Here is a 115,343-nt window from a genome sequence, read left to right as displayed (position 1 = left end):
CCGCAGCCGCAGGATGCCCGCGTGGAAACGGCGATGCTGCCCTCTTCCTGCCCGCAGAACCACGCCGCGAACCTGCTGCCGCTGCCGGATGGTACCCTGATGTGCGTCTGGTTTGGCGGCACGCAGGAAGGGATCGCTGATATTTCAGTGTGGGGGTCGCGCCTGGCCCCGGGCAGCAACCAGTGGAGCGAAGCGGTGAAGCTGTCGGACGACGCCAGCCGCTCGGAGCAGAACCCGGTGCTGTTCCTCGCCCCGGACAACGTGCTGTGGCTGCTGTGGACCGCGCAGCTCTCCGGCAACCAGGACACCGCCATCGTCCGTTACCGCAAATCTGCGGATTTGGGTAAAAGCTGGGGCGAGATTGCCACCCTGCTGGATAAGCCCGGCACCTTTATTCGCCAGCCCATTGTGGTGCTGGAGAACGGCACCTGGCTGCTGCCGGTCTTCTACTGCCGCACCCAGCCGGGCGAAAAATGGGTGGGTAACGACGACATCAGCGCGGTGAAAATCTCCGAAGACCAGGGTAAAAGCTGGCGCGACGTCGAGGTGCCGGAGAGCCTGGGCTGCGTGCACATGAACATCACCGCCCTGAATAACGGCCATCTGGTGGCGCTGTATCGCAGCCGCTGGGCGGACAATATCTATATCAGCCAGTCGCTGGACAACGGTGAAAGCTGGTCGGTGCCGGAACCTACAGCGCTGCCGAACAACAACTCGTCGATTCAGGTCACCACCCTTGCCAGCGGCGAGCTGGCGCTGGTGTTCAACCACATGAGCGCGGCGGGTGCGCTGGAGCGCCGCGCCTCGCTGTATGACGAGATCGACGACGGCGATGGCCGTAAAGAGCCGGAGGTGACCCACGGTCGCGCCGCCTTCTGGGGCGCCCCACGCGCGCCAATGACGGTGGCAATATCCAACGACGGCGGGAAAAGCTGGGCCTGGCAGCGCAATCTCGACGAGGGTGACGGCTACTGCATGACTAACAACTCGCTGGAGAAACTGAACCGCGAGTTCTCCTATCCCAGCATCAAACAGGGTGCCGACGGGTCGCTGCATATCGCCTACACCTACTTCCGCCAGGCGATCAAGTATGTGCGCGTGTCGCCGGAGTGGGTAAAGGAGCCGCAACAGTGATTATTGGTCATCTTAACGCCCTGCCGCTGGCGGGGCTCCCGCCGGTGCTGCGGGCGATCCTCGAGCGCCCGGACTGTTCCCTGACGGCGCTCATCGCCCGGGATGATGGACGCTGGCAGCCGCAAGGCTGTCCGTGGTTCTGCCATATCGGCCCGGCGCAGACTCAGCCGCAGGCCGAGCGTCATACCGAATATCACTATTTGTATGCCGATATTCAGGTGGTGCTTGCGGGTGAAGAGACGATCCACGCCGGGATGCAGTCTGTCGCGCAGGTCGGCGACGAAGAGCGCAAACCGGATCTGTGGATTGCTGCCGGGGCGGGACATCCGGTGAGCATTACCTTACGCAGCGGGGATTTTGCGGTGTTTCTCCCAGGCGAGCCGCATCAGGCGCTGTGCGCGGTGAACGCGACGATGACCGTGCGCAAGGCGGTGTTCAAGGTGCCACGCGCCCTGCTGGAGGTGTGATATGCGCCATGCGATTGTCACCGGTGCCAGCTCGGGCATCGGCGAAGCTATCGTCAAACGCCTGCTGGCGGAAGGCTGGCAGGTGACGGGCTTAAGCCGACGCGAAGTGGAGTGCGGACACCCGAACTTTACCAGCCTGAGCGTGGATTTAAGTGACAGCGTCACGTTCAGCGCCACGCTCAATACCCTGCCGGTGCCGCAGGCGATCGTCCATGCCGCAGGAATGATGGCGGCCGCCCCGCTCGGCGAACTGGATCCGGCGGTCAGCGCTCGTCTGTGGGGGCTGCATATCCACGCCGCCGAGATCCTGTTTAACCACTTTGCCCCGCGGATGAGCGCGGGTGGACGGCTGATCGCTATCGGCAGCCGCACCTCACGGGGAGCGGCCGGGCGCTCGCAGTATGTTGCGACCAAGGCGGCGCTGGTTGGGATGGTGCGCAGCTGGGCGGCGGAGCTGGCTCCGCGCGGGATCACCGCCAATGTGGTGGCCCCGGGTGCGACGCAGACCCCGATGTTGAGTGCGCCCGGACGGCAAACGTCACCGCCAAAAATGCCGCCGATGGGGAGGCTGATCGCCTCGGAAGAGGTGGCGGCGATGGTCAACTATCTGCTGAGCGCCGAGGCCGCGCCCATCACCGGGCAGGAGCTGGTGCTGTGCGGTGGGGCGTCGCTGGGGTGAGTTGTGCGGCCTGTTTGCCGGGTGGCGGCTACGCCTTACCCGTCCTACAAAAACCGCACCGCACCGTAGGCCGGGCAAGCGCCAGCGCCGCCCGGCGTTGCAGACCGCTGGGTGCCAAACCACGCCGGGTGGCGGCTACGCCTTACCCGTCCTACAAAAACCGCACCATACCGTAGGCCGGGCAAGCGCCAGCGCCGCCCGGCGATGCAGACCGCAGGATGTCAAACCACGCCGGGTGGCGGCTGCGCCTTACCCGGCTTACAAAAACCGCACCACATCGTAGGCCGGGCAAGCGCCAGCGCCGCCCGGCGTTGCAGACCTCAGGGTGCCAAACCACGCCGGGTGGCGGCTGCGCCTTACCCGGCCTACAAAAACCGCACCACACCGTGGGCCGGGCAAGCGCCAGCACCGCCCGGCGTTGCAGACCTCAGGGTGCCAAACCACGCCGGGTGGCGGCTACGCCTTACCCGGCCTACATTTGTATGAGCGCCTTAACCCCAACGCCGGAACCCGCCATGGAATACGCTTCTCTGCTTGAATTCTGGTTTCACGACCAGCATCAACCGCTCTGGTTTTCCCGCAATGATGATTTCGACGCCCAGTGCAAACACCGCTTCTACCCGTTGTGGCAGGCCGCCTGTCGTGGGGAGCTGTTTCACTGGCGGGACACGCCGCACGGACGGCTGGCGGAGATCGTTTTGCTCGATCAACTCTCGCGCAACCTGAACCGCAACGACGCACGCGCCTGGCAGCAGGACGGCATGGCGCTGATCCTCTCCCAGGAGCTGGTTTATCAGCCGATGTGGCAGGAGCTGGACAGCAACGAAAAAGGCGTCTCGCTGCTGCCGATGATGCATGCGGAATCACGGGTGATTCATCAGGAGGCAGAGCGGCTGTTCACCGCCCTGAACGTGCCGGGCTTTCTGAATGCGGAAATCAAGCACCGGGCGATTATTGAGCACTTTGGCCGCTACCCGCACCGCAACAGCCTGCTTAATCGCCCATCCACCCCCGAAGAGGTGGAGTGGCTGAAGCACAACAAAGGCTTTTAATGGCCGCGCAGGTAAACGGTGCCTTTCAGATAGAGCGCCGCCTGGCCGCCAATCAATACCCGGTCGCCCTTCAGCTCGCAGCGCAGATCGCCGCCGCGGGGCGAGACCTGACGGGCCTGTAGCGACGTTTTACCCAGCTTTTCGCTCCAGTACGGGATCAGCATGCTGTGGGCGGAGCCGGTCACCGGATCTTCCGCCACCGACTCGCCCGGGCAGAAGAAGCGGCTGACAAAGTCATACTCATCCCCCGGGGCGGTGACGCAGACCATCTTATCCAGCGGCATCATGCCGTCGATATCCGGGGTCAACGCTTCAACCTGCTGCTGGTTCTCCAGCACCACCATGTAGTCGCGCCCTGCCCGCACCTCCTTCGCCCCGGTGATGCCGAGGGTACTGAACAGCAGCGCTGGCGGGTTGTCTACCGGCTCGCTGCTCCACGCCGGGAAGTTAAGCGTTAACCAGTCGCCGCTGCGGGTGACCTTCAGGTCGCCGACAAAACGGGTGGAGAAAACGATCTCGGTGTGTGGGTAGTCCAGATACTCAAAAATCACGTGGGCGCTGGCGAGCGTGGCGTGACCGCAAAGGTTAATCTCGTACTGAGTGGTAAACCAGCGCAGTTCAAAGCCCACGTCGGTACGCACGAAAAAGGCGGTTTCCGACTGGTTATGCTGCTGGGCCATCTTTAACAGCACGTCATCCGGTAGCCACTCCTCGAGCGGGCAAACGGCTGCAGGATTCCCACCAAACGCGCGATCGCTAAACGCATCGACCAGATAAAAGGCAATTTCTTTCATTGGGTTAACCCTTATTGTAAGCGTAAAAACAGATGACCTTTCATATACAGCGATGCCCTGCCGCTCATTAACACCCGGTCGCCCTTCAGTTCACAACGCACGTCGCCGCCACGGGCAGAGACCTGCCGGGCAAAGAGCGACGTTTTATTCAGCTTTTCGCTCCAGTACGGGATCAGCATGGTATGGGCCGACCCGGTGACCGGATCTTCCCACAGCGCCGCCCCCGGAGAAAAGAAGCGGCTGACAAAATCGTATTCGCCCTCGCCGCGCGCGGTGATCGACACTTTATGCTCGCCGGGCGTCATGGCGTGAATATCCGGCGTGACCGCCTCAACCTGCTGGCGATCTTCCAGCACCAGCACCCAGGCGCGCCCCTTGCGGGCCTCGACGTAGTTTTCGATCCCAAGCGCGGCAAGCATCTCTGCCGGCGGGGTCTGCGGCTCGCCAGGACAGGCCGGGAAATCGAGGGTCAGCCAGTCGCCGTCACGGCTGACGGTAAGCCTGCCGGAGGCGGTATCAAAATGGATGCGGGCGTCGGGATAGTCCAGCTCGTTGAACAATACCCAGGCGGTCGCCAGAGTGGCGTGGCCGCAGAGGTTCACCTCGCCGCGCGTGGTGAACCAGCGCAGCTCAATGCCGCCCCGGTGGCGCACGAAAAAAGCGGTCTCCGACTGGTTGTGCTCCCGCGTCATATTGAGCAGCGTCTCGTCCGGTAGCCATGCCGGCAAAGGGCACACCGCCGCAGGGTTGCCGCCAAACGAGCCTTCACTGAACGCATCGACCAGATAAAACTCAATCTCCTGCATTGCTTTACCCACTGTTAACGTAATGTTGCATCCTATATTCATGGAAAATACCCTGTTTCACCAGCTATTACTTTTTGGATATAGTGAGATCTAAATCACAAAATGATTGTATTTTCAGCAGGGAAGGTTTTAAGATCGCCGCACCTCATTGACGTAACGACTCCTGGATTTCCCTATGACAACCAACACCGTTTCCCGCAGGGTCGCGTGGCTACGGGTGGTCACGCTCGCCGTTGCCGCCTTTATCTTCAATACCACTGAATTTGTCCCCGTCGGCCTGCTCTCGGATATCGCCAGCAGCTTTGGCATGGAGACCGCGCAGGTGGGGATCATGCTCACCATCTATGCCTGGGTGGTGGCGATGATGTCGTTACCCTTTATGCTGCTCACCAGCCAGATGGAGCGGCGCAAACTGCTGATCGGGCTGTTTGTGCTGTTTATTGCCAGTCATGTGCTGTCGTTCCTCGCGTGGAACTTCACGGTGCTGGTGATAAGCCGGATCGGCATTGCCTTCGCGCACGCCATTTTCTGGTCAATTACCGCTTCGCTGGCGATCCGCCTGGCCCCGGCCGGGAAGCGCGCTCAGGCCCTGAGCCTGCTGGCCACCGGCACCGCGCTGGCGATGGTGCTCGGGCTGCCAATCGGCCGCATCGTCGGACAGATATTTGGCTGGCGTACCACCTTTTTCGTTATTGGGCTCGGGGCGCTGTTCACCCTGCTGTGTCTGATCAAGCTGTTACCCAAACTGCCAAGTGAGCATTCCGGCTCGCTGAAAAGCCTGCCGCTGCTGATGCGTCGTCCGGCGCTGATGAGCCTCTATCTGCTGACGGTCGTCGTGGTGACAGCCCATTACACCGCCTACAGCTACATCGAGCCGTTTGTGCAGACCATCGCCGGGTTCAGCGCCAGCTTTGCCACGGTATTGCTGTTGCTGCTGGGCGGCGCAGGCATTATCGGCAGCCTGCTGTTTGGCAAGCTCGGCAACCGTCACGCCTCGCTGCTGGTGAGCAGCGCCATTGGCCTGCTGCTGGCGTGTCTGCTTCTGCTGCTGCCCGCCTCGGGCAGTGAGACAAATCTCGCCCTGCTGAGCATCGTCTGGGGCGTGGCAATCATGATTATCGGTCTTGGGATGCAGGTGAAAGTGCTGGCCCTGGCGCCGGATGCCACGGACGTGGCGATGGCGCTGTTCTCGGGTATTTTCAACCTGGGGATTGGCGCGGGTGCGCTGGTGGGCAATCAGGTGATCCTGCATCTGTCGATGGCGTCGATCGGTTATCTGGGGGCGATCCCGGCCCTTGCGGCGCTGATCTGGTCGGTGCTGATCTTTCGCAAATGGCCCGTCGCCCTGGAAGAGCAACCGCATCACAGCTAGAGAGGTAATCGGGTGGCGAGCGCCACCCGGTTCAGTTATTACGGGTAGGTTTTAATAATTTCCAGCACGCCGTTAATAATAAACTGCACGCCCATACAGACCAGCAGGAAGCCCATCAGGCGGGAGATGGCTTCGATACCGTCTTTGCCCACCCAGCGCATAATCGCGCCCGAGCTACGCAGACAGCCCCACAGGATCACGCCGATAATGGCAAAAATCAGCGGCGGCGCAATCATGACCACCCAGTCCGGGAAAGCAGAACCGCTGCGCACCGTCGAGGCGGAGCTGATGATCATCGCAATGGTACCCGGACCTGCGGTGCTTGGCATCGCCAGCGGCACGAAGGCAATGTTCGGAGCCGCTTTATTTTGCTTATCTTCCAGCGCGTCCTGCACGTCTGAATCATCCGGCGATTTCGGCGCGGGGAACAGCATTCTGAAACCGATAAAGGCCACGATCAGCCCCCCCGCAATTCGGAGGCCGGGAATGGAGATCCCGAAGGTGTTCATTACCAGCTGCCCGGCGTAGTACGCCACCATCATGATCGCGAAGACGTAAACGGAGGCCATGAGCGACTGATGATTACGTTGTTCACGGTTCATGTCGCCCGCCAGGCCAAGGAAAAGCGCAACGGTGGTTAACGGGTTTGCCAGGGGTAACAGCACCACCAGCCCAAGACCAATTGCTTTAATTAAATCAACCATTTTACGGATTCGTCCTTATCAAAAATTAACCAGGCAAGTATAGGGTCAAAACAACCGTTACAGCTACGCACACATCGTAAGTAATATTTTCGCTCCGAAATCAATTTATCCCGATGATATGACGATCCGCCTGGCGGGCAAAAAAGTGATCTGAATCGCTTTAGCAAATCGTGTCATAAGCAAATGCATTCAGTTGACTTATAGTTGCCTGAGCAATAATATCTGCCGTGATTAAACTACTTGCCAGGGCAACCATTGTGAAAAGCACCAGTGACCTCTTCAACGAAATCATTCCGCTGGGTCGGCTTATCTACATGGTTAACCAGAAGAAAGACCGCCTGCTCAATGATTATTTATCACCGCTGGATATCACCGCAACCCAGTTTAAAGTGCTCTGTTCTGTGCGCTGCGAAGTGTGTATCACCCCGGTTGAGCTGAAGAAAATCTTATCTGTCGACCTCGGCGCGCTGACGCGCATGATGGATCGGCTGGTCTGCAAGGGGTGGATTGAACGCCGCCCGAATCCGAATGACAAACGCGGCGTGCTGGTGCAATTGACCAGCGACGGCGCGGCAATGTGTGAACAATGTCATCAATTAGTAGGACAAAAACTGCACCAGGAACTAACAAAAAACTTAACGGCGGACGAAGTGGCAACTCTTGAGCACTTGCTTAAGAAAATCCTGCCGTAAACAGAAAGAGGTATGACGATGTCCAGACGCAATACTGACGCCATCACTATTCATAGCATTTTGGGCTGGATCGAAGATAACCTGGAGTCGCCGCTCTCGCTTGAGAAAGTGTCTGAGCGTTCAGGTTACTCAAAATGGCACCTGCAACGGATGTTTAAAAAAGAGACCGGCCACTCATTAGGCCAGTACATCCGCAGCCGCAAATTAACGGAAATCGCGCAGAAGCTGAAGGAAAGTAACGAGCCGATCCTGTATCTGGCTGAGCGTTATGGGTTTGAATCGCAGCAGACCCTGACACGCACGTTCAAGAACTACTTCGACGTTCCACCGCATAAATATCGCATCACCAATATGCATGGGGAATCCCGGTATCTGCTTCCGATTAACCACTGTAACTGCTAAACGCCTGTATTTTAGGCTATCCCAGTAGGCGTAATTGTTGCAGACAGTTTGAACACGGACAGCGCGGAACAACCGGAGCGTACTTTAAGTACGTGAGGATTGTGAGCACTGCCCAGGTTCAAAATGGCAAATAAAATAGCCTAATGGGATAGGCTCTAAGACGTATCGAGGAAATTATGAAATTATTCGCTTCCGCCGTTCTCACCGCCCTGGTGCTGGTCTCTGGCCAGAGTTTTGCGGAGCAAACTCCACGTGTCCCGCAGCAGAACAGCCGCGACACGATGATCCTGCCAACGGCTAACGGCCAGTCGCCCCATGACTTTAACCATATGGGCGCAGGCAGCGACAAATCCGACGAATTAGGCGTGCCCTATTACAATCAGCACTCTTAATGCGTTTTGCCCCGCCCGCGCGGGGCTTTTTTTTAGCCTCTGACCCGCGTCGCCCGACGCAGGCGCAAGCCGAAAACGTTGATATAAAGTCCGGCCATCACCAGCAGCGCCCCCACCAGCTGCAACGCCCCCAGTTTTTCATCCAGCAGCAGCGCCGCACTGGCGATGCCCACCACCGGGACCAGCAGCGACAGCGGTGCCACCCGCCAGGTTTCGTAGCGCCCGAGCAGCGCGCCCCAGATGCCATAGCCGACAATGGTGGCGACAAAGGCCAGGTAGATCAGCGACAAAATCGTGGTCAGGTCGAGGGTGACGAGACTGTGCAACATCACCGTCGGGCCATCCAGCAGATATGAGGCCGCCATAAAGGGCAGGATCGGGATCAGCGCACTCCACACTACCAGCGACATCACCGCCGGACGCGTCTCAAGCTGCATGATCTTTTTGTTGAAGATATTGCCGCTGGCCCAGCAGAACGCCGCCGCCAGGGTCAGTAAAAAGCCCAGCAGCGCGACGTGCTGCCCGTTCAGGCTGGCCTCCGCCAGCACCAGCACGCCGACCACGGCCAGGGCAATCCCCGCCAGCTGTTTGCCCTGAAGGCGCTCGCCAAACACCAGCGCTCCAAGGATGATGGTGAAGAACGCTTGCGCCTGTAGCACCAGCGAGGCCAGACCGGCGGGCATGCCGAAGTTAATGGCGCAGAACAGAAAGGCAAACTGACCGAAGCTGATGGTCAGGCCGTAGCCCAGCAGCAGACGAAACGGGATCTTTGGACGGGCAACGAAGAACAGCGCCGGGAAGGCCACCAGCAGAAAGCGTAAACCGGCCAGCATCAGCGGAGGCATGTTGTGCAATCCGACTTTGATCACCACAAAATTCAGCCCCCAAACTACTACCACCAGCAATGCCAGCAGCCCGTCTTTGCGCGTCATACCCTGCCCCTGTTTATTAAATTTTTGTAAACGCTTATCAAAGTAACGAAAAAAACCGCCGAGGAACAGATCATTAATTCTGACAGTCAGGCGAAGCACTTAGGGATAAATTTGGTGGTATACAAGCCTCTTATGCCATGTTAATCCTGATAAGACATAACAAAAACTTCACACGCAATTGTCGGGCAGGAAAATGAAACCATCACTCAGGCGCTCAACCGCAGCGCTACTGGCGTCGTCGCTGTTACTCACCATTGGTCGCGGCGCGACATTGCCGTTTATGACCATCTATCTCACCCGCGTCTATAACATGAGCGTGGAGAATATTGGTTATGCCCTGACGGTGGCGCTGACTATCGGGGTGGTTTTCAGCCTGGGGTTTGGCATTCTGGCCGATAAATTCGATAAAAACCGCTACATGCTGATCGCCATTACGGCGGTGGCTCTGGGCTTTCTGGCGATCCCACTGGTGGATAACGTCGTGCTGGTGGTGCTGGCCTTCTCGCTGATCAACTGCGCCTATTCGATCTTCTCCACGGTGCTGAAAGCCTGGTTTTCCGATGTGCTCAACCCGGCGGAAAAAGCGCGGGTTTTCTCCCTTAACTACAGTTTTCTTAACATCGGCTGGACCGTCGGGCCGCCATTGAGCACCCTGCTGGTGATGTACAGCCTGCAACTGCCGTTCTGGGTAGCGGCCTTCTGCGCCGCGTTGCCGCTGGTGCTGGTCCAACGCTATGTGCAGAAAGGCGTGGCGGCCGACAGCGAGCATGTGCCAGTGCCGTGGCAGCCGTCGGTACTGCTGCGTGACCGGGCGCTGTTCTGGTATACCCTCTCCGGGCTGCTGGCCTCCTATGTTGGCGGCTCCTTCGCCAGCTGCATTTCCCAGTACGTGCTGGCGGCAGACTACGACAGCGATTTCGCCCAGAACGTGGTGGCCGTGGTGCTGCCGGTGAATGCCGCGATGGTGGTTTCGCTGCAGTACATCATTGGCCGTAAACTGTCGGCCCGTAATATCCGCCCGCTGATGACGCTGGGCACCCTGTTTTTTGTCCTCGGTCTGGCCGGGTTTATGCTCTCCGGGGAGAATCTGATCTACTGGGGGCTGGCTGCGGCTGTCTTTACCGTGGGTGAGATTATCTATGCGCCAGGGGAATACATGTTGATCGACAACATCGCCCCGCCGGGCATGAAAGCCAGCTATTTCTCCGCCCAGGCGCTTGGCTGGCTGGGTGCGGCCTTCAACCCGATGATCACCGGGCTGATCCTGACCCATCTCCCGCACTGGTCGCTGTTTGTGATTATGATGGTTGCCATTGTGCTGGCCTGGCTGATGATTTTGCGGGGGATGCGGGTGAAGGCGTGGGTTGATGTGCCTGATTTAGTATCGCGGTAATTGCCCGGCGGCGCTACGCTTGCACGGGCCTACAAAGCCAGTAGGCCGGGTAAGCGCAGCGCCACCCGGCATACAGACCGCACCGGGAACGTAATGGTGCAATATCTCCCTACTGAGAGCATTTATTATTTATATTTAAACCAGAGGAAAAGATGCCCAATTACAAGTAATAAGATAAATGCACCGATCATGGTGATCGCAACGTCAGGGAAATAGACCACTGCAAACATACTAAAAAAGAGAACAGACAGAAAACAGCCCCATCCCCAGATAATTAAAATCACCTCTTCCTTGAGCCACTGTTTAAGAAAACCCATCACTTCCTCAGCATTTCTATAGCAAAATCAATAGGTTCATCATTAGAGCCGAGATAAAATAAAGAAAATATTAATGAGTTCTGAAAGATTTTGTAGGCCGGGTAAGGCGTAGCCGCCACCCGGCGCACAGGCCGCACCGGAATTAATGGTGCAGCATTTCCTCTACCACCTGCTTTTTATACATTTCGTTCGGATAATAGGTCGGCCAGTTATCCATCTCTTTTAATAACGCCTCGTGGGAGGTGTTGCCCATAAAGATATGGAAATGGGCCGACTGGCGCGGACCAATAGTGTGGTCGCTGAACTGGACAAACTTCGGTGCCTTGCTGCTGGCGTCCTTACATTCGAACAGGTAACGCACGCCCTTCTTGCCGGAGGCATAGGTCAGGATCTTGTAGCCGTTAGAGACGTATTCACAGCGGCTCAGGTTTTTCCCGGTGTGAAACTCCATCACGTTGTTCTCAATGCCAATGGTTTCCACGTCCGTAGCGTAGCCGGTGCGGTAATAGGCTTTAACCTCGTCAAAGGTTTTACTCTTGTCTTTCTCGGCTTTCTTCTTGAACACCGGGTCGAGATCGCCGCTCAGCAAAAACGGATAGACCGACTGCCAGACGCCGTCCCAGTTGGAGAGCGGGCGATCTTTTACGTCTTTATCGTCAAACACGCCGTTGGCCGCTTTTTGTTCCGCTTCGGTCATCTGGTGGCCGTGGGAATGGGCATACAGCTGGCCGCTGACCAGCAGCGCCCCCAGAGTCATTGCAAATTTACCAATATGTCCTGCCAAGGTAACGTCCTCACTCCATTTTAAAAGAGTGATGGATGTTATAGTATAACATATCGCAAAACAACCCCGTTAAATCGCCACCAGACCGCGAACGCCCTCCTGTTCCATATCCTCCCCGCGCCCGCGCTGGATAATGCTGCCCCGGGACATCAGCAGATAGCTGTCGGCCAGCTCGGCGGCAAAGTCATAAAACTGCTCCACCAGCAGGATCGCCATATCGCCCCGGTTCGCGAGCTGACGGATCACCTGGCCAATCTCCTTAATCACCGAAGGCTGGATCCCCTCCGTCGGTTCATCAAGTATCAACAGCTGAGGACGACTCGCCAGCGCCCGACCAATCGCCAGCTGCTGCTGTTGCCCGCCCGAGAGATCGCCACCCCGGCGCTGCTTCATCTCCTTAAGGACCGGAAACAGCTGCCAGATCTCCTCCGGGACCTGCTTCGCCTCACGCGCCGGAAAGCGCGATAGCCCGAGCAGCAGGTTCTCCTCCACCGTCAGGCGGGGAAAGATGTCCCGCCCCTGCGGCACATAGGCTACCCCGGCCTGCACCCGCTGGTGCGGTCTGGCGTGTGTGATGGATTTGCCCTGCCAGAGGATTTCGCCGTTGCGCGCCGGGATCAGCCCCATCAGACACTTCAGCAGCGTGGTTTTGCCCACCCCGTTACGCCCCAGCAGGCAGGTGACTTCCCCGGGGAGCGCCTCAAAGCTGACCCCGCGCAGAATGTGGCTCCCGCCGTAGTACTGATTCAGTTCGTTAACCTGTAGCATCCGCGCTCCTTAGCGTCCGAGATAGACTTCAATCACCTGCTCGTTGGCCTGCACCTCGCGCAGCGAGCCTTCGGCCAGCACCCGCCCCTGATGCAGGACGGTAACGTGATCGGCAATGGTTTCCACAAAGCCCATGTCATGCTCCACCACCATCAGCGAGTGTTTGCCCGCCAGGGTGCGAAACAGTTCGGCGGTGTACTCGGTTTCGGCGTCGGTCATCCCGGCGGCCGGTTCGTCGAGCAGCAGCAGATGCGGCTCCTGAACCAGCAGCATGCCGATCTCGAGAAACTGCTTCTGCCCGTGCGACAGCAGGCCCGCCCGGCGATGCCGCTCCCCGCCGAGGCGCAGCAGGCTCAGCATCTCGTTGATCCTGTCTCCCTGCTCGCTGCTCAGTCGGGCGCGCAGGCTGGCCCACACCGATTTATCCCCCTTCATCGCCAGCTCGAGGTTTTCCCATACCGTCAGGGCCTCAAACACCGTCGGCTTCTGGAATTTGCGCCCGATGCCCTGACGGGCTATGGCGATGGGATCCAGAGTAGTGAGGTCCGTCGACTGGTCGTACAGCGCGCGCCCGCTCTGGGGCCGCGTTTTACCGGTGATAACGTCCATCAGCGTGGTTTTTCCCGCGCCGTTGGGGCCAATCACGCAGCGCAGCTCACCCACGCCAATATTCAGCGACAGGTCGGTGAGCGCCTTAAAGCCGTCAAAGCTGACGTTGATCCCCTCCAGCTGTAACACCGGGTCAGTCTGGTCGCGATAGCGATCTCCGGGCAGCTGGCGGGTAAATAATTGCTCGCTCATTACTGGTCTCCCTTGCGGAACAGGCCCGTTACGCCGCGCGGTAAAAACAGCGTCACCGCAATAAAGATCAGCCCGAGAAACAGCTGCCAGTACTCCGGCATCGCCACGGTGAAGACGCTTTTTGCGCCGTTCACCAGCGCGGCGCCAATCACCGGACCGATCAGCGTACCCCGCCCGCCGAGCGCGACCCAGATTGCCGCTTCGATGGAGTTGGTGGGCGACATCTCGCCGGGGTTGATGATCCCGACCTGCGGGACGTACAGCGCCCCGGCCAGCCCGCACAGCACCGCCGACAGCGTCCAGACCAGCAGCTTAAAACCGCGGGGATCGTAGCCGCAGAAGGTCAGCCGGTTTTCCGCGTCGCGTACCGCGGTCAGAATGCGGCCAAACTTACTTTTGGCCAGCGCGTACCCCACCGCCAGCGACGCCGCCAGCAGCAGCACGGTGGCAATAAACAGCGCGATGCGCGTTGAGGTGGCGGTCACCGGGAAGCCCAGCAGCGTGGTGAAGCCGGTAAAGCCGTTGTTGCCGCCAAAGCCGGTTTCATTGCGGAAGAACAGCAGCATCCCGGCGAAGGTGAGCGCCTGGGTCATGATGGAGAAATAGACCCCTTTGATTTTTGAGCGGAAGGCAAACCAGCCGAACAGCAGCGCCAGCAGGCCGGGCACCATGACGATCAGCACCAGCGCCCAGGCGAAATGCTGCGTGCCCCACCAGAACCAGGGCAGCTCGCTCCATGAGAGAAACGACATAAAGGCCGGGAGGCCGTCGCCCGCGGCCTGGCGCATCAGGTACATCCCCATCGCGTAGCCGCCGAGGGCAAAGAACAGGCCGTGGCCCAGCGACAGCATGCCGGCATAGCCCCACACCAGATCCAGCGCTACGGCGACAATCGCATAGCAGAGGATTTTGCCCACCAGCGTCAGCATCCAGGTGGAAACCGCCAGCGGATGCGTGGCGGGCAGCAGCGCCAGAAACGGCAGTACCAGCAGGGCGGCAAGGAGCAGGCCGAGTATGATCGGTAAACTGCGCGGCGCTTTCCGCGCCAGGGTTAAGGTCAGTGGCTGGCTCATCAGTCGATTACCCTCCCTTTCAGTGCAAACAACCCCTGAGGACGCTTCTGGATAAACAGAATGATCGCCACCAGAATCACGATTTTGCCCAGTACGGCACCCATCTGCGGTTCGAGGATCTTATTGAAAATCCCCAGCCCGAAGGCGGCCGCCACGCTGCCGGCCAGTTGCCCCACGCCGCCGAGCACCACGACCAGGAAGGAGTCGATGATATAGCCCTGGCCCAGCTCCGGCCCGACGTTGCCCAGCTGAGACAGCGCCACCCCGCCGAGCCCGGCAATCCCGGAACCCAGCCCGAAGGCCAGCATATCGACGCGCCCGGTAGGCACCCCGCAGCAGGCCGCCATGCTGCGGTTCTGCGTCACCGCCCGCACGTTCAGCCCAAGACGGGTTTTGTTGAGGATCAGCCAGGTGAAAAATAGCACCAGCAGCACAAAGCCCAGCACCACCAGCCGGTTCCACGGCAGGATCAGGCTGGCGTAGACCTGCACGCCGCCGGAGAGCCACGCCGGGTTAGCCACCTCAAGGTTTTGCGCCCCGAAGATCATGCGCACCAGCTGGATCAACATCAGGCTGATGCCCCAGGTGGCGAGCAGGGTTTCCAGCGGGCGGCCATAGAGGTGGCGGATCACCGTGCGCTCCAGCGCCATGCCCACGCCTGCGGTGAGCCCGAACGCCACCGGCAGCGCCACCAGCGGGTAGAAGGTGAGCCACTGCGGGGTAAACTGCGCCATCGCCTGCTGCACCATCCAGGTGGCGTAGGCGCCAAGCATCAGCATTTCGCCGTGGGCCATATTGATCACCCCCAGCAGGCCGTAGGTGATCGCCAGTCCGAGCGCGGCCAGCAGCAGAATGGAGCCCAGCGACAGGCCCATAAACGCCTGACCCAGCAGATCGCTGATGGTTTGACGGTGCTGGATCTGACGCAGGCTTTCTGCGGCGGCTTCCCGCACCCCGGCGTCCGGTTCGGTCTGCGGATGGGTATAAGGCAGCAGCCGGGCCTGCACCTCCGGATCGCTCGACTCGCCCAGCAGCGTGACGGCCTGCTGGCGTACCGCGGGCTGGGTGCTGGTCAACTGGAGACTGGCGACGGCCAGGTTCAGCACCTGACGCACCGCGTCATTATTCTCGCTTGCCAGCTGACGTTGTAAAAAAGGCAGCATCTGCGGCTGGGGATCGCGCTGGAGTTGCTTCGCCGCCGCCAGCCTTTCGGTGACACTGTCACCTGTCAGCTGATGGGTGGCGAGCGCCGTAGCGGCCAGCACCCGCAGGCGGTTGGTGAGCCGCACGGCTTTGGTAGCGCCTGCCGGCTCTCCGCCCTCGCCGAGAGTGGTCAAGGCGCCGTTTTCCCGGGTGAAGGCCTGCTTATTGGTATCGATAAAGACATTTTCCTGCTGCAAGGCGCGCAGCAGCGCCAGCCGGGCGGGATCGGGTGCGGCGGCCCACTGCTCGAGCAGTACCGCCTGTTGGCTGCGGCTGGCGGCAACAAAATTATCGGCGTCCGTTGCCTGCGCCATCCCTGGCAGCAGTCCGGCAAGCCATACGAGAGCGAAGATCGTGCGCATGACGTTCATGGCTTTACCTCTTTATGATCCGGATTCAATTGCTGGCGGTTTTGATCGGGGTGTCGGGCTTTTTGTCATTCCCGGCGATGTACGGGCTCCACGGCTGGGCACGCACCGGGGCTTCGGTCTGCCACACCACGTTGAACTGGCCGTTACCCTCGATCTCGCCAATCATCACCGGCTTATGCAGGTGGTGGTTGGTGGCATCCATGGTCAGGGTGAAGCCCGATGGTGCTTTGAAGGACTGGCCTGCCATGGCGGCGCGGACTTTATCCACGTCGGTAGTGCCCGCTTTTTCCACCGCCTGGGCCCACATGTGGATCCCCACATAGGTCGCTTCCATCGGGTCGTTGGTCACCACCGTGCCGGCGTTCGGCAGCTTCTGCGCTTTGGCCCAGTTTTTATAGGCCGCGACGAAGGTCTGGTTGGCCGGGTTATCCACCGATTCGAAGTAGTTCCACGCCGCCAGGTTACCCACCAGCGGTTTGGTATCGATGCCGCGCAGCTCCTCTTCACCCACCGAGAAGGCGACGACCGGCACGTCGGTGGCTTTTACGCCCTGGTTAGCCAGCTCTTTGTAGAACGGCACGTTGGAGTCGCCGTTGATGGTGGAGACCACCGCGGTTTTGCCTGCGGCAGAGAATTTCTTGATGCTGGCGACGATGGTCTGGTAATCGCTATGGCCGAACGGGGTGTAGACCTCTTCGATATCTTTATCCTGCACCCCTTTTGAGTGCAGGAAGGCGCGCAGAATTTTGTTGGTGGTGCGCGGGTAGACATAGTCGGTGCCCAGCAGGAAGAAGCGCTTCGCCGCCCCGCCGTCTTCGCTCATCAGGTACTCCACCGCCGGGATGGCCTGCTGGTTAGGTGCCGCGCCGGTGTAAAAGACGTTCGGGGACATCTCTTCCCCTTCGTACTGCACCGGGTAGAACAGCAGACCGTTCAGCTCCTCAAACACCGGCAACACCGATTTGCGCGAGACCGAGGTCCAGCAGCCAAAGACCGCCGCCACCTTATCCTGACTTAACAGCTGACGGGCTTTCTCGGCAAACAGCGGCCAGTTGGAGGCGGGATCCACCACCACCGGCTCCAGCTTTTTGCCCAGCACGCCGCCTTTGGCGTTGATCTCGTCGATGGTCATCAGCGCCACATCTTTCAGCGGCGTTTCGGAAATCGCCATCGTGCCGGAGAGCGAGTGCATGATGCCAATCTTGATGGTGTCGGCTGCCTGCACGCTGAAACTCATCCCCATGGCCACCACGGAGGCCGATAAAGCAAAGGCTTTTAACAAGGTACGACGATGCATAATTTTCACTCCTGAAAAACAACGCTGTGCGAAATCGTCCGTTACGGCGTGGACGCAGAAAAAGCATTCAGGATTAGACAGAGCAAAAAGGATGCCAGAACGAAAAATCAGCAGGATCAGGGGGCTGGAGAGGGTTTTGAACGCAGGGGCGGATCAGGATGGCACAGCGTTGCACTTAATTAATGCAACGCTGTGGATAAGCCGTTACCAGACTTCGCTGGCGATTTGGGTGACCAGGCGAACCTTATCCCACTGCTGGGCTTCGGTCAGGGCGTTGCCCTCTTCGGTGGAGGCAAAGCCGCACTGCGGGCTGAGGCAGATCTGGCTTTTCGCCACGTACTTCGCTGCCTCTTCCAGACGCGCTTTCACCCCTTCCGGGTTTTCCAGCTCGCCGCTTTTAGTGGTGATCAGCCCCAGCACCACCTGCTGCTTGCCCGGACGGACAAAGCGTAACGGGGCAAAGTCGCCGCTACGATCGTTGTCATATTCGAGGAAGAAGGCATCGACGTTGACGGTGCCAAACAGAATTTCGGCCACCGGCTCGTAGCCTCCTTCGGAGATCCAGGTCGAACGGAAGTTACCGCGGCAGACGTGCAGCCCGATGGTCAGGTCGTCCGGCTTGCCTTCCAGGGCCTTATTCAGCACGCGGGCATAGGTATGCGCCAGCTGGTCCGGGTCATCGCCGCGCTCGCGGATCTGGCGGCGCTGATCGTCGGAGCAGAGGTAGGCCCAGACGGTGTCGTCCAGCTGCAGGTTGCGACAGCCCGCCGCGTAGAAAGCGTGAATGGCATCGCGCCAGGTTTGCGCCAGGTCGTCGAAGTAAACCTCCAGATCCGGGTAGACGGTGGCATCGATATCCTTACGTCCTCCGCGGAAGTGCAGCACGCTCGGGCTCGGGATGGTCATCTTCGGCTGGGCGTTACCGCTGACGCTCTGGAGGTAGCGGAAATCATCCAGCATCGGATGGCTGCCGAACCCCAGCTTGCCGGTGACGCGCACGCCGTGGGCTTTGGTCTGCACGCCGTTAAACTGGATCCCCTGGTTTGAGTCGTAACGCTCCACGCCCTGCAGGCCATCGAAGAAATCAAAGTGCCACCAGGCGCGACGGAACTCGCCGTCGGTCACTACGTTTAAGCCGCAGGCGCATTGCTGCTCTACCACATGGCGAATCGCCTCGTCTTCTACCGCACGCAGCTGCTGCGCGTCGATTTCACCGCTGGCGAACTTCACCCGCGCCTGTTTGATGGCGTCGGGACGTAAGAAACTGCCTACCACATCGGCACGGTTCGGGGCGTGTTGTCGCTGCATGCTTATCTCCTTTAACTGCCGCCAGGTAATTGCCGACAGTGATAATTCATTATTTGAACATTTAGACTTCTGGATGGCTATATGTCCAAAAGATGTCATAGCCTGCGCCGCACGGCAAACGAGAAAAATTCATCGGTATTGAAAAAAATTCATGTTGGTCTGAAGGGCAAAAAAAAACCGCCAGAGACTGGCGGTAAATGCTTGCATGGATAGATTTGTATTTTGATATCTACGGACCCGGCATTCCATACCGGGCTGCGGATCCTGACCAGGTTAGCATGAGAAAGATAAATGAAGGTTAAACGAGCTATGAGCGGGTTGAGGATGAACGGTAACGCGCGACTAGCCAGACGGCTGTACAGGCGATAACCGGAACCAGCCAGTCGAGCAGGCTGGCCATATTCCACACCTGCCAGTCAAACCCGCCCCACCACGGCATGTTGGCGCGCTTACCCTGGCCAAACAGGGCAATCCAGCGGTATTCAGCCTGGGTCTGCTCACGGGCGATAAACCACAGGGAACCCAGCGCACCACCGATTCCCCATCTGCCCAGTTTCAGGCCGAACAGACACTGGATCGTTACGGCGGCGAACGCGTGTAGTAAAGGGGAAAAATCCATGCTCATCCTTCTGTAAGTCCAAACGTGCAACATGGCATCATAATAAGGCTTACCCTGAATGTGAAAAAATCTGCCATCACCCGACGGGGATTCACTGGCGGCTCCCTACAAAAAATCAGGATTGCCCGGAAAGACCAGCGATGAGATAGTGATCTTTCCCCTTGAACGAAAAAAAACCACCCAAGAATAACAACAACTGTTGTCGACGGTTTCGTTCAATAAGGGTATTACCATGTCTCAAAAAGTTACTGCAGGCCAGGTGTTCTGTAATGTCGCTCTTTTCTTTATCGCTGCGCTGCCACTGGCGGTGACAGGAATTGCCATATTCTTTATGGCAGAGGGGATTGAACGATGGTCTGCCGGCGGGTTTTGTTTAGCAATGGCTTTTGGGATTAGCCAGAGTATCTGGCGAAATCTATCTGGCAAATAGTTTAGCGAAAGCTAAACACACTAAAGCAGGATGTTAATCCTGCTTTTTTATTGCCGTAATCCAGCCTGGTGGCAGGAAGTTATGGCGTCCTGAACGAGATGGCAGCCCTGAATATATGAGAAAAGCCAGCGAATGACGGCTGTTTCTCCAAAAAGTAACTTTTTATTTTCGCGAAAGTATAAAAACATTCAAGAAAGCGGGTATGTAGATCCGAAGCGTTGTATACGAATTCCTTTCCACAGCCAGAAGCGTGATAACCGCGGCTAGCAATCCTATGACGTCTGTTAGTGTGGGTGGCCATGTATCACAGTAGGTCGTCATCGAGTACTGGAGCCATTGTTCAAAAAGGTTTGTGCGCGTATGCATGCTTATATCCTTGATTATATGTAATGAAGGGAAAACATTATCGCATGGTGTACGCGTCGTTTTTTCCGTATAAGGACCTAAAATGAAGGCATACGCATTCAGGGTTTAATTTTTGGCTCTAAACATGATTTCAAGTTAACCCACGAACGCGAATATACCTCTTTCACTCCACCAGATGATCTTTACGCCACGCATTGCATAGAGAAAATTCTTGCCGAAAAGAACTGGAGTGCAGCCACCTTAACCTTTAATCCGCAAACGACACAATTCATCTGGCACTAAAAAACCGCCCGGAGGCGGTTGTTTCCAGGATGCGGCTGTCGATCCCTACATTGTAAATGTTCACAGGTGATAGCCTGCGCCCTGCATAGCCTGTTGCCTGCGAAGGAAATCCATCAGGGCAACCTCCGCCTGCCTAGTGACGTTCGGGGTCACACCATGTATTTACTAACTGCCTCAAAAAATAGATAAGCCCCGACACAATCAGCAACGCAGATAAGGCTGTCAACATAGCAACCGTCATAAGAAACTCCATGTTCTCAGTTTTTGTCCTTAAGAATCTTAGAACGTATTTTGCATTTGTCACTAGCTTCAGCGATCTACGGTGCCCGGTTATCTAGGCATACAGAAAAACAGGTCAAACGGGGCTGATGGCAGACGTGTATGGCAAACCTGGCACCCACTAAAAATGGGGATTGATAGAAACAGTAACGTTTGTAAAAATAAAATCTACGCCTAAGGAAAGCCCTGCAAAAACTTTAGTTTAAGCACAACACGGCAAGCCATAAAAACAATAGAAATATGAAGTCGATGGTTTCTGATCGCTATTGCCCTGACTGTGGAGAAAATGAGCGCAGCAAGACCCGGCACCATACTTCCAGCTACAACAACTCCTACGTATCTTCATCTGACAACGCGAATTCAGGTAACTATAGCGGTGGGACTGACTATGGTGGGAAGAAGCTGCCAGCCACCACTGGTGAAATAATTTTTAATGTCATTGCTGCGATTGTAATTAACAGTATTGGCCTGGTCGTTCGGTCGGAAAGAGAAATCTTGCCGGGATATTCCGGGCCGAATTAGCTTTGATTTGTGAGCCAACACATCTATGGCAAAGAGGGAAACCTCATTTGACAGGCAGTCCTGTACCAAATATAGTCATTGCCACCCTGAATCACTTCATATTGTGTATTCACATAAACTTCTTGAGGTTCAATATGCCCATCCCCTTCATGCCTATATTAATAGGCAGCATCATTAACGCTATTCCGGTATTAGCGTTGTATTTTGCCGTCAGTAAAAACATTAAACGGCTGGCCCCATTAGTTCTCTTTTCAATCGTATACTCAGCTGGAAATTCCCTATATTGGATTTCTAATCAAGTTAACCTGACGCTGATTATCACGTTTACCGTCTTAGTCGTCGTAGGATTGATTTGTCTTTACTCCATACTCAGGCATGAAAGTGGTAGACTGAAGTCATGGTTTCTCGCAAGTAGCGCTCTTATTCTATGTTCGGTTATTCCATTCGTACGGCTGAGTTTGTTTCTGGAAGAAGTCTCACCTACGTTTTTTTATCCGTTGATAGCAGCGTTACTGGCTGTGGGTGTTGTTTCATTGGCTTTCGCCCGAGGTACTGGTGGGCCATTGACTAACGGGACTGCATATCCAAACGGAACTATAACTAAGACTTATGCTACCCAGACAGAAATAGATACGGATTTAGCCATCAAAGGGAGATCTGTGTTATCAGATCCAAATCTGGATGAAGGCGAACGAGCAAGATACCGTCAAGCTCTGGACGAGAAGGACAACGGATAACGCAAGCCCTTCAGTCGCCACGCTGTTAGCGTGGCGATTTTCATATCAGCTAACCTGCCACCCGTTTTCATACACAATACTGACAATAATGTCCGCAGAGCGCTCGAAGCTGCCTGTCATGCCTACTTAAGAAACAAGCTTAGCGTAGGATATTTTCCGTTTCCTGGCGGCCCCCTTGATCACCGTGGGCAGCAGGGTTTCTTCCGTATCTATGCTGAGCTGGGCGGAAGCTATACGCAATACAACATGACATGGGACGAGGCGAACAAAAGCATGACGTTATCTGGCCAGTGGCTGAATACAGATGATAAGTCGCTGCGTACCGCAGACATGCTGCAATGCACTGGATCGGCGCAATTAATGCGCGAACCACCGAAAGCACTGTCTACACTGGAATTGTTCCAGCAAGGTAAGGCCGGAACTACTACATTTTTACATCGGCCCAGGTGAAGTATTTCGGTTCCATGAAACGATTATTTGTGCTGCCAGACCTAATTGGCATTGGGTCCGCGCTGGTTACGGGGTATTTGAAATCAACTCTGATAAAGCTGCGCTCCCCACACTTATATATAATATATTCACTCCAGACTTTTTCATCACCTTCTCTGTCCGATTTATAGGTGTCTACATCGCAGGTTTCGCTTTTATTCCCTGCTTTCCCTACAAGTTTACTACCAGATAACTCTAGCTTAAGGCCTTCAATAGTAATTGTACGTGATTTAAAATCGTTGTCGTTACAACCCGCAAGGAGCAGCGTAAGTATTCCTGCATTTAGTAAGGTGGTTATTTTCATAGCAAGTCCATTAATAAAATAAAATGTCAAAGTATTACAATACTGTGCTTTCGGCAACCCGGTGTTAAAGGTTTTGTGAGAAACTACTAATAATAATGGTGTGTAAGTAGTATCAATCTGTTAATTTAAATAAAGGCAAGCAAAGCGGCCGGTAAGCGGAATCAGTGCGGAGATAAAGCTATCACCTTCTAAGAAGTTACGCGGTAATACTTTATCAACGATATGATGTACGGAGAAATGAGTATTGATGGCAAGTTCTTCCGCGCCAAAGACTTTGTTCGATGCAGTATGCCCACGAGAAACCGACCGTATTGTCACTGAATCGTAATATTAGCATTGGGCGACAGCCCACCGCTAACTAAATAAAATTTAAAAATCCCCCCCGGTGCTTGCAGGCGGCGCATATATTTTCGAAAGCGGAATCGCAGCGTCCAGTGATGCTCTTCCTGGCGCGCGGCACAGCTTATTTCGGTTTTATCTCTGAATTATTGCGAAAAGGCCTGTTCACGCCTGAGCAGGTTAATGCCTCAGCCGGTTTGTCAGACCGTTTCACTACGTGATCCCCGGCGTCATTACAGGCATCGCTCTACGCATGCCTATTCCGCCCTCCTGTATTAAGCGAGCCGCAGGTACTCCATAAAAAACCTGCCAGCAAACATCCAGAATTACCGGCAGGTTTTTCGTTACTCGCGCTGCGCGTTAGCGAGGATTTTCGCCATCCACACGCGGTCAATTGCCCCCGTATCGTAATGAGCGAGGGTAAAGACTTTGGCCTCGCTCATCATTAGCGCCAGTTCGGGGGTGATATTGAAACTTGCCGCAACTTCATGGCGCTCAAGTTCAGGCCGGCGCTTACGACGCTCAATACGAAAGCGCAGCTGGTTGTATTTTGCCCAGGCGATCAGCGCCAGACTTATAAGACAGGCCACCAGCAGGTAGATACTCAACGTACTGAGCGTGGTGTAGAACGGTCTGGTCCCCATAAAAGGATTGTGTTCAATCGCGGTTATCAGACCACTGTAAATCAGCCAGCCAAACCCCAGCCAGGCAACGATGGTTAACAGAGAATCCAGCGCGCGTGGAAACAGCCGTTGTTCAGTAAAAATTAAAGGTTGGATCATGGTTTTAATCTCCCAATACCGCGATCGGGACTCACCCAACGGGCTCTGCTGCGTTTGCGGCGCAGCATGACTTTCGGGAAAGCCACAAGCGTAGTGAACAGGCTCAACATCCAGTACACCACCGGAAACCAGATAATCCAGAACAGAGACGCCGCAATACCTTTCTCGTAGCGTCTTTCAATAATCAGACTGACCGTGAACTGCAACAGACAGACCACGCCCAGCATCAGGCCAGTAAAAGCCGGTGGGAAAAGGTGCTGAACATATAAAGAATCGGGCATCGGAATAAGCAGCCCGAAGAGAAACAACAGAATGCTGACGGCATAGGCAAAGGCCCATGCGGTTGACATACAAAACTCAATAAACAGAGGCCACATACGTCGGTACTCCCAGCTCCACAAGCGACGCATATTGACGATAAACACCTCCGCGCCCCCCTGCGCCCAGCGCAGACGCTGCTTCCAGAGCCCTTTCAGCGTCTCGGGCATCAAAATCCAGCACAGCGCACGAGGTTCGAAGAAAATTGACCAGTGGCGCAGTTGTAACTTCCAACTGATATCAATATCTTCCGTGATCATATCCGGGCTCCAGTACCCCACCTCTGCCAGGGCGCGACGGCGATAAGCGGCAATGACACCGGAAACGGTAAAGACCTGACCATAGACGCGCTGGGTACGCTTGATAAGGCCGATGATAGATGAAAATTCCCCCACCTGGACTCGCCCAACCAGCGTTGAACGCGTGCGGATACGCGGATTACCGGTCACGGCCCCCACGCGAGGGTGATTGAGCAGCGGTGCGACCATATACACCGCCGCATCTTTATCCAGCAGCGCATCACCATCAATACACACCAGAAAATCACTGCGCGCCGCCGCGGCACCCGCCTGCAGGGCTACCGCTTTACCCTGATTTTCCGCCAGATGAATCACCCGCAGCCGCGCATACTCACTTGCTAACTTGTCCAGCACGGCCGCGGTGCTGTCGATAGAACCGTCATTGATAGCAATCACTTCTATATTTTCATAACGTTGTGCCAGCGCCGCTTCGATAGTCTCACGTGCATTCAGCCCTTCGTTAAAGCACGGCACAAGAATGGAGATCAGCGGATTGCCTTCGAGTACAGGTGGCGGTGTGCCCGGCCCCCATGGCCAGTGGCGCTCGCGGTGAAACCAGAAGTAAAGCCCACCGCTTATCCAGAGGGCCGACATAAACAGCGGCCAGAAAAAGACGAAATCAAGGATCACTTCACCGGTAAAAATCACCGCCACGCCGAGCGGAAAACTGAACATCAGGCAAAGGATCAGAAAGGCGATGAGGCGATCGGTCATTTTTGCGGATACCAGTAGGAGGAAAAAGCAGAACGGATCTCTGCCATCCGGGGTTGATCGTTAATGAAATCGTCCGGGTAGTAGCCATAGTTTCTGGCACCGCTCAGCTTGAGCTGCCGCATCCACCCGTTAAGCATTTCACCGCTAATGTTGTCCTGCCCTGCCCCCTTACGCCAGTCGCGTGCCTGAAGTTCAAAGACCGTTTTATCCAGCGCGCCGGGGTAACGGGCTACCTGCCCGACGAGTCTGTCCAGCCAGGCATTGGCATCGTTGACCGGGACATTCTCCATCAGCGGCATCGCCATCGGGGCTGTCCAGTCGTAGGTGCCGAGAAAATCATTCAGATTCTGCGCAAACCAGGTTTCGCTCTGGGGATCCAGTACCGGCATGGCGTAAATGTTGCGGGCGGTTTTGATCTGTGGGCCGCGCACGGCACGCACGGTTTGCGTGAGCTCCCGGGTAAAATCAATCAGGGCGCGACTTTTAAAGCGCGTCCAGCGCGCCAGCAGTTCCGGGTTGGCGCGAATCTGCGCGAGATCGTCCGGGAAGCCTGCTAAACGATAGGCTTTGAGCGCATCCGGGGAGGCATCCTCAAAGTCGGTCAAAAAAGCGTCATCATGGAACAGAATGCCGCTGAAGTTGGCATGGCGCGCCAGGTCCTCGTAGATGTCGTTGATTCTCTGCCGGGCAACCGCACTCCAGGGTGATAAGCGCAAATACTGGCGATTATCTGGCGCAATTCGTCCGGTGTCTGACGACCAGGCCGCCACGCGAGGCACCGAGGGGTCTAACCCAAACGCCAGTACCGGCATCCAGGCGTAAACCTTCACTGCGGCACGGGTCTGCAACTGCCAGGAAACGAAGTTAAACAGATCCGCCCGCATAGGGAGCCAGCGACTGGGGAAATAGAGCGCATTGACGTTGCCGTCCCCTTTCGGATCGGCATAGGCCTGTAAAAAGACATGGGTGATCTTCATATCGAAAACCCGCTGAATGAGCAGATCGATATTTTTACGCTGTTGAGCCAGGTTTTTGTCGTACACATAGTCGAGATCGACATGCATAACCCGCATGGTCTCAGGTTCCCTGACCTGAGCTATCTGGCTGGCGAAGCTACGCAGCGAAGGGTTGTTGGAAATCAGCACCCGGGGAACATCTTCCAGATTTGCGGCATTCGCCAGCCCCTGGTTCAGGGTGAAAGCTATCTGGTAGCCCTGCTGATGCGCGAGCTTAAGTGTTGTCCCGCTCGCCGCACCGTAGGGCCAGACCCAGGCTCGCGGTGCTTTCCCGGTGACCTCTTCGATTTTGCCCGAAATGCGCGACAGGTCAGCACGAATACGCTGTTCAAACTGCGCATCCGTTTCGTACTGTCCGCTGGTTTTATCGTAAAACCGGTTAGCGACTGCGGGCTCCTTACTGCCTTGCGGATTGGCCTGATGGCCGTAATGGGAGGCCCAGGTGTGCGCCCCCACTTCCACAAGCCCCGACTCGCTGGCCTCGCGTACCATTTTCCAGGTGGCAAACTTTTCCCGCGGTGTCTTTAGTCCGCCAAAATCCACCAGCGAATGTTCCGGTGCATCCACCCAACTGCCGACAGGCGCCCACAGAGCAGGCCATTTGAACAACCGAAGCAGCGGCAAAACGCGTGTCGAGAAGCTACTGTATCCATCATCAAAGGTCAGCATCACCGCCTTTTCAGGCAAGGTGATTTTTCCGGCATGGGCATCCAGCACCTGCTGCACGCTAATCGGGTGGTAGCCGTTATCATGCAACCAGGCAAACTGGTCGTTCAGGGCGCTGGTGCGCACGGACAGATAGCGCTGATCGGCGGCACCGTCCTCCACGTCATGCCAGCCCAGCACCAGAAAGCTGTTTGTGGGCCAGCGCTGGTCCGCATACAGCGCCGGACGCTCGGCGGGAGGAAGGTAACGCGGTGCCGCGGCCAATGCACACATGCTCATCATCATCCACCCGACGATTACCCTCGCGGCGAGAAGCCATCGTTTCATCATGAAGCGCCCTTAAAACCTGACATTCAGATCAAATGCGAGGGCAATATTGCGCTCCCGCTTCCCGTCGTATGGACGCTTATCCCAGGTCAGTTTCACCCCGGCATCCACTACGTTATTCCATTGAATACGTTGCCCGTAACCTAACTGATTGATGGCCCCGGCACTGTGCCCTTTTTGCCAGTAGCCGCCCGCCCCCGCCTCAAACTGCTGCTTCCAGACCGTGTCGTAATGGCGGTACAGCACCTGTTCGGCGCGCAGCCCTGCAACCGCTGCAAGATCGCGTTTGGGGTTGTAATAAGGCACATTTTCTTTGCTGTTATGGCTGCCGCCGATGCCGGGGAGAAAATCCAGAGTAAAACGTGGTAGCGTCCAGAGGCGTTCTTTACCGCTGATACCGTATTCCAGTCGATCATTGCCGTCGGTGAAATGGGCACCGAAAAGCGAAACTTGATATTCGCGTCGTTCGTTCTGATACCAGCGTAACCACAGATCGCCACCGTTGGCGTTTACCCCATTACGCAGGGCACGCAGCGGCGTGTTACGGGATAACCGCTCCGCCGAGCCCCCGACCCGCCAGCTGTCGCTGAAATCGTACCAGCCAGAGAGGCGTCCGCCGATTTTCTGATCGCTGCCATCGTTGCGCCCGGAGACCTCCATTTCGGCCCAGCTATTCCTTGACGTCCATTCCACGCCCGCCAGCAGGTCCCGGCTTATGCCCTTCCCCTCCTCAAATTCGCCACGGGCAAAGTTGTAGCCGGTAAACAGTCGCCAGTTTTGGTTAACAGGTGGGCTATAAAGCGCAGCGTTGAGGGTAAAATCATTTTTGCCACTGACCGGACTGTCGGATGAGATGCCCTGAGACCCGGCTATCCGCAGTTCAGCTTTGTTATGCAACGCCATCAGTCGTTCAAGCTGCAACGTGGCGGCGTCATCCGGGCTGCGGGTAACTACATCCTTCGTCAGTTCGTCGGCCTGCTGCCACTCCTGTAGCTCCATGGCCGTCCATGCTTGTTGCCGTTCCAGCTCCAGGTTGCTGGGTTCAATGACTTCGGCAAGCTTAAGTTCGCGCTCTGCGGCACGGGGTAATCCTCTCGCCAGCAGCACTGACGCATAGGCAATACGCAGTGCCTGGTTACCCGATCCTGTTCGCGCCAACCGCTCCGCATGCGTCTCGGCTGCAGGCAAATTATTGGTGGCGACCAGATATTCGGTTTGTAAGGTTCTTGCCAGTAGCCAGCTGTCATTGGGCTCCGGCGTAGGAGAACCGTAGATTTGTCGCAGGTAAGGGTTCTCTTTAGTGTATGTATCCAGTTGCTGCTTCGCTTCGTCGAAATGGTTGTTATCGAGACGGGCAAACAGCAGTTCCTGTTGATCGTCCATGGTCAACGGCTGTGATGCCAGGGTCGAGCCACGCGGAAAATAGATGCTTTCAAGCAGCGACTCGGCTTTGTCCGGCTGCTTCTGCGCAAGATATGCAGAAGCGACCCATCGTCTGGCGTAGTCAGGAACCGGCGTTCCGCTCGCCTCGAGCGACTCAAATTCGGCGATCGCTTCATCCATGCGTTTACGGATAACCAGCGCCCCCAGCCGGTCAATTCTGGCGCGTCGCACATCACCTTGCGCCTCGGGATGGGATTTCCACTCGGCAATCAGCGCGTCATAGCGAGCCAGTGCTTTATCTGCCACCAGAAATCGTTCCTCTTCATTGCGGGTGGGCGTGAACGCAGTGCGGACGGTTTGCGCCGCCGCATCCAGTTCAAGTTGACGTGTAATGGCATCAGGCTGCGGGAAGCGCTCTGAAAGGGTCAGCGCGGGGCCGGCAATGCGGTTGGCCGACATGGCAGCCAGCAGCGTGGGCACCACGTTTTTGTTGTGGTCTGAATCGGTATCGATTTGGCTGGCCGCCAGTACTGAATCCCAGTTTTTCCCCTGAGCATGATAAACATAAGCCAGCAGTGCCTCCCTCTCTGGCCCCGGCTCCTCGTCTGCCCAGCGCCGGGCTTCGGTGATGGCCTGCTCGTTGCGATGGGCATCTGCGAGCGTCATTATCCAGCCGGTGCGGGCGTCGCTATTGCCGGGCTCATCTTGCAGAACGGTTTCCCAGACGGCCAGCGAGTCATTCCACTGCTTTTGGTTACGCAGCGCGCGGGCGGCAGCGACCTGCCCTCTGGCAGGGATGGCCATGCTTTGGCGATAACGCTCCCATACCGCCAGCGTCTCAACGTCATTATTGGCCCATGAGGAAACCTGAAGCCAGTCAGCAATCTCTCCCGCCGTTAACTGTGTCTGCTTTTCCCGAACGGCAAGGTATTGCAATAAAGGCTGGCGGTCGCCATCCCGTGCCTGAATAATAAGTTCGTCGTAGGCAGACATTTCGGCGTATGCCCATGTCGGGAATAACATGCTCACCATTAATAAATATCGTCCTGAACGTAAGGGTTTAATAACGCAAGAGGAGCAGGAAACTCTGAACATGGCTAACCCTTAATCTCTGTTTTAACGTGAGCTTTTCATTTATACATGACTAAAAGATGACGGAAATTTAATAGCTAAGCAAGAAAGAAAAAAGTACAGATGAATTTGTAATGTCATACTTTTTTCGTATTTACCATTATCCAGCCAATGACTACCTGTTTTAAAAAAACACCTGGGCGGCACTCGAAAAGTTAGCAGCCACGCTTGCCTTTTACCAACTCATGAAATAAAAAAACACGCCGGAGCGTGCTTTTCATGTTAAATTCATTCTTTCGTATTAGTCTTTTTCTGCATACTCACTAAAATGGCCTGGCAAACGTCTGTTAAAAATTCTTATCCACAGAAAGCGTGACATTTCTCTGTCGATAATCATAGAAATCGATATTGCTATCGACCCGTTTATAGGTGAAATTCAGTTTCGGCATTACCCCAAAGAAATAAAGGTCGCGATGCCAGAGCGAGAGGTTATAGATCTGTTCGTTATCTTTCCGTCGCGTCGAAAAGATATCACTGTCGGCCTGATAATTGCGTCTGGCAATGGCCGTGGTGGCGGCAAAAGAGAGTTGCCAGGGCATATCAACCTGCACCCCGCTGCGCAAACCTACCCGGTGGTTAGACTCACTGCGAGTGAAGGTCTGCTGATCGAGCAGATCGAAGCCGGCAAACCCTGACACCCGGTTACTGAAGGCATGGGACAGGGTTGTGGAAGAGTAACGATTTTGCCCGCGCAAGAATCGATAATTTTCATCATCATAATCCAGTTTCTGATATTCCAGCGCCTGACTCACCTGCCAGGTGGGCGTAAGTAAATAACTGTATTCGGCGCGGACGCCAGGGCCAGAAGAGTACGCCTCGGTGCCATACCATCTTTTTTCATAAAAAGGTAACAGGGCAAATTGCTGCCGGAAATTACGCCATTGATATCCAGCATAAGCACGGGTGGTAATATCATCAAAATCATGATTATTCCAGTAACTCTTACCGTTTACCGTACCAAGAAATCGCAAGCCATGCTGATCGTAGAGTTGGACATCTTTTTGTAATGCGCCATTGAACCAGAAACCTTCTCCGCGCTGAGGGAAACTATCCTTATTACGAATAAACAGACGATCGCCAACCCGAATGGTTTTACCCGATGAAGCATTATTCACATTGCTGTCATTCAGATAACTCACGCTGAATGAACCCGTTAATGCGCTGCCTTTCTGAATACGCTCAAGGTATTGTGCAATGACCTGCTGAATATTCTCCGGCGGGTTGCTTTGTAATACACGACGAAATTGATAATCAGCCGCGTCAAACTGACGATTTTCAAACATGGCACGCGCTAAATCCAGACGCACCGCAGCAAAGTCAGGGTGCCTGGTCAGAATAGCGCGATAGTGTTCAATCGCCTCTGCATAATGCCCCTGGCTGCGCGCCAGCCCGGCTTTCGCAAAATGAATCAGGGTAGAATCCGGATTGGGAGACGCCGCATAGACGGGTAAAATGGCACGAACCATCGGCCACTTTTCTTCACGAATGGCCTGATCGAGCAGCGCCATCGCCAGCTCTGGCTGTTCCGCCAGTTGAGTATTGGTAACATGCAGTGTCTTGTCGCCAGGCTCGGTGCGCTTGTCCGGCGTGGTCAGTCGTTCAAAGTGGGGGGCAGCAGGAATCGAGTCGGTTTCCGGCGGCGCAGCAAACGCAACGCTGAGCGGGCACAGCAAACTCAGTGCGCCAGTACGCAAAATATTCATAGAAAGGCTTACCATCTGAAGGTCCGGTCAGCCAGGCTGACCGGAAAACGATTTATTGACGTGTCGCGCCAAAGGATGCGTTTTTAGTCGTGTCTGTAAACTGCGCCAGACCGCCCAACTCTTCAGCCGTAGGGCCATTGAAATGTCCGGTGAACGTCCCCTCCTGCCCGCCGGATTGCGCGTTACCGGTGAAACCACCGTTGGCAATGTTGCCCTGCATCGCAATTTCGCTACCAAAGGTATCATTGGCTGCAATGGTGCCAGTGATGGTTTTCGCCGCAAAATCAATGTCAAAGCGAGCATCACTCAGGTTACTTTCACGCATACCCTGACCCACATAGGTCGCCGTTCCCTGGGTTGGCATGTTAGCCGCTAGCGTGGCATCCCCGGTGTAGAAGACCTCATGCTGCCCTGTTTCATGCTGTGTCCAGGTACCGAAGATGGTGTAACTCATACGACCACAGCACCATGATGTTGAGGAGATCAGGAATTGGCCACCACCACGGGTGACCCCATGAGTTTGCACCGAGCCCGCAGAGATCCCGGAGTTGCGCAAAACATATTCACGGCCCTCAGGGGTGGTGTAGGTCCAACCAGAAAGGGTACCGCCGGTGGTCAGGCTGACCGGTGCCGTGGCAGGGGTTTCCGGTGTGGTATCCGTATTGCCGTTATCCGTTTGCACAGGCGCAGTGGTTACTGGAGGCGTGCTGTCGCTACCACCACCACCGCCACCGCCACCACATGCAGTCAGCACAAAAGCAGTCAGTAATAATCCAGGTTTTAAGATCCCCATACGCTAAACGTCCTTGGTTGTGAATAAATTCGTAGAATTTGTAACATAATTTTTGCGAATAAATTTACGCCAAAACATTCAGCATCTCTAATGAATAGTCCTTATTCCCGCCAATTCTAAGATTAATCTTAACAACCACTTACATAACCTTGCGCCTATGGATCTGTTAAGTGGCGTTAATTTGACTTAAGGCGATTAATTAGCGTTTTTTTCACGCGCTTTCTTTTATGTGCCCTAATTCATCCTCTTTTGTGCTTAGTACAAATTATGTCACTCAGGTCTTTACATTTTTTTTCAGCATTTATTATTTTTTTCAACGCAACAACACTGAAATTATTTTAAACGCTCTATCAGAGCAATAATGTATGCGTCAGGCTGAGTTCAACCAACAAACCACTTCCGCTGTTGTTGGTTATTTTGCCTGTTCCGGCGCTGGTTGGCGTATGCCCGAATGACTGAGACAGCGGGCAGCTGGCGGGCAACACTCTTTATGGCAATACGTTCAGCGGTGCTGATTAACCCTAAGATTGATAACTTCTATACGCCGCATTACACGTAGAAAGCCTAAAAAAGTCGCTATGAAGTGGTTTACTGAATTTGGCCACCTGAATAGAGGTGATATCATCACCTCATAGTCAAAACAGGTGACATTATGACCGGACGTAACAGACGCAATTTTAGCCCCGAGTTCCGACTTGAGGCTGCCCAGCTTGTACTCGATCAGCACTACACCGTTGCCGCCGCTGCAACGGCAATGAATGTTGGTAAATCCACGATGGATAAATGGGTTCGCCAGCTTAAAGAAGAACGCGCAGGTAAATCCCCAAAGGCCTCTCCGATGACGCCTGAGCAACTTCGCATTCGTGAATTAGAAAAACGACTGCAACGTGTTGAAATGGAAAACGATATATTAAAAAAGGCTACCGCGCTCTTGATGTCAGACTCCCTGAACAATTCTCGTTAGTTGAGAAACTCAGGACGCGGTTTCCTGTTGCCTTTATTTGCAATGTGTTCGGGATCCATCGCAGTAGCTATCGGTACTGGCTAAGCCGACCGCAGAAACCTGATGCAAAACATATCGTTATACTTAGCCTGGTTCGTGAAGTTCATCATGCCAGTAATGGCTCTGCGGGGGCCCGGAGCATTGCCGATATGGTCAGCGCAAAAGGTGTTCCGTTGAGTCGCTGGCGGGCCAGTAAGATAATGAAAGAGCTGAATATTGTTAGTTGCCAGCAACCGGAGCATCGCTACAAAAAAGCCACAAAAGAGCATGTGGATATCCCTAATCATCTGGATCGCCAGTTTGCAGTAACGGAACCTAATCAGACCTGGTGCGGCGACGTGACCTACATCTGGACGGGCAAACGGTGGGCTTATCTGGCGGTTGTTCTGGATTTATTTTCCCGCAAGCCAATAGGCTGGGCGATGTCGTTTTCTCCGGACACAGCTCTGACAGGAAAAGCATTAACGATGGCCTGGGAAGCCAGGGGAAAACCGGCTGACGTTATGTATCATTCTGACCAGGGAAGTCACTATACCAGCAGGGAGTTCAGACGGTTACTGTGGCGTTATCGTATAAAGCAAAGCATGAGTCGACGTGGGAACTGCTGGGACAACAGCCCAATGGAACGATTTTTTCGCAGCCTGAAATCAGAATGGGTACCGAACTGTGGATACGCTAATTTTAGCGAAGCAAATAGATCAATAACGAATTACATCATTGGTTATTACAGCCAGCTCAGACCCCACCAATATAACGGTGGCTTAACACCCAATGAATCAGAGCGATTGTTCTGGAAAAACTCTAAAGCCGTGGCCAGTTTTTGTTGACCACTTCACTATTACAATCTACATCAGAAAACTCATAACGATATTTAATGCGATGTTCAGGCACCAAATGGTCTGGATATACAGCGTCTTCCTGTCGTCTCAAAATGGCACTAACTGAAAGATGCCAATCTACCTCCTCATGTATATCTACATCCACACAATCATTAATAAAGGATGGATGAAGATGCTTAGAGGTAAAAGAGCTGTGATTACCGGTGGCGGCGCGGGATTTGGTCAGGCGCTGAGCGTGTGGCTGGCACGAGAAGGCGTCGAGGTAGATTTTTGCGCGAGGCGTGTTGATGATATTCAAAAAACTTGCGGTATCATCAAGGCTGAAGGCGGAATGGCGAAAGGATATATCTGTGATTTGACTCAGCCTGAATCCCTTTCTCAGTTTTCTTCACAGTTGTTAACTTCAGACAGACCCATAGACATTTTAATCCTTAATGATGCTCAATGGCTGTCAGGAACGTTAGACGATCAACCAAACACAGAGATTATCAATACCGTCAGTTCGGGACTGACAGGTTCGATTCTACTGACTCAGGCGTTACTACCCGGGTTAAGACGTTCAGAAAGTGCGGATATCGTTTCAATTATATCTTCATGTGGGATTCCAAATTTTACAGATTCCATTGCGCACCCCGCTTTTTTTGCCAGCAAACACGGGCTTAGCGGATTTACAACTAAACTCTCGCAACAGTTGTCCGAAGAAAATATACGTGTGACTGGGTTGTATCCTCCGGATTTCGAACTAACAGGATTAGGTACGTTTGTCGATAGCCGACCCAAAATGGGGGAACGTCTGATGAATGGGCGTTCAGTCTGGGAAGCAATTCGTTTTGTGCTGGCTCAACCGCGTAGCTGCCATATCAGTAGCATCTACTTTGAAGGTCCAACTCGCGAAAAACTGAGAGTCTGAAGCTGAATCTGGCGACGCTTATCGGAGCAGTTAACGTCCGATCCTAACTCATAGCGGGCCTACACGCTCCATGAGACTGTTCGCTTCTGGCACGAAGCGGACGAGCTAACTGAGCTGAAGGTCTGCTGTGAGCGAGAAGCAGACATAGTGGGAATGGATTTGAAAGCTGTTCAATTAACCAAAGGCATGCCCAAGCGCGCCAGAGGTCTGACGCGCACTTAATGGATTTAATGAGGAGAAGATTTTGAAAAAATATTGATAACCAAAACTCCAGCACAAATCAGGAACATACCCGCTATCGCCGGGAAATCAAGCTTTTGTCCACTTACCAGCCAGCCTACAAGGCTGATTAATACGATGCCAGCACCTGACCAAATGGCGTAAGCAATACCTGTAGGGATGTTCGACAGCGTCTGGGCGAGAAGATAGAAAGCGACGCAGTAGCAAACAATGGTGGCTACAGATGGCCATAGACGTGTAAACCCTTCAGAGTATTTCATCAGAGTTGTTCCGATTACTTCAGCGACGATGGCCCCACCAAGCAAAATATATGTATTCACAACCTGACCTCATATCAAAACCCAAAAATCAATTATATCACATAGGGTTAGGTGCGCCTGAAGGCGATCAACACTAACTGTTTAGGAGTTACAAACGTTCTGATCCAATAGTCAGGTTCCATGTAAGTAGCTCTGCTGTTTCATCTGATGTTAAACACAACAACGTCCGCAGTTGGCATAGAGCGGACATCACTGTTTTGCGGCCGCTGCAGTAACGTCGATTTATGTGCGCCCTAAGCATGCCTTATTTGTTTAAGAATGACTGAACCGCGCTGGAGAATCGTTCTGGCTGATCAAGCATGATAAAGTGAAAACTGTCATCGATTCGTGTGAAATGGATATCTGGCGCATTGGTATAGGCTCGACGGTACATTTCATCCACGCTGGATGCAGGCACCCCGAATAAGGCGTCATACGCATAAACGATCTCAATCGGTGCTCTGATGTGGTCAAGCTCGGGGCGCAAATCGGTAATCATCAATTCATACACAGCATCTGCAAGGGTTCTGCGATCGGAACTGAGCCCTGCAGCCAACAGTGCAGGCCTCACCGCCTCGGTCTTAGCTAAACGGGCTATGGATGTTTTCTGAAACGCTACAAATTCTTCCGGCGATTGCGCCAGTATCCAATCTCTTGTTGCAATAGCACGCTGAGAAGCTGATTCGCTGGTCGCCGCAGGGTCAATCATTAACATATAGAACGGCAAAGCATCGACAATCATTAAGCGACCGACCAGGTCAGGATGCTGTGCCCCCAGCATCAATGCAATCTCCCCGCCAAGAGAGTGGCCAATGATCGCAGGAGCTTTGATGTGTTGGGTGCGGATGTATTCAGCGATGGCGTCAACTACCGGAGCGATGATCTTCCCGTCCCGGTGGGAAATAGCAGGTGTACTCGCAAAGCCCGCGAGTTCTAAAATGTGAACGCGATGGTTCAGCTGTAAACCTGATGCTAAATCGGTCCAAATTCCTCGAGACGACGCCAGCCCTGGGATCAATATGACATCTTTTCCTGAGCCTTGTGTTTGAACGGACACAGGCTGCAAGTTTGGATATTCTGATGATATGGACAGAGATTGAGCTTTGGACGTTGGGATGAAGACTGACGTCAATAGAAAAGCCCCTCCGAGCATCGCACGAATATTTTTGGTATACATCAAATCTTCCTGTTTAAGCCAGCCGGTTAAAAAAGAGCGGGACCCCGCGCTCGGCCTGATTAATTCCCCCACTGAGTGTTAACGCAGAAGAACGGGGCAACATCTAAAAATAACTGCTCCTCGCCCTGCAGAATAGAGGGGCCAGAAGCAGACCTGTTAGCCTCAAAAGGCCAGATAGAGTGAATGTTTAATTAAGATCTTTACTTAGAGTAAGCTGTAAATACCCGCGTTCCAGTAACCACTACCCTGGCGACGGCACGCTTTCCAGCCTAACGATATGAGTTCCTTTGCAATCAGCCGATTCATCACCCCATGACCCATGAGCAGCACAGGTCCATTTGATACTTTTGCAGACATGACCAGGATATCCGCAGCCTGAACGGCGCGTTGCTTAGCTATTCCCAAGGACTCTACATTACGGGAGATGCCACAAAGCCACATCACGCGGAAGAGAGATGCCCAGACGATGGGGGATAACTTAACAGCGGGCATCCCGAACAGGGGCAAGTCAGCTTCCCTGAAGGCTTCATCAATGATATCCGGTTCACGCCCTAATGCCTTCAGAGATGAAAGCGCTCTGGGAAGAGGACTGCTTATGATGTGCAATGCGCTGGATGCTAATGCTTTACATGATTGCGGGGGCATATCGCTGCCCGTATCAGAGAGATCATATTGTGAAATCCATTCGTTCATCTCAAGGCTCGTTACCCTCGAAGAACCTGTAAATGACGGCTTTCCATGACGCATCAAAATAATTTCCATAAAGCGCTTTGTTCTTGTGATCCTTTTGACGCCGATAGACTAACGCGATGAAGGCAGGATGCACTACCACCATATTTAGGGTTGACCCTGGATGCTTAGATAACGTGCCAGATGAAGATCAATGTGCGCAGATACAGATAGAATGATACAGCCCGTACCGTCGCTTTTCGCTCACAGCAGACCTTCAGCTCAGTTAGCTCGTCCGCTTCGTGCCAGAAGCGGACAGTGTATTAATGAGAATAAAATCGAAGCAACAGCGCTGGTTAATCGGGTTTGTACGTATATTTATGAGGACTGTCAGCCCATTGGTGAACTGTTTTTTGTCGGGTGATTTCTCTTTATGCAAAGCATTAGCAAAGCAGCACAACACACTGATAACAATGGAACAAGCAGCGTCATTTTAAACCCTGCTACTTGCGCCATCAGACCGGCAATACCATTGCCTGACATCATGCCTGTGCGCATGGCATTGGAGTGAAATGCTGATGCGAAGCCGCTACGTTCAGGCAACGCGTCCTGAATAAGAGAAATGCCTAAGCCGACAAAAATACCAAAGAATAATCCGTTAAAAAGTTGCAGCACAATCAGTTCTGTCATGTTAGTGGCCAGCTGAAGCAGGCTGTAATAGACGGCAGCAAAGAGAAATCCGACCATAATCAGTGGTTCTTTCCCTGTTTTCTCTGCCAGATGAGCAGCGGCAAGCATAACGGGAATCTCCATTATCGCGGTTGCACCCAGCAGAAAACCCGGAAACGAAGCGGGTAAATTAAGCTCGTGTACCAGGTAGAGCGGCATAATGGTCAGGTACATGTTATTGGATAAATTTGCCAGCATCATTACTGCGCCCAGAGCCCAAATCATGCCCGTGATAGGGGCATTACTGGCTTGAGTTGTTTCTGTTCTGCCTGTACTGACAGTTTTTTTATCCTTCGAAAGCAGAAACTGGCTTGCAAGTAAGGTTATGGCCGCAAGCAGGGCTGAGGCCAGAAAATTAAAGGTGAAGCCAAATCGGTCGGCGAAGACAAATGCCAGAGCCGGTCCGGCAATCCATACAATTGACACGCCTGAACGCATTTGCGTATTGAGTCGCGTAGCGTTAAGCCCCGCCGACAGTGAATGCTTTCGGATCATCGACAGGAGTAACGGGATAGACGCATTGCCTGGCCCCATTAAGAAAATGCCGATGGCCAGAGCCTCGACAGGTTCACGACAGAAACTGAAGGCTAAACCCGCCACAAAAAGCGACGTAACAGAAATCATGAAAAGTTGCCTGACTGGATGTCCCTTATCTGCAAGAGATCCCATCAGCTGGCTGAAAAACAATCCTGACAGGGCAAACCCCAGGCTGTAGAAAGTGATAAAAATCGGGCTAGCATGTAACCCGTTTATTAAAAAAAGACTCATTACAGGCAATATGAAGGCATATGAAATGGCGGTCATTACGTTTATGAGGAACAGCCGCCCAGTGATTCCGGAAAAAAAAGCCATAAATAACAACATCTCCATGTAAGGTAATCTTCTTTTTAACACGGAAACGTCTCAGGATAGTCCACTATTTCACTTCATATGAGGTGTGATGGTTTTGGGCTCTTAGCGCTTTGTCAGAAGATTTGTGTCCAGCTCCTTAGATACTCTGACTGAACGTCCGCTTCTCGCTCAAAGCGAGACCAGACTGTTGCAAAAAAACCGGGCATCACGCCCGGTTCTGTTTCCAGCCTAAAAATTCCTTACGAACTCAACCCGCGATTCACCAGCATCGGCTCAATCTGCGGATCGTGCCCGCGCCACTGACGATAAAGTTCAGCTAAATCAGTGCCATTGCCGCGGGACAAAATCGCCTCGCGGAATTTCTGCCCGTTTTCGCGGGTCAGGCCGCCCTCTTCCACAAACCACTGGTAGCCATCGTCGGCCAGCATTTGCGTCCACAAATAGGCGTAATAGCCCGCCGCATAGCCGCCGCCGAAGATATGGGCAAAGTAGCTGCTGCGATAGCGCGGCGGTATCGCGGAGAGATGCAGCTGTTCGCGCTCCAGGGCTGCGGTTTCAAAGGCCTCAACATCCTCTGGCGCTTCGTTGGCGGCTAACCCGTGCCAGTTCATGTCCAGCAGCGCGGCGCTGAGCAGCTCGGTCATGTCATAGCCTTTATTGAACTGGGTCGCACTGAGCATTTTCTCGCGCAAGGAGTCTGGCATCGGCTCCCCGGTTTCATAGTGGCGGGCATAGTGGGCAAAGACCTGCGGATGGCTGGCCCAGTGTTCGTTGATTTGCGACGGGAATTCGACAAAATCGCGCGGCGTGTTGGTCCCGGAGAGCGTAGCGTAATGCTGGCTGGCAAACAGTCCGTGCAGGGTGTGACCAAATTCATGGAACAGGGTGATCACATCATCCCAGGAGATCAGCGCCGGCTGGCCCTCCGCCGGCATTTGATAGTTGCAGACGTTATAGATCACCGGACGGGTGCCAGATTCATGGGACTGTTCGACAAAATTCCCCATCCACGCCCCGCCGCCTTTCGAGTCGCGGGCGAAGAAGTCACCGTAAAATAGCGCCATCCCTTCCCCGTGGTGATCGAAGATTTCCCAGACGCGCACGTCAGGATGATAAACCGGGATGTCGTTGCGCTCGACAAAGGTAATGCCGAACAGCTGGGTCGCCGCCCAGAAGACGCCGTCGGTCAGCACCCGGTTTAGGGCAAAATAGGGTTTGACCTGTGATTCATCCAGGGCGTACTTCGCCAGTCGCACGCGTTCGGCATAAAACGACCAGTCCCAGGCCTGCACGTTAAATCCGTCCTGTTCATCATCAATCACCTTCTGGATATCGGCCTGCTCCTGCAATGCGCGCCCGCGCGCGGCCGGGACAATGCCGCGCATAAACGCCAGCGCGGCGTCGGGCGTTTTCGCCATCTGGTCGGCAATTTTCCAGCTGGCATAGCTGTCGAAGCCCAGCAGTTCAGCCTGACGCGCCCGCAGCGCTACCAGACGACGTACCAGCTCACGGGTATCGTTGGCATCGTTTTTTTGCGTGCGCAGCCAGCCCGCGTTGAACAGATTTTCCCGGGTCTGGCGATCGCGTAGTTGTTGCAGGGCCGGTTGCTGGGTGGTGTTAAGCAGCGGAATGAGCCAGCGATCGCTAAGCCCCTTCTCCGCTGCCGCCTGGGCTGCTGCCGCCTTCTCTGCCTGGCTCATGCCATCCAGCTGATGAGGATAATCCACCACCAGCCCGCCCGCTTTATCAGCCGCCAGCAAACGCTGGTTAAACTGGCTGGTGAGGGCGGCAGACTCCGTATTAATCGCTTTCAGCGCCTGTTTTTGCGCCTCTCCCAGGCGAGCCCCGGCCAGGATAAAGCGCTGGTGCAGTTCCTCGATCAGGCGCAGGGACTCCGCGTCCGGAGCCATCGTCTGCCGCGCGTGATAGACAGCATCCACCCGGGCAAAGAGCGCGTCGTTCAGCCAGATATCATTGGACAGCGCCGCCAGCTCGGTGGCGATAGCCTCCTCCAGCTGCTGCAGATAATCATTAGTATGTGCCGAGGTCATGGCAAAGAAGACGTTGCTCACCCGGCTCAGCAGGCCGCCGCTGTTCTCCAGCGCCAGCACGGTATTGTTAAAGTCAGGCGCCGCCGCAGACCCGGCGATTGCGGCGATCTCTTCGCGCTTCTGGCGGATGGCGTCGTCGAAGGCCGGGCGATAGTGGCTGTCGTCGATCAGATCAAAATGCGGTGCCTGGTACGGCAAAAGGCTGCTTGCGGTAAAGGGGTTAGTGCCAGACATATCAGACTCCTGAATACGATGAATTTCACCAGAGTAGGCCAGCCCGACAGTCGCTGCAATCTCTGTGACCCGAAGGGGGCAAAATGTCGCCTTACTCTGCGTCAGATCACATGCTATGGTAGTAAAACACAAAAAGCGTTGAGGAACAGTGAGATGATTATATTAGTTACCGGGGCGACAGCGGGTTTTGGTGAAAGTATCACGCGTCGCTTCGTCGCCAACGGGCATAAGGTGATTGCCACCGGTCGTCGTCAGGAGCGTCTGCAGGAGCTGAAAGAGGAGCTCGGAGAGAACATTCTGACCGCGCAGCTGGACGTGCGTAACCGCGCATCCATTGAAGAGATGATGGCTAACCTGCCGGCTGAATGGCGTGACATCGACGTACTGGTTAACAATGCCGGGCTGGCGCTGGGGCTGGAGCCTGCCCACAAAGCCAGCGTGGAAGACTGGGAAACGATGATCGACACCAATAACAAAGGCCTGGTCTATATGACCCGTGCCGTCCTGCCCGGAATGGTCGAACGTAACCGTGGTCATGTGATCAACATTGGCTCAACCGCGGGCAGCTGGCCTTACGCAGGCGGTAACGTCTACGGCGCGACCAAAGCCTTTGTGCGCCAGTTCAGCCTGAATCTGCGCACCGACCTGCACGGCACCGCCATCCGCGTGACGGATATCGAGCCAGGCCTGGTCGGCGGGACGGAGTTCTCCAACGTGCGCTTTAAAGGCGATGACGATAAAGCCGGTAAAACCTACGAGAACACCACCGCCCTGACGCCGGATGATGTCACTGAAGCCGTCTGGTGGGTGGCCACCCTGCCAAAACACGTCAACATTAACACCGTTGAAATGATGCCGGTCAGCCAGAGTTTTGCCGGTCTCAGCGTCCATCGCGGATGACCTTTCCCCGCCCGGCCTTAGGGCCGGGACTGGGATGCCCGGCAAAAGAATGGTAGTATTTACCGGTTAATTCTTTGAGAAATCACAACCAATGGCCGCTGAATCGCAACTCAATCCGACCCAACCCGTTAATCAGCAGATTTACCGTATTTTGCGCAGCGACATTGTGCACTGTCTGATCCCGCCGGGCACCCCGCTCTCTGAAAAAGAGGTGTCGGTCCGTTTTGATGTCTCTCGCCAGCCGGTTCGTGAAGCCTTTATTAAGCTGGCTGAAAACGGTCTGATTCAGATCCGCCCCCAGCGCGGCAGCTACGTGAATAAGATCTCCCTCACCCAGGTGCGTAATGGCTGTTTCGTCCGTCAGGCCATTGAGTGCGCCGTGGTACGACGCGCAGCGAACCTTATCGACGATCATCAGTGTTACCTGATCGAGCAGAACCTGCATCAGCAACGCATCGCCATTGAGCGCAAACAGCTGAATGATTTTTTCCTGCTTGACGACGAGTTTCACCAGAAACTGGCACAAATTGCCGACTGCCAGCTGGCCTGGGACACCATCGAGAATATTAAGGCAACCATGGACCGCGTGCGTTACATGAGCCTCGATCACGTCTCGCCGCCGGAGATGCTGCTGCGTCAGCATCTGGATATTTTCAGCGCGCTGGAAAAACGCGACGCCGATGCGGTAGAAAAAGCGATGACCCTGCATCTGCAGGAAATTGGCGAGTCGGTGCAGTTAATTCGTCAGGAAAACAGCGACTGGTTTAGCGAAGAGTAATGGGTCCGCATCCCGTCAAATGCCCGGGATGCGGTAAGTTATTTAGCGCACCACTAAGACCGGAATTTTGGCATAGCGTAATACCGATTCGGCGTTCGAGCCCAACAGATGGGTCGTTACCCCCGGTTTTTTCGAGCCGATAACAATAATATCGAACTCCCCTTCAGCACCCATCGCGATAATTTCATCGCGTACGCTGCCAAAACGCACCGCGGTGTGAATACTGTCAGGCGGAATATCAAAGAGTCGTTTTAACTCATTCATCTTTTTATTTGATTCTGCGGTCATATACGCTTCGAATTTAATGATATCCGAAGAGAAGCCACGCAGCATGGCGCGACTGTTGACCGGGAGGACGTTTAACAGCGTAATTTCGGCATTATCCGCCCGCGCCAGAAACGCGGCATGACGCACAGCCTTATCACTTAAATCCATTTCAAATACATCGACAGGCATCAAAATTTTTTTATGCATACGCCTTCTCCTTATATCGATAATGTTTTATTAACGATATCCAGAGTGACACGCGTTTATCAAACGAAGGTTAAACAGCAGGGTCAGGAAATAAGCGGTCTGCGTAAAGAAGTGTGCGAATAAGATCATGCCGCCGCGAGCGGCGGCATGAGAGAGCATTAGATCTGCGCGGCGTAGTGGGCAACGGTAGCTTTCGCCCCGTTCTTCAGCAACGCAGCGTAAGCACTCATCACGGCGTCAACAAACACCGCATCCAGCGGGAGCTCCTTCCCGAAAATGGTCTCAATCCCCAGCAGGGCTTTGACGCGGCTTTCGCCTTCCGCACTGCCATGTACCGCCGCCTGGATCACCGGCAGCAGCGGATCGCACACTTCGATAGCCTCGCCACGCTCATCGACGCCGCCGACATAGCGCATCCACCCGGCAATGCCCAGCGCCAGCAGCGGGAAGGATTTCTGATGCACCCGGTGCCAGCGCACGGAGTCCAGCATACGCTGCGGCAGTTTCTGGCTACCGTCCATAGCGATCTGCCAGGTACGGTGGCGCAGCGCCGGGTTACTGTAACGCTCGATCAGCAGATCGGCGTAACGTGCCAGATCCACCCCGGTGACTTTCAGCGTCGGGGCCTGCTCGTTCAACATCAGCGCGTGGGCGGCGCGCCTGTAGTTCGCGTCTTCCATGCAGTCGTTAATATGCTGATAGCCCGCCAGATAGCCCAGATACGCCAGGAACGAGTGACTGCCGTTGAGCATGCGCAGCTTCATCTCTTCAAACGGGATCACGTCAGCCACCAGTTCGGCCCCGGCTTTCTCCCAGGCCGGACGCCCGGCGACGAAGTTATCTTCGATGACCCACTGACGGAACGGCTCGCAGGCCACCCCGGCCGGATCGCGCACGCCGGTGATCTGTTCGATTTTGCTCAGGGTGTCAGCGGTGACGGCAGGCACAATACGGTCGACCATGGTGGACGGGAAAGTCACGTTGGCCTCAATCCAGTCGGCCAGTTCACTGTTAACCGCCCGGGCATAGGCACAGGTGACATTGCGCATCACGTGGCCGTTCTCCGGCATGTTGTCGCAGGACATCACGGTAAAGGCTGGCAGTCCGGCGTTTTTACGTCGAGCCAGCGCCTCCACCACCACGCCTACCGCGGAAACTGGCTGATGCGGATTCTGCAGATCGGCGGCGATCAGCGGGTGATCCAGCATCAACTGACCGGTGGCAGGCGCGTGGCAGTAGCCTTTCTCGGTGATGGTCAACGAGACGATCGCGACCTGCGGTTCACACATGGCAGCCAGCACCGCTTCCAGCCCATCCACCTGGGCGTGTAGGGCTTTTTTCACTACCCCAACGACCCGCGCCGTCCAGGCATCGGCTGACATTTCGGCGACGGTGTAAAGATTGTCCTGGGCCTTAAGATCCGCGATCTGCTGCTCGCCGCCAATCAGGTTAACCTCGCAGTATCCCCAGTCGCTGCCGTGGTCTGCTGCCAGCATATCGGCGTACACCGCCTGATGAGCGCGATGGAAAGCGCCAAAACCCAGATGCACGATGCGCGACTGCAGGGCATCGCGGTTGTAATGAGGGAGCGTGGCTTGCGCATGTAATAACGGATTTTTCATGATAGTACTCGTTAATGTGATTAAGCGATGGATCCGGGCCGGTATTGCTGCTCCGCCCCGGCTTACTAACCCAACTAGAATGGTAGACGGCATAAAAAATTCTCTGCCGTTAACCATACTGATTGTTGATAGGTCGATATTGATTTACGTTAACTTTTCACCATCTGGTATGACATCAATTGAAAGTTGTGTGACAGCATTAAAATGTTGTAGACCATTCAACCGAGGCTGGTGACGCTCTCATGTGGCTTCTCTGACAGTGAATCCGTTTCCGTCCAGAGCCTGTCATAGTCATAGCCCGTCAGATCCTCAACAATGCGCCGCACGTGCGGTTCAACCGCCGCTTTGGAGCCGTTAGCCCGCAGGCGTTCCACCTCTTCCACAAAAATCTGGTGAGTCTGTTTGTTCAGACGGAACGTCAGGGCCTGCCAGAGGGCGAGGATCAGCAGTCCAGCCGTGCCGATAAACATCAGCATGGCAATCATGTGAATCGCTTCCGGCGGCTGGACCTGACTCCCCTTCACGAAGCCGCCGGTTTGCAGCAGAAAGCCGACCACGAAGGTGGCAATGGCGACCGTGGTTTTGCGCGAGAATGTCATCACCGCGGCGAACAGCCCTTCCCGGCGCTGGCGGCTGACCATTTCATCAATATCAGGAATGAATGGGAAAACGTTCCACGGGGTGAACTCCAGCACGCAGCGGCCTACCTGATACAGCCCGGCGAGGATGAACAGCGTGGCCACGGTATTCAACGCGGGGATCTGATACACCGCGAGGAAACCGGCCAGGCACAGCATCATCACCGCATAGGCGAAGACATACAGCCGGGCCGGACCGTATTTGATGATCCCAAGGCCAGCAATCAGCGTCACCGGCAGTCCCACGATACTCATCGACAGCAGGCTTCCCGCCAGCGATGACGAAACGTTAAGGCAGTAGACGCAGAAAAAGACAAACACGGTGTTGTAGACGTCTTTACCGGTGAATGACAGCAGATAGATCGCCAGATGCTTTCTGAAGGCGCGGATTTTAAGCGTAGAGGCGTAGGATTTAAACAGCTCGGCAATGGCATTCAGTTTGTCAGCCAGGCTGGTGGGTAACGCAGACTTTTCCAGTTCTGCCTGCATCTCCGGGGTGATCTCCCGCTCCCAGGTCACTTTCCACGAGATAAAGACGCAGACCATAAACAGCACGGCGAAGATGACGCCGTTAATCAGATAGGCACTGGCGCTCTGCTCGCCAAAATAGCCGATCAACAGCCCGGGAATAAAGGTCGCCAGAAAGGTGCCGGACGCCGACAAAAACATGCGGCAGGTGGATAATTTAGTGCGGCCATTAAACTCTTTGGTCATCTCTGATGGCAGGGTTTCCCACGGGATCAGCACCATGGCGGCAATAATTTCAAACGCCAGATAGACCGCCAGATAAAAGCCGTAACTCATGCCGTCGAGCCACAGCAAGGCGTAGACCAGCATCAGCGGCGCGCCAATCAGCAGGAAAAAGCGCCGGCGGCCAAATTTCTTACCAAAATAGTTCTTGTAAAAGTGGTCGGTCAGGCTGCCCATAAACAGGCTGACTACCGCGTCGACAATACGGGCGATGGCCACAATCGATGCCGCTTCCATCGGCGATAAGCCCACAAAGGTGGTGTAGAAAAATAACAGCCAGGCGCCAATCACGGTAAAGGCGCCCCCGCCCATAATATCGGTTAATCCGTATCCAATACTCACCGGAATGGTGATGTTTTTCTTTGCACGAGACATACAGTTTCCTTACCTGAAAAAAATCCAGTTAATTCCCTGAAGGGGCCACCTGTTTTTGTTGTTTTAGGGGGGATAAAAAAGGGCTCTCCTGCATTTACAGGAGAGCCTTCAGGCGTCAGGAGATGACGCGATGCTTATTGTTAACGCCCAGCGCGGCAGATTTGTCTTCCGCGGCATCCTCCAGGATGCTCAGGTCACGGTCACGCACTTCTGGCATCAGGAGGGCGGAGATAAGACCGATTGCGGAATAGACCACCACCATTACCGCAATTGGCCACCAGGAGCCGGTCATGTTGCAGAAAATCCCCGCCAGCACCGGACCAAAGCCAACCGCCACCAGACCGCCCGCCTCTTTTGAGATCGCCATGCGGGTGAAGCGGTTTCGTGAGCCGAACATCTCGGCCATGGTGATATTTTCCAGGGCAAAGAGTCCGAGTACCGCAAAGTTATGGATCACGATAATCGAGGTCATGATAACGCCCGGGGTGTAGGAGTTATCGACAATAATCGACAGCATCGGGTAAGCCAGAATAATGGCGGAAATATTCAGCACAATATAAGGCAGACGACGGCCGATTTTATCCGACAGCCAGCCCAGCAGCGGGATGGTAATAAACCCAAGGATCGAGCTGATCATTAAGGCATCGGTCGGAATGCTTTTATTGAACAGCAGCGTCTGCACCAGGTAACCGGCGAGAAACGTCTGGATCAGACCGGAGTTACCCGCCTGGCCGAAACGCAGCCCGGTCGCCAGCCAGAACGATTTGCTCTTCACCATCGCACCCAGCGTACTTTCCTGCGCAGCAGCCTGTACCGGCGCTTCTTCGGCGTTGACCTGCTCAAATACCGGGCTCTCCTTGAGGTTCATTCGCAGCCAGATAGCAAAGATCATCACCACTACGCTGGCAAGGAACGGCACGCGCCATCCCCAGGCAAGCAGCTCTTCGCGGTCAAGGAAGAAAAACATCACTGCCCAGATGGCTGTGGCGCTCAGGGTACCGCAGTTGGTGCCCATTGCCACCAGCGAAGAGATAATGCCGCGTTTCCCTTTTGGCGCGTACTCCGCCAGCATGGTGCCGGCCCCGGAGATCTCCGCGCCAGCCCCCAGACCCTGGATAATACGCAGCGTCACCAGCAGCACCGGTGCGAAGATACCAATCTGCGCATAGGTCGGCAGCACGCCGATCAGGGTAGTACAGATCCCCATCATGGTGATGGTGATAAACAGCACCTTCTTACGCCCCACGCGGTCGCCCATTTTGCCGAAAATAAAGGCCCCGACAATACGGGCGATATAGCCGGCGCCATAGGTACCCATCGCCAGAATAAGCGCCATCGCGGCCGACTGTTCCGGGAAGAAGATCTCGTGAAAGACCAATGCTGCGCCCAGCGAATAGAGCTGGAAGTCCATAAATTCTAACGCAGTGCCAAGCCACCCGGATACGGCGGCTTTGACCAGGTCAGATGTCGTTCTTTCATGTTGTACTTGAGTCATATTGGCTATCTCAACAGGGTAAGATGCGTACCGCTAAACCGCATTCATCGTTATCAGAAGGTCAGCAATACCTTGCAGCACTGCCGCTGGTCTTTCTCAAACAGTTCAATGGCGTCTTTAACGTGCTGATACTCAAAGGTATGGGTAATAAGTTTGTCAGGATCGATTAGCCCTTTTTCCAGCCAGTCGATCACCACCGGGAACTTATTGGCATTCAGACGGGACGAGAAAACAGACAGTTCTTTGCCGGTAATTCCCTGCTGCACAATCTGGCTCGGCTCGCTGGAGAAGCCCATCAGCACGATGCGCGCCGCCGGCGAGGCCAGAGTAATGGCTTCCTGCAAAATGGAGGGATGACAGGCCGCATCAATAATCAGCGTCGGCTTGATACCCTTCTCGTCCAGCACCGCCTGCAGGGACTGGTTGCCATTGTTGATAACCCAGTCGGCTCCGCTGCGCTGCGCCATCGACAGGCGCTCTTCGATGCGATCGACGACAATCACCTGCTTCACCTTATAGACGCCTTTCAGCGCCTGGACGGTGACCAGCCCCATCGGGCCAGCGCCATAAATCAGGGCCACATCCTGTTCTGTAGGGCTGGCGTGGCCGGTGACATTGGCCGCGATGGTGAAGGGTTCCACCATTACCGCGTGCTTATCGCTGATGGACTCCGGGATGACCCAGGCATTTTTGGCTGGTACCACGGCGTACTCACTGAAGCCGCCGTCGCGATGGACGCCCAGCACCACCAGCGAGGTGCAGACGTTCGGTTTGCCGACCGAGCACGGGTAGCAGTGGCCGCAGCTGATCACCGGATCCACCGAGACGCGCTGCCCCAGGCGGGCGCTATCGACGCCGTCCCCGACGGCATCAATCACGCCAAAGAACTCATGGCCGATGACGCGCGGATATTTAGCGAACGGATTATGGCCGCGATAGATATGGCTGTCGGAACCGCAAATCCCGGCCAGCTTCACCTTGACGCGCACCTCGCCCGCGGCGGGAGCAGGTAACGGGCGATCTTCGATAACCAGCGTATTCGGTTGTTGAATAACGATACTTTTCATCTTTTGCTCCTTTACCAGTTCCACAGCGTGCCGTCTTCCAGACGGGCAACCGGCAGGTAGGCTGGATCGTAGGGATATTTTGCCGCAAGTTTTTCATCAAACTCGATGCCCAGGCCCGGCTTATCGCCCGGGTGCATGTAGCCGTCTTCGAAGGTCCAGTTGGTATTGAACACCTCCAGCATCTGTTCGGAATAGCCCATGTACTCCTGCACGCCAAAGTTCGGCACCCACAGGTCAAAGTGCAGCGCCGCCGCGTGACAAATCGGTGACAGATCCGACGGACCGTGCGAGCCGGTGCGCACCTGATACAGCGAGGCGAAATCGGCAATCCGGCGCATCCCGGTAATACCACCCGCGTGGGTGATGGTGGTGCGGATATAGTCGATCAGCTGCTCTTCAATCAGCTGCTTGCAATCCCAGATGCTGTTGAACACTTCGCCCACCGCAATCGGCGTAACGGTGTGCTGGCGGATCAGACGGAAGCACTCCTGGTTCTCAGCCGGGGTTGGATCTTCCATCCAGAACATCCGGTACTGCTCAATGCTCTTACCGAAACGCGCGGCTTCGATCGGCGTCAGACGGTGGTGCATGTCATGCAGCAGGTGTTCATTAAAGCCATACTTGTTGCGCACGGCGTCAAACAATTTCGGGGTAAAATCGAGGTATTTTTCGGTTGACCACAGCTGTTCATCCGGCCAGTTGCCTTTGGTAGCGGGTTCATACGCCAGCCCTTTTCCTTTAGACATACCGTAGGTGGTTTTCATTCCCGGCACGCCGCACTGAACGCGGATCGCCTTGAATCCCATCTCTTTATGGCGGGCGTAATCTTCCAGCACATCGTCGATGGTGTGGCCGGTAGTGTGGCAGTAAACCATTACCCCTTCGCGGGAGGCGCCACCCAGCAGCTGGTACAGCGGCATATTGGCGGCTTTCGCTTTAATATCCCACAGCGCCATGTCAATGGCCGAAATCGCCGACATGGTGACCGGGCCGCGACGCCAGTACGCGCCTTTATAAAAGAACTGCCAGATATCTTCGATACGGTGGGCATCACGGCCAATTAACTGCGGGCAGAGATGATCTTTCAGGTACGAGGCCACGGACAATTCGCGGCCATTTAAGGTGGCATCACCCAGGCCAACGATCCCTTCGTCGGTGGTGATTTTCAGCGTGACAAAGTTACGCCCTGGACAGGTGACAAAAACTTCAGCCCCTACAATCTTCATTTTTCGGTTCCTTACATCTCTTGTTGTGATGCAGGAAATTTACGCAACAACCCTACTACCATACAAGTATGAAGATCGAAAAACCCTCGCTCGATCACAGAATGAGGCGCCTAAGCGCGCCCCCAGCCTGCCACAATAATCAGCATGCCGCACAACGCAACCAGTGCGCCAGCCCAGTCATACGGGCTCAACTTCACGCCATCCACGACCCGCAGCCACAGCAGCGCGGTGCAGACGTACACCCCACCGTAGGCGGCATAGACGCGTCCGCTGGCCGCCGGATGCAGCGTTAACAGCCAGACGAAAAGCGCCAGGGCGATGCCCGCGGGAATTAACACTAGCACCGACGCGCCTTTCTTCAGCCACAGCCAGGGCAGAAAGCAGCCAATAATTTCGCACAGCGCGGTGGCAAAAAAGAGCAGAGTTGTTTTAAACATATTTAACGTTGTCTGATGAGTGATGCGGTATCATACCCGAATGTGAAAGGATCCTTTCCACATGCCCGATGTGGGTTTGCCCTCAAAATGGACTGTTATAGAATCTGCGGTGGGGATTCGAATTTCCACCATCCATAAGGAAATCGCTATGAGTAAATTGAGCACACGTCTCTGTCTGGTTGCCCTGCTGGCCGCGGTCTTCGTCGCGCCAGTATCCGCCAATACCAGCAAACTGATTATTGAATCCGGCGACAGCGCCCAGAGCCGTCAAAATGCCGCCATGGATAAAGAGCAATGGAATGACACCCGCAACTTGCGCCAAAAGGTGAATACCCGCGTGGAGAAAGAGTGGGATAAAGAGGATGTCGCCTTTGATGCGCGGGATAAATGCCAGCAGAGCGCCAACGTGAATGCCTACTGGGAGCCCAACACCCTGCGCTGCCTGGATCGCCGCACCGGCCGCGCGCTGGCGCCCTGATTTCTGCCCGACATTACCGCGCAGCCTGCTGCGCGGTGCTTAGTAATATTCGATACTGTTTTTAATAGTATACTTACGCGCCACCGCAGGCTTCACGCTCGCGTCCACAATTTCCAGCACGCACTCTTCCGGGTTGTTATGCCGGTCGTACTCGCAGGTCTGTTTCACATTACCCAGCGGTTTATCATTCAGCAGGCTGACGGCGGTATAGTCCATTCGCTTACGCTTGTCTGATGACGGGGTTGCCGTAATCGACAGATGCTGCTCCCCGGCCACGGTGGTTTTCCCCAGCGGATAGCCGTCAGTATCGTAGCGATAGCGGGCTTCCATATTTTTACCGTGGGCGCTGACGATAAACCCGTTGTCGTCGGTATCCCATGTAATGCCCGACGCAGGCATCTCTGCCAGCTGGCATTTACCCTGCAGCCGCAGCTTTTTCTGCTGGGTCTGGGCATCGAGATAGTAGTTGGCATCCAGCACCAGGGCGATGCCGGAATTCGACTCCAGATCCTGCAACTCGAGGCTGTCAAAGCAGCCCTCCGCCGACAGCGTGCCGCTGACGCGCTTCGCCACCTCCCCTTTATCATTGAAAAGCGTCTGGCTAAAGTCCTTCACTGGCCCGCGGAGCGGATCAAAATCGAACTCGTTAGAGAAGCTGGCCATCTCTGGCGTAAACGACAGCGGTGCGGTGGCGTTATCACACCCCGCCAACAGACCCGCCAGGACAAGTACAAGCGCGTGTTTATTCACATGACCTACCGATAGACGAAGATAACTCACGGTCATATTAGCAAATACAACCATTTACATTAACCTTTAGTGTAAACCATAAAAACCAGGTACTAATTAAAACTCCAACGAAAGACAGCCCGGAACCTTTAACCATGTTGAATGCATGGTTTTTTGGTTGTACGTTAACGCGGCAAACAAAAGGAGAGGTTAAATGGCAATACCAGCGTATTTATGGTTGAAGGATGACGGGGGCGCTCTTATCAAGGGCGGCGTAGATGTAGCAAAACGGGAATACAGTATTGAGGTTAAAGGCTTTCATCATAATTTGATGATCCCCACTGACAACGCGACAGGTAAGGTGACCGGAACACGAATACATTCCCCGATGTTAATAGTGAAAGACTTTGATATCTCTAGCCCCTATTTGTACAAGGCTGTGGCAACCGGACAAAATCTGCAGTCTGCGTAAATAAAATGGTATCGCATCAATCATGCCGGGTTAGAAGAAGAATACTTTAACATGCTGCTTGAATGCGTTCGCATCGTTTCTATTTCTCCGGCAATAGCTACGGGCGACAATCCAAACGAGAACCATATGGAAACGGTGGAACTTCGCTATGAAAAGATCACCTGGAAACATAGCGACGGTAATATTATCTATAACGATGCATGGAATAGTCGAGTAACAGGATAATGTTAAGGGGCTTTTAAGCCCCTTAGTCATACAACCAGCGCCCGGCTTTAGCTGACTCAATAATCATTTCAAGTGTAAGAGGCTTAAATTTACGGGTACGCCACTCCTTTTTAATACTGAACTGCCACCAGTAAAACTCCGGCATAAAGTAATTATCCAGATTAAAATTGCTGTGCTCGATGCCGTACCGGGTGAACAGATCAAACAGCATTTCCTCAAGATCCTCCTGCAAGAAATTAAAATGCTCCTGGAGCGTCCATTTCTTTTTTGCCGGGCAATCTCGGTCACCGTACTTCTCAGTGACATAATCTAAAAATTCTTGTTCATCAGGCAATAGCATCAGAAATAAGTCCATGCAATCCGATCTTTCGGTCGGGCTATCAGGTTGTATTTGTTTCTGGTTTCCCCGGCAACAATCGTGCAAACGATCACCGCCTGAGCAAAACCAACATAGGGAACAGCCCTGCCTACTACTGCCCCTATCTTATTTGTATAACGTGCATGTCCTAATACGGAGGTTTCCACCCTCATCCCCCCGGGTAAACGGGCATTCTTAAAAATTCTACGGGCTAATTTTGACGCTATACTGGTGCGTTTAACTTTTGACCCCAGCACCACGCGCTTAGGCAATATAGGCTGACCAGCCAGAATCATGGCGGCGGTTTCTACTTCGATTCCCAGGTGGTTAGCCAGACTCTCAGCAAATATCAACCAGAATAGTTCTTGTGGCGTTACGTTGGCGTTTCAGTGGTAAAAATAAGTACCGCCGAGTTCTTCAGTCGTATCCATAAAACGTGTCCTTAAATTTTAAAATATATCCATATAAATAACAGGGGATAATATCACGATCGAGGAGGATATTGATTCTAAAGATCGGCATGGCTTGCTGTTGGGGTAGTTTAACGTTATTTGAAGAAAATACTTTTTAAGATATTTCAGAAAGATACCGCCAAACGCAGGCACTTGCACTAACCCTGCTACTATTACAGCTATACACAGTCGTAAGGAGGCAGATATGAAACGGTTACCCTGGATTACTGCACTTTTGCTGGCGGGCGTTGCCCCTGCCGCGCTGGCGGCACCCGATAACTGCGAGCGGATCAAAAGCGATATTCAGCAGCGAATCATCAACAATGGCGTACCGGAAAGCGGCTTTATGCTGAACATTGTGCCGAACGATCAGGCCGATAAACCCGACGCCGAAGTGGTGGGTCATTGCGCCAATGACACCCTGAAAATCCTCTATACCCGCACCAGCAGCGGAAATTATCCGGTGAGCGGCGGCGGCACCCAGGCCCCGGCACCGCGCGAACCGCAGTAGACAGGCTCCCCCGTTCAGGCGGGGGAATCCCCTTTGTTTTGATATACATTAATATTATCTCCCCCTTAATAGGTAACACTCCCACTCCGTTAGCCTGATCCTAATCACGGCTTAAAACGTTCACAGATAAAGAACATAATGGAGTGAGCCATGTCAGAGAATGCGCAAGGCGGCGGGATCAGCCGCCGCGAACTTGTCAAATCCACCGCCATCGGATCCCTTGCCCTTGCCGCAGGGGGTCTGTCACTACCTTTCGGTTTACGCCCCGCCGCCGCCGCGCTCAAAGATTCGCTACAACCCGGCCCGGATAAAGTGGTGTGGGGCGCCTGTTCGGTTAACTGCGGCAGCCGTTGCGCGCTGCGGCTACACGTGCGGGACGATGAGGTGTACTGGGTCGAAACGGACAATACCGGCGACGATGTCTACGGCAACCATCAGGTACGCGCCTGCCTGCGCGGGCGCTCGATCCGTCGACGCATCAACCATCCCGACCGATTGAATTATCCCATGAAGCGTGTCGGCAAACGGGGCGAAGGCAAGTTCGAACGCATCAGCTGGAATGAGGCGCTGGATCTGCTCACCAACAGCCTGCGCGACGTAGTAGCGAAATACGGCAACGAAGCGGTCTACATTAATTACAGTTCCGGAATTGTCGGCGGTAACATCACCCGCTCCTCGCCTTACGCCTCTCTGGTGGCCCGTCTGATGAACTGCTACGGCGGGTTCCTCAGCCATTACGGCACTTACAGTACGGCGCAAATCGCCTGTGCTATGCCCTACACCTACGGCAGTAACGACGGTAACAGCACCTCCGATATTGAAAACAGCAGGCTGGTGGTGATGTTCGGCAACAACCCGGCGGAAACCCGCATGAGCGGCGGCGGGATCACGTATTACCTGGAACAGGCGCGCAAACGCTCGAATGCGCGCATGATCGTTATCGATCCTCGCTATACCGACACCGCCGCCGGACGAGAGGATGAGTGGATCCCGATCCGCCCGGGTACGGATGCGGCCCTGGTGGCAGGTATCGCCTGGGTCCTGATTAACGAAAACCTCGTCGACCAGCCGTTCCTCGACAAATACTGCGTCGGGTACGATGAAACCACCCTGCCGGAAGGCGCCCCCGCCAACGGTCATTACAAGGCGTACATTCTGGGCCACGGCGAGGACGCCACCGCCAAAACGCCGGAGTGGGCTGCGGCTATCACCGGTATTCCTGCCGACCGCATCATCAAGCTGGCCCGGGAGATCGGCACCGCCAAACCCGCGTATATCTGCCAGGGCTGGGGTCCACAGCGGCAGGCCAACGGCGAGCTGACGTCAAGGGCCATCGCCATGCTGCCGATACTCACCGGCAACGTCGGTATTCACGGCGGCAACAGCGGCGCGCGTGAATCGACTTACACCATCACCATCGAGCGGATGCCGCTGCCGGATAACCCGGTCAAAACGCAGATCTCCTGCTTCAGCTGGACCGATGCCATCGCCCGCGGGCCAGAGATGACTGCCACCCGCGACGGAGTGCGCGGCAAAGAGAAGCTCGACGTGCCGATCAAGTTCATCTGGAACTACGCTGGCAACACCATCATCAACCAGCATTCGGACATCAACAAAACCCACGACATTCTGCAGGACGAAAGCAAATGCGAAATGATTGTGGTGATCGACAACTTCATGACCTCATCGGCGAAATACGCCGACCTGCTTCTGCCCGATTTAATGACCGTCGAACAGGAGGACATCATTCCCAACGATTACGCCGGGAATATGGGCTACCTGATCTTCCTCCAGCCGGTGACCGCGCCGAAATTCGAACGTAAACCCATCTACTGGATCATGAGCGAAGTGGCGAAACGCCTCGGGCCGGACATCCATCAACGCTTTACCGAAGGCCGCACCCAGGCGGAGTGGTTGCAATATCTGTACGCCAAAATGGTGGCAAAAGATCCGCAGCTCCCCTCTTACGAGGCGCTGAAAGAGATGGGTATCTATAAGCGCAAAGATCCCAACGGTCACTTCGTGGCGTATAAGAAATTCCGCGACGATCCCGAGGCCAACCCGCTGAAAACCCCGTCGGGTAAAATCGAAATCTACTCCAGCCGGCTGGCAGAGATTGCCGACAAGTGGGAGCTTCAGGAGGACGAAACCATCAGCCCGCTGCCGGTGTATGCCTCCACCTTCGAAGGCTGGGACTCGGACGATCGCGGCCAGTTTCCGCTCCAGCTGTTCGGCTTTCACTACAAAGCCCGCACCCACTCCAGCTACGGCAACGTGGACGTGCTGCAGGCTGCCTGCCGCCAGGAAGTGTGGCTCAACCCGGTGGATGCCCAGGCTCGCGGGATCAAAAACGGCGATATGGTGCGGGTCTTCAACACCCGCGGCGAAGTGCGCATTGCCGCCAAAGTGACGCCGCGGATCATGCCGGGCGTCAGCGCCATGGGCCAGGGGGCATGGCATCAGGCGGATATGCAGGGCGACCGCGTTGACCACGGCGCCTGCATGAACACCCTGACCACGCACCGTCCGTCGCCGCTGGCGAAGGGCAACCCTCAACACACCAATCTGGTGCAAATCGAGAAGGCGTAAGGAGTAGCCGATGACCACTCAGTATGGATTTTTTATTGATTCCAGCCGCTGCACCGGGTGCAAAACCTGTGAGCTGGCGTGCAAGGATTATAAGGACCTGACCCCGGACGTCAGCTTCCGCCGCATCTACGAGTACGCGGGCGGCGACTGGCAGGAGGACAACGGGGTCTGGCATCAGAACGTGTTTGCCTACTACCTCTCCATCGCCTGCAACCATTGCGAGGATCCGGCCTGCACCAAAGTCTGCCCCAGCGGGGCGATGCACAAGCGCGACGACGGCTTTGTGGTGGTGGACGAAGATGTCTGCATCGGGTGTCGCTACTGCCATATGGCCTGCCCGTACGGCGCCCCGCAGTACAACGCCGCCAAAGGGCATATGACCAAGTGCGACGGCTGCCACGAGCGCGTGGCGGAGGGCCACAAGCCGATCTGCGTCGAATCCTGCCCGCTGCGGGCCCTGGACTTCGGCCCGATTGAGGAGCTGCGTAAGAAACACGGCAAGCTGGCCGCCGTCGCCCCGCTGCCGTCGGCGCACTTCACGAAGCCGAATATCGTCATAAAACCCAATGCCAACAGCCGACCCACGGGTGATACCACCGGCTACCTGGCCAATCCGAAGGAGGTGTGAGATGGGAAACGGATGGCATGAATGGCCGCTGGTTATTTTTACCGTGTTCGGCCAGTGCGTCGCTGGCGCGTTAATCGTCGCGGGCGGAGCCTGGCTTCGCGAGCACGACCCGCGGGTGCGCTATCGACTGGTACGCAGCATGTTCTGGTTGTGGCTGGTGATGGGGGTGGGCTTTGTCGCCTCCGTGCTGCACCTCGGCTCGCCGCTGCGGGCCTTTAACTCGCTCAATCGCGTCGGCGTATCCGGCCTGAGTAACGAAATCGCCAGCGGGGCGCTGTTCTTTGCCGTCGGCGGCTTCTGGTGGTTAGTGGCCGTGCTCGGCAGGATGCCCGCTTTGCTGGGCAGGATCTGGCTGGTGCTGAGCATGGTGCTGGGGCTGGTCTTTGTCTGGGCGATGACCCGCGTGTATCAGATAGACACAGTGCCCACCTGGCATAACGGCTACACCACCCTGAATTTCTTCCTGACGATGCTGCTCGGTGGCCCGCTGTTTGCCGCCCTGCTGGTGCGGATGGCGAAAGCACCGTTTAACACCCGGGCGGCGGCAGGGATCGCTGCTTTGGCGCTGCTGGCAAGCGCGGCGGCGGTGATCCTGCAAAGTGGCGAACTCGGGACGATCCAGAGTTCAGTCCAGCAGGCCAACGCCCTGGTGCCGGATTATGGTTCCCTGCAGGTGTGGCGTATCATACTGCTTGCGGCCGGGCTGGGCTGCTGGCTGTGCGCGCTGGTGCGTCGTAAAACGCCCACTTTACCGGGGCTCACGCTGGGGCTGCTGCTGGTGGTGGCCGGAGAGCTTATTGGCCGCGGCCTCTTCTACGGTCTGCATATGACCGTGGGTATGGCGATTGCCGGATAATCTGTCAGCGCGGGGTAACCCGCGCCGTTCAAGGAATGCAGTAATGAATGAAGGTTTTGCATTTACCGCCCGGGTACTGGGCGCACTGTTTTATTTCGCCCCGGACAGCGAGCAGGCTGCCCCGCTGGTGACGGCCCTGACCCAGGGCGACTGGCAGCAGGACTGGCCGCTGCCGCCCGGGCAGTTAGCCCCCATCGCCGACGCACTGCGCCAGCAGGCCGACGAACCGCTCCCTGATGCCTGGCAGCGGCTGTTTATCGGCCCCTGGGCGCTGCCCGCCCCTCCGTGGGGATCGGTGTGGCTGGATCGTGAATCAGTGCTGTTCGGCGACTCCACCCTGGCGCTGCGCCAGTGGATGCGCGACAACGGCATCGCCTTTGAGATGGCGCAGAACGAACCGGAAGATAGCTTTGGTACCCTGCTGTTGCTGGCCGCCTGGCTGGCAGAAACCGGGCGTGATGCCGAGCGGGATCAGCTCCTGGCCTGGCATCTGTTGCCATGGAGCACCCATTTTCTCGCCGTGTTTGTCGAAAACGCGGGCCACCCGTTCTACCGGGCGCTGGGACAGCTGGCGCAGCTGACGCTGGCCGACTGGCAGTCCACGTTATTGATTCCGGTGGCAGAGAAACCGCTGTACCGTTAATAACATCCCTGGCTTGCTCACTGCTTGTGGGCAAGCCAGGCTCTCCAGCCGCCAAACGCTGTGATATCACGCGCCCCCTTTAGGCCATACTCTTCACAGATAAACCCTGTTAACCAGCGCCCGTCCTCCAGCTCCACTTTCCCCAGCCCCAGCGGCGCCGGGATCCCGGCCAGAAACGATCCCACTTCGGCGTGGGGCAGCTCCCACACCTCAACGGCAAGGGATGCCCCCTGTTCGCGGTCGCGCACCATGCCGGGGCGTTTTCCGTCGGCCAGGGCATACAGCCGATAGTGCGGCGCGCTGCGGGTTGCTTCGCGCAGGGTCGCCCCGCGCTGGCGCAGCTGGTGGTTCAACGCCAGCCCGTCGAGATGCGCCCCGCAGACCACCACCGACAGGCGATCGTGGCTGGCGGTGGTCGCAGGTTCAGCCGTCTGGATCTGACGACCGCCAGGCAGAGCCAGCTGCTGGTGACGTTGTAACGCCCCGGCCAGGCTGAGCAGATACTGATCGGTAAAGGCCCGACCAAACAGCGTCACCCCTGACGGCAGACCATTTGCCATAAACCCTGCGGGTACCGCCACGGCGGCATAGTCCAGCAGGTTCATGAAGTTGGTATAGACCCCCAGCTCGGAATTGCGTTTAACCGGCTCCTCCGCCAGTTCCGCCAGAGTGACCGGGCGCGGATAGGTCGGGGTTAACACACAATCCAGCTCCGCCATGATCCCGTCGCAGAGGGTTTTGAAATGCTGGAGTTTGTACTGGGCATCAAACGCCGCCACCGCGTCGGTGCCGGGAGCTTTGCGCAGCACATCGCGGATCACCGGCAGTACCGCCTCCGGCTGCTGCTCAATCAGTTTCCCGGCAAGATGATAACGCTCCGCCACCCATGGGCCGTCATAGAGCAGCGTTGCCGCCGCTAAAAACGGGGCAAAGTCGATGGTCACCGGGATGCCGCCCAGCGCCACTAACCGGGCTTTTGCAGAGTGAAAGATCGCTTCGCTCTCGGCGCAGCCGAGAAACGCCAGCCGGTCCGGCACGCCAAAGCGGAACCCTTTTTCGGGTGCGCCAAACGCCTGCGACCCGTTCCAGGCCGGGTTAGCCCGGCTGTAGTCGTCCCACGGATCTTTCACCGCCGTCAGCGCCAGCAGCTGGCTGGCCTCGGCGGCGGTGGCGGTAAAGAAGGTCACGCAGTCCAGGGTACGGCATGCCGGGACGACACCCGCCGTGGAGATTAACCCTTTGGTCGCCTTCAGCCCGACCAGGTTATTGAGCGATGCTGGAACGCGCCCGCTTCCGGCGGTGTCGGTACCGAGGGCAAAGCTCGCCAGCCCCAGCGCCACCGCAAGCGACGAACCCGAGCTGGAGCCCCCTGCCGGATAGGCTGCATTAACGCTGTTGCGGCAAATTCCGTAGGGCGAGCGGGTGCCGTTTAAGCCGGTGGCGAACTGATCAAGGTTGGTTTTGCCCAGCGGAACGGCCCCCAGCGCAATCAGCTGCCCGACGAGGGTTGCATTCTGCTCTGCCCGGTAAGCAAACGCCGGGCAGGCGGCGGTGGTGGTAATTCCCGCCAGATCGATATTGTCCTTGATGGCAAAAGGCACGCCATAGAGCGGCAGCGTCTGGGGTGATGCGCCTTCCAGCGCGGACAGGTACGGCTCCAGCTCCTCTGGCGTGAGGAGATAAATAAAGGTATTAAACTCCGGGTTTAACGCCAGCGCTCGCTCCCGCAGGGTAGTAATCACCTCGCGCGGCCTGTAACGGCCCTCGCGGTAAGCCTGCGCCAGCATATCGAGACGTAAATCAAAGGGCTGCATCATGCTGCTTTCTCCAGAACCACCACACACTGACCCGCCCGCACCGAAGAGCCCGGCTGGACGCGCACCTGACTGACCACCCCGTCCTGCGAGGCCAGCAGCGGGATCTCCATCTTCATTGACTCCAGGACCACCAGCACATCACCCTCGCGTACCTGCTGACCGGGTTCGACGTTCACCTGCCACAGATTGCCCGAGACCGGGCTGTCGATGCCGGCCTGTCCCGGCCTGAGCGGGGTATCCTCCCCCTCCTCCGCCAGCACGTCGCTGCTGTCGAAATGCGCCTGGCCGTTAGCGATCCAGCGATCACGCTCGGCGTTAAAGGCCCCCTGCTGGTGGGTGCGAAACGCCTCAATGCCCTGGGCTTCGTCAGCGAGAAACTGCTGATACTCCGCCAGCTTCAGGGTGGTGTGCTCGATGCGCAGCGGATAGCGCCCCAGCGGGAAATCGCGGCGGATGGTGAGCAGCTCGTCAGCAGAGACCGGATAGAAGCGGATCTGGTCGAAGAAGCGCAGCAGCCAGGGCTTGCCGCCAAAATCCTCTACCGCGTGATAGCGACTCCACATCTGTAACGTGCGGCCGACAAACTGATACCCGCCCGGCCCCTCCATGCCGTAAACGCAGAGATACGCCCCACCGATCCCCACCGAGTTCTCCGCCGTCCAGGTGCGCGCCGGGTTGTACTTGGTGGTGACCAGACGATGACGCGGATCCAGCGGCGTCGCCACCGGTGCGCCGAGATAGACATCCCCCAGCCCCATCACCAGATAGCTGGCGTCGAAGACCGTTTTGTAAACGTCGTTCACGTTCGCCAGATCGTTAATGCGGCGGATAAACTCGAGATTGCTCGGACACCAGGGCGCGTCCCGGCGCACGGTGGTCATGTACTTGTCGATGGCCTTCTGGCAGGCCGGATCGTCCCAGGAGAGCGGCAGCCAGACGATGCGCGACGGCACCTCCAGCGAATCCTGCTCGCAGACGCTCTGCCACAATCCCGCGATCGCTTCCAGCAGCGCTGTCAGGTCGAGCGCCTCCGGCTGATAGTGAATTTGCAGGGAGCGAATGCCCGGCGTCAGGTCGATCACGCCGTCCAGCGCCTTCGCCTCCAGAGCCTGCATCAGGGCGTGGGCGCGAAAACGCAGGACCAGATCCAGCTCCGGATCGCCCATCTCCAGCAGCAGATGGGTGTCACCGGAGAGTCGCGCCACCAGACGTTTATCGCCCTGGCCCTGCTCGAGCACCACCGGCGAGGCGATCTCCGCCGGCTGCCAGTCCAGATTTTGCGGATGCAAACTGCGGATCTCAGCCTCCTGCGCCTGCGCCAGGCGTCGGGCGGTGGCGACGTCAACGGGCACAAAGCGCACTCTATCACCCGCTTTCAGCTGCCCGACCGCGTGCAGGTCGGCCTCAATGATGGTGACCGGACAGACAAACCCGCCCAGGCTTGGGCCATCCGGGCCGAGGATCACCGGCATATCGCCGGTAAAATCCACCGCGCCAATGGCATAGGGGTTGTCGTGAATGTTCGACGGATGCAGCCCCGCCTCGCCGCCGCTGTCGCGCACCCACTCGGGTTTAGGGCCGATCAGACGCACGCCGGTGCGGCTGGAGTTGAAATGCACTTCCCAGTCGGTAGTCAGGAAGGTCTGCATATATTCCGGGGTGAAATACTCCGGCGCGCCGTGCGGGCCGTAGATCACCCGCAGTTCGCGGACGGCGTCCAGGGTAGTGCGCAGGGCCTGGGGCAGCGCCTGCTCCGGGCATGGTGAGGTTAACGGCGCAATGTGCAGCACATCCCCGGTACGGAGGGCGCGTCCGGCGTGACCGCCAAACTGCCCGAGGGTAAAGGTGCTTTTGCTGCCGAGGTAATCCGGGACGCTAAACCCGCCGCGCAGGCACAGATAGCTGCGCACGCCGTCGCCCGTGATATCCCCCATCCGCAACGTCATGCCGCTGTGCACACTAAAGACCCGGTTATTCTCCAGCGGCTCGCCGTCCAGCGTGAGGGCGATCTCCGCCCCGGTCACCACCAGTCGGGCGTCGCAGTTGAATTTCAGCGTCGGGCCGCTGAGGGTGATCTCCAGCGCTGCGGCGCGGTCATCGTTGCCCAGCAGGCGGTTGCCGAGACGCAGAGCCCGGCTGTCCATCGGTCCGGAAGGAGGTACGCCGACCGCCCAGTAGCCGATGCGCCCGGGATAATCCTGCACCGTGGTTTGCGTTCCGGGGCTGAGCACCTCCAGGGTAGAGGCCTGATAAGCCAGCCCTTCCAGGCAGCGGGTCCAGGGCTCGCCGCTGGCAAAGGGGGTAAAGGTTAAAATCTGCTGCAGGTAGCTGCGGTTAGTCTCCACCCCGTACAGGCGGGTGTCGCCCAGGGCGGCGTGCAGGGCATTGATGGCCGCATCGCGCGTGGGCTGCCAGGCGATGATTTTCGCCAGCATCGGATCAAAAAACGGTGGTACCTCGCAGCCGGACTCTACCCAGCTGTCGATGCGCAGGGTGCGGCGGTCATCCGCCGGGAATACCACCTCGGTGAGCAGGCCCGGCGAAGGCTGGAACTGACGGCCCGGATCCTCGGCATAAACCCGCGCCTGAACGGCATGGCCCGCAGGGGTCAGGCTTGCGCGCAGTTCCGCCAGCGCAGGTAAGGTTCCGGCGGCCAGTTCAATCATCCAGCGCACCAGATCCACGCCCCACACCTGCTCGGTGACGCCGTGCTCCACCTGCAAACGGGTATTCACCTCGAGGAAGTAGAACCGGGCGGCATCGCTGTCGTAGACAAACTCCACGGTACCCGCGCTGCGGTAGTTAACCGCTTTGCCCAGCTTGATGGCCGCCGCACAGAGCGCGTCCGCCATTCCGTCCGGCAGGTTGGGCGCGGGGGTCTCCTCCAGCACCTTCTGGTTCCGTCGCTGCACCGAGCAGTCGCGGACGCCGAGAGCGATCACCTCCCCCTTACCGTCACCAAACAGCTGGACTTCGAGATGACGCGCCCGCTCGATGTACTTCTCAATAAAGACGCCCGCATCGCTGAAGTTATTTTTCCCCAGCCGCACGACGGCGTCGAAGGCATCAAAAAGTTCCGCGTCGGTATAGCAGACGCGCATGCCGATCCCGCCCCCGCCCGCGGTGCTCTTCAGCATCACCGGGTAGCCGACCTGCTCTGCCGCGCGCAGGGCCTCATTCACGTCCGCCAGCAGTTCGGTGCCCTCCAGCATCGGCACGCCCTGGGCTTTTGCCAGCGCCCGGGCGGTGTGTTTCAGGCCAAACAGGCGCAGCTGCTCCGGCGTAGGGCCGACGAAGGCGATACCCGCAGCTTCGCAGGCTTCGGCAAAGGCGGCGTTCTCGGATAAAAAGCCGTAGCCCGGATGAATGGCCTGGGCACCGCTGGCTTTCGCCGCGGCGATAATTTTGTCGCTGACCAGATAGGTGTTCGCCGCCGGGCCGTCGCCCAGGCTCAGGGCTTCGTCGGCCTCGCGAATGTGCAGGCTGCTGATATCCGCCTCGGAATAGACCGCCACGCCGCCGATATTCATGGCGCGCAGCGTGCGCAGGATGCGGCAGGCAATCGCCCCGCGGTTGGCAATCAGGAGTTTCGTCAACATAGTTCAGACTCAATCGTGGCGGGTCGTCCCGCCGAAAATTGGCTCACCGCATGGTCGTCCACGGGGAAAAAAGATTTACGGCAGGATCCGTCCGGCGCGCACTTCAAACAGGCGGTAGAGCATCTGGCGCAGGCGCTGCCAGCGATTTGGCGTCAGTTCCATATCAGCACCTCCGCCGGGGTTGGGTTCCAGCCATTACAGGGGTTGTTGAGCTGCGGGCAGTTGGAGATCAGCACGATGACGTTGCACTCCGCGCGCAGCTCAACGTATTTCCCCGGGGCGGAGATGCCGTCGGCAAAGGTCAGCCCGCCCTGGGGCGTTACCGGTACGTTCATAAAGAAGTTGATGTTGGCCCCGATATCGCGCTTTTGCAGGCGGCCATCGTGCAGACAGGCGCAGAGGAAGTTGTCCCGGCAGCTGTGCATATGGCGTTTGTCGAGGGCATAGCGCACGGTGTTGCTCTCCTGGGCGCAGGCCCCGCCGAGGGTGTCGTGACGTCCGCAGGTGTCGGCCACGATGGTCAGCAGCGGATTGCCGAGGTTGGAGTACAGCACGCTGCCGCTGGTCAGATACGCATTGTTCTGACGGCGCAGGGTGCGCTGGGCGTCGTAGCGCTCCCGTGGGTTATCGGCGCTATAGAACAGGGTATCCACCGCCTGATTCCCCTCCAGATCCAGCAGGCGCAGGGTCTGGCCCTTTTTCACTTCAAACAGGTAAGGCTCGCCCGCCGGGATCACGTGGCGGAAGGTCGCCTCCTGAGGCTGTTTTTCGCTGATAATGGTCATCTTGCGGCTCCTTACAGGGCGAAAAGTTGGGTGTTGGTGATGGCGCGGCCATTTTCCGGGCGCGTGAGGAGTGCGTTAATGGCGCCCTCCTCGTCCTCTGCCTGCCGCCAGCTGAGCTGCACCGGGCGCGGGGCATACTCGCTGGAGGGGTCCATCGGGTGTTGCAGGGCGGTCATCACCATCAGAGTGTCCATGGGGGCATACAGCTCAACGTAGCTCCCGGGTTGGGAACGATCGCGGTGGAAGCTGAACCGACCGCTGTCATCTACGGTCACTTTGCTGAAGAAGTTGACCACCATCAGCAGATCTTCGAGGTTGAGATCCCATTTGCCCATCTCCACCAGCAGGTTGTCGGTACCGTTGCGGAAGAAGCCGTTGCGCAGCTCCTGATAGCGTCCCTGACCGTATTTTTCCGTCACTTCGGCGGCATTGAGCACGCCGCCAAAGGGATCGTGCCAGCCGCTGGTATCGGCGGTAATGCCTGCCAGCACCCGGCCCATATCGGAGTAAAAGCAGTGCCCGGCGGTCAGGCGCGCGGTGTGCTGGCCTTTCAGGGTATCCGGCAGGTTCAGGCGCTCGCTCTTTTCATGGGGGTTGAGCATCATCAGGCTGACGTTGGCCCCGCCGTCGAGGTCGGTCATGCGCAGGATCTGTCCGCGCTTAAGTACAAACGAGAGGTGGCCGCCGCCCGGCAGGATCTCTTCACGTAAAGTCGTATTCATAGCGTTAACCCCTTAAGGCATAAACGTTGTCGGGAGTCGAACCGCTCAGGGCCGAAAGCCGTGTCTCGTTGAGCGGAATGTCGTAAGTGATGCGCGCACCAAAGGCGTTCGGGGCCTGCGGATCGAGGCGCACCTTGTCGAACACCAGCAGACGGGTGCCGAGGTTGAAGCCTTCGGAGAGATCGTGGGTGACCATAAACACCGTCATGCGGGTTTCGCCCCACAGCTGTAACAGCAGCGCATGCATGTCTTTACGGATCCCCGGATCCAGCGCGCCAAAGGGCTCGTCCAGCAGCAGGACGCGAGGCTGCATGATAAAGGCCTGGGCGATGGCCAGGCGCTGCTGCATCCCGCCGGAGAGCTGGGCGGGATATTTGTGCAGGGCATGGCCGAGGCCGACCTTGTCCAGCATCTGCGCGGCCTGCTCACGTGCGGCGCGTTTTTTCGCGCCAAACAGCCGCCCAAACAGCGGGGATTGCGGCAGTTCAAGACCGATCGCCACGTTATCCAGCACGCTGAGGTGCGGAAAGACCGAGTAGCGCTGGAACACCACGCCCCGGCGGCTGTCCGGCTCGGCGGTGAGCGGTTTGCCGTCCAGGGTGATGGAGCCCCGACTCGGCCTCTCCTGGCCGAGCAGCAGACGCAGAAAAGTCGATTTCCCGCAGCCGGACGCCCCGACCATCGAGCAGAACTCGCCCTCGTTGATCTGTAAATTCAGACGCTCCAGCACCACATGGTCGCCGTACTCCTGCCAGATATTGTTGATGGTGATAAAACTCATGCTTTCCCTCCTTCTGCCCACGGGAAACAGCGCTTGTGCAGCTGGCGCAGCGCCAGGTCCATCAGCCACGCCAGCAGAGTGATCCACAGGACATAGGGGATAATCACGTCCATCGCCATATAGCGGCGGACAAGGAAAATGCGATACCCCAGCCCGGCGGTGGAGGAGATCGCCTCCGCCGAAATCAGGAACAACCAGGCTGAGCCCAGCAGCAGGCGCAGCGAGGTCAGCAGGCGCGACAGCAGCTGCGGCAGCACCACCCGCAGCACCAGCGTCCAGCTGTTTGCCCCCAGGGTCTGGGCTTTGATCAGGATCTCCGGCGGGATTTCGCAGGCGCGGTGCTCCAGATCCCGGGCCAGCATCGGGGTGATGCCGATAACGATCAGCATGATTTTTGACAGTTCATCGAGGCCGAAGACGATAAAGAGCACCGGTAAAATTGCCAGAGGTGGCACCATCGACAGCACCGTCATCAGCGGTGAAAGGGACGCCCGCCACAGGGGAAACACCCCGGCGGTGACGCCGACACACAGGCCGATCAGCGAGGCGATCGAAAGCCCCACCAGCAGACGGGCCAGGCTCACCAGGGTGTCGACCCAGAACAGGTACTCGCCGCTGCGTTTATCCGGGGTAAAGGCCATCCGCGAGATCGCATCCAGCATCTGTTGCAGGCCCGGGAGCAGCTTGTCCTGGGGGTTGGCCTCAAGCCGCACCGCCGAGCCAAAAAAGTATGCGGCCAGCAGCAGGACAAAGGGCAGCATAACCAGCATCAGCCGCATGCCCGCAGTGGGATGACGATTTATGTGTCGCATGGAGACTCCGTCACTCATCACAGCTGGCCAGCGGCGGCCATTTTCACGAAGCTGTCGTCAAAGCGCAGTTTGACGTTGTTGGCATCGCCCTGGGTCACGTTGCCCGGGAAGCTCATGCCGATAAAATCGGCGCTCTGCGCCCCATCGCCGAGCAGCCCTTTATCGAAGGAGAACGCCGCCACGCGCTGCATGGTTTTCGCCAGATCCGGCGAGGTGACAAAGGCGATGTTGTCCTGTGGGGTGTAGAACAGGTGGGTGGTTTTCAGCTGCGCCTGATAGCCGGTGAGATCGGTACCGGAGGCCGCCGCCATCGCGTTCAGGGCATTAGCGTCCTGGGCTTTCATCAACCCCATCATCTCGTACCACGCCCCGGTCAGCGCTTTGCCCAGCGCCGGGTTATCCTTCAGGGTTTCGCTGTTGACCACCATCATGTCGATCAGCTCGCCCGGCACCTGCGAGGAGCTGAACACCTCGGTGGTTTTCGGCGTGCCTTTGATGACCGAGAGCTGCGGGTTCCAGGCCACGGCAGCCTGCACGTTTGCCGTGTTGAAGGCCGAGACGATATCTGCATCCGAGGTGTTCACCACGGTGACGTCTTTTTCCGCCAGCCCCGCTTTCTCCAGCCCGCGCACCAGCAGGTAATGGGAAACGGACAGCTCTGGCAGGTAGATTTTCATGCCTTTCAGATCGGTGAGGGTTTTGCCCTCGCCCTTCATCACCACACCGTCGTTGCCTTCGGAGTAGCTGCCGAGGATCAGCGCCGTGGTATCTACACCGCCCGCCGCCGGGATGGTCAGCGCGTCCATGTTGGTCATGGTGCAGCCGTCAAACTGGCCGGCGGTGTACTGATTGATGGATTCGATGTAGTCGTTGAGCTGCACAACATTGATTTTTATGCCGTACTTGTCGGCCCATTTATCGATGATTTTGTCGGTGCTGATGGTGCCCCAGGGCATCCAGCCGGCGTAGAGGGTCCAGCAGACGTTGAACTCTTTTTTGACGGCAGCAAAAGTGGGGAGACTGACCAGCATCGCCAGCGACAGTACAAGAGAGCGGAGTAATGGCGTTTTCTTCATGCTTGACCTCTGAGTGGCACAAAATAAGGGGGCAGCGCGACACCGTCTGGTGCTGCTGTCTCCCGGGCTTTTGTCCCGCCGTGTAACCTCTCAGAGGTCGCCAGCTCTTGGACCAGCCATTCACCGCAGTGAACCGGAACCCTAGCCAGCTATTTTCAAATTGTGTGGTGCTGCCCTTTCGCGTTTATCTCTGCAAGGGGTGTGCCAGGAATTTTTTATGGGGATTATCAGGGGGTTGGTAATTTACAGGGGTGGGATCTCACCGTTTTGGTGAGGGAGTGCGGGGTGGGTGCACTGTAGTGGTGCCCAGGAGGGGCCCAGGAGTAAAAGGGAAATCCTGGTGCAGAAACGTGCGCCCACCGAACAACCTGGTTACTTACTTTCTGCCTTGCCGGGTTGCATCGTCATCTGCTGGGCAGACTTAAGGTGCTGCTCAACCACCGGCGTATGCGCGTCGGCCAGGGCCTTCACATCCGGGTCCTTGATATTTTTGGCGTCACTCTGCAGCTTCGACAGCACCATCTGATGATCTTTGGTGCCGGCGTTTTCCATATACATCTTGTCAAATGCATCGCCGCTCTCTTTTTCCAGCTTGTCGGCCATGGCCTTATGCATGGCGTCCGGCTCAGTTGGCAATGTTACGCCCTTCTGCTGGGCGACCGCCTGGACTTTGGTCAGGGCAGAGCCGTGGTCATCGACCATCTTCTGCGCGAAGGCTTTAACTTCGCTGCTCTCGGCCTTACTGAGCGCAATCTTCGCGGCGGCAACTTCATTAATATTGGCCTGCGCCATGTCCTTCAACGCTTTTTCATCGCCGGAGTTGAGTTTGGCCATCGATCCGGTCTGGCCTACGGCGCTACTCTGAGCGGCGCTTGACGACGTCTGGGCCTGCACGCCGACAGTGCAGAACATCGCTGCTACTGCCGATACGGCTAGCAGCGCTTTCAAGGTTTTACGCTTTTGCATTTTGTTCTCCTGATGGTCATGGATTAGGTTGTGTCAGGTATTTAACCGCACGTCGCCTCCTGGATAAGTGATAACCGCAATTGTCAGTATAGTGGAACATTCTCCTCGCTCATGTTTCGGCGGAAGTCTTTCCCGGTATTACGCCGTGGCGCAGTGAGTTTTCTTTCACGCCTTTCCCGCACCCCCAATAAACCCCATTAAAATCATGCCATTATAGAAACATTTTTTAACATTACCTGTTTACTTTGTAATGATTATTCATATCATCTTGATAATCACTATCACCTGACCGGGTGATGTTCTTGCGGTAAGGGGCATTCATGCCACCGACACCTCGAAAAATCAGGACGATCATAATAATGAAACCGCGTTACTCCTGGGCTTTAAACCCTTGTTTATTGATGATGCTAGCCGCTAATGCCTCAGCAGAAGGACAAAAAGAAGAGTCGCTGGTGGTCTCCGCCAGCCGTACAAACCACTCTATTACCGACATGGCGCAGACCACCTGGGTCATTGAGCAGGCTGATATTGAGCAGCAGGTTCAGGGAGGCAAAGAGCTTAAAGAGGTGCTGGCGCAGCTGATTCCCGGAATGGATGTCAGCAGCCAGGGACGTACCAACTACGGTATGAACATGCGTGGCCGTTCAATGATGGTGATGGTCGACGGCGTGCGTTTAAACTCCTCGCGCAGCGACAGCCGCCAGCTGGACTCCATCGATCCGTTCAATATCTCCCGCATTGAAGTCATCTCCGGGGCGACCTCCCTCTACGGCGGCGGCAGTACCGGGGGCTTAATCAATATCGTCACCAAAAAGGGCCAGCCGGAAACGGAAGTCGAGTTTCAGACCGGCCTGAAAACGGGCTTCAACAGCCATAACGATAATGACGAGAACATCGCGGCGGCGGTCAGCGGCGGCAACGACAACGCCTCAGGGCGACTGTCAGTGGCGTATCAGCGCTTTGGCGGCTGGTACGACGGCAACGGCGACGAAGTGATCATTGATAACACCCAGACCGGTTTGCAATACTCTGACCGCCTGGACGTGATGGGCACCGGCACGCTGAATATTGACGATCATCAGCAGTTGCAGCTCACCACGCAGTATTACAAAAGCGAATCCGACGGTAAGCACGGCCTTTATCTTGGCGAGAACTTCTCGGCAGTAACGGGCGCCGGCAATGCATACAACAAAAATAACCTCGACTCCGATCGTATTCCTGGCACCGAACGCCACCTGATCAACCTGCAATATTCGAACACCGATTTCTGGGGCCAGGATCTGCTCGCGCAAATTTATTACCGCGATGAAAGCCTGACGTACTACCCCTTCCCTACGCTTTCAGGCGGCCGGGTCACCAGCATTGGCGCTTCGCAGCAAAAAACCGATTTCTACGGCGGCAAGCTGACCCTCAACAGCAAACCGCTGGATGCGCTGACGCTGACATGGGGTGTGGATGCCGAACATGAAACCTTCGACGCCAATCAGCAATTTTTCGACCTCAGCAAAGCGGCGGCCAGCGGCGGCATGAAGCTGGATAATGCGTATAACGTGGGACGCTATCCGGGCTACAGCATCACCAACCTCGCCCCCTTCCTGCAATCGAGCTACGACTTCTCCGCTATCACCCTGAGCGGCGGCGTGCGCTATCAGTACACGGAAAACAAGGTCGATGACTTTGTGGGTTACGCCCAGCAACAGGCTATCGCCACGGGGAGAGCCACCTCGGCAGACGCGGTCCCGGGCGGGAAAACCGACTACAACAACCTGCTGTTTAACGCCGGCATTCTGGGTCATCTGACCGAACGCCAGCAGCTGTGGTTTAACTTCTCTCAGGGCTTTGAGATCCCGGATCTGGCGAAATACTACGGCTCCGGCACCTATCAGCTGGTAAACGGCCATTATCGCCTGGTCAACAGCGTTAACGTTAACGACTCAAAACTCGACGGGATTAAAGTTGATGCTTACGAGCTGGGCTGGCGCTACACCGGGGATAACCTGCGCACGCAGATTGCCGGTTACTATTCGCTCTCTGACAAAACCATCAACATTAACAAAAGCGACATGACCATTAACGTCGAAGATGACGAGCGTCGCATCTACGGTGTTGAAGGCCAGGTGGATTATTTCTTCACCGACAGCGAGTGGAGCACGGGCGCAAACTTCAACGTCATCAAATCGGAAACCCGCGTCGACGGGAAATGGGAAAAGCTGACGGTAGACAGCGCCAGCCCGTCCAAGATGAGCGCATGGGTCAGCTGGGCGCCGGGCGACTGGACCTTGCGTCTGCAAAGTACGCAGACGTTTGATTTGTCTGATGAAGCCGGGAAGCAGATTGATGGCTATAACACCGCTGACTTCATAGGCAGTTACCTTCTGCCGGTGGGCAAGCTGAGCTTCAGCGTGGAAAACCTGCTGGATGAAGACTACACCACCGCATGGGGACAGCGCGCACCGGGGCTCTACAGCCCAACCTACGGTGCTGAGAACCTCTATACCTACAAAGGACGCGGTCGTACCTTTGGCCTGAACTACTCGGTCTTGTTCTGATCGTCACTTCTGCCGCCTGCATAGCGGGCGGCAGTTGACAGATGTCATTGCCCCGGTAAGAATGCTGTACATTAAAACAGTATTTGAGGGGATGTGTGATGTTCGTTGAACTGGTTTATGACAAAAGAAATGTGGCGGGGCTTCCGGGTGCAAGAGAAATCATCCTGGCTGAACTGACCACCCGAGTGCACCGGATCTTTCCGGATGCCGAGGTGAAGGTGAAGCCGATGCAGGCCAACGGCCTGAATAGCGATGCCAGCAAAAGCGATCGGGAAAAGCTGAACCGCATGCTGGAAGAGATGTTTGACGAGGCCGATATGTGGCTGGTTGCGGAGTGAGGTTTAAAGGTCCGGAGACCGCTTCCTTTTGAGGTTTACGCGTTAACATCAACCAGCGCCTGTAAACCAGAACGCCTGAAAAAGGTTCTGCTCGTTCATTCATAGAGCCGAACCTGGGTCCATAGAGTGCCAGAAGCGGCATTTTCCAGATCGGTTTATTTCAGTCAATATGCAACTCACAACCATCCGACGCTCTGTCGCCATTTATGATTGGAAATTTTATCATTTTCTATTATTTTTTTAGCAATAGAGCGTGGTTCTCTTCCAAGGTATTCAGATATTTCTGTTGGGGACATATCAAAATCGACTAGCATGACTCTGAGTTTTTCCATCTCCTTTAAAGTCCAGGGTTTGCCAAAGTTTTTATAAAGAGAAACCTTATGTTCCCGAATCGCTCGTCTACTCTGAGCTTCCCTTACTCTTTGAAAAATTTCATCTTTAAGTTGCAAAAAGAATTCTTTACTAATGTTGCCATCAATCCCTTTAGTGTTCAAATTACTAAAAACAAGTTGAGATGCCAGGTCTACATCGGGGGAATCAATAATAAAATCTTTAATCTTTTCTAAATAAGGGTATTCAATTTTGCCTAAGATACTTATAGATTTAAGATTAAAAAAACCCCTTAAATCAAAAGCCCTGACGAGCTTTGTCTGAATAACGCTTTCAATTCTGGATGCGTTTGAATAACAATATCTGGCCATTGGAAGGGCCCACACTTTCAGTTGAGGGAGATATTTTTCAGATGCAATGCCCTCCCACGCGGCATCAAAAGTTTGGCTTTTAGCTAATAAATTTTTAGGAGAATCAGAGGGCACTGTCGTAGATGCCCAAATTTTATAATCCTTCGCCAAAGATTGATAGTATTTCGTATGGTTGTGAATTTTGTAAGCTGACATAAAACGATATACGTCGTCATCGTGGCCTGCATTGTAAATTGTTCGGTTTCCTCTCAGGTAACCTTCATAATGTTCATTTATCCTTCTCCCAACATTACAACTCACCCCAACATAAACAACGCGATTAAAAAGCCCCTGGTGAACGATAAGGTAAACTCCGCTACAGCCAGACATTCTGGCCTCTGATATAGAACCTAAAAATCTCCACTGCATTTTAAAATCCATATTTATGCTAAAGTTTTTATGTATCATCATTTGATAGATATATCAACACCTTAAGTTAAACCTTGCGAAATCCCATCTCCTTGCGCAGTTATATTGATAACGCCAGGTGATTATTTATGAACTATCGTTACTCGTTCAAATCAGCCGCTCTTAAAGGTTTTCCATATAATAAAACGCTTTCATTAACTCATCTTCTGTAAGCGGTGATACCAAACTTGCCCCCGTATCTTTCTCAACTTTCATCAATAGCTCACTGCGGGTTATTCCCAGTCTATTCGCAACGTGGTTAACGCAACTCCGTGCATGTGACGCCCTGTGCGCAAGGAGACCATCACTATCTAAAACCTTTCTTCTTGATGACGAATGGGACATTGATTGCTCCTTTAGTCGAAATGACGCCCATACAGGCATTATGCGATTAAAAAGTAACTATTGGTTTGTACCGTCAGGCGGATGTAAAAAATACACCCTCAGATTTTCAGCGTATCGATCACCGCTCTCAGGGCCGGGGATACGTTGCGATGGGGATAATAAAGGAACAACCCGTCCATGCGCAGGCTGTAGCGCTGCAACACCCGGATCAGCGTCCCGCGCTCCAGATCGTCCGCCACCAGCTCAACCGGCACATAGGCCAGCCCCAGACCCAGCCGGGCCGCCTCGGCTTCCATATAGCTGTCAGACAGGGCCCACTGCCCCTCGGGACAATGCGTGATGCTCTTCCCGTCCTGAACCAGCTCCCAGTGGTAGAGGCTGCCGTCGGCAAACTGGTAGGCAATGCAGGGATGAGCCGCTAACTCCGCTGGCGTCTGGGGAAAACCGTAGCGGCGTAAATGGTCGGGGGTGCCGACCACGGCCATCTCCATGTCGGGCGTAATGCGTACCGCGACCATTCCCTGCCCCACCTCCGGCCCTAACCGGACGCCGGCATCGAACCGCTCGGCGATAATGTCTACGAAGCGGCTCTCATTCATCAGCTCCAGCCGGATATCCGGGTAGCGCTGTTTAAACACCGCCAGTTTTGGCAGAAGGCATTTCTCGATGGCGTGCTGGCTGGCATTGATGCGTACCGTGCCGGAGGGGGGTCTCGCGATAATGCGCCAGGGTAGCCAGCCCGCTATTCAGGGCATCAAACCCGGACTCGGTGGTCTGATAGAGCTGTTCACCCGCCTGGGTCAGGGAGAGCCTGCGAGTGGTGCGCACCAGCAGCTGGACGCCCAGGCGCTCTTCCAGGTCGCGAATGGAACGGCTAATCCCTGACTGGGCCAGCCCCAGCCGCTGCGCGGCGGCGGTAAAGCTCCCCTCCCTTACCACCTGCATAAACAGGTACAGCTCGTTATAGTTTTCCCGCTTCGCCATCCCTCTCTCTCGCCTATTTATAACAATATGGTATGAATCTTAGCAGCTTTCGCCCTCTAATCAGCACTATTTCTGCTAACTATACTGGACTCCACACAACAACACAGCCCGGTGCCGCTTATGAAAATATTTACCCGAAAACTGACAGCTGCCATACCTGCGATGCTGCTATGCGCATCTTTAAGTGGAGTAACAACAATGAGTTATGCAGATACTACGAATCCGAACGCGCCCGTTTCGATGATCGCGAAATGGGATAAGACCTTTGCCGAAAGCGACAAAGTGGAGCACCGTAAGGTCTCCTTCCCGAACCGCTACGGGATCACCTTAGTGGCCGATCTTTACCTGCCCAAAGACCGGGGCGATCGCAAGCTGGCGGCAATTGCGGTCAGCGGGCCATTTGGCGCGGTGAAAGAGCAGTCCAGCGGCCTGTATGCCCAGACCCTTGCTGAAAAAGGGTTTGTGACCCTGGCCTTCGACCCTTCTTACACTGGCGAAAGCGGCGGCCAGCCGCGTAACGTCGCCTCTCCGGATATCAACACCGAGGACTTTAGCGCGGCGGTGGATTTCCTGGGATTACAGAAAGAGGTGGATCGCAACCGCATCGGCATCCTCGGCATCTGCGGCTGGGGTGGGATGGCGCTGAACGCGGCATCCATGGACACCCGCGTGAAAGCGGTCGCTACCAGCGTGATGTACGACATGAGCCGGGCGATGGGCCACGGCGTGGGCGATGGCAAAGACCGCTACTCTGCGGCCGATCGCCATGCTGTTCTGCAGTATCTGAACGAGCAGCGCTGGAAGGATGCTGAAAACGGCACCTTCGCCCACGGTGGTCACGATATTAATGTCGACCAGAACGGCAAAGTCACCGCGGCGGAGCGTATTCTGCCGGAAGCCCTGCCTGCGGATCCGCATCCGATCCTGAAAGAGTTCTTTGATTACTATCGGGTACCGCGCGGTTTCCACGAGCGCTCCGTGAACTCCACAGGCGCATGGACCGCGACTATGCCGCTGTCGTTTATGAATATGCCGCTGTTGAGCTATGCCAATGAGATCGCTATTCCAACGCTGATCGTGACCGGTGAAAAGGCGCACTCACGCTACTTTGCTGAAGATGCGTACAAAGCCGTCGGCAGCAAACAGAAAGAGCTGGTGGTTGTTCCGGGTGCTAACCATGTCGATCTGTATGACAACGTCGCCGGTAAGATCCCGTTTGCACAGTTTGAGCAGTTCTTCAAAACCAGCCTGAAATAATCCTCTACGCCACCTGTTTCTGGCAGGTGGCGATATTTTCCCCAGCGTGAAATCTGACTATGTCCACACTGAGCCAAACCACACAGAGTAACGAGCGCGCGTACTGGGGCGGTATTTTCGCCATGACCCTGTGCGTATTTGTCCTGATTGCATCGGAGTTTATGCCGGTCAGCCTGCTGACCCCCATCGCCAGCGATCTGGGCGTCACCGAGGGTCTGGCCGGCCAGGGGATTGCTATCTCCGGCGCGCTGGCGGTCCTGACCAGCCTGAGCCTTTCTCATATTGCCGGGAATATGAATCGTAAAACACTCCTGCTGGGCATGACGATTTTGATGGCGGCATCCGGGCTGATTATTGCCTTCGCCTCCAGCTACCTGGTCTATATGGCCGGGCGCGCCCTGATTGGGATCGCCATCGGCGGATTCTGGTCCATGTCTGCGGCGACGGCCATTCGCCTGGTGCCGCAGCATCAGGTCGCCCGTGCGCTGGCGATTTTCAACGGCGGTAACGCCCTGGCGACGGTGGTCGCCGCCCCGCTCGGTAGCTATCTCGGGGCCACTATTGGCTGGCGCGGGGCCTTCCTGTGCCTCGTCCCGGTCGCAACTGCAGCCTTTATCTGGCAGTGGTTTAGCCTGCCGGACATGAAGGGGAACAAAAGCCAGTCCTCAGGCGGAACCGTCTTCCGCCTGTTCCGCCTGCCGGTGGTGTCTATCGGTCTGCTGGCCTGCGGTCTGTTCTTTATGGGTCAGTTCGCGCTGTTCACCTACGTGCGCCCGTTCCTGGAGACGGTCACCCACGTCAGCGCCGCCGGCTTATCGCTGATCCTGCTCACCATCGGCGTAGCGGGTTTTATTGGCACGCTGATCGTTGCCCTCTTCCTGAACGCCAGATTTTACCTGACGTTAATGGCGATTCCGCTCCTGATGGCTGCTATCGCCGGAATGTTAATCCTGACCGGGCGCAGCGTCTGGAGCGTCGCCCTGCTGCTGGGATTCTGGGGACTGCTGGCCACTGCAGCCCCGACGGGCTGGTGGACGTGGATCGCCCGTACCCTGCCCGAGGATGCAGAGGCCGGCGGCGGGCTGATGGTGGCGGTGATCCAGCTCTCGATTGCGCTGGGCTCGACGGTGGGCGGGATGGTATTCGATAACGTCGGCTGGCAAAGCACCTTTGCAATGAGTGGGATTTTGCTGCTGAGCGCGGTGGTGCTGACCTGGTTCACTTCCCGGAAGAGCGTGGAGGCGAGCTAGTTATAGGCCCCGGAAATTTACCCGGGGCTGCAAATTAGAGAGAAAGCTCGGAGTCTTTGATATTGGCGATGGGTCCCAGGATCGCACTATCAAATGTGCGCACTGCCCCACCTGCGGCAACGCGTTCAGGCCAGTCATGATTTGCCAGAGCGCCGCGGCCAAGGGCGATAAAATCGGCCCCCTTCGCCATAACCTCTGTCGCCCGCGCCTCATCGTGGAGACTGCCATTGGCCATAATTGTCAGCTGAGGCGCATACTTACGGGCCAGTTCGATCAGTGAGAGCGCGTTGTCCGGGAATGCGGGCTGCCAGGCTTCATATTCAGTCAGGTGCAGATAATCGATACCGGAATCAGCAAGCAGCGTAAACACCACCCGGGCATCGTCTTCGCCGTTAGCCCATTTATGGTAAAAGTCATTTACTTTCCCCTGTGAGATGCGAATGCCCACGGGGATATTCTCACCAACCCGTTCTCTGACAGATCGAATCACGTCCAGAATAAGTTGAAGGCGGCCTGCGGTATCACCGCCCCAGCGGTCAGTTCGCTGATTGGTGTAATCCGTGAAAAACTGATCGAGAAGATATCCATTTGCGCCATGGATTTCCACGCCATCAAATCCCGCTTCAAAAACAGCATACGAGGCTGCATCGGCAAAGCTTTTGATAATGTCCTGTATTTCATTTTCGCTGAGTTCACGCGGAACAGGATAATCACCTTCACCACGATAAAACGTCATCTGCTTGCCTACCGGACGTATGGCGCTGGGTGCGACTGTTCCATCCCGATAATAATTGCCCTGCGACAACGCCCCGGCGTGCTGGATTTGGGCAAAAATCAGGCCGCTCTGCTGGTGTACTGCGTTTGTGACCTTGCGCCATCCTGCAACCTGTTCCGGGCTGGTTAACCCAGCCTGGAAGGCATAGGTCTGCGACCATGCTTTATCAATATAAATGCCTTCCGATATCACGAGAGCAAAGCCACCCCGGGCAAAATCTTCGTAGTACAGCTTCATACGTTCGCTGGCTATACCGTCCTCTGAAGCGGTGACTCGGGTCATGGGGGCGACGACGAGACGGTTTTTTAAGACAACTTTTCCAATATGCCCCGGGGTAAAAAGAGATGATCTGTTCATAAGTTACTCCTGATTAATTAAATCGTGAACGCACTATAATCATTGTTTAATCAGGCTTAAACGGGGCAAAATGATAAGGTTGTATAACGATTATCGTTATAATCCTGATGACCGTTGGATAACATTTGCCCTGATTCAGATACCGGAGCCGCTATGAATTTGCAGGATGTTTCACTCTTTCTCGTTATCACCGAAACGCATAGCCTTACCCAGGCGGCAAAACGGCAGGGTATTTCCGCAATGGCCGTGTCAAGACGTCTCGCATCGCTTGAACACGAACTGGGTACGCGTCTATTGCAGAGAACAACCCGATCTGTTTCGTTAACCCAGGAAGGAATGGAATTTCTGCCCTATGCCCGGGCACTCATTGAGGCAGAGACCGGAGCCCGGGCGCTGTTTTCTCCTTCCATGCAGGGCGCAACCGGGTTACTGAGGATCACCGCGCCTTCAGGGTTCGGGCGGCGTAATATTTTGCCTCTTGTTTCTGAGCTGCTGGCAGAGAATCCAAAACTGAGCATCGACCTTCAGTTAAGCGAGGATGTGATTGATATTGTCGGGAAAGGGTTCGATGTCGCTATACGTATCGCGCCATTAAAGGATTCAACGCTTATAGCCCGAAAAATTGCTGATAATCCTCGTGTAGTCTGCGCCTCACCTGATTATCTGAAGGCGGAGGGTGTCCCTTATATCGTTGAGGATTTAATGCAGCATAATTGCCTGAGGCTCAGCAGCGTGCCTCAGTGGGTTTTCAAACGTGATGGGGAAGATCTCAGGGTCAATGTCGAGGGGCGTTTCAGCTCAGATAATGTTGAAGGGGTCAGAGAGCTGTGTCTTCAGGGACTGGGCATTGCGCAACTTACCCGCTGGGATGTCATGAAAGAACTTCGCAAAGGTACCCTTGTTGAGATTAATTTCTCTGATGCGAGCCCTCAGGATTTAGCGGTCTGGGCCCTCCTGCCTACCACACGTTACCTTCCCCTCCGGGTCAGCACTTTTATGGAGAAATTAAAGTCATCGCTGGCTTCCCTGAATTGACCCGTAAGCTCCGGCTAAAATGTTTACCCTGGAGCTAACCGGAATGTGCTGATGCACATGTTTTGCCAATCCAGCCGCATTAATCCGGAGACGGCCCACGTTCCAGGAAGGTCGACAGCGCAATATAGCTGCGCACGGAACGCACGCCCTCCACACTCTGAATCTCCATCAGAAAGTTTTCCAGCGATTCGGTATCCGCTGCCCTCACCTTTATCAGCACGCAGCCGTCACCTGCCACGGTATGCAGCTCCTCGACCTCTTTGCGGCTGGTGAACTGGAGTAGCGCCCGGGTCGCCTGATAGCTGCTGGTATCAATGACGAGGAAGGTTAACAGCGTCCGACCTAGCTTGCAGCCATCCAGTACCGCCACGGTGCCTTTAATCACCCCGTCACGCTTCAAACGCTTCACGCGATCGTGAACCGCCGGTGCCGACAGATGCACGATCTCGCTCAACTCCACGTAACTGCGTCCTGCGTCTTCTGCCAGCGCGCCTAATATTTTTCGGTCGATCGCATCCATTTCTGCCGGTTTATGCCTCATCTGCTTAATACCTTCTTTTTCTTTATCAAATGCGCTCATATAGCCTCGATAGCACAATAAAAACGTGAATATACTCGATTCTACTTAATAAAATTAACCACACAACGATTAATGGAGTTGACATGCCCATCGCACTTTTCGCCCTCGCCGTCGGCGCATTCGGAATCGGTTTGACCGAGTTCGTTATCGCGGGGATCCTTCCGCAGATCGCGGCTGAATTTAAGGTCAGTATTCCCTCTGCCGGTCTGATGGCGACGTCTTACGCTCTCGGCGTTTTTGTCGGTGCGCCACTGATGACGGTTCTGGGTGCAAAAATCCCGCGCAAGACCATGCTGATCGGTCTGGCGCTTATCTTCACCCTCGGTAATATCCTGACGGCGGTGGCTCCCACGCTGACCCTGGCGATTGTGGGCCGGGTCATCACCTCGTTCAACCATGGGGCATTTTTTGGTATTGGCTCGATCATCGCGGCCTCGCTGGTGGCACCTGGACGCCAGGCCAGCGCCATCGCCTTTATGTTCTCGGGGCTGACGCTTGCCAATCTGCTGGGCGTTCCGGTGGGGACCTGGCTCGCCCAGACCTTTAGCTGGCGCCTGGTTTTCTGGGTTATCGCCGGGATTGGCCTGCTGACAATTGCCAGCATTGCTCTGCTGGTTCCTCGCATCGAAAAAGGCAAGGCTATTGCCCTGAAAACGGAACTGCGCGCCTTTGTTGATCCTCAGGTTCTGCTGGTGATGGGCATTACCGTCTTTGGTCCGGCGGCCTTTTTCACCTCCATTACCTATATCGCGCCAATGATGATCCAGGAAGGTGGCTTTTCCGCCAGCGGCGTGGCGTGGCTGATGGTACTGTTTGGTCTTGGCCTGGCGGTAGGAAACGGGATCGGGGGACGCTTCGCGGACCGTTCGCTGTTTGGCACGCTTTTCGTTACTCTTGCAGCACAAGCTATTGTGCTGCTGGTCTTCTGGATGGGCGTAAATAATCAGATTGTCTCCGCGACCTGCGTTTTCCTGATGGCAGCGTTTGGCTTTGCCACGGTTTCCCCCATTCAGAAGCTGGTGATGGATCGCGCCAGCCAGGCTGGCGCGCCTACGATGGCAGCGTCGGTCAATATTGGGATGTTCAATCTGGGTAATGCGCTGGGTGCATGGGCAGGCGGCGCCACCATAGCCGCCGGGTTTGGCCTGGCCTCACCAAACTGGGCGGGGGCGCTGCTGTCGGTTATTGCGCTTGGGCTGGCTGTGCTGGCGTGGCAAAGTGCGCGGAAGGGATATGTATTGCAGATGGAGGCTGATTAAACCTGGTTTACATCTGAATAATGCGGCTCAGACGAATCGGGTAATCCGGGTCGATGGGTATCTTGCTACCGGCACGCTCGCCATATCGGTCAGACTCGATCCATAATCCAGCATACGTGTCGTTTATAACAATCTGATGGCTTTTGGCGCTATGTCTGCTTTAGTCGAACTTAATTTAAAAGCAGGCCAGGATATTTCAATAATCGGTCACGATGGGTTAACCCATAACAATGAATCTGCAAACAAGCCAATAAAAAAGCCCTGTTCAACAGGGCATTGCTTCTAAGCAAAAGGTAGAACTACCCTGCATTAACGCATAGTCAGACCGCCATCAATGGATATGGACTGGCCTGTGACGTACGACGACGCATCGCTGGAAAGCCAAAGCACGACGTCTGCAATTTCTTCCGCCCTGCCATGACGCTGCATAGGCACCCCCTGCACCATCGCCTCCAGCGCCTCTTTCTGACCGGAGGCGACCATGGCATCAACCATAGGGGTCCAGATCAGGCCCGGGCAGACGGCGTTGACGCGAATGTTGCGCGCAGCATACTCAAGCGCAGCACTTTTCGTCAGGCCAAGCACGCCATGCTTGGCGGCGTGGTAGTTAGCGCGTTCTGCCCCGCCCACAATTCCGCCGATTGAGGAGCAGTTCACAATCACGCCGCTGCCCTGCTTACGCATTTGTTGCAGTTCGTACTTCATGCAGCCCCAGACGCCGCGCAGATTCACCGCCGTGACGCGGTCGAAATCCTCGGCTGTCGCATCCGCGATCTCAGCCAGCACATTCTGGATCCCGGCGTTGTTAAAGGCGATGTCGAGGCGGCCGAAGGTGGCGACGGTCTCCTGCACCATCCCGGCGACCTCATCCAGATCCCCCGCATTACAGGTCACCGCTTTGGCGGCGTAACCGGAAGCCACCAGCGCGTCTGCGGCCTGATTCACCGCCCGGGCATTAATATCAGCCAGCACGACGGAGGCCCCGGCCGCAGCATAAGCCTGGGCGGTGGCAAGACCAATACCCGAAGCGGCACCGGTCACTAAAGCAACTTTATTATTGAGTGAATAAGTCATAATTAATTTTCCTGATTGAATTCGAAGCTGGCGGTTAAAGATTTTTAATAAAGAACGTAGCGAGTTTGTCGATCGCCGGATTGACGAACTGCGGCTTGTCATATAAATCAAAATGCGATGCGCCAGGGATAATCATTAACTCTTTAGGCTGTTTCGCTTTATCATAGGCCTGCTGGCTAAATTTACGGGTTTCCGCTTTTTCTCCCGCAATTAATAATACCGGCCGGGGAGAAATATCTGCCATATGCTCCAGCGGATAATAAGCCATATGCAGGCCCGGGCTGGTCACGACGTAGCGGTTTCGGGCATTCGGATGCGCGCCGCGGGGGGTGAGATAATACTCCGTCGCTTCCCGCACAAAGTTGGGCGTACTGGCATTCAATGCATCCCGCGAAGGGAGCAGTTGTTCAACCAACAAGGGAGCACCGGCAGCCTCTTTATTTAACTGCGCATCGACGCTTTGCAGCAATGTCAGCCTGTCGGCAGCAGAAACCGGCGAACCCTCGGTACCATTACGGGTCGCATCCCCGATATCATAGGTCACCACCCCGGCAACCGCTTTCACCCGCAGGTCGCTTTGTGCTTCATGGAGGGTATACCCCCCGCCAGCGCAGATGCCCAGCGTCCCGATGCGGGCGGCATCAACCTGCGGCAGGCTGCTCAGGTAGCCAATTGCGCTGCGAATATCCTGCACCCGATCGGCCGGACTTTCCATGTCACGGGGCAAACCTCCGCTTTCTCCGTAGTGAGAAGCATCATAGGCCAGCGTGATAAATCCGCGCTTCGCCAGCTGTTGGGCGTAAAGACCCGATGTCTGTTCTTTTACGCCGCCCCAGGGATGGGAGACAACAATAGCGGGTTTTTTTTTCGCGCTATCGAAATTGGGCGGCAGGTAGAGATTCGCCGCCATTTTAATCGTGCCGTTCTGAAATGAAACTTTTTGCGAGTTCATGGCATTAATACCTTCAGCAACGGTGGTTGGGTGACTTTGTGCGGAAAGTGCATTATTCGCAATAAGTAATGACGCCAGTAATAATGAAACCTTAGATAAAGACATGACGACTCCTGACTGATATAGATATCAGCGTGCTTGATGTGTTTTAGCGATAATTATTACGAGCACCCGGGGCGGATAAATAACACCCCCGATCCAATGCATTTAAAATATGCGCCTCATTTCGCCTGCCGCAATTATTTTCGGCTATCCGTGCTTGCTTGTTATTAAATATACATAACCGACTAAGCGCAGACCAGCGCGGCCCGTTTCTTGCATTTATAAACAGAATTCATTAATCTTTTTAACGCCTGACTTATCCTTTGTGACGCGTCCGAGTGAGGAAAAAATGGCTCGAGAGGGTTTCAGTGATTTATTAGCACTTATCGCCGTGGCGCAAACCGGCAGTTTCACCCGGGCAGCGGCACAGCTGGGCGTCACCCAGCCCGCGCTGAGCGCCAGCATCCGCGGTCTTGAAGAGCGTCTCGGGGTGCGCGTTTTGCTACGCAGCACGCGAAGAGTTACCCTGACGATGGCGGGTCAACATCTGGTAGACAGGATCGTTCCCGAATTTGAATACATTGAGAAGGAACTTGCATCCCTGAACGATCTGCGGGACAAGCCTACCGGCACCCTGCGCATCACCGCCATTGACTATGCCATCCGCCAGGTGCTGTGGCCTAAACTCTCCCCTTTCCTGCAGCAGTACCCGGATATCACCGTTGAGCTGATCAGCGAGTATGCCAGCGTCGATATTGCCGCCAGAGGCTATGACGCGGGGGTCAGATTCGGCACGGAGCTGGCGCAGGATATGATTTCCGTGCGTATCGGCCCTGATGTGAAGAACACGGTTGTCGGATCGGCAAACTACTTTACGCGTTATCCGCCCCCCGAGCGGCCTGACGCTCTCGGCCAGCACAGGTGCATTCGGCTGCGCACCTCCACCTATGGCGGCCTCTACGACTGGGAGTTTACCGACGGTCAGCGCGAGTTCTCCATCAGGATCAACGGCCCGGTCATCTGTAATAACGCCTATGACATTCTTGAGGCCGCGAAAGCGGGGTTGGGTCTTGCCTACCTGCCACAGGATATGGTTCAGCCCTGGCTGGATTCAGGCGAGCTGGTGTCGGTACTCGAAGCCTGGTGTCCGCTGTGGCCGGGCCTGCATCTCTATTACCCTAACCGGCGCCAGCATTCCCGGGCGATGACGCTGATGGTCGAGGCGTTGCGTTTTCATGAACCTCAGGCCTAACGGCGCTTTTACGCATAAACGAGGCGGAATATGTCAGGCGAAATTTTCAGGGATATCGTGGCGTTTATCACTATCGCCCGGGAACGTAGTTTCACCCGGGCCGCTGCCGAACTCGGGGTTTCCCAGTCGGCGTTAAGCCATACCATCCGCAATCTCGAGGCGCGGCTGGGTCTGCGGCTGCTGATCCGCACCACCCGCAGCGTCTCTCCCACCGAGGCAGGGCTGCGCTTGCTGGAGCGGGTTTCACCCCGCTTCGACGTGATTGCCGATGAACTGGCATCCCTGAGCGAGCTGGGCAGCAAGATCGCCGGGACCGTCCGGATAACGGCTTCGGACTTCGCCTGGAACACCTTCGTATGGCCGCGCCTTTCCCCTGCTTTGCTTCACTATCCGGACGTCAGGCTGGAGGTGTCGAACGATCCGGCCCTGACGGATATTGTGGCCGACCGCTTTGACGCTGGCATCAGACCGGGCGACAGGATCGGCAAAAATATGGCTTCAGTCCGTATTTCACCGGACTGGCGAAACGTGATTGTGGCCTCCCCTGACTACCTTGCCGGAAGAGAACTCCCTCGCACGCCAGAGGATTTGGCCCGACACGCCTGTATCAACACCCGTTACTCCATGAAGGAAGGTATCAGCCACTGGGAACTCAAAAAGGAAGACGCTGTTCAGATGTGCCGTGTGGACGGGCCTCTGATCTTCAACTCGGTCTATGCGGCGCTTGATGCCGCCAGGTCGGGATATGGCTTCGCTTTTGTGCCGGAAATACTCGCCCGCCCCTGGCTGGACAATGGCGGCCTTCAGGCAGTGCTCGAGGAGTGGTGTCCGCTGCGTCAGGGGTTCCACATTTTTTATTCCAGCGAACGGCAGCTCCTGCCTGCGCTCTCGATGATTATTGAGACGTTACGTGACGAGCCTGCGGTTTGAAATTCTGCATGAGATCTATCCGCTCCGTGCCAGAAGTGGACGGTGCCATGGATATATTCATTCACCTTGCATGCAAGCTTCAAAATAAAAAAGCAGAAGCGTTTTCCGGACGCCTCTGCCAGCATTATTTTCAATCAACCCACGTTGATGACGATTTTTCCGAATGCACCTTGATCGAGCTGCTTAAGTGCTTCCGGCAATTTACTGAAGCTGAATGATTTGTCTATAACCGGTTTCAGTTTGACCCAGTCAACGGCCCGGACAAGATCTTCAAGCGCCCGGCGATGGCCCACACCAATGCCCTGAACAGTCGGAGATTTCAGCAGCAGCATGACGCCCGGGGCTGAAGTATCGTGTGTGTCCATCATGCCAATCAGGGAGATGCGTCCGTGTGAAGCTACCGCACGAACAGAGTCTGCAAAGTTACGTCCCCCTACCGTATCTACAACGTGATCAATGCCCTGTTCATTCGTCATTCGATAAATGGCTTCGACCCAGTCCTCTTTTTTACGGTTAATACCGTGATCGGCACCGAGCGCCGCCGCAGCTGCCAGTTTCTCATCGCTGGATGAGGTAACGAAAACTTCAGCCCCCACAGCTTTAGCGATCTGAAGAGCGAAAAGTGCCACGCCGCCGGTTCCCTGAACAAGGACTGTTTCGCCAGCACGAAGGCCGCCGCGTTCAATCAGAGCAAACCAGGCCGTAAGTCCGGCACAGACCAGCGTGCTGGCTTCAGCATCGGTAAGCGTCTGAGGGGCTTTGACCAGCCATTCTTCACTCATGACCACGTATTCAGCCAGCACGCCCTGGAACGCGTAGCCTAAAGTGTCATAGTGCGGTTTTTTGGCATTGTTATTCAATTTTCCATCAATCCAGTCGGCATTAAAGGATGAGATAACGCGTTCCCCCTGGCTGAAGCGGGTTGTGCCCGGCCCGACAGCCTCAATCACCCCGGCCATATCAGAACCCGGCGTAAAGGGCATTGGCATACCATTCCCCATTCCGCCATCAATGATGACCTTGTCACGGAAGTTTAGGGAGACAGCATTTACCCGAACCAGAACTTCGTTCGGGCCGGGCTGAGGGATTTCTGCTTGCATAAGCTTCAGATTCTGACGTCCGGTTTCGTTTAAAACCCAGCGTTGCATTGTGCGACTCATGATGATTCCTGGGATGTAAATAAATGAAGGTCAGAACTTTAACATTGCCTGCTAGGTGACAGTGGAGATAATATTTCCCTCTATTGATTCCCTAAAGGCGACAATTTGAAAAGTGAAATGAACAGTATTCCTGTTTTTGTGGCCGCAGCTGAATCGGTGAGTTTTTCGCAGGCGGCTGAAAAACTGCACGTCTCGCGCTCGGCAGTAGCAAAAACCGTATCCCGGCTTGAAGAGAGGCTTGGTGTTACCCTTTTTAACCGTACCACCCGCAGCCAGAGCCTGACTGACGAAGGCTCGCTTTATTATGAGTTCTGCCGTCGGGCGCTGAATGAAATAAAATTGGCGGAGGATATTCTGGAAGGCGGCAAGCTCCAGGCAAGCGGAAAACTGAGGGTGTCTGTTCCGGTCCTGCTTGGACACTTCTGTATATCACCCTTGCTGTCTGCCCTGGCAAAAGAACATCACGGGCTGGAACTGGAAATTTCCTTCAGCGATCGCCAGGTCGATTTGCCGGAAGAGGGGTTTGATCTGGCGGTGAGAATCGGCGCACTGGCTGACAGCAGCAGCCTGGTAGCACGTAAGCTGGCCTCTCACACGATGGTTTTTTGCGCTTCGCCGGATTATATCCTTGAGGCCGGCGAGCCTGCTTCACCAGCCGAACTGAAGCAGCATGCAGCTGTTGCCTATATCCATTCAGGACGCATTCTGAAGTGGCGGGTTAAAAACGAAAATAATGAAATTACGGAATTCATCCCGCCAGCCAGACTTAAGATGGATGATATGCAGGCGGTAAAAGATATTGCGGTAGCGGGAGGCGGCATCGCCTGGCTGCCTTACTGGCTCGTACGGGAACAGCTCATCAGCGGTAGCCTGACAGAGATATTAAAAGACCAGTCTTCCGGAAGCTGGCCTGTCTATGCCGTTTGGCCGCGCACTCCTCACCTATCCCTCAAAGTCAGGCTGGCCGTTGACAAACTGATTAGCGAACTGCCAGCGATGATGGCTACTGTTAAAGCCCAGATTTAACGTCTGCTTCTCGCTCAAGGCTGCTCTCGACCGCACGCCCCTGTCCTCTACGTACCAGTAGCGGGCCGCGTTGTTTTTACCCCAAGCCATGTTGTCACTAATGGTCAGAAAACTTGTCTATCATCCAGTCTATGAATAGCCTCAGCCGGGCATTCAGCTGCTTTGTTGGTGGATAAATGATTGAGACAGGAAATTGCCTTTGCGTTACGTCTTCAAGAACAGGAACGAGTTCACCAGATTCTATAAAGCGACTGACAACGGAAGCATGGGTTTGTCCGATGCCCATACCCTGTACAAGTATGCTAATCAGAGCGGCACTGTCGTTCGCGGCGATATCAAAGGCCACTAACTGTGTATCGTCTCCCCGGCTGCGGAAACGCAGAGGCCATGCCTCACCTGTTGCGGCGCTGAAATAGCCGACGATCTTATGTCCATTTTTAAGATCGGAGAGGTTTTTCGGCACGCCATACTGCTTAAGATATCCGGGGCTGGCACAGGTAATTAAGCGATCTTTATACAGCGTGCGCGCAATCAGAGACGAGTCCGCCAGTTCTCCCGCGCGAATGGCGCAGTCCACCCCCTCCTCTATGAGATTAACCGGGCGATCGCCCACCCCAAGCGCCAGCTGAATATGCGGATAGCGTTCCCGAAACTCCTGTAGAACCGGCATCAATACAAAATTGGCCAGTGATGAATGAAGGTCAATTCGCAGCCTTCCTTTCGCCGCTGTCCCTACATCGCGTATTGCGCCTTCGGTCTCATCAAGCTTAGCGACAAGCCTACTGATCCTCCGGTAATACTCAGCACCCTCAGTGGTTAACGCGACAGAGCGCGTAGTGCGCTGTATCAGCTTAGTGCCCAGATGCGCTTCTAACTCTTTGAGATTCTTACTGACCGTAGAGCGTGGCAAATCCAGGTGTGCTGCGGCCTTTGTGAAAGAGCGCGTCTCAACAATGCGCTGGAATATACGTATAGCTAATAGATGATCCATGCCTCAATTCTAAGGCATACACTCCGATTGTGCACACATATGAAAACTGAAGTCGCAAATGCGGGGATTATCTGTTTTGTCAGCCCGGCTATCCTGCGGTCATCAAATTTGCCGAAGGAGAGTAAAAACCATGACCGAAATGAATGCACAACAGCAGGCATTGCTAGAGGCCCGATACGGTGCAGAGCAACCAAAACCTGACAACATTATCTGGACGCCTCAGATAGAAGCGCTTCTGAGCCATAAATCTGTCAGGACATTTTTGCCTGAAGCTCTGCCGGATGGGGCAATAGAGACGATGGTTGCTGCGGCACAGTCGGCATCAAATTCTTCTGCCCTGAACCAGTGGAGCCTGGTGGCCGTTACTGAACCGGCCCTCAAACAGCGAATTTCAGACACTGTAGCCCGCTCAGTACCCGTGGACCGTATCCCATGGATCGAGGAAGCTCCTGCATTGCTGCTCTGGGTAGCAGATCTGTCACGTGGCGCAGGAATTACAAAGGATGCCGGGAAAGAGCCTGTTGTGCTCGACTACCTTGATTCTTTCCTGATGGCTTCGATTGACGCAGCGCTTGCCGCCCAGAACGCAGCCGTTGCAGCGGAATCTATGAGCCTGGGGATAGTTTATCTCGGCGTCATGCGTAACATTGCGAAAGAGGTTGCTGACATAATCAACCTGCCTGATTACAGCTTTGTCACTTTTGGGATGGCTGTAGGATTGCCAGATGATACCAGAACCAGCAGCGTTCGCCCGCGCCCTGCCCAGCCGATGGTGTTACATTACAATCATTACGATGAGAGTCGTTATCGCACCTGGATTGAAAGATATGAATCCGCCTATAAGACATTCCGTAAGCGCCAGAATATGAGTGACAAAACCTGGGCTGGATCCGTAGTTGAATCCGCGATAAGCATGGATTATTTAGGCGGAAGAAATAAATTACGTGAGACAGTCATACAGCGCGGTTTCAAATTGAAATAACGGGGGGCTATCAACCTTGCAGCTGAATTTTGGGCTCTTTTTTTGAGCCCTCTGTGGCCCGGCTTAAGTTCCGCTTTTCACTCAATATTCAGCGCCAGGCAATCAGAACTGTTTCAGCGCGAACGCCTCTTGTACTTCCTCTCCACAACTGGGCTGACGCGCATGATTATTAAGCGACCCGGTTAATTAGCAGCCATTCCTTAACTGGCGCAGTTTGCGATAGTTATGCGGCGACATCCCGACATATTTGTTAAATGTGCTGTAGAAACTACTGCTGGAGTGGAACCCTGCGGTGAGAGCGATATCCAGAATCGACTTGTCCGTATCGCTAAGAAGTGCCCGCACATGGTTAATGCGCATCGCAGTAATATATTGCTTCATGGTGAGCTGCATCACGCGCTGAAATATCCCCATCGCATAATTCGGATTGAGTTTGACGTGTTCAGCAACCTGTTCGATGGTCAACGCCTGGTCGTAATTATTGCCGATAAACTCCAGCATTTGGCTGACATAAAATTGTGCATGGCGTGACACATTGTTACCGCTGCTGCGCGTACGGGCGGGTTTATTCACCAGAATCGGCTGCCAACCTGACAGGCTAAAACGTTTGAACATAAGGCAGATTTCATCGATGACTAACTGGCGAATTTGCTCGTTGGGGCTTCTGATCTCCTCCTGCCAGCGCTGAACTTCAAAGGGGCTAAGCTGCTGCGCGGTCAGGGATTTCAGCACCGTACCGTGGGTGACATGATTGATAAGCTGCCGGTCCAGCGGCCAGGAGAGAAAAAGATGCATAGGAAGACTAAAAATAGCCATATTTTTGCATTCACCAGGACGGGTGAGCTGATGCGGAGTACAGGCCCAAAATATCGTGATATGTCCCTGCTTAATCTGCACCGTTTCATTATTGATTAAGTATTCTACGTCGCCGTCAAAAGGGACATTCACCTCGACCTGCCCGTGCCAGTGGCAGGCTTCCATATGCTGGGGCCTGCGTAGCTCGATATCCATGCGTTGGTATTCGGAGTAGAGCGACAAAGGACTGCGCGTATTGCTATCGGTGCTGCTGCACATATCCGGGTCGGGCGGAAGGCTATTTGGGATGATATTCATTGTTCTCTCCGTTTCCTGAATTGTCAGAAATACTGGCACAAAAGTCTTTCTGTGACTGTGAGAATGAGAAAAATTTGGCGATATAAGCGGGCGGTTATCAGTCTGTTAGCCGAGATTATCTGCTTTCCTGACGAAAAAATCCGGAAAACTCATATTTAAATGGGTGATGAAACCAATCTGAGTTTTCCGGAATGCTAAGTAAGGAAGAGGGAGGAGAACCGGTGCACGACATGCCAATCTGACGGGGTTTACTTATGCCACGGAGAAAGAAAATGTCAGCACCAAAAATTACCTTTATCGGCGCAGGCTCGACGATTTTTGTTAAAAACATTCTCGGAGATGTTTTTCATCGCCCGGCGCTGAAATCGGCCCATATCGCCCTGATGGATATTGATGAAACGCGTCTGGAAGAGTCACATATTGTAGTGCGTAAACTAATGGACTCCGCAGGTGCCTGCGGAAAAATCACCTGCCATACCGACCAGAAACAAGCCCTTCAGGATGCTGATTTCGTTGTGGTTGCTTTCCAGATTGGCGGCTACGAACCCTGTACCGTCACGGACTTTGCCGTCTGTAAAAAGCACGGACTGGAACAAACTATTGCCGATACCTTAGGCCCTGGCGGAATTATGCGTGCCCTGCGCACCATCCCGCATTTATGGCAGATTTGTGAAGACATGACGCAAGTTTGTCCGGATGCCACGATGCTTAACTACGTCAATCCGATGGCGATGAATACCTGGGCTATGTATGCACGCTACCCGCAGATTAAACAGGTGGGGCTGTGCCACTCGGTGCAGGGAACGGCTGAAGAGCTGGCGCGTGATTTATCTATCGACCCGGCGTCCTTGCGCTATCGCTGCGCCGGTATCAACCATATGGCATTTTATCTCTCGCTTGAGAAAAAAAATGATCAGGGTGAATACGTCAGTATTTATCCGGATCTGCTGAGAGCTTACGAAAGTGGCGAAGCGCCGAAGCCCAATCTGCATGGCAATCCACGCTGTGAAAATATCGTCCGCTACGAGATGTTCAAAAAGCTGGGCTATTTCGTGACGGAATCTTCTGAGCACTTTGCAGAATATACGCCCTGGTTTATTAAGCCTGGCCGCGAAGATCTGATTGAGCGTTACAAAGTCCCATTAGATGAGTACCCAAAACGTTGTGTTGAGCAACTGGCTAACTGGCGCAAGGAACTTGAAGAGTACAAAACGGCAGAACGCATTGACATCAAGCCATCACGTGAATATGCCAGCACCATTATGAACGCGCTGTGGACGGGTGAGCCAAGTGTTATCTATGGCAACGTGCGCAACGATAACCTTATCGATAACCTGCCACAGGGCTGCTGTGTTGAAGTAGCGTGCCTGGTGGATGCCAACGGTATTCAACCGACCCGTGTTGGCGCACTACCCTCACATCTGGCAGCGCTTATGCAAACCAATGTTAATGTTCAGACCTTACTGACCGAAGCGATTTTGACAGAGAATCGCGACCGCGTTTACCACGCCACGCTGCTTGACCCTCATACCTCAGCCGTGCTCGGAATTGAAGAGATTTATGCCCTGGTTGATGACCTGATTACAGCACACGGTGACTGGTTACCGGCCTGGCTTCATCGCGCATAACCCAGTACGCCGGGCGTCATGCCCGGCTTCTCACATATCTAATAACAGAAGGAAGGCACTGGTGACAGTGGCCTGGTACCCTATATGAGCATATCAATTACAACAAAACTCAGTTATGGATTTGGGGCGTTTGGTAAAGATTTCGCTATTGGCATCGTTTACATGTATCTGATGTATTACTACACCGATGTTGTCGGTTTATCGGTAGGCCTGGTGGGCACGCTGTTTTTAATCGCAAGGATTTGGGATGCCATCAACGATCCGATCATGGGCTGGATAGTCAACAGTACCCGCAGCCGCTGGGGAAAGTTTAAGCCGTGGATCCTGGTGGGAACGATAGCCAACTCGATTGTTCTGTTTTTACTGTTTAGCGCGCATCTGTTTGAAGGCACAACGCAGGTAGTGTTCGTCTGCGTGACCTATATCCTATGGGGCATGACCTACACAATCATGGATATTCCGTTCTGGTCGATGGTACCCACCATTACCCTGGATAAACGTGAACGCGAACAGCTGGTACCTTTTCCACGTTTCTTTGCCAGTTTATCCGGGTTTATCACCGCAGGCGTTACGCTACCGTTCGTCAACTATATCGGCGGCGAAGACCGAGGTTTCGGCTTCCAGATGTTTACGCTTATATTGATAGCCTTCTTTATTGCTTCAACCCTCATCATGTTACGCAACGTGAAAGAGGTTTACTCGTCAGACAGTGATGCAACCGAAGACAGTAGCCGCCTCAGCTTAAAGGCCATAGTGGCATTGATCTATAAAAACGATCAGCTTTCTTGCCTGCTGGGTATGGCGCTGGCTTACAACATCGCAGCAAACATTATTACGGGGTTCGCGATTTATTACTTCACCTACGTTATAGGTGACGCCAGCCTCTTCCCGTATTACATGTCTTATTCGGGGGCGGCAAACCTGTTAACCCTGATCCTGTTCCCGCGACTGGTAAAAGCGTTGTCACGCCGCTTACTGTGGGCGGGAGCATCGGTGCTACCGATTTTTGGCGGTGGGGTGCTGCTCTGGATAGCGCTGGCTGGGTATCACAATGTGTGGTTAATTTCCCTTGCCGGAATTTTGCTGAACGTAGGGACAGCCTTGTTCTGGGTGCTACAGGTCATTATGGTGGCGGACACCGTAGATTATGGCGAGTACAAACTCAACGTTCGGTGTGAAAGCATTGCCTATTCGGTTCAAACGATGGTGGTTAAAGGAGGCTCGGCGTTTTCTGCATTCTTTATCTCCCTGATACTTGGCATCATAGGTTACGTACCAAATGTTGCGCAGTCTGAAAGCACCGTAACCGGTATGCAGTTCATCATGATTGCGCTGCCGGCGCTCTTCTTCCTGATCACCCTGATCTTCTACTTCCGCCTCTACAAACTTAATGGCGATATGCTGAGAAAAATACAGATCCACCTGTTGGATAAATATCGTCACTCCACAGCGCCTGTAGAAACGCAATCATCCAGCATCAGCATGACGAAAACATCAGACGCGAAGGCGTAACCATGGAATGGATATCTGTAATTGGTTACATAGCGGCAAGCCTGACAACATTGTCATTCTTGCCCCAGGCGGTAAAAGTGATTTCCACACGCAATACGCAAGGCATCTCCGGCCTGATGTACGCGATGTTCGTTTGCGGACTGATGATGTGGTTTTTATATGGGCTATTAATTAACGATTTGGCTATTAGCGCGGCAAATCTTTTGACATTGCTGTTTGCTCTGCCCGTCTTAATTATGAAATACCGCTTGCGCTAAGGCAGGCCAGATAAGCGTAGCGTCATCCGGAATTTTTCTTTGGAATAACAGATAAAAAGGCGGATGACGTTATCGCTTATCCACTCTACATGATCCTTTCGATTTTCTTTTTACGAGGCAATAAGTCCTTATCCGGCGGGCGGCTATCGCAACCTCCCCCATTTGAATTATTCAGGAGTGAGTTGTTATGACGTTATTGATTGCCAATGCTGAGAAGGCCCTGAACGAAAAGCAAGACCAACTGAACATTCGCTGGTATCCACGTTACCATCTTGCTCCGCGAGCGGGTTGGATGAATGACCCCAACGGGCTGGTTTGGTTTGACGGGTGGTATCACGCGTTTTATCAACATCATCCTTACTCCCCGGAATGGGGGCCGATGCACTGGGGGCATGCGCGCAGCCGCGATATGCTGCACTGGGAACATTTGCCGGTGGCGCTGGCACCGGTTGGGCCAGAAGACAAAGATGGTTGTTTCTCGGGTTCTGCGGTAGTGAACGCTGATGAACTGTCATTGATTTATACCGGCCATAAATTTCACGGCGATCTGAGCAGTGACGACAACCTGTACCAGGTGCAGTGTCTGGCAACAAGCAAAAATGGCATCGAATTTGCGCGTCACGGGACGGTTATTGACACTCCTGCGGGACTGCATCATTTCCGTGACCCGAAAGTGTGGCAGGAAGGCGAAGCGTGGTACATGGTGGTCGGCGCGCGCGTGGGTGATACCGGGCAGGTCAGGCTCTATCGTTCAGAGTGCTTACGAAGCTGGCAAGCTGAGGGGGTTCTGGCCGAAGCGGACGAGAAGATGGGCTTTATGTGGGAGTGCCCGGACTTATTTACCCTAAACGGCAAACAGATACTTATGTTCTCGCCGCAGGGAATGGCGGCACAGGGATATGAAAATCGTAACTTATTCCAGAGTGGATATCTGGTTGGGCAGTGGCAACCGGGTGCCCCTTTCGTGCAACAGAGCGCGTTCCGGGAGATGGACCACGGACACGATTTCTATGCGCCGCAGAGCTTTCTTGCCCCGGATGGCCGTCGCATCGTTCTGGGCTGGATGGCCATGTGGGGATCTCCAATGCCGGAACAACAAGACGGCTGGTCAGGCATGCTGACGTTACCACGAGAGTTGACACTCACTGCCGATAATCGCCTGCAAATGCGTCCTGTAAGAGAGCTGGAAAACCTACGCCAGCACTGGTTCAGTTGGCCCGTCAGCACCCTGAGCAACAAAATGCTGCCAGTGATGAATCACTGCGAAACAACGGAAGTCATTTTGCAGTGGGAACTGGCCGCCTGTGATGCAGAACAATACGGTATTGCACTGGAGGACGGTATGCGCTTGTATGTCGATAACCAGGCACAACGGCTGGTGCTTGAGCGCAATTATCCGGAGCTTGGTCTTTGCGGGCAACGGAGCATTCCTCTCCCCGCTTCCGCAACGCTGAAACTGCGGGTATTCTTCGACAGCTCGTCGGTGGAAGTTTTCGTCAATGACGGCGAAGCCTGTCTGAGCAGCCGTATATATCCGCAGTCACGCATGTTGAGTCTCTTTGCCTGGTCAGGACGTGCCGAATTCACGGAGTGTGGTGCCTGGCATCTGGAATAAAGAAATAAATATAAATAAATGCCGTAGTAATTACCCTGCGGCGTCACGCGTCGGCATCATTAAAATTATACAGGTTTGATTCGATGAAAATAACAACCGGATCGGTGCTCTGCGCCGGTTTATACTCGGCCTCCGTTTTTTCCCAGACACCGTTAACTATTGAACAGCGCTTTATGGTGCTTGAACAACGATTACAGGATGCAGAAAATCGCGCTTATAGCGCAGAGGCAGAAATAGCAGCATTAAAACAAGCATCAGCCAGGAAAGATGAAAATAATACAAATTCAGCAAAGCAAACAGACGTACCTAAATTAACTTTAAATAAAGATGCGGAATTAAAATTCCATGGTGACGTGGAGTTTAATCTTGATGGTGCCAGCCGCACCGGTAGTTTAACATCGGCAAAAACCAGCGCGAATAAAAACTGGGCGCCGGGCGATAAAGAACGCTGGGATATCAATGGACGTATTCTATTAAGCATTGACGGTATACAACGTTCATCGAATGACCAGTTTGCCGGTTTTACTGTCCAACCGCTGGCGGATATGAATGGGAAAATGAACCTTGATGATGCGGCCTTCTTCTTTGGACAAGAGCAAGATTGGTTAGTTAAGGTTGGGCGCTTTGAAGCCTATGATATGTTCCCCCTCAACCAGGACACCTTTATCGAGTACTCTGGAAACACAGCTAATGACCTGTATAGCGACGGTTATGGCTACATCTACATGATGAAAGAGGCGCGTGGGCGCAGTAACAGCGGAGGGAATCTGCTATTCAGTAAAACGTCAGATAACTGGTATCTGGAGGTGAATACACTGGTAGAGGATGGCAGTTCACTTTACGTAGACCAGCGTTATCACGGAACTGAACTCGATAATCAAAAAAATGTGGTTTACGTCCGCCCGGTTATTGCCTGGCGTTCAGGCGACTATTCTGTGGCGGCTGCTATGGAAACTAACCTTGTCAACAACGCTTACGGCTATAAAGATCCTGAAGGAAAGTGGCACGATCAATCGGAGCGCACAGGATATGGTTTAACCATGAACTGGAATACCCTGCAAAAAAATCCGCAAGATGGTGTAGTGGTTAATATGAGCACTGCTTATATGAATGCTGAAGACGAAAAAGACTTTAGCGTAGGGGTCAATGCGCTCTGGCACCGCGTTGAGTTAGGCTATATTTATGCTCATAACAAGATTTCCGAATTCAATATATCCGGATTAAACAGTGAATGTGATAACGAATGCGCAATCCTCGCGCCTGGAAATTACGATATCCATACCATCCACACCTCCTGGCAATTGCCCAATATTATGAATATGCCCAACTTCAACATTTACCTTGGCGCTTACACCTCCTGGCTTAATTCAACAGCACAAGAAGAAGCTAATGACCAACCACGTTACGGCGCACGCCTGCGTTTTAAATATCTGTTTTAATGCATTATCGCGATAGGAGTACCCTTGCAATCAGCCTGTTCATCACGCCATGACCCATAAGTAGCACAGGGCCGTTTGATGCTTTTGCAATGGTAACGGTCCTTTTAACGCAGACAGACTCACGTAATGACATTTGTGGATCTAAGCACTAAGAATTTCTGAAAATTCTTTGCGTTTCCTTGTCGCCCATTCAGGTTTAATGGAAAGCATTAAACTGTATTGTTTCCGGAAATAAACCTCCCTGAATGCCTTGCCCGGTGAGCTGTGCAAGGCTGCAAACTTTGCCGCTAAACCAGCCACGCCACACTCAACAAACCAGTAAAGAATCTCATCGTCACTCAGCGTCACTTTACGCGCTATTTCGATACCTCTTTCATTGACAATGAAGTGATATTCTTGACCATGAATTTCCAGATAGGGCGTTGCCATACCATCAGGTCCGTCAGGGATGACGAAGTAATAATTGGGCCTTATCCCCCCTCCAATTCGCTCACCTATTTTGAGAAGTTCTGCGCGTAACGCTTCGATATCTTTCATGATTGATTATTTTTTAGCCTTAAGCGAACCTCCCCGCGTAATGCGGAGAGGATTCTGAGCGAGGGGCTGATGTCCGCTCCGCGCTCTGAATGACCGGCAACAGCTTACAACGCCATGGACAATTAACCAGCCTGACTACCTGAGCACTGTTCTCAGGTTTTCATAAACATCCAGCGCTTTGGCCACGTTCGCCTCATCCATCGACATCTCGGAAAAATCGGTGAACAGGGCATCAGAGCTGTGTTTATTGATGACAAAAAGCTTTTTCCCCTGAACGAGGCGATATTCAATATCGTACTCTTTGCGCGTCAGCGAGTCTGTATCCGGGACGGTGAATCTGGTTGTTGCTGCCGTATCTTTGGGATCCCATTTCAGGAATCCGGAATAGAGGTCAATCCAGTTTCCAAGCGTGTTTTTGGTGACATAGCCGAACTGGCTTACAACGTTGCCGCCGTTATAGATCACAATCAGGGCATATTCGCCATCATCGTCCTGGCGTAACGTCCCATGAAAGGAGTCATTATATTTAGGCTCTTTAGGGAGGTTGATATCAATCCCCGTACGGTACTGCGTCCAGGTATAAAAGAAAGCGGGTTTACCGGGGGTGGAACAGCCTGCCAGCAATAAGACAAATAATAATCCCAACACTTTTTTCATCGTTACTCCTTTCTTAATACTTCCATTGTGTTTCAACTATTGCATAAATCATTACTTACCGCACGTCACCACTTCCCCACCAGAATTTGCCCTAAGCTCCCTGCATAACTGCTGTATTGTTATTAACTCACCCGACAAAGGACATCTGCACCATGCTAAAAATCCTCGGCAAAACCACCTCCATTAACGTGCGCAAAGTGCTCTGGACCTGCGAAGAAACGGGTCTGGACTATCTTCAGGAAGACTACGGCAGTGGCTTTACCTCGACGGAAACGGCCGCCTTCCGCGCGCTCAACCCGAACGCCATGGTACCGGTGCTGATCGAAGGCGATTTTGTGCTGTGGGAATCCAATGCGATCTGCCGTTATCTGGCGCGTAAAGCCGGGCGCGACGATCTGCTCCCCACGGATCCGCAGGCCTGCGCCAACGTCGAGCGCTGGATGGACTGGCAAGCGACCGAGTTCAACAACGCCTGGCGCTACGTCTTCCCGGCCCTGGGGCGCAAAAACCCGGACTTTAACGATCCCGCGCGGATAGCGGCCGGGATTAAAGAGTGGAATCACCATATCGCGATCCTTGAGCAGCAGCTGCAACGCACCGGGGCCTGGGTGGCGGGCGAGACCTTTACCCTCGCCGATGTGGTGCTGGGGCTGTCAGTAAACCGCTGGAAGATGACGCCCTTCGACCATCCGGATGTGCCCGCCATCGAGGCCTGGTTTGACCGTTTAAACCAACGCCCGGCGTTTTTACGCCACGGCAATAATGGAATGATGTGAGCCTGCCGTGTCCGATGCTTAATAATCACTTTCTTATCAAGGTTATTTTAATTAATTACTAAATCCACCCGGACCTCCGGTGCCGTAATAATTAAGCGCTATCCTGGACAACCTGTGAATTGTCTTTGCTAGCCTGATTATTCAGGCAAAGCTCAAACCGGAGGTATTCTTTGCTGATTAAACTCAAGAAAGAACGAACGCATCAGGAGGATCGCCGGCTTGCCCTCTGGCTGGCCACCTCCGCAGGCTTACTGAATGCTATTGCGCTGGGGGCTTTCGGTTTTTTTCCTTCCCATATGACCGGCAATACCTCGCAATTCTCCAGTGAAGTCTCCTCAACGGATCTGAACGATATTATTTTCTTTGCCACCATTATTTTGTCGTTTGTTACGGGAGCAATCATTGCCCGGATTATCGTTTTATGGGACATCATTCAGAATGTGCGGCTCATTTTTTGTCAGGTTTTATTTATTGAAGGGCTATTACTGGCCGGTGTGTCTCTGTATGAAATGTATTTTCATACCTTCACCACCAATCGGGAAATTATTGTTTTTCTCTGCGGCCTGATGGGGATCCATAACTCAACTTCCACCCAGCTTTCCGGCGGACGGGTAAGATCCACGCACATTACCGGCACGTTAACCGACGCAGGCATTTCGCTGGCCTCGGTGGTAGTGGCGATGCTGCGCCGGGATTACTCCAAAGATACCGCAGCACAACGAAGCCAGCTCAAAACCCATCTCACCACCCTCTTCTCATTCATCACCGGGGGTATTGCCGGGCTGATACTATTCCGGTGGTTTGGCTTCAATGCGATGCTGGCGCTGGGGCTCATGCTGGTTTTCGTGGCCGCTTTCTCCATCATCAGCACCTCGCTACGTGTGCGAAAAGTCCGCACTGCGCTCAGCAAATAACAGACTTGCCTTCTCATTAAGTGACGGTGTCACTTAATGAGAATATCTTTAAGACTATTCTGCCTCCCCCTGACCAGCCCTTATCCCATAAGGCTTAAACTATGATTACCCCTATTTTCATAGGGTTACTGATTTTACCGCTTCGCTGGAACCCTTCCCAATCCCTTGCTATAGCTCAAATACCCCTGCCGAATCATGGCATAACAACAGGCAACCGGTGGTTGCTATAACGCATGCGCACAGGGAGACACATCGCAATGCATCCATTATTCAAACGTTCGCTGCTTTTTGTCGGCGCGATTATCGTGGTTGTCGCCCTCCTCGTCTGGGGAATTGGGCTCGAGACGATCAAAGCGCGCCAGGTTGACATGGTCTATCTCGGGCAACAGCATCTAATTTTAGTCTTCTCCTCCATGTTCTTCGCCCTGCTGGTTGGTATCCCGAGCGGTATTTTGCTGAGCCGTCCGGCCGCGCGAGGTATCGCCGAATACGTGATGCAGATCTTTAACGTCGGTAACACCCTGCCGCCGCTGGCCGTTCTGGCCCTGGCGATGGTGGTGATTGGCATTGGTGATACCCCTGCCATCATCGCCCTGTTCCTGGCCTCGCTGCTGCCGATCGTGCGTAACACCTACGCCGGGCTGTGCTCCGTTCCGGGGTCGTTGCTGGAGGCGGCGAACGGCATAGGGATGACCAAATGGCAGCGTCTGTGGCAGGTGGAAATCCCCAACGCCTGGCCGGTGATGCTCTCCGGGATCCGCATCGCTACCGCGATTAACGTCGGTACCGCGCCGCTGGCCTTCCTGATCGGCGCCAGCAGCTACGGCGAGCTGATTTTCCCGGGTATTTACCTGAACGACTTCCCGACGCTGATCCTGGGTGCTGCGGCTACCGCCCTGTTCGCCCTGATTCTGGATACGCTGCTGGCGGCGCTGGGTCGTCTGATGAGCCCGCATCTCGCGCGATAATTATAACAAGGAGCTTCTATGAGACTGTTTACCGGCCTGACGGCGCTGTGCGCCGCCGCGCTCTTCTCCAGCCAGGCGCTCGCCGCGCCGCTGATTCTGGCGACCAAGAGCTTTACCGAGCAGCACATTCTCTCGGCCATGACCGTGCAATATCTGCAAAAGAAAGGCTTTCAGGTTCAGCCCCAGACCAACATTGCGACGGTCATCTCCCGCAACGCGATGATCAACAAGCAGATCGATATGACCTGGGAGTACACCGGTACCTCGCTGATCATCTTTAACCACATCAACAAACGCATGTCGCCGCAGGAGTCGTACGAGACGGTGAAACGCCTGGATGCGAAGCACGGCCTGGTGTGGCTTAAGCCTGCTGACATGAACAACACCTACGCCTTTGCCATGCAACGTAGGCGCGCCGAGGCGGAGCATATCAACACCATGTCAGAGCTGGTGGCGAAGGTTGAGCAGGTGCGTAAAACCGACCCGGATAACAACTGGCTGCTGGGGCTCGATCTCGAGTTTTCCGGGCGCAGCGACGGCATGAAGCCGCTGCAGGCCGCCTACAACCTGGAGCTGGATCGCCCGCAGATCCGCCAGATGGATCCCGGTCTGGTCTATAACGCGGTGCGCGACGGCTTTGTCGATGCCGGGCTGATCTACACCACCGACGGGCGCGTGAAGGGTTTTGACCTGAAGGTGCTGGAAGATGATAAGGGCTTCTTCCCGAGCTATGCGGTGACGCCGGTCGTGCGTAAGGACACCCTGGAGGCTAACCCGGGTCTGGAAGAGGCGCTGAATACCCTCTCCGCCCAGCTCAACAACGACGTTATCACCGAGCTGAACAAGAAGGTGGATATCGATCATCAGTCACCGCAGCAGGTCGCCCGTGATTTCCTGCGTAGCAAGCAGCTGCTGTAAGGAGGCGCTATGGATACGGTTCATTACATTATTGATAACTGGGGCTATCTGTTAACCCTGACGCTGCAACATCTATGGCTGGTGGCGCTGGCCGTGGGCTTAGCCATTATTATCGGCGTGCCGCTGGGCATTCTGATTGTGCGCCACAAATGGCTGGCCACGCCGGTGCTGGGGATTGCCACCATCGTGCTGACCATCCCGTCGATTGCCCTGTTCGGCCTGATGATCCCACTCTTTTCCATGATCGGTCAGGGTATTGGTGCCCTGCCCGCTATTACGGCGGTGTTTCTCTACTCGCTGCTGCCGATTGTGCGTAACACCCACACCGCCCTCGACAGCCTGCCGCCGGGCCTGCGCGAAGCGGGTCGCGGCATCGGCATGACCTTCTGGCAGCGTCTGCGCTGGGTAGAAATTCCGATGGCGCTGCCGGTGATCTTTGGCGGGATCCGCACCGCCGTAGTCATGAACATCGGCGTGATGGCGATTGCCGCGGTGATTGGTGCTGGCGGGCTGGGCCTGCTGCTGCTTAACGGCATTGGCGGAAGCGATATTCGTATGCTGATTGCCGGTGCGCTGATGATTTGTCTTTTAGCGATTGTGCTCGACTGGTTACTGCACCGTCTGCAGATCGTTCTGACTCCAAAGGGGATTCGATAATGATAAAACTGGAAAACCTCACCAAACAATTTTCACAGAAGCAGGGCCAGACTTTTAAGGCCGTGGATAACGTTAACCTGAACGTGCCCGAAGGGGAAATGTGCGTCCTGCTCGGCCCGTCCGGCTGCGGCAAGACCACTACCCTGAAGATGATTAACCGCCTGATTACCCCGAGCAGCGGCAAAATCCTGATTAACGGTCAGGACACCAGCGACATGGATACCGTCACCCTGCGCCGCAACATCGGCTATGTGATCCAGCAGATTGGTCTGTTCCCGAACATGACCATCGAAGAGAACATCACCGTGGTGCCACGGATGCTGGGCTGGGACAAAACCCGCTGTAAAACCCGCGCCGAAGAGCTGATGGATATGGTGGCGATGGATCCGCATAAGTTCCTCAACCGCTATCCGCGCGAAATGTCCGGCGGTCAGCAGCAGCGTATCGGCGTGATCCGCGCCCTGGCGGCAGATCCTCCGGTGCTGCTGATGGATGAGCCGTTCGGTGCGGTCGACCCGATTAACCGCGAGGTGATCCAGAACCAGTTCCTCGAGATGCAGCGCAAGCTGAAAAAGACCGTGATGCTGGTCAGCCACGACATAGACGAGGCGCTGAAGCTGGGGGATCGCATCGCCGTCTTCCGTCAGGGGAAAATTGTCCAGTGCGCCAGCCCGGACGAACTGCTGGCTAAACCGGCGAATGAGTTTGTCGGCTCATTCGTCGGCCAGGACCGTACCCTGAAGCGCCTGCTGCTGGTTTCTGCAGGAGATGTAACGGACCAGCAGCCGACGATCACGGTTCGCCCGGCCACGCCGCTGCCTGAGGCCTTCGCCACGATGGACGATAACGATATCCGCGCGGTGACCGTGGTGGATGAAAACGGCAAGCCGCTGGGCTTTGTGAAGCGCCGGGAAGCGCGTCATGCCACCGGTACCTGCGCCGATCTGATCCATCCGTTCCGCATGACCGGCAAGGCGGAGGACAACCTTCGCGTGGTGCTCTCCCGCCTGTATGAGAGTAATACCAGCTGGATGCCGATTGTTGATGAGGACGGGCGCTATAACGGCGAGATTTCCCAGGACTATATCGCGGAATACCTCAGCTCTGGCCGCACCCGCCGGGCGCTGAATATTCATAGCGAGAACTCATAAAGTCAGCCGGGCCCTGCCCGGCGCTTTACGTTGCTAACCCCGCGATTTCCCCTCACAATATTGTATCTTCCCTGTTTACGCGTAACCCATGCATCGACTCCATGCTTACCCTGACATCCGCGCGATGTTTCGCAGGCTGCTGATTGCCACCGTCACCGGCGTGCTGGCGGCGCTGGCCGTGGCGGTGTTTCGTCACGCCATGTACCTGCTGGAGTGGCTGTTCCTGAGTAACGAAAGCGGCAGCCTGGTGAATGCCGCCAGCGCGCTTTCGCCCTGGCGGCGCGCGCTGACGCCTGCCCTGGGCGGACTGGTGGCCGGACTGTTGCTGTGGGGATGGCAGCGGATGACGGCGCAGCGTCCCCATGCCCCTACCGACTATATGGAAGCTCTGGAAACGGGCGAAGGGCAGTTCGATTACGGTGCCAGCCTGGTGAAATCCCTGGCGTCGTTACTGGTAGTTGCCAGCGGCAGCGCCATTGGTCGTGAAGGGGCGATGATCCTGCTGGCCGCCCTCGCCGCCTCCTTTTTTGCCCAGCGCTTTACGCCGAAATCAGAATGGAAACTGTGGATCGCCTGCGGGGCCGCCGCCGGGATGGCCAGCGCCTACCACGCGCCCTTAGCCGGGAGCCTGTTTATTGCCGAGATCCTGTTCGGCACCCTGATGCTGGCGTCCCTCGGCCCGGTGGTGATAGCCGCGGTCGTTGCACTTCTCACCACCCGCCTGCTCAGTCCGGGTGCGAGCACGCTGTATGAGGTGCATCTCAGCGAAACCCTGACCGGGGTGGATTATTCCCTGATCGTCGGCATGGGCCTGCTGGCCGGCCTTTGCGGCCCGGCGCTGATGTGGTTGATGGACTTTAGTCATTCCCTGTTTCTGCGCCTGAAACTCTCGCCGCCGTGGCAGCTGGCGCTGGGCGGGCTGATTGTCGGGCTGCTGTCGCTGCTGACGCCCAAAGTGTGGGGCAATGGCTACAGCGTGGTGCAGGCGTTTCTGCTGGCGCCGCCTGTGCTGTCGGTGATTGCGGGGGTATTCATTTGCAAGCTGCTGGCCGTGCTCGCCAGCAGCGGTTCAGGCGCACCGGGCGGGGTCTTCACGCCAACGCTGTTTGTCGGCATGGCGACCGGGATGCTGTTTGCGCAACTCTTTATGCTGTGGTTGCCGGGGTCTGAAACTGCGATTTTGCTGGGGCTGGCGGGTATGGCGACACTGCTTGCCGCCACGACGCACGCACCGATCATGTCGGCGCTGATGGTCTGTGAAATGACCGGGCAGTATCTTCTGCTGCCCGGCTTGCTGATTGCCTGCGTGGTGGCGTCGGTCCTGTCCCGGACGTTACGCCACGACTCTGTCTACGGTCAACACACTGCCGAGAGCCGAGAGATCGATATAGTGCGCTAACTCGCGCTGCTCTGCGCGCGGCAAATACGGCAGCTCGCCCACCAGCGGGCCAGGCAGTTTTTTACTCAGCACGTCAATGATTTCAGCGTAGTGGGCCAGGCCCGGATTGATGCGGTTTGCCACCCAGCCCACCAGCGGCAGACCATCATTGGCAATGGCCTGCGCCGTCAGCAGGGCATGGTTAATACAGCCTTCCTGAATGCCCACCACCATCAGCACCGGGAGCTGCTCCTGCACCACCCACTCCGATAACGGACGCAAATCATTCATCAGGCTACGCCAGCCGCCGGTCCCTTCCACCACCACATGATCGACCTGCTCGCTCAGGCTGGCGAGCCCGTCCGACAACAGGCTGTAATTGACCCGCCCGCTGTGCGCCACGCTGCTCTCATCTTCGCTGAGGGCGATGGGGTTTACCGCATGATAGGGCAATTCAATCGAGGAGACGCTTTGTAACACCAGCGCATCTTTATTGCGCAATCCCTCTGGCGTCTCTTTACTCCCTTTTGCTACCGGTTTGTACCCTGCAACGCTCTTGCCGCTTGCCATCAGGGCTTGCAGCAAGGCGCGGGACACCACCGTCTTACCGACAGAAGTATCAGTACCCGTTACAAAGAAACGCTTAAGCATCACTCACTCCACCGTTATGCTTTGGAAATATAAATCAAGGAAATAATTCAGTGGGGGAAGTCTAAGGCATGCGCTATCCGCTCAGTTTGAGATAGCGCAATTTTTAGTAAGTCTGTAAGAAACGGTTAACCCTGTAGCAGACGGATCAGCAGTGAACCGTTATACATCGCATCTTTTACCAGCGCGGCACCGGCCATCGTGCCCTGATTGGTAAACTGGGTGCTCTCCACCACGATATGCCTACTGTAGGCTGGCAGGGACTGCTGGCGGATGGAGTCGGCGATGGCCGGGAAGAGAACCTCTGCCGCCTGGCTCAGGGGCGAGCCGATGAGGATCTTTTGCGGGTTAAAGAGGTTAACCATAATGGCAATAATGCGCCCGACGTTGGTGCCGACGCCGGTAATAATATCTTTAGCCAGCAGATCGCCCTGCTGGGCAGCCGCGCAAAGCGACGCCACCGTCAAAGGCTGCCCGTGCAGCGACGAGCTCATCGACTGGCCGAGGCGGAGCTGGGCCAGCTCCAGCACGCTGTCGACGCTGGCAATGGTCTCCAGACACCCATGATTGCCGCAGTAGCAGCGTTTACCATAGGGATCGACCTGGGTATGACCAATCTCTACCAGGCTGCTGCTGCCAGCGTGCAGCAGACGGCCATCGGTAATCACCCCGGCCCCCACGTTGTGGTCGATCACCACCTGAATCACGTCCCGCGCCCCGCGTGAGGCGCCGAACAGCGCCTCGGCCATCGTCCAGGCGCTGATGTCATGCTGAATATAGACCGGCACGCCGGTGTGGTTTTTCAGCACCTCTCCCAGCGGCATCTCTTTGACGTCATCATAGAACGGCATCCGGTGGACAATACCGTTTTCGGTATCAATGATGCCTGGCATGGTAATGGCGATGGCGGTCAGACGCTCCAGCTTCTGCTGGTGATGAATAAAGAATTGATCGATAAGCGCGGTGATCCGTACCTCCAGCGGCAGCTCGGCTTTCAGCTCAAGCGGCAGTTGCTCTTCCACCACCAGCTTGCTGCTGAGATCGCGCAGCGCCAGGTAGATTTCACCCCGGCTGATACGCAACGAGAGGTAGTGCCAGGCTTCGGTTTCCACCACCAGACCTACTGCCGGACGGCCGCGGCTGCCCGGCTCCTGAATTTCCGTCTCCTGCACCAGATGCGCTTCGAGCATTTCTCGTACGATCTTGGTGATACTGGCAGGTGCCAGTTGCGCAAGGCGGGAAAGATCGATGCGCGAGACCGGCCCAAGCTGATCAATCAGGCGATATACTGCACCCGCATTGGTCTGCTTAATCTGATCGATATGCCCAGGCTGACTATCAGCAACCACCACGTACTCCCTTATTTTCGAGCTTCGAAATAAACTGTGGGCTATGGTGAAGCACTTCTACAGTAATCGTCAAATTTTTACTTAGCCTTGTGATTTACAGCACATTTTTGCCCGCCTTTTTTGCGGCTTAGCCGGCGGAAGAGGCATTAATCAGTAGATTTTTGAAACGTTGTGCCGCCGCGCTGAGCTCATGATGTTTCGACCACACCAGCCACATCTCCGACACCGCATCCGGTTCGGCTATCGCCACCCAACGCATTTCGTTCAGCTGAAGGCGCTTGAATGAGGCGGGCAGGATCGACACGCCCAGCCCCGCCGCCACCAGTCCGATAATGGTCATCGCCTCGCCCACCTCCTGGGTGATGACCGGGGTAACCCCGTAGCGGCGCAGCAGCCCCAGGATGTCGTCATACAGGCCGGTGCCGACATGCGGGTCGAAAAAGACAAACGGCTCATGGGCCAGCTCCGCAAGCGAAACCACAGGCTTTGCCGCCAGGGGGTGATCCCGGTGGATCATCGCCAGCAGCGGCTCGCGCAGCACCCGCTGCCACGCCAGAGTATCCGGCAGCTGGGTATTTCGCATCAGGCCGAGGTCGAGCGAGCCTTCGCTCAGCGGGACGATCTGCTCCCGGGTGTTGATCTCCCGGGTCTGGATATGCACATCCGGGGAGAGGCGGCGAAACGACGACAGGGTTTGCGAGATGGCGCGAATAAAGGGCGCGGAAGAGGTAAACCCGAGGCGCAACTCCCCGGTTTCGCCATGATGCAGGCGTTCCGCCCGGGCTGCCGCCTCATCCACCTGGCTCAGGATCTGCCGACTGTCCGCCAGAAACTGGCGTCCTGCCGCCGTCAGCGCCACGCTGCGGTTGGTGCGCGCCAGCAGACGGGCCCCCACCTGAAGCTCCAGGGCCTGAATTTGCTGGCTCAGCGGCGGCTGGGAGATATTCAGCCGCGCCGCCGCACGACCAAAATGCAGCTCCTCCGCGACGGCCACAAAGTAGCGCAGATGACGCAGTTCAATATTCATATTATTAACGTATCATTTGAGATTATTAATATATTAGACAGAATATTTACATTTTCCTACCCTGATCCCTGTGGTCATACCCGTCACCAGAAATCACGGGGATGTTGAAGCAAGGAACTTACGTGAGTCGTACAACAACGGCTGATATCGCCCCGACAGATGATATCGATCTCTTACCGGCCAAATCGCGCCCGGTGCAGTTAATCAAACGCGGCACCCCGCAGTTTATGCGCGTCACCCTGGCGCTCTTCTCCGCCGGACTGGCGACCTTCGCCCTGCTCTACTGCGTGCAGCCGATCCTGCCGGTGCTGTCGCAGGAGTTTGGCGTGACGCCCGCCAGCAGCAGTATTTCGCTCTCCATTTCCACCGGGATGCTGGCGGTCGGCTTGCTCTTTACCGGCCCGCTGTCGGATGCCATCGGGCGTAAACCGGTGATGGTTACCGCCCTGCTGCTGGCCTCGGTCTGTACTCTGTTGTCGACGATGATGACCAGCTGGCACGGGATACTCATCATGCGTGCGCTGATCGGCCTTTCTCTCAGCGGCGTGGCGGCGGTAGGCATGACCTACCTCAGCGAGGAGATCCACCCCAGCTTTGTCGCCTTCTCGATGGGGCTCTACATCAGCGGTAACTCCATCGGCGGGATGAGCGGACGGCTGCTCAGCGGGGTCTTTACCGACTTCTTCAGCTGGCGGATTGCGCTGGCGGCGATCGGCTGTTTTGCGCTGGCGTCAGCGCTGATGTTCTGGAAAATCCTTCCGGAGTCGCACCACTTTCGTCCTACGGCCTTGCGGCCAAAAACGCTGTTGATTAACTTCCGCCTGCACTGGCGCGATCGGGGCCTGCCCCTGCTGTTCCTCACCGGATTCCTGCTGATGGGCTCGTTCGTCACCCTGTTTAACTACATTGGCTACCGGCTGATGCTCGCCCCCTGGCACCTGAATCAGGCCCTGGTTGGCCTGCTGTCGGTGGCCTACCTGACCGGTACCTGGAGCTCACCGAAAGCCGGGGCGATGACCACTCGTTTTGGCCGCGGTCCGGTGATGCTGGCGTCGACAGGCATCATGCTGGCCGGGGTGTTGTTAACCCTGCTGGGCAACCTGTGGGTGATTTTCGCCGGGATGCTGCTCTTCTCTGCCGGCTTTTTCGCCGCCCACTCGGTCGCCAGCAGCTGGATTGGCCCGCGCGCGCGCCGCGCCAAAGGCCAGGCCTCGTCGCTGTATCTCTTTAGCTACTACCTGGGCTCCAGCATTGCCGGGACGCTGGGCGGCGTCTTCTGGCATCAGTACGGCTGGAACGGCGTGGGCGGGTTTATCGCGTTGATGTTGTGTGGGGCGTTGGTGGTGGGCAGGAGTCTTCACCGGCGGTTGAAATGAGATGGTGATCTGGTGAGCACCCGTAGCAAGCCTATCCCAGACTTTTATAGCGACCCCGAGCTGGTGCCATACGAGTCCGGGGTTTTTCGTTTTTAATCATATATAACCATTCATTAAGCATTATTAAACAATCACTTAATAAACATTGTTCATTTACTCATCATTGCTTAGAGGTTAGGCTACAAAAGGATTGTCCACAATAAATTAAAGGATAAGAAAGGATGGCTATTGCGTCTTATTCTGAGCGACTAGATGATGACAAATGAAGATGTGATTACCTGGTACTGCGAACGGTTCAATAAGCCCGCCCTGTTTACCAGGAAAATATGGCCCGTTACCCTTGATACCAGCCTCTCCACGGGTGATTACGTTTGGGCAAGTGAGACAGGGGCAGACATCATGAGTGAATATTTTAAACGCTTTGATGTTGACCCTTCGAACTTCGACTTTTACAGATACTGGCCTGAGGAGACATTTATCCTTTACGCCTTATTCACTAGCGGAAAGGATGATGAACCAGAACCGCTAACGCTTCGTATGCTTGCTGAGTCTGCAAAAGCAGGCAGATGGTTATATGACTGACACGCTAAGGGGCATTGCGCCCCTTTTCAATCTCGATTTTCTGCTGGTCATTCATCTGAACGAGAACAACAACTATGCCGAAAAACGTTTCTTATCAGCAACCCACCCGCACCTTCCAGCGTCTCTCCCACCTTTCCGCCATCGCCAGCTGGGACATGTTTACGATGATAGTGAATTGTTCCAATTCAGCAACTTACCGCTGAAAGGACATGAATAGTGCCAGGAAAGGACATGAAAATTAGTACAAATCGTGCTCTTCTAAACCTACTACAGTGGGCTATTTCTGAACTTAGTTTCTTGGAAGAACTGAAGCTTACAGGAGGGGAATATGACACTTATGAGAAAGACCTTTGGATTGACATATCTTGTCTGATTGGTGACTGCTCTAGGCTTCTGAATGATAATGGCAAGGCTGATGAATTTCAGATAGTAGACGCTGCTAGAAACATCAGAGAAAGGATGAAGGGGGTTAGGGGGTGTGATGAATGGACTCTGAGCATCAATCAAATGAGAGGATTAAACGCTGACTGGGATGACGATTGGAATGGAGATGAAGAAAGCAGCCCGTAGGCTGCCTTAATGTTATGGAGAAACATGATTACCAAGTAGATTGAATTTTGTTCTCTGGTATTCAAGTTCAGTTGAGGATGGTACATGTTCGATTGGTTTGAAATTTTCCTAACCCCTTTTACAACCTGACCTTCTTGTTCAGGGCTATATCCTTTAGGTTTTCCTTTAGTGCAGCCACAGCTTTTACGTTTACCACTCTGAATATATTTAAGATTACTAAGAAAGCATTTACCACAATCACATTGACATTTAATAACTTCATCATCATCTTTATCATTCTTACCAAAATAATCCACAATAGTTAGAAAGAAATAGCGTTTACCAATGTAGGAAAGTAATAAGAAAGTAGTAAGAAAGTAGTGTGATAAACTCATTAAGAACTTAAAGAGGGAATGAAGATAAAATGAATATTATCTCTTCTATTCTTCGAACACAGGCTACGCCTGTAACGTAGCTACGCTGCTCACGCTGAAATAAAAAGGACAAAAAAAGATATTTACTTCTAATGTCCTAATCATGATTAGGCCTATAAATGCCCTTCATGCTTCTTCAGCGTTAATATTTATATTTTCATTGCATTGCGATATTAAAGGCCAATCTTGGATAGTGATGAGTCTGCCACATGACGATGACACTCAATAGGAGCATCCTGACATGCAGCATCAGCCATAATATAATCCCCCAAAGATGGCTCACTGGCTTCACGAACAGCTTTATCCTGCTCCTCCTGAGCTTTAGCAGCCTGACGCATAGCAAGGTATTGAGCATCATCCTCAGCATTCATGATCCCTGCATGCTCACGTCTCTTCATCTCCTGATAGAAAGCAGTACCCACACCGAACCAATCACCATCCTGAAATGTTGCCACTTCATCCAATACCTTTGCATTGTCTGCATTAGCTACATTACGAGTAAGATTAGATGCACATCCTGTAAGAGAGGCAGCCAGCAACACAGCAATCACTAAGCGTTTCATTTGCTCACCTGCTGACAATCAACGTAAGGGCGTTCTTTATTTCCAATATCAACAATACGCACACGGCTAGTCATGTTATAGCCGTTGATGTTCATCATATAAGCCCATACATCCTTATCGGTCTTATCTTCATTCACTAATATAGCCACATCATTTATAGTTCCATCAAAGTTAAATTGTGTGGTGTGCATTGGCTTGTGTGTTGTGTCATTCAGCACTTCACTATTACCAGCGATTATAGTTTTACCTTTAGTGATGGCTATGTAGTTTTCATGAACCCCATTGTCAATAAAATCTTTCGCATCAATTAACGTGTATTCACCACACTTATAGACAGTGCTTGTCTCTGCGTGAACACCGAAAGAAGCAATTAACAGCACTGAGAGGGCTAGTTTGGCATTCATTGTGCAATCTCCTTCTTGATAGAGGCTGCTGTATGCCATGAGAGTTTAGCCAAGGCATTAACACTGATTGTTGCACTGGAAAGCAACATAAATAGTTGATTACGATAGAGAGAAAGACCGTTCTTGCTTCTCAGCTTAAAGATATCGATTCCATCCATTGTTAATATTTCTTTAACTTGCTCTTGCTTCATTGTTAAATTCCCATAAGAAAAGTCTGACCATATGATAATTGGTAGCCCTGACCATCTTTTGATTACAAGAGCTATATTCATTCTTTATTGTATATACTGGCGGGCCTTAGAATCATTCCATCAGGCTGACGGGTAAAGCAACATTGTGGTATGACGTTAGAATTGATTATTCCAGTTAAAACCAATCATTCTTTATTTCTTCTCTCAGCGTTGATAAGCAGAGCTTATTGTCATAGGCTAATGGCATTATCTAATCATACGTTCTCTGCGTTGTATGAATCGCCACGGATAATCTAGACACTTCTGAGCCGTTGATAATACTGGTTTTCATATTCTGTCGGTGACATCTGATCGCTAGAACCATGCCGACGCTTACTGTTATAAAACATTTCGATGTAATCAAAAATATCGCTGCGGGCTTCTTCCCGCGTTCCGTAGATCTTTTTCTTTATCCGCTCGCGTTTCAATAACTGGAAAAAGCTTTCTGCAACCGCATTATCGTGGCAGTTACCGCGACGGCTCATGCTGCCCTCAAGGCCGTGTGATTTAAGGAACGACTGCCACTCAAGGCTTGTGTACTGACTGCCCTGATCCGAGTGAACCAGCACCTGTTTTTGGGGATTACGCCGCCATCCAGCCATCAGCAGTGCGTTCAGGACAATGTCCTTTGTCATCCGGGATTGCATGGACCAGCCGATAATTTTGCGTGAGAACAGATCAACAACCACGGCAAGATACAGCCAGCCCTCGTGGGTCCTGATGTAGGTTATGACCGTTACCCAACGCTCATCCGGAGCATGCGGATTGAACTGCCGCTGGAGCCTGTTGGGCGACACGATATTGGCCTCACCTTTACGTGCCCGCGGGCTCCGGTATCCGACCTGAGCCTTTATCCCGACACGTTTCATCAGTCGCCAAACTCAATTGACTCCGCACTGTTGCCCGCTGTCCCGCAGATCCAGATGGACCATAGACGCATCCCGATTCCAGCCAGAACTGTTTAATCTGTCCTGTCAGTCTCAGGTCTGCCTGATGGCGTTGTGAATGCGGCTGCTGAAGCCAGGCGTAAAAGCCACCGGGATGAACATCCAGCACCCGACAGAGCAGGCGAACAGGCCAGCAAAAGGTGTTGTCACGGATAAAGGCGTACCTCAGTCGGACAGCTTTGCGAAGTACGCTAATATGTCCCGTTCGTCGGTAACCCGCTTCAGCTGTTTCTGGAGACGGCGGATCTCGGCCTGAGCATCTGAATGTTCTTTATTAGTGGAAGAATCCGGACCGTACTTCTTTATCCAGGCGTAAAGGCTGTGGGTGGTGATATCGAGACGTGTTGCAACGCTGGAAACTGAATGACCACGATCAACAATCTGTTTGACTGCTTCAATTTTAAACTCTTCGGGATAACGCTTACCGCTCATGGGCACCTCTCTTTAAGCCATTTTAAATGACTCTGAGGTGTCTGTTAAACCCGTGGCGATTCACTTCAGAGCTTCTCTCAGTGCCTTAAATGGTAGATCTAGCCCCTTCAGTTGGATGTAACGTCCTGTCAGTGCATTGGCTCTCAGAAGGCCAACATTTCTCTCTTTTGTCTTCAGCGTAACACTCAGGACACGTCCAGCTATCTTCTTTCTCCAGAGACAACCATCTTTTTTAGTGCATGAAAAGTGCATATTTAGTGCATGAATCATTGTATGCTCCTAAGAACACACCCCAACTAGAACGAGAATTAAGAATGGAAAAATCACCCTCCTATCAGTCACTTGTGACAACTTTCCAGCGTCTCTCCCGCTTCTCCCATCTCTCTTCCATCGCCAGTTGGGACATGTTCACCATGATGCCCGCGGGCGGCAGCGCCGCCCGGGGCGAAGCGCTGGCAGAACTGAGCGTGCTGCAACATCAGATCCTGACCGATAAAAAAGTGGCCGACTGGCTGCGTAACGCAGAAAGCGAAGATCTTAACGACGTCGAACAGGCCAACCTGCGGGAAATGACCCGCCATTATCAGCAGGCCGCGCTGCTGCCAGAGTCGCTGGTTGAAGCCAAATCGCTGGCGGGCAGTAAATGCGAGCATGCCTGGCGCACCCAGCGTCCGGCGAATGACTGGCAGGGCTTTGCTGCCAACCTGAAAGAGGTGGTGAAGCTGAGCCGGGAAGAGGCCCGCCTGCGCGCCGAAGCCAAAGGCTGCACCCCTTACGATGCGCTGCTGGATATCTTCGAGCCGGACATGACCAGCGCCCGGCTTGACGAGCTGTTTGGCGATCTCAAATCCTGGCTACCGGATCTGCTGAACCAGGTTGTCGAGAAGCAGGCGCAGCAGTCCTTCGTGCCGCCGCAGGGCCCGTTCCCGACGGCGATCCAGCGCGAGCTGGGGCTGGAGGCGATGAAGACCCTTGGCTTCGACTTTAATGCCGGTCGCCTGGACGTCAGCGCCCACCCGTTCTGTGGCGGCGTGCCGGAAGACGTGCGCATCACCACCCGTTACGATGAAGACGAGCTGCTCAGCGCCCTGTTTGGGGTGATCCATGAAACCGGCCACGCCCGTTACGAGCAGAACCTGCCGCGCAACTGGCTCGGCCAGCCCATCGCCCTGGCACGCTCTACCGCTATTCACGAATCCCAGAGCCTGTTCTTTGAGATGCAGCTTGGCCGCAGCAAGGCGTTTCTCAACCACCTGCTCCCGGCGGTGCATGAGCGCTTCGGCAGCCAGGCAGCCTTCACGCCGGAGAACTTTATCGCCTGGAACCAGCGCGTTAAGCCGGGCTATATCCGCGTGGATGCTGACGAAGTGAGCTATCCGGCGCATGTGGTGCTGCGCTATGAGATCGAACGGGCGCTGATTAACGGCGAGATCGAGGTGGAGGACATTCCGGCCCTGTGGGATGAGAAGATGCAGGCGTGGCTGGGCCTGTC

Annotated in this window: 106 protein-coding genes, 5 pseudogenes and 1 riboswitch (2 of these 112 running past the window's edge); of the genes and pseudogenes, 50 read left to right on the top strand and 61 right to left on the bottom strand. The window is 54.9% G+C overall.

The window, feature by feature from the left end; genetic code table 11:
* The 4 genes from ES815_RS20130 to ES815_RS20115 form a co-directional block, all read left to right on the top strand.
* Positions 1-1,134 carry the 3' portion of a sialidase family protein gene (locus ES815_RS20130; RefSeq protein ID WP_142489394.1) on the top strand. The gene continues 36 nt to the left of window position 1, outside the view, so 1,134 of the gene's 1,170 nt are visible here — the last part of the coding sequence; its start codon lies off the left edge, out of view; the stop codon is at positions 1,132-1,134.
* Positions 1,131-1,601: a YhcH/YjgK/YiaL family protein gene (locus ES815_RS20125; protein WP_142489393.1), complete on the top strand. Its 471-nt coding sequence runs from the start codon at positions 1,131-1,133 to the stop codon at positions 1,599-1,601. The genes ES815_RS20130 and ES815_RS20125 overlap by 4 nt, the downstream gene beginning before the upstream one ends.
* A gap of 1 nt (position 1,602) precedes the next feature.
* On the top strand, positions 1,603-2,280 hold the full coding sequence (locus ES815_RS20120) for an SDR family NAD(P)-dependent oxidoreductase (RefSeq protein ID WP_142489392.1): 678 nt from the start codon (positions 1,603-1,605) through the stop codon (positions 2,278-2,280).
* Between the two features lie 515 nt (positions 2,281-2,795).
* A complete protein-coding gene (locus tag ES815_RS20115; RefSeq protein WP_142489391.1) occupies positions 2,796-3,332 on the top strand; it encodes a DUF924 family protein in 537 nt (178 codons plus the stop codon).
* Here the strand turns inward: ES815_RS20115 and ES815_RS20110 are convergent.
* Together ES815_RS20110 and ES815_RS20105 are read right to left on the bottom strand one after the other, a co-directional pair.
* Positions 3,329-4,126: a PhzF family phenazine biosynthesis protein gene (locus ES815_RS20110; protein ID WP_142489390.1), complete on the bottom strand. Its 798-nt coding sequence runs from the start codon at positions 4,124-4,126 to the stop codon at positions 3,329-3,331. The genes ES815_RS20115 and ES815_RS20110 overlap by 4 nt on opposite strands.
* An 11-nt stretch (positions 4,127-4,137) precedes the next feature.
* Positions 4,138-4,932, bottom strand: coding sequence for a PhzF family phenazine biosynthesis protein (locus tag ES815_RS20105; protein ID WP_142490094.1), 795 nt, complete (start codon positions 4,930-4,932; stop codon positions 4,138-4,140).
* A 175-nt stretch (positions 4,933-5,107) separates the two neighbouring features.
* Here ES815_RS20105 and ES815_RS20100 point away from each other — a divergent pair, with 175 nt between their 5' ends.
* The gene (locus ES815_RS20100; protein WP_142489389.1) at positions 5,108-6,304 is read left to right on the top strand and encodes a sugar transporter; all 1,197 of its coding nucleotides are present in this window, start codon (positions 5,108-5,110) and stop codon (positions 6,302-6,304) included.
* 38 nt (positions 6,305-6,342) lie between these two features.
* Here ES815_RS20100 and ES815_RS20095 read toward each other — a convergent pair whose 3' ends face one another.
* Positions 6,343-7,008 (bottom strand): MarC family NAAT transporter, encoded by a 666-nt coding sequence (locus tag ES815_RS20095; RefSeq protein ID WP_142489388.1) that lies wholly within the window; start codon positions 7,006-7,008, stop codon positions 6,343-6,345.
* A gap of 257 nt (positions 7,009-7,265) precedes the next feature.
* On the opposite strand from ES815_RS20095, the gene marR reads away from it, so the two are divergent.
* The 3 genes from marR (at position 7,266) to marB (ending at position 8,494) form a co-directional block, all read left to right on the top strand.
* Complete coding sequence (gene marR, locus ES815_RS20090; protein WP_106993851.1) at positions 7,266-7,700, top strand: multiple antibiotic resistance transcriptional regulator MarR; 435 nt, start codon at positions 7,266-7,268, stop codon at positions 7,698-7,700.
* A gap of 18 nt (positions 7,701-7,718) precedes the next feature.
* Complete coding sequence (gene marA, locus ES815_RS20085; RefSeq protein ID WP_138369239.1) at positions 7,719-8,102, top strand: MDR efflux pump AcrAB transcriptional activator MarA; 384 nt, start codon at positions 7,719-7,721, stop codon at positions 8,100-8,102.
* Positions 8,103-8,278: 176 nt separating this feature from the next.
* A complete protein-coding gene (gene marB / locus ES815_RS20080; RefSeq protein ID WP_142489387.1) occupies positions 8,279-8,494 on the top strand; it encodes a multiple antibiotic resistance protein MarB in 216 nt (71 codons plus the stop codon).
* 32 nt (positions 8,495-8,526) lie between these two features.
* Here marB and eamA read toward each other — a convergent pair whose 3' ends face one another.
* Positions 8,527-9,426, bottom strand: a complete 900-nt coding sequence (eamA, locus tag ES815_RS20075; RefSeq protein WP_142489386.1) for an O-acetylserine/cysteine exporter — start codon at positions 9,424-9,426, stop codon at positions 8,527-8,529.
* 193 nt (positions 9,427-9,619) lie between these two features.
* On the opposite strand from eamA, the gene ydeE reads away from it, so the two are divergent.
* Entirely contained in the window at positions 9,620-10,819 is a 1,200-nt protein-coding gene (gene ydeE / locus ES815_RS20070) for an efflux MFS transporter YdeE (protein ID WP_142489385.1), read from the top strand.
* Positions 10,820-10,944: 125 nt separating this feature from the next.
* On the opposite strand, the gene ES815_RS20065 is transcribed toward ydeE, so the two are convergent.
* The 9 genes from ES815_RS20065 to ES815_RS20025 form a co-directional block, all read right to left on the bottom strand.
* On the bottom strand, positions 10,945-11,136 hold the full coding sequence (locus ES815_RS20065) for a hypothetical protein (RefSeq protein ID WP_142489384.1): 192 nt from the start codon (positions 11,134-11,136) through the stop codon (positions 10,945-10,947).
* A gap of 142 nt (positions 11,137-11,278) precedes the next feature.
* Entirely contained in the window at positions 11,279-11,920 is a 642-nt protein-coding gene (gene zinT, locus ES815_RS20060) for a metal-binding protein ZinT (protein WP_142489383.1), read from the bottom strand.
* A gap of 69 nt (positions 11,921-11,989) precedes the next feature.
* Positions 11,990-12,688, bottom strand: coding sequence for an urea ABC transporter ATP-binding subunit UrtE (urtE, locus tag ES815_RS20055; protein WP_142489382.1), 699 nt, complete (start codon positions 12,686-12,688; stop codon positions 11,990-11,992).
* A gap of 9 nt (positions 12,689-12,697) precedes the next feature.
* On the bottom strand, positions 12,698-13,489 hold the full coding sequence (gene urtD / locus ES815_RS20050; RefSeq protein ID WP_142489381.1) for an urea ABC transporter ATP-binding protein UrtD: 792 nt from the start codon (positions 13,487-13,489) through the stop codon (positions 12,698-12,700).
* A complete protein-coding gene (urtC, locus tag ES815_RS20045; RefSeq protein WP_142489380.1) occupies positions 13,489-14,562 on the bottom strand; it encodes an urea ABC transporter permease subunit UrtC in 1,074 nt (357 codons plus the stop codon). The genes urtD and urtC overlap by 1 nt, the downstream gene beginning before the upstream one ends.
* Positions 14,562-16,136 (bottom strand): urea ABC transporter permease subunit UrtB, encoded by a 1,575-nt coding sequence (urtB, locus tag ES815_RS20040; protein WP_142489379.1) that lies wholly within the window; start codon positions 16,134-16,136, stop codon positions 14,562-14,564. The genes urtC and urtB overlap by 1 nt, the downstream gene beginning before the upstream one ends.
* A gap of 25 nt (positions 16,137-16,161) precedes the next feature.
* Positions 16,162-17,433: an urea ABC transporter substrate-binding protein gene (gene urtA / locus ES815_RS20035; RefSeq protein WP_142489378.1), complete on the bottom strand. Its 1,272-nt coding sequence runs from the start codon at positions 17,431-17,433 to the stop codon at positions 16,162-16,164.
* A 204-nt stretch (positions 17,434-17,637) separates the two neighbouring features.
* Positions 17,638-18,741, bottom strand: coding sequence for a cobalamin-independent methionine synthase II family protein (locus ES815_RS20030; RefSeq protein WP_142489377.1), 1,104 nt, complete (start codon positions 18,739-18,741; stop codon positions 17,638-17,640).
* Between the two features lie 307 nt (positions 18,742-19,048).
* Positions 19,049-19,366 carry a hypothetical protein gene (locus ES815_RS20025; RefSeq protein ID WP_185902353.1) on the bottom strand — a complete coding sequence of 106 codons (318 nt, stop codon included), beginning with the start codon at positions 19,364-19,366 and terminating at the stop codon, positions 19,049-19,051.
* Between the two features lie 226 nt (positions 19,367-19,592).
* On the opposite strand from ES815_RS20025, the gene ES815_RS20020 reads away from it, so the two are divergent.
* The gene (locus ES815_RS20020; RefSeq protein ID WP_142489375.1) at positions 19,593-19,790 is read left to right on the top strand and encodes a hypothetical protein; all 198 of its coding nucleotides are present in this window, start codon (positions 19,593-19,595) and stop codon (positions 19,788-19,790) included.
* A gap of 1,583 nt (positions 19,791-21,373) precedes the next feature.
* Positions 21,374-21,976 (top strand): hypothetical protein, encoded by a 603-nt coding sequence (locus ES815_RS20015; protein ID WP_142489374.1) that lies wholly within the window; start codon positions 21,374-21,376, stop codon positions 21,974-21,976.
* A gap of 424 nt (positions 21,977-22,400) precedes the next feature.
* Here ES815_RS20015 and ES815_RS20010 read toward each other — a convergent pair whose 3' ends face one another.
* The gene (locus ES815_RS20010) at positions 22,401-22,769 is read right to left on the bottom strand and encodes a hypothetical protein (RefSeq protein WP_142489373.1); all 369 of its coding nucleotides are present in this window, start codon (positions 22,767-22,769) and stop codon (positions 22,401-22,403) included.
* 446 nt (positions 22,770-23,215) lie between these two features.
* On the opposite strand from ES815_RS20010, the pseudogene ES815_RS24170 reads away from it, so the two are divergent.
* Positions 23,216-23,308 (top strand): annotated as a pseudogene (locus tag ES815_RS24170) (nucleoside recognition family protein); the annotation flags it as partial.
* A 144-nt stretch (positions 23,309-23,452) separates the two neighbouring features.
* On the opposite strand, the gene pgaD reads toward ES815_RS24170, so the two are convergent.
* From pgaD to ES815_RS19980, 6 genes are all read right to left on the bottom strand, one after another.
* The gene (pgaD, locus tag ES815_RS20005; protein WP_142489372.1) at positions 23,453-23,890 is read right to left on the bottom strand and encodes a poly-beta-1,6-N-acetyl-D-glucosamine biosynthesis protein PgaD; all 438 of its coding nucleotides are present in this window, start codon (positions 23,888-23,890) and stop codon (positions 23,453-23,455) included.
* Positions 23,887-25,221, bottom strand: a complete 1,335-nt coding sequence (gene pgaC, locus ES815_RS20000) for a poly-beta-1,6-N-acetyl-D-glucosamine synthase (protein ID WP_142489371.1) — start codon at positions 25,219-25,221, stop codon at positions 23,887-23,889. Before pgaC ends, pgaD begins: the two co-directional genes overlap by 4 nt.
* A complete protein-coding gene (gene pgaB, locus ES815_RS19995; RefSeq protein WP_142489370.1) occupies positions 25,218-27,233 on the bottom strand; it encodes a poly-beta-1,6-N-acetyl-D-glucosamine N-deacetylase PgaB in 2,016 nt (671 codons plus the stop codon). The genes pgaC and pgaB overlap by 4 nt, the downstream gene beginning before the upstream one ends.
* 9 nt (positions 27,234-27,242) lie before the next feature.
* A complete protein-coding gene (gene pgaA / locus ES815_RS19990; RefSeq protein ID WP_142489369.1) occupies positions 27,243-29,708 on the bottom strand; it encodes a poly-beta-1,6 N-acetyl-D-glucosamine export porin PgaA in 2,466 nt (821 codons plus the stop codon).
* A gap of 323 nt (positions 29,709-30,031) precedes the next feature.
* Positions 30,032-31,447 (bottom strand): surface lipoprotein assembly modifier, encoded by a 1,416-nt coding sequence (locus ES815_RS19985; RefSeq protein WP_185902352.1) that lies wholly within the window; start codon positions 31,445-31,447, stop codon positions 30,032-30,034.
* Between the two features lie 52 nt (positions 31,448-31,499).
* Positions 31,500-32,201 carry a Slam-dependent surface lipoprotein gene (locus tag ES815_RS19980; RefSeq protein WP_185902351.1) on the bottom strand — a complete coding sequence of 234 codons (702 nt, stop codon included), beginning with the start codon at positions 32,199-32,201 and terminating at the stop codon, positions 31,500-31,502.
* A gap of 691 nt (positions 32,202-32,892) precedes the next feature.
* Here ES815_RS19980 and ES815_RS19975 point away from each other — a divergent pair.
* A protein-coding gene (locus tag ES815_RS19975; RefSeq protein WP_142486209.1) for an IS3 family transposase occupies positions 32,893-34,070 on the top strand; the annotation gives its coding sequence in 2 pieces (ribosomal slippage) (positions 32,893-33,151 and positions 33,151-34,070; 1,179 coding nt in all).
* Positions 34,071-34,254: 184 nt separating this feature from the next.
* Positions 34,255-34,992, top strand: a complete 738-nt coding sequence (locus ES815_RS19970) for an SDR family oxidoreductase (protein ID WP_142489366.1) — start codon at positions 34,255-34,257, stop codon at positions 34,990-34,992.
* A gap of 227 nt (positions 34,993-35,219) precedes the next feature.
* Here ES815_RS19970 and ES815_RS19965 read toward each other — a convergent pair whose 3' ends face one another.
* From ES815_RS19965 to dcp, 5 genes are all read right to left on the bottom strand, one after another.
* Positions 35,220-35,552, bottom strand: coding sequence for an EmrE family multidrug efflux SMR transporter (locus ES815_RS19965; protein WP_142489365.1), 333 nt, complete (start codon positions 35,550-35,552; stop codon positions 35,220-35,222).
* A gap of 244 nt (positions 35,553-35,796) precedes the next feature.
* On the bottom strand, positions 35,797-36,708 hold the full coding sequence (locus tag ES815_RS19960) for an alpha/beta fold hydrolase (RefSeq protein ID WP_142489364.1): 912 nt from the start codon (positions 36,706-36,708) through the stop codon (positions 35,797-35,799).
* A 204-nt stretch (positions 36,709-36,912) separates the two neighbouring features.
* The gene (locus tag ES815_RS19955) at positions 36,913-37,470 is read right to left on the bottom strand and encodes a histidine phosphatase family protein (RefSeq protein WP_260609634.1); all 558 of its coding nucleotides are present in this window, start codon (positions 37,468-37,470) and stop codon (positions 36,913-36,915) included.
* Between the two features lie 297 nt (positions 37,471-37,767).
* Positions 37,768-38,976: a sugar efflux transporter gene (locus ES815_RS19950; RefSeq protein ID WP_142489363.1), complete on the bottom strand. Its 1,209-nt coding sequence runs from the start codon at positions 38,974-38,976 to the stop codon at positions 37,768-37,770.
* A gap of 221 nt (positions 38,977-39,197) precedes the next feature.
* On the bottom strand, positions 39,198-41,243 hold the full coding sequence (dcp, locus tag ES815_RS19945) for a peptidyl-dipeptidase Dcp (protein ID WP_142489362.1): 2,046 nt from the start codon (positions 41,241-41,243) through the stop codon (positions 39,198-39,200).
* A gap of 153 nt (positions 41,244-41,396) precedes the next feature.
* On the opposite strand from dcp, the gene ydfG reads away from it, so the two are divergent.
* Together ydfG and ES815_RS19935 are read left to right on the top strand one after the other, a co-directional pair.
* A complete protein-coding gene (ydfG, locus tag ES815_RS19940; RefSeq protein ID WP_142489361.1) occupies positions 41,397-42,143 on the top strand; it encodes a bifunctional NADP-dependent 3-hydroxy acid dehydrogenase/3-hydroxypropionate dehydrogenase YdfG in 747 nt (248 codons plus the stop codon).
* Positions 42,144-42,234: 91 nt separating this feature from the next.
* Positions 42,235-42,921, top strand: a complete 687-nt coding sequence (locus ES815_RS19935; protein ID WP_142489360.1) for a GntR family transcriptional regulator — start codon at positions 42,235-42,237, stop codon at positions 42,919-42,921.
* A gap of 42 nt (positions 42,922-42,963) precedes the next feature.
* On the opposite strand, the gene ES815_RS19930 is transcribed toward ES815_RS19935, so the two are convergent.
* From ES815_RS19930 to ES815_RS19900, 7 genes are all read right to left on the bottom strand, one after another.
* Positions 42,964-43,395, bottom strand: a complete 432-nt coding sequence (locus tag ES815_RS19930) for a universal stress protein (protein WP_142489359.1) — start codon at positions 43,393-43,395, stop codon at positions 42,964-42,966.
* 158 nt (positions 43,396-43,553) lie between these two features.
* A complete protein-coding gene (locus ES815_RS19925; RefSeq protein ID WP_142489358.1) occupies positions 43,554-45,017 on the bottom strand; it encodes a mannitol dehydrogenase family protein in 1,464 nt (487 codons plus the stop codon).
* A 218-nt stretch (positions 45,018-45,235) separates the two neighbouring features.
* On the bottom strand, positions 45,236-46,780 hold the full coding sequence (locus ES815_RS19920; RefSeq protein ID WP_142489357.1) for an MFS transporter: 1,545 nt from the start codon (positions 46,778-46,780) through the stop codon (positions 45,236-45,238).
* A gap of 115 nt (positions 46,781-46,895) precedes the next feature.
* Positions 46,896-48,275 carry an MFS transporter gene (locus ES815_RS19915; RefSeq protein WP_142489356.1) on the bottom strand — a complete coding sequence of 460 codons (1,380 nt, stop codon included), beginning with the start codon at positions 48,273-48,275 and terminating at the stop codon, positions 46,896-46,898.
* Between the two features lie 53 nt (positions 48,276-48,328).
* Positions 48,329-49,342 (bottom strand): Zn-dependent oxidoreductase, encoded by a 1,014-nt coding sequence (locus ES815_RS19910; protein WP_142489355.1) that lies wholly within the window; start codon positions 49,340-49,342, stop codon positions 48,329-48,331.
* A gap of 11 nt (positions 49,343-49,353) precedes the next feature.
* Complete coding sequence (gene manD, locus ES815_RS19905) at positions 49,354-50,568, bottom strand: D-mannonate dehydratase ManD (protein WP_142489354.1); 1,215 nt, start codon at positions 50,566-50,568, stop codon at positions 49,354-49,356.
* A 110-nt stretch (positions 50,569-50,678) separates the two neighbouring features.
* On the bottom strand, positions 50,679-51,005 hold the full coding sequence (locus ES815_RS19900; RefSeq protein ID WP_142489353.1) for a YnfA family protein: 327 nt from the start codon (positions 51,003-51,005) through the stop codon (positions 50,679-50,681).
* A gap of 148 nt (positions 51,006-51,153) precedes the next feature.
* Between ES815_RS19900 and ES815_RS19895 the strand changes: the two genes are divergently transcribed.
* Positions 51,154-51,483 carry a DUF1283 family protein gene (locus ES815_RS19895; RefSeq protein ID WP_142489352.1) on the top strand — a complete coding sequence of 110 codons (330 nt, stop codon included), beginning with the start codon at positions 51,154-51,156 and terminating at the stop codon, positions 51,481-51,483.
* A gap of 39 nt (positions 51,484-51,522) precedes the next feature.
* On the opposite strand, the gene ES815_RS19890 is transcribed toward ES815_RS19895, so the two are convergent.
* A complete protein-coding gene (locus tag ES815_RS19890; RefSeq protein ID WP_409518818.1) occupies positions 51,523-52,287 on the bottom strand; it encodes a YnfC family lipoprotein in 765 nt (254 codons plus the stop codon).
* 139 nt (positions 52,288-52,426) lie between these two features.
* Between ES815_RS19890 and ES815_RS19885 the strand changes: the two are divergent.
* Positions 52,427-52,909, top strand: a pseudogene (locus ES815_RS19885) (Hcp family type VI secretion system effector).
* A 22-nt stretch (positions 52,910-52,931) separates the two neighbouring features.
* Here the strand turns inward: ES815_RS19885 and ES815_RS19880 are convergent.
* Positions 52,932-53,264 (bottom strand): DUF1493 family protein, encoded by a 333-nt coding sequence (locus tag ES815_RS19880; protein WP_260609633.1) that lies wholly within the window; start codon positions 53,262-53,264, stop codon positions 52,932-52,934.
* Positions 53,249-53,698: pseudogene (locus ES815_RS24165) on the bottom strand (STM2901 family protein). The gene ES815_RS19880 and the pseudogene ES815_RS24165 overlap by 16 nt, the downstream one beginning before the upstream one ends.
* A 226-nt stretch (positions 53,699-53,924) precedes the next feature.
* Between ES815_RS24165 and ES815_RS19870 the strand changes: the two are divergent.
* The 5 genes from ES815_RS19870 (at position 53,925) to dmsD (ending at position 58,946) form a co-directional block, all read left to right on the top strand.
* A complete protein-coding gene (locus ES815_RS19870) occupies positions 53,925-54,230 on the top strand; it encodes a DUF1161 domain-containing protein (protein ID WP_142489351.1) in 306 nt (101 codons plus the stop codon).
* A gap of 150 nt (positions 54,231-54,380) precedes the next feature.
* Positions 54,381-56,819, top strand: a complete 2,439-nt coding sequence (gene ynfE / locus ES815_RS19865; RefSeq protein ID WP_142489350.1) for a selenate/tellurate reductase subunit YnfE — start codon at positions 54,381-54,383, stop codon at positions 56,817-56,819.
* 10 nt (positions 56,820-56,829) lie between these two features.
* A complete protein-coding gene (locus tag ES815_RS19860; RefSeq protein ID WP_142489349.1) occupies positions 56,830-57,447 on the top strand; it encodes a DMSO/selenate family reductase complex B subunit in 618 nt (205 codons plus the stop codon).
* A gap of 1 nt (position 57,448) precedes the next feature.
* Positions 57,449-58,303 (top strand): dimethyl sulfoxide reductase anchor subunit family protein, encoded by an 855-nt coding sequence (locus ES815_RS19855; protein WP_142489348.1) that lies wholly within the window; start codon positions 57,449-57,451, stop codon positions 58,301-58,303.
* Between the two features lie 43 nt (positions 58,304-58,346).
* Complete coding sequence (gene dmsD, locus ES815_RS19850) at positions 58,347-58,946, top strand: Tat proofreading chaperone DmsD (protein ID WP_142489347.1); 600 nt, start codon at positions 58,347-58,349, stop codon at positions 58,944-58,946.
* Between the two features lie 17 nt (positions 58,947-58,963).
* Here the strand turns inward: dmsD and atzF are convergent, their stop codons facing one another.
* The 8 genes from atzF to ES815_RS19810 all read right to left on the bottom strand — a co-directional run bounded on the left by atzF (position 58,964) and on the right by ES815_RS19810 (position 69,504).
* Complete coding sequence (gene atzF / locus ES815_RS19845; protein WP_142489346.1) at positions 58,964-60,763, bottom strand: allophanate hydrolase; 1,800 nt, start codon at positions 60,761-60,763, stop codon at positions 58,964-58,966.
* Complete coding sequence (uca, locus tag ES815_RS19840) at positions 60,760-64,362, bottom strand: urea carboxylase (RefSeq protein ID WP_142489345.1); 3,603 nt, start codon at positions 64,360-64,362, stop codon at positions 60,760-60,762. The genes atzF and uca overlap by 4 nt, the downstream gene beginning before the upstream one ends.
* Positions 64,363-64,514: 152 nt before the next feature.
* The gene (locus ES815_RS19835; protein WP_142489344.1) at positions 64,515-65,147 is read right to left on the bottom strand and encodes an urea amidolyase associated protein UAAP2; all 633 of its coding nucleotides are present in this window, start codon (positions 65,145-65,147) and stop codon (positions 64,515-64,517) included.
* An 11-nt stretch (positions 65,148-65,158) separates the two neighbouring features.
* The gene (locus tag ES815_RS19830; protein ID WP_142489343.1) at positions 65,159-65,869 is read right to left on the bottom strand and encodes an urea amidolyase associated protein UAAP1; all 711 of its coding nucleotides are present in this window, start codon (positions 65,867-65,869) and stop codon (positions 65,159-65,161) included.
* Positions 65,870-65,873: 4 nt separating this feature from the next.
* A complete protein-coding gene (locus tag ES815_RS19825; protein ID WP_142489342.1) occupies positions 65,874-66,650 on the bottom strand; it encodes an ABC transporter ATP-binding protein in 777 nt (258 codons plus the stop codon).
* Positions 66,647-67,462 (bottom strand): ABC transporter permease, encoded by an 816-nt coding sequence (locus ES815_RS19820; protein WP_142489341.1) that lies wholly within the window; start codon positions 67,460-67,462, stop codon positions 66,647-66,649. Before ES815_RS19820 ends, ES815_RS19825 begins: the two co-directional genes overlap by 4 nt.
* Positions 67,463-67,479: 17 nt before the next feature.
* Positions 67,480-68,538, bottom strand: a complete 1,059-nt coding sequence (locus ES815_RS19815; RefSeq protein ID WP_142489340.1) for a putative urea ABC transporter substrate-binding protein — start codon at positions 68,536-68,538, stop codon at positions 67,480-67,482.
* A 57-nt stretch (positions 68,539-68,595) separates the two neighbouring features.
* A riboswitch (guanidine-I (ykkC/yxkD leader) is annotated at positions 68,596-68,694 on the bottom strand.
* A gap of 216 nt (positions 68,695-68,910) precedes the next feature.
* Positions 68,911-69,504 (bottom strand): DUF4142 domain-containing protein, encoded by a 594-nt coding sequence (locus tag ES815_RS19810; protein WP_142489339.1) that lies wholly within the window; start codon positions 69,502-69,504, stop codon positions 68,911-68,913.
* A 359-nt stretch (positions 69,505-69,863) separates the two neighbouring features.
* On the opposite strand from ES815_RS19810, the gene ES815_RS19805 reads away from it, so the two are divergent.
* Together ES815_RS19805 and ES815_RS19800 are read left to right on the top strand one after the other, a co-directional pair.
* On the top strand, positions 69,864-72,053 hold the full coding sequence (locus ES815_RS19805; protein ID WP_142489338.1) for a TonB-dependent siderophore receptor: 2,190 nt from the start codon (positions 69,864-69,866) through the stop codon (positions 72,051-72,053).
* Positions 72,054-72,151: 98 nt separating this feature from the next.
* Positions 72,152-72,391 (top strand): DinI family protein, encoded by a 240-nt coding sequence (locus ES815_RS19800; RefSeq protein ID WP_106993802.1) that lies wholly within the window; start codon positions 72,152-72,154, stop codon positions 72,389-72,391.
* Positions 72,392-72,567: 176 nt separating this feature from the next.
* Here ES815_RS19800 and ES815_RS19795 read toward each other — a convergent pair whose 3' ends face one another.
* Complete coding sequence (locus ES815_RS19795; RefSeq protein WP_142490090.1) at positions 72,568-73,512, bottom strand: GIY-YIG nuclease family protein; 945 nt, start codon at positions 73,510-73,512, stop codon at positions 72,568-72,570.
* Between the two features lie 470 nt (positions 73,513-73,982).
* A pseudogene (locus tag ES815_RS19785) lies at positions 73,983-74,868 on the bottom strand (LysR family transcriptional regulator).
* A gap of 120 nt (positions 74,869-74,988) precedes the next feature.
* Here ES815_RS19785 and ES815_RS19780 point away from each other — a divergent pair.
* Together ES815_RS19780 and ES815_RS19775 are read left to right on the top strand one after the other, a co-directional pair.
* Positions 74,989-76,125 carry an alpha/beta hydrolase gene (locus ES815_RS19780; RefSeq protein ID WP_142489336.1) on the top strand — a complete coding sequence of 379 codons (1,137 nt, stop codon included), beginning with the start codon at positions 74,989-74,991 and terminating at the stop codon, positions 76,123-76,125.
* 59 nt (positions 76,126-76,184) lie between these two features.
* On the top strand, positions 76,185-77,375 hold the full coding sequence (locus tag ES815_RS19775; protein ID WP_142489335.1) for an MFS transporter: 1,191 nt from the start codon (positions 76,185-76,187) through the stop codon (positions 77,373-77,375).
* Between the two features lie 34 nt (positions 77,376-77,409).
* Here ES815_RS19775 and ES815_RS19770 read toward each other — a convergent pair whose 3' ends face one another.
* A complete protein-coding gene (locus ES815_RS19770) occupies positions 77,410-78,507 on the bottom strand; it encodes an NADH:flavin oxidoreductase (RefSeq protein WP_142489334.1) in 1,098 nt (365 codons plus the stop codon).
* 153 nt (positions 78,508-78,660) lie between these two features.
* Between ES815_RS19770 and ES815_RS19765 the strand changes: the two genes are divergently transcribed.
* On the top strand, positions 78,661-79,542 hold the full coding sequence (locus ES815_RS19765; RefSeq protein WP_142489333.1) for a LysR family transcriptional regulator: 882 nt from the start codon (positions 78,661-78,663) through the stop codon (positions 79,540-79,542).
* A 79-nt stretch (positions 79,543-79,621) separates the two neighbouring features.
* On the opposite strand, the gene ES815_RS19760 is transcribed toward ES815_RS19765, so the two are convergent.
* A complete protein-coding gene (locus tag ES815_RS19760; RefSeq protein ID WP_142489332.1) occupies positions 79,622-80,122 on the bottom strand; it encodes an Lrp/AsnC family transcriptional regulator in 501 nt (166 codons plus the stop codon).
* An 83-nt stretch (positions 80,123-80,205) separates the two neighbouring features.
* Here ES815_RS19760 and ES815_RS19755 point away from each other — a divergent pair, with 83 nt between their 5' ends.
* Complete coding sequence (locus ES815_RS19755) at positions 80,206-81,381, top strand: MFS transporter (protein WP_142489331.1); 1,176 nt, start codon at positions 80,206-80,208, stop codon at positions 81,379-81,381.
* A gap of 309 nt (positions 81,382-81,690) precedes the next feature.
* Here ES815_RS19755 and ES815_RS19750 read toward each other — a convergent pair whose 3' ends face one another.
* Positions 81,691-82,455 (bottom strand): SDR family NAD(P)-dependent oxidoreductase, encoded by a 765-nt coding sequence (locus ES815_RS19750; protein ID WP_142489330.1) that lies wholly within the window; start codon positions 82,453-82,455, stop codon positions 81,691-81,693.
* 34 nt (positions 82,456-82,489) lie between these two features.
* Entirely contained in the window at positions 82,490-83,512 is a 1,023-nt protein-coding gene (locus ES815_RS19745; protein WP_142489329.1) for an alpha/beta hydrolase, read from the bottom strand.
* Positions 83,513-83,798: 286 nt separating this feature from the next.
* Here ES815_RS19745 and ES815_RS19740 point away from each other — a divergent pair, with 286 nt between their 5' ends.
* A complete protein-coding gene (locus ES815_RS19740; protein WP_142489328.1) occupies positions 83,799-84,701 on the top strand; it encodes a LysR family transcriptional regulator in 903 nt (300 codons plus the stop codon).
* A gap of 30 nt (positions 84,702-84,731) precedes the next feature.
* Positions 84,732-85,631: a LysR family transcriptional regulator gene (locus ES815_RS19735; RefSeq protein WP_142489327.1), complete on the top strand. Its 900-nt coding sequence runs from the start codon at positions 84,732-84,734 to the stop codon at positions 85,629-85,631.
* Positions 85,632-85,765: 134 nt separating this feature from the next.
* Here the strand turns inward: ES815_RS19735 and ES815_RS19730 are convergent, their stop codons facing one another.
* Positions 85,766-86,791 (bottom strand): zinc-dependent alcohol dehydrogenase family protein, encoded by a 1,026-nt coding sequence (locus tag ES815_RS19730; RefSeq protein WP_142489326.1) that lies wholly within the window; start codon positions 86,789-86,791, stop codon positions 85,766-85,768.
* Positions 86,792-86,896: 105 nt separating this feature from the next.
* Between ES815_RS19730 and ES815_RS19725 the strand changes: the two genes are divergently transcribed.
* Complete coding sequence (locus ES815_RS19725; protein ID WP_142489325.1) at positions 86,897-87,817, top strand: LysR family transcriptional regulator; 921 nt, start codon at positions 86,897-86,899, stop codon at positions 87,815-87,817.
* A 97-nt stretch (positions 87,818-87,914) separates the two neighbouring features.
* Here ES815_RS19725 and ES815_RS19720 read toward each other — a convergent pair whose 3' ends face one another.
* Positions 87,915-88,808: a LysR family transcriptional regulator gene (locus tag ES815_RS19720; protein ID WP_142489324.1), complete on the bottom strand. Its 894-nt coding sequence runs from the start codon at positions 88,806-88,808 to the stop codon at positions 87,915-87,917.
* Positions 88,809-88,938: 130 nt separating this feature from the next.
* Between ES815_RS19720 and ES815_RS19715 the strand changes: the two genes are divergently transcribed.
* The gene (locus tag ES815_RS19715) at positions 88,939-89,790 is read left to right on the top strand and encodes a nitroreductase family protein (protein ID WP_142489323.1); all 852 of its coding nucleotides are present in this window, start codon (positions 88,939-88,941) and stop codon (positions 89,788-89,790) included.
* 186 nt (positions 89,791-89,976) lie between these two features.
* Here the strand turns inward: ES815_RS19715 and melR are convergent, their stop codons facing one another.
* On the bottom strand, positions 89,977-90,903 hold the full coding sequence (gene melR / locus ES815_RS19710; RefSeq protein WP_142489322.1) for a transcriptional regulator MelR: 927 nt from the start codon (positions 90,901-90,903) through the stop codon (positions 89,977-89,979).
* A 272-nt stretch (positions 90,904-91,175) separates the two neighbouring features.
* Here melR and ES815_RS19705 point away from each other — a divergent pair, with 272 nt between their 5' ends.
* From ES815_RS19705 to ES815_RS19685, 5 genes are all read left to right on the top strand, one after another.
* Positions 91,176-92,531, top strand: a complete 1,356-nt coding sequence (locus tag ES815_RS19705; protein ID WP_142489321.1) for an alpha-glucosidase/alpha-galactosidase — start codon at positions 91,176-91,178, stop codon at positions 92,529-92,531.
* 84 nt (positions 92,532-92,615) lie between these two features.
* On the top strand, positions 92,616-94,043 hold the full coding sequence (melB, locus tag ES815_RS19700) for a melibiose:sodium transporter MelB (RefSeq protein WP_142489320.1): 1,428 nt from the start codon (positions 92,616-92,618) through the stop codon (positions 94,041-94,043).
* Positions 94,044-94,045: 2 nt separating this feature from the next.
* Complete coding sequence (locus ES815_RS19695) at positions 94,046-94,300, top strand: SemiSWEET transporter (protein ID WP_142489319.1); 255 nt, start codon at positions 94,046-94,048, stop codon at positions 94,298-94,300.
* 187 nt (positions 94,301-94,487) lie between these two features.
* Positions 94,488-95,915, top strand: coding sequence for a glycoside hydrolase family 32 protein (locus tag ES815_RS19690; protein WP_142489318.1), 1,428 nt, complete (start codon positions 94,488-94,490; stop codon positions 95,913-95,915).
* Positions 95,916-95,998: 83 nt separating this feature from the next.
* Positions 95,999-97,354 (top strand): carbohydrate porin, encoded by a 1,356-nt coding sequence (locus ES815_RS19685; RefSeq protein WP_142489317.1) that lies wholly within the window; start codon positions 95,999-96,001, stop codon positions 97,352-97,354.
* Positions 97,355-97,495: 141 nt separating this feature from the next.
* Here the strand turns inward: ES815_RS19685 and ES815_RS19675 are convergent, their stop codons facing one another.
* Both ES815_RS19675 and ES815_RS19670 read right to left on the bottom strand, forming a co-directional pair.
* Positions 97,496-97,891, bottom strand: coding sequence for an Imm63 family immunity protein (locus ES815_RS19675; RefSeq protein WP_142489316.1), 396 nt, complete (start codon positions 97,889-97,891; stop codon positions 97,496-97,498).
* Between the two features lie 135 nt (positions 97,892-98,026).
* Positions 98,027-98,548: a hypothetical protein gene (locus tag ES815_RS19670; protein WP_142489315.1), complete on the bottom strand. Its 522-nt coding sequence runs from the start codon at positions 98,546-98,548 to the stop codon at positions 98,027-98,029.
* A gap of 152 nt (positions 98,549-98,700) precedes the next feature.
* Between ES815_RS19670 and ES815_RS19665 the strand changes: the two genes are divergently transcribed.
* The 7 genes from ES815_RS19665 (at position 98,701) to clcB (ending at position 105,331) form a co-directional block, all read left to right on the top strand.
* A complete protein-coding gene (locus tag ES815_RS19665; RefSeq protein ID WP_142489314.1) occupies positions 98,701-99,324 on the top strand; it encodes a glutathione S-transferase family protein in 624 nt (207 codons plus the stop codon).
* 170 nt (positions 99,325-99,494) lie between these two features.
* Positions 99,495-100,238 carry a YoaK family protein gene (locus ES815_RS19660; RefSeq protein WP_142489313.1) on the top strand — a complete coding sequence of 248 codons (744 nt, stop codon included), beginning with the start codon at positions 99,495-99,497 and terminating at the stop codon, positions 100,236-100,238.
* Positions 100,239-100,495: 257 nt separating this feature from the next.
* Entirely contained in the window at positions 100,496-101,206 is a 711-nt protein-coding gene (osmY, locus tag ES815_RS19655; protein WP_142489312.1) for an osmoprotectant ABC transporter permease OsmY, read from the top strand.
* An 18-nt stretch (positions 101,207-101,224) separates the two neighbouring features.
* Positions 101,225-102,124 carry an osmoprotectant ABC transporter substrate-binding protein OsmX gene (gene osmX / locus ES815_RS19650; protein ID WP_142489311.1) on the top strand — a complete coding sequence of 300 codons (900 nt, stop codon included), beginning with the start codon at positions 101,225-101,227 and terminating at the stop codon, positions 102,122-102,124.
* A gap of 9 nt (positions 102,125-102,133) precedes the next feature.
* Positions 102,134-102,781 (top strand): osmoprotectant ABC transporter permease OsmW, encoded by a 648-nt coding sequence (osmW, locus tag ES815_RS19645; protein ID WP_142489310.1) that lies wholly within the window; start codon positions 102,134-102,136, stop codon positions 102,779-102,781.
* Positions 102,781-103,932, top strand: coding sequence for an osmoprotectant ABC transporter ATP-binding protein OsmV (gene osmV / locus ES815_RS19640; RefSeq protein WP_142489309.1), 1,152 nt, complete (start codon positions 102,781-102,783; stop codon positions 103,930-103,932). Before osmW ends, osmV begins: the two co-directional genes overlap by 1 nt.
* Positions 103,933-104,020: 88 nt before the next feature.
* On the top strand, positions 104,021-105,331 hold the full coding sequence (clcB, locus tag ES815_RS19635; protein ID WP_142489308.1) for a voltage-gated ClC-type chloride channel ClcB: 1,311 nt from the start codon (positions 104,021-104,023) through the stop codon (positions 105,329-105,331).
* On the opposite strand, the gene bioD is transcribed toward clcB, so the two are convergent.
* The 3 genes from bioD to ES815_RS19620 all read right to left on the bottom strand — a co-directional run bounded on the left by bioD (position 105,266) and on the right by ES815_RS19620 (position 108,334).
* Entirely contained in the window at positions 105,266-105,961 is a 696-nt protein-coding gene (bioD, locus tag ES815_RS19630; protein ID WP_142489307.1) for a dethiobiotin synthase, read from the bottom strand. The genes clcB and bioD overlap by 66 nt on opposite strands.
* A 125-nt stretch (positions 105,962-106,086) precedes the next feature.
* Positions 106,087-107,307: a sugar metabolism global transcriptional regulator Mlc gene (gene mlc / locus ES815_RS19625; RefSeq protein WP_142489306.1), complete on the bottom strand. Its 1,221-nt coding sequence runs from the start codon at positions 107,305-107,307 to the stop codon at positions 106,087-106,089.
* Positions 107,308-107,434: 127 nt separating this feature from the next.
* The gene (locus ES815_RS19620; protein ID WP_142489305.1) at positions 107,435-108,334 is read right to left on the bottom strand and encodes a LysR family transcriptional regulator; all 900 of its coding nucleotides are present in this window, start codon (positions 108,332-108,334) and stop codon (positions 107,435-107,437) included.
* Between the two features lie 122 nt (positions 108,335-108,456).
* Between ES815_RS19620 and ES815_RS19615 the strand changes: the two genes are divergently transcribed.
* From ES815_RS19615 to ES815_RS19605, 4 genes are all read left to right on the top strand, one after another.
* Entirely contained in the window at positions 108,457-109,710 is a 1,254-nt protein-coding gene (locus tag ES815_RS19615; RefSeq protein WP_142489304.1) for an MFS transporter, read from the top strand.
* A 252-nt stretch (positions 109,711-109,962) separates the two neighbouring features.
* The gene (locus ES815_RS19610) at positions 109,963-110,292 is read left to right on the top strand and encodes a DUF1493 family protein (RefSeq protein ID WP_142489303.1); all 330 of its coding nucleotides are present in this window, start codon (positions 109,963-109,965) and stop codon (positions 110,290-110,292) included.
* Positions 110,285-110,509, top strand: coding sequence for a hypothetical protein (locus ES815_RS23775; RefSeq protein ID WP_185902430.1), 225 nt, complete (start codon positions 110,285-110,287; stop codon positions 110,507-110,509). The genes ES815_RS19610 and ES815_RS23775 overlap by 8 nt, the downstream gene beginning before the upstream one ends.
* A gap of 14 nt (positions 110,510-110,523) precedes the next feature.
* Complete coding sequence (locus tag ES815_RS19605) at positions 110,524-110,862, top strand: hypothetical protein (RefSeq protein WP_142489302.1); 339 nt, start codon at positions 110,524-110,526, stop codon at positions 110,860-110,862.
* Positions 110,863-111,448: 586 nt separating this feature from the next.
* Here ES815_RS19605 and ES815_RS19600 read toward each other — a convergent pair.
* From ES815_RS19600 to ES815_RS19585, 4 genes and pseudogenes are all read right to left on the bottom strand, one after another.
* Positions 111,449-111,838: a hypothetical protein gene (locus ES815_RS19600; RefSeq protein WP_142489301.1), complete on the bottom strand. Its 390-nt coding sequence runs from the start codon at positions 111,836-111,838 to the stop codon at positions 111,449-111,451.
* On the bottom strand, positions 111,835-112,242 hold the full coding sequence (locus ES815_RS19595; RefSeq protein WP_142489300.1) for a hypothetical protein: 408 nt from the start codon (positions 112,240-112,242) through the stop codon (positions 111,835-111,837). Before ES815_RS19595 ends, ES815_RS19600 begins: the two co-directional genes overlap by 4 nt.
* Positions 112,239-112,433: a hypothetical protein gene (locus tag ES815_RS19590; protein ID WP_142489299.1), complete on the bottom strand. Its 195-nt coding sequence runs from the start codon at positions 112,431-112,433 to the stop codon at positions 112,239-112,241. Before ES815_RS19590 ends, ES815_RS19595 begins: the two co-directional genes overlap by 4 nt.
* Positions 112,434-112,726: 293 nt before the next feature.
* Positions 112,727-113,851, bottom strand: a pseudogene (locus ES815_RS19585) (IS3 family transposase).
* A gap of 314 nt (positions 113,852-114,165) precedes the next feature.
* Here ES815_RS19585 and ES815_RS19580 point away from each other — a divergent pair.
* Positions 114,166-115,343, top strand: partial view of a carboxypeptidase M32 gene (locus ES815_RS19580; protein ID WP_142489298.1) — the 5' portion only. Its footprint extends 310 nt past the window's final position; only the first 1,178 of its 1,488 coding nucleotides appear in the window; it begins with the start codon at positions 114,166-114,168; its stop codon lies beyond the right edge, outside the window.

The sequence above is a fragment of the Leclercia adecarboxylata genome, assembly GCF_006874705.1.
Lineage (GTDB): Bacteria > Pseudomonadota > Gammaproteobacteria > Enterobacterales > Enterobacteriaceae > Enterobacter > Enterobacter adecarboxylatus_C.
The sequence above is the reverse complement of the archived record's forward strand: the minus strand, read 5'-3'. Positions and strand labels throughout refer to the sequence as shown.

What these genes read in the sequence shown, in the direction of transcription:
- ES815_RS20120 (WP_142489392.1), top strand. Translation starts at nt 1,603, where the DNA reads ATGCGCCATGCGATTGTCACCGGTGCCAGCTCGGGCATCGGCGAAGCT.
- ES815_RS20115 (WP_142489391.1), top strand. Translation starts at nt 2,796, where the DNA reads ATGGAATACGCTTCTCTGCTTGAATTCTGGTTTCACGACCAGCATCAA.
- ES815_RS20110 (WP_142489390.1), bottom strand. Translation starts at nt 4,126, where the DNA reads ATGAAAGAAATTGCCTTTTATCTGGTCGATGCGTTTAGCGATCGCGCG.
- ES815_RS20105 (WP_142490094.1), bottom strand. Translation starts at nt 4,932, where the DNA reads ATGCAGGAGATTGAGTTTTATCTGGTCGATGCGTTCAGTGAAGGCTCG.
- ES815_RS20100 (WP_142489389.1), top strand. Translation starts at nt 5,108, where the DNA reads ATGACAACCAACACCGTTTCCCGCAGGGTCGCGTGGCTACGGGTGGTC.
- ES815_RS20095 (WP_142489388.1), bottom strand. Translation starts at nt 7,008, where the DNA reads ATGGTTGATTTAATTAAAGCAATTGGTCTTGGGCTGGTGGTGCTGTTA.
- marA (WP_138369239.1), top strand. Translation starts at nt 7,719, where the DNA reads ATGTCCAGACGCAATACTGACGCCATCACTATTCATAGCATTTTGGGC.
- marB (WP_142489387.1), top strand. Translation starts at nt 8,279, where the DNA reads ATGAAATTATTCGCTTCCGCCGTTCTCACCGCCCTGGTGCTGGTCTCT.
- eamA (WP_142489386.1), bottom strand. Translation starts at nt 9,426, where the DNA reads ATGACGCGCAAAGACGGGCTGCTGGCATTGCTGGTGGTAGTAGTTTGG.
- ydeE (WP_142489385.1), top strand. Translation starts at nt 9,620, where the DNA reads ATGAAACCATCACTCAGGCGCTCAACCGCAGCGCTACTGGCGTCGTCG.
- ES815_RS20065 (WP_142489384.1), bottom strand. Translation starts at nt 11,136, where the DNA reads ATGGGTTTTCTTAAACAGTGGCTCAAGGAAGAGGTGATTTTAATTATC.
- urtE (WP_142489382.1), bottom strand. Translation starts at nt 12,688, where the DNA reads ATGCTACAGGTTAACGAACTGAATCAGTACTACGGCGGGAGCCACATT.
- urtD (WP_142489381.1), bottom strand. Translation starts at nt 13,489, where the DNA reads ATGAGCGAGCAATTATTTACCCGCCAGCTGCCCGGAGATCGCTATCGC.
- urtC (WP_142489380.1), bottom strand. Translation starts at nt 14,562, where the DNA reads ATGAGCCAGCCACTGACCTTAACCCTGGCGCGGAAAGCGCCGCGCAGT.
- urtB (WP_142489379.1), bottom strand. Translation starts at nt 16,136, where the DNA reads ATGAACGTCATGCGCACGATCTTCGCTCTCGTATGGCTTGCCGGACTG.
- urtA (WP_142489378.1), bottom strand. Translation starts at nt 17,433, where the DNA reads ATGCATCGTCGTACCTTGTTAAAAGCCTTTGCTTTATCGGCCTCCGTG.
- ES815_RS20030 (WP_142489377.1), bottom strand. Translation starts at nt 18,741, where the DNA reads ATGCAGCGACAACACGCCCCGAACCGTGCCGATGTGGTAGGCAGTTTC.
- ES815_RS20025 (WP_185902353.1), bottom strand. Translation starts at nt 19,366, where the DNA reads ATGAGCATGGATTTTTCCCCTTTACTACACGCGTTCGCCGCCGTAACG.
- ES815_RS20020 (WP_142489375.1), top strand. Translation starts at nt 19,593, where the DNA reads ATGTCTCAAAAAGTTACTGCAGGCCAGGTGTTCTGTAATGTCGCTCTT.
- ES815_RS20015 (WP_142489374.1), top strand. Translation starts at nt 21,374, where the DNA reads ATGCCCATCCCCTTCATGCCTATATTAATAGGCAGCATCATTAACGCT.
- ES815_RS20010 (WP_142489373.1), bottom strand. Translation starts at nt 22,769, where the DNA reads ATGAAAATAACCACCTTACTAAATGCAGGAATACTTACGCTGCTCCTT.
- pgaD (WP_142489372.1), bottom strand. Translation starts at nt 23,890, where the DNA reads ATGATCCAACCTTTAATTTTTACTGAACAACGGCTGTTTCCACGCGCG.
- pgaC (WP_142489371.1), bottom strand. Translation starts at nt 25,221, where the DNA reads ATGACCGATCGCCTCATCGCCTTTCTGATCCTTTGCCTGATGTTCAGT.
- pgaB (WP_142489370.1), bottom strand. Translation starts at nt 27,233, where the DNA reads ATGATGAAACGATGGCTTCTCGCCGCGAGGGTAATCGTCGGGTGGATG.
- pgaA (WP_142489369.1), bottom strand. Translation starts at nt 29,708, where the DNA reads ATGTTCAGAGTTTCCTGCTCCTCTTGCGTTATTAAACCCTTACGTTCA.
- ES815_RS19985 (WP_185902352.1), bottom strand. Translation starts at nt 31,447, where the DNA reads ATGAATATTTTGCGTACTGGCGCACTGAGTTTGCTGTGCCCGCTCAGC.
- ES815_RS19970 (WP_142489366.1), top strand. Translation starts at nt 34,255, where the DNA reads ATGCTTAGAGGTAAAAGAGCTGTGATTACCGGTGGCGGCGCGGGATTT.
- ES815_RS19960 (WP_142489364.1), bottom strand. Translation starts at nt 36,708, where the DNA reads ATGTATACCAAAAATATTCGTGCGATGCTCGGAGGGGCTTTTCTATTG.
- ES815_RS19955 (WP_260609634.1), bottom strand. Translation starts at nt 37,470, where the DNA reads ATGGAAATTATTTTGATGCGTCATGGAAAGCCGTCATTTACAGGTTCT.
- ES815_RS19950 (WP_142489363.1), bottom strand. Translation starts at nt 38,976, where the DNA reads ATGGAGATGTTGTTATTTATGGCTTTTTTTTCCGGAATCACTGGGCGG.
- dcp (WP_142489362.1), bottom strand. Translation starts at nt 41,243, where the DNA reads ATGTCTGGCACTAACCCCTTTACCGCAAGCAGCCTTTTGCCGTACCAG.
- ydfG (WP_142489361.1), top strand. Translation starts at nt 41,397, where the DNA reads ATGATTATATTAGTTACCGGGGCGACAGCGGGTTTTGGTGAAAGTATC.
- ES815_RS19935 (WP_142489360.1), top strand. Translation starts at nt 42,235, where the DNA reads ATGGCCGCTGAATCGCAACTCAATCCGACCCAACCCGTTAATCAGCAG.
- ES815_RS19930 (WP_142489359.1), bottom strand. Translation starts at nt 43,395, where the DNA reads ATGCATAAAAAAATTTTGATGCCTGTCGATGTATTTGAAATGGATTTA.
- ES815_RS19925 (WP_142489358.1), bottom strand. Translation starts at nt 45,017, where the DNA reads ATGAAAAATCCGTTATTACATGCGCAAGCCACGCTCCCTCATTACAAC.
- ES815_RS19920 (WP_142489357.1), bottom strand. Translation starts at nt 46,780, where the DNA reads ATGTCTCGTGCAAAGAAAAACATCACCATTCCGGTGAGTATTGGATAC.
- ES815_RS19915 (WP_142489356.1), bottom strand. Translation starts at nt 48,275, where the DNA reads ATGACTCAAGTACAACATGAAAGAACGACATCTGACCTGGTCAAAGCC.
- ES815_RS19910 (WP_142489355.1), bottom strand. Translation starts at nt 49,342, where the DNA reads ATGAAAAGTATCGTTATTCAACAACCGAATACGCTGGTTATCGAAGAT.
- manD (WP_142489354.1), bottom strand. Translation starts at nt 50,568, where the DNA reads ATGAAGATTGTAGGGGCTGAAGTTTTTGTCACCTGTCCAGGGCGTAAC.
- ES815_RS19900 (WP_142489353.1), bottom strand. Translation starts at nt 51,005, where the DNA reads ATGTTTAAAACAACTCTGCTCTTTTTTGCCACCGCGCTGTGCGAAATT.
- ES815_RS19895 (WP_142489352.1), top strand. Translation starts at nt 51,154, where the DNA reads ATGAGTAAATTGAGCACACGTCTCTGTCTGGTTGCCCTGCTGGCCGCG.
- ES815_RS19890 (WP_409518818.1), bottom strand. Translation starts at nt 52,287, where the DNA reads ATGGTTGTATTTGCTAATATGACCGTGAGTTATCTTCGTCTATCGGTA.
- ES815_RS19880 (WP_260609633.1), bottom strand. Translation starts at nt 53,264, where the DNA reads ATGGACTTATTTCTGATGCTATTGCCTGATGAACAAGAATTTTTAGAT.
- ES815_RS19870 (WP_142489351.1), top strand. Translation starts at nt 53,925, where the DNA reads ATGAAACGGTTACCCTGGATTACTGCACTTTTGCTGGCGGGCGTTGCC.
- ynfE (WP_142489350.1), top strand. Translation starts at nt 54,381, where the DNA reads ATGTCAGAGAATGCGCAAGGCGGCGGGATCAGCCGCCGCGAACTTGTC.
- ES815_RS19860 (WP_142489349.1), top strand. Translation starts at nt 56,830, where the DNA reads ATGACCACTCAGTATGGATTTTTTATTGATTCCAGCCGCTGCACCGGG.
- ES815_RS19855 (WP_142489348.1), top strand. Translation starts at nt 57,449, where the DNA reads ATGGGAAACGGATGGCATGAATGGCCGCTGGTTATTTTTACCGTGTTC.
- dmsD (WP_142489347.1), top strand. Translation starts at nt 58,347, where the DNA reads ATGAATGAAGGTTTTGCATTTACCGCCCGGGTACTGGGCGCACTGTTT.
- atzF (WP_142489346.1), bottom strand. Translation starts at nt 60,763, where the DNA reads ATGATGCAGCCCTTTGATTTACGTCTCGATATGCTGGCGCAGGCTTAC.
- uca (WP_142489345.1), bottom strand. Translation starts at nt 64,362, where the DNA reads ATGTTGACGAAACTCCTGATTGCCAACCGCGGGGCGATTGCCTGCCGC.
- ES815_RS19835 (WP_142489344.1), bottom strand. Translation starts at nt 65,147, where the DNA reads ATGACCATTATCAGCGAAAAACAGCCTCAGGAGGCGACCTTCCGCCAC.
- ES815_RS19830 (WP_142489343.1), bottom strand. Translation starts at nt 65,869, where the DNA reads ATGAATACGACTTTACGTGAAGAGATCCTGCCGGGCGGCGGCCACCTC.
- ES815_RS19825 (WP_142489342.1), bottom strand. Translation starts at nt 66,650, where the DNA reads ATGAGTTTTATCACCATCAACAATATCTGGCAGGAGTACGGCGACCAT.
- ES815_RS19820 (WP_142489341.1), bottom strand. Translation starts at nt 67,462, where the DNA reads ATGCGACACATAAATCGTCATCCCACTGCGGGCATGCGGCTGATGCTG.
- ES815_RS19815 (WP_142489340.1), bottom strand. Translation starts at nt 68,538, where the DNA reads ATGAAGAAAACGCCATTACTCCGCTCTCTTGTACTGTCGCTGGCGATG.
- ES815_RS19810 (WP_142489339.1), bottom strand. Translation starts at nt 69,504, where the DNA reads ATGCAAAAGCGTAAAACCTTGAAAGCGCTGCTAGCCGTATCGGCAGTA.
- ES815_RS19805 (WP_142489338.1), top strand. Translation starts at nt 69,864, where the DNA reads ATGAAACCGCGTTACTCCTGGGCTTTAAACCCTTGTTTATTGATGATG.
- ES815_RS19800 (WP_106993802.1), top strand. Translation starts at nt 72,152, where the DNA reads ATGTTCGTTGAACTGGTTTATGACAAAAGAAATGTGGCGGGGCTTCCG.
- ES815_RS19795 (WP_142490090.1), bottom strand. Translation starts at nt 73,512, where the DNA reads ATGGATTTTAAAATGCAGTGGAGATTTTTAGGTTCTATATCAGAGGCC.
- ES815_RS19780 (WP_142489336.1), top strand. Translation starts at nt 74,989, where the DNA reads ATGAAAATATTTACCCGAAAACTGACAGCTGCCATACCTGCGATGCTG.
- ES815_RS19775 (WP_142489335.1), top strand. Translation starts at nt 76,185, where the DNA reads ATGTCCACACTGAGCCAAACCACACAGAGTAACGAGCGCGCGTACTGG.
- ES815_RS19770 (WP_142489334.1), bottom strand. Translation starts at nt 78,507, where the DNA reads ATGAACAGATCATCTCTTTTTACCCCGGGGCATATTGGAAAAGTTGTC.
- ES815_RS19765 (WP_142489333.1), top strand. Translation starts at nt 78,661, where the DNA reads ATGAATTTGCAGGATGTTTCACTCTTTCTCGTTATCACCGAAACGCAT.
- ES815_RS19760 (WP_142489332.1), bottom strand. Translation starts at nt 80,122, where the DNA reads ATGAGCGCATTTGATAAAGAAAAAGAAGGTATTAAGCAGATGAGGCAT.
- ES815_RS19755 (WP_142489331.1), top strand. Translation starts at nt 80,206, where the DNA reads ATGCCCATCGCACTTTTCGCCCTCGCCGTCGGCGCATTCGGAATCGGT.
- ES815_RS19750 (WP_142489330.1), bottom strand. Translation starts at nt 82,455, where the DNA reads ATGACTTATTCACTCAATAATAAAGTTGCTTTAGTGACCGGTGCCGCT.
- ES815_RS19745 (WP_142489329.1), bottom strand. Translation starts at nt 83,512, where the DNA reads ATGTCTTTATCTAAGGTTTCATTATTACTGGCGTCATTACTTATTGCG.
- ES815_RS19740 (WP_142489328.1), top strand. Translation starts at nt 83,799, where the DNA reads ATGGCTCGAGAGGGTTTCAGTGATTTATTAGCACTTATCGCCGTGGCG.
- ES815_RS19735 (WP_142489327.1), top strand. Translation starts at nt 84,732, where the DNA reads ATGTCAGGCGAAATTTTCAGGGATATCGTGGCGTTTATCACTATCGCC.
- ES815_RS19730 (WP_142489326.1), bottom strand. Translation starts at nt 86,791, where the DNA reads ATGAGTCGCACAATGCAACGCTGGGTTTTAAACGAAACCGGACGTCAG.
- ES815_RS19720 (WP_142489324.1), bottom strand. Translation starts at nt 88,808, where the DNA reads ATGGATCATCTATTAGCTATACGTATATTCCAGCGCATTGTTGAGACG.
- ES815_RS19715 (WP_142489323.1), top strand. Translation starts at nt 88,939, where the DNA reads ATGACCGAAATGAATGCACAACAGCAGGCATTGCTAGAGGCCCGATAC.
- melR (WP_142489322.1), bottom strand. Translation starts at nt 90,903, where the DNA reads ATGAATATCATCCCAAATAGCCTTCCGCCCGACCCGGATATGTGCAGC.
- ES815_RS19705 (WP_142489321.1), top strand. Translation starts at nt 91,176, where the DNA reads ATGTCAGCACCAAAAATTACCTTTATCGGCGCAGGCTCGACGATTTTT.
- melB (WP_142489320.1), top strand. Translation starts at nt 92,616, where the DNA reads ATGAGCATATCAATTACAACAAAACTCAGTTATGGATTTGGGGCGTTT.
- ES815_RS19695 (WP_142489319.1), top strand. Translation starts at nt 94,046, where the DNA reads ATGGAATGGATATCTGTAATTGGTTACATAGCGGCAAGCCTGACAACA.
- ES815_RS19690 (WP_142489318.1), top strand. Translation starts at nt 94,488, where the DNA reads ATGACGTTATTGATTGCCAATGCTGAGAAGGCCCTGAACGAAAAGCAA.
- ES815_RS19685 (WP_142489317.1), top strand. Translation starts at nt 95,999, where the DNA reads ATGAAAATAACAACCGGATCGGTGCTCTGCGCCGGTTTATACTCGGCC.
- ES815_RS19675 (WP_142489316.1), bottom strand. Translation starts at nt 97,891, where the DNA reads ATGAAAGATATCGAAGCGTTACGCGCAGAACTTCTCAAAATAGGTGAG.
- ES815_RS19670 (WP_142489315.1), bottom strand. Translation starts at nt 98,548, where the DNA reads ATGAAAAAAGTGTTGGGATTATTATTTGTCTTATTGCTGGCAGGCTGT.
- ES815_RS19665 (WP_142489314.1), top strand. Translation starts at nt 98,701, where the DNA reads ATGCTAAAAATCCTCGGCAAAACCACCTCCATTAACGTGCGCAAAGTG.
- osmY (WP_142489312.1), top strand. Translation starts at nt 100,496, where the DNA reads ATGCATCCATTATTCAAACGTTCGCTGCTTTTTGTCGGCGCGATTATC.
- osmX (WP_142489311.1), top strand. Translation starts at nt 101,225, where the DNA reads ATGAGACTGTTTACCGGCCTGACGGCGCTGTGCGCCGCCGCGCTCTTC.
- osmW (WP_142489310.1), top strand. Translation starts at nt 102,134, where the DNA reads ATGGATACGGTTCATTACATTATTGATAACTGGGGCTATCTGTTAACC.
- osmV (WP_142489309.1), top strand. Translation starts at nt 102,781, where the DNA reads ATGATAAAACTGGAAAACCTCACCAAACAATTTTCACAGAAGCAGGGC.
- clcB (WP_142489308.1), top strand. Translation starts at nt 104,021, where the DNA reads ATGCATCGACTCCATGCTTACCCTGACATCCGCGCGATGTTTCGCAGG.
- bioD (WP_142489307.1), bottom strand. Translation starts at nt 105,961, where the DNA reads ATGCTTAAGCGTTTCTTTGTAACGGGTACTGATACTTCTGTCGGTAAG.
- ES815_RS19620 (WP_142489305.1), bottom strand. Translation starts at nt 108,334, where the DNA reads ATGAATATTGAACTGCGTCATCTGCGCTACTTTGTGGCCGTCGCGGAG.
- ES815_RS19610 (WP_142489303.1), top strand. Translation starts at nt 109,963, where the DNA reads ATGATGACAAATGAAGATGTGATTACCTGGTACTGCGAACGGTTCAAT.
- ES815_RS23775 (WP_185902430.1), top strand. Translation starts at nt 110,285, where the DNA reads ATGACTGACACGCTAAGGGGCATTGCGCCCCTTTTCAATCTCGATTTT.
- ES815_RS19605 (WP_142489302.1), top strand. Translation starts at nt 110,524, where the DNA reads ATGAAAATTAGTACAAATCGTGCTCTTCTAAACCTACTACAGTGGGCT.
- ES815_RS19600 (WP_142489301.1), bottom strand. Translation starts at nt 111,838, where the DNA reads ATGAAACGCTTAGTGATTGCTGTGTTGCTGGCTGCCTCTCTTACAGGA.
- ES815_RS19595 (WP_142489300.1), bottom strand. Translation starts at nt 112,242, where the DNA reads ATGAATGCCAAACTAGCCCTCTCAGTGCTGTTAATTGCTTCTTTCGGT.
- ES815_RS19590 (WP_142489299.1), bottom strand. Translation starts at nt 112,433, where the DNA reads ATGAAGCAAGAGCAAGTTAAAGAAATATTAACAATGGATGGAATCGAT.